General features: G+C 60.2%; 118 protein-coding genes, 1 other RNA gene and 4 pseudogenes (1 of these 123 running past the window's edge). 64 read left to right on the forward strand and 59 right to left on the reverse strand.

All coding sequences use genetic code 11. From position 1 onward, the window contains the following. Window positions 1-320, reverse strand: the 5' portion of a protein-coding gene (locus tag AFERRID_RS05785) for a TetR/AcrR family transcriptional regulator (RefSeq protein WP_113526318.1). Its footprint begins 325 nt before the window's first position; 320 of the gene's 645 nt are visible here — the first part of the coding sequence; its start codon is at window positions 318-320; the stop codon falls past the left edge of the window. Between the two features lie 191 nt (window positions 321-511). Between AFERRID_RS05785 and AFERRID_RS15500 the strand changes: the two genes are divergently transcribed. Genes AFERRID_RS15500 through AFERRID_RS05795 form a run of 3 tightly spaced genes read left to right on the forward strand, consistent with a single transcriptional unit; the run spans window position 512 to window position 1,753 of the window. After that, the gene (locus AFERRID_RS15500; RefSeq protein ID WP_232027798.1) at window positions 512-703 is read left to right on the forward strand and encodes a hypothetical protein; all 192 of its coding nucleotides are present in this window, start codon (window positions 512-514) and stop codon (window positions 701-703) included. Next, window positions 688-1,449, forward strand: a complete 762-nt coding sequence (locus AFERRID_RS05790; RefSeq protein ID WP_232027800.1) for a hypothetical protein — start codon at window positions 688-690, stop codon at window positions 1,447-1,449. The genes AFERRID_RS15500 and AFERRID_RS05790 overlap by 16 nt, the downstream gene beginning before the upstream one ends. Window positions 1,450-1,456: 7 nt before the next feature. Then, the gene (locus tag AFERRID_RS05795) at window positions 1,457-1,753 is read left to right on the forward strand and encodes a zinc ribbon domain-containing protein (protein WP_225981904.1); all 297 of its coding nucleotides are present in this window, start codon (window positions 1,457-1,459) and stop codon (window positions 1,751-1,753) included. Between the two features lie 84 nt (window positions 1,754-1,837). On the opposite strand, the gene AFERRID_RS05800 is transcribed toward AFERRID_RS05795, so the two are convergent. The 11 genes from AFERRID_RS05800 to bioF form a co-directional block, all read right to left on the reverse strand. Next, window positions 1,838-2,206 carry a hypothetical protein gene (locus AFERRID_RS05800; protein ID WP_113526315.1) on the reverse strand — a complete coding sequence of 123 codons (369 nt, stop codon included), beginning with the start codon at window positions 2,204-2,206 and terminating at the stop codon, window positions 1,838-1,840. A 62-nt stretch (window positions 2,207-2,268) separates the two neighbouring features. After that, window positions 2,269-3,285 carry a CDP-6-deoxy-delta-3,4-glucoseen reductase gene (locus tag AFERRID_RS05805; RefSeq protein WP_126604555.1) on the reverse strand — a complete coding sequence of 339 codons (1,017 nt, stop codon included), beginning with the start codon at window positions 3,283-3,285 and terminating at the stop codon, window positions 2,269-2,271. A 74-nt stretch (window positions 3,286-3,359) separates the two neighbouring features. After that, window positions 3,360-3,965, reverse strand: coding sequence for a ribonuclease T (gene rnt / locus AFERRID_RS05810; protein WP_012536046.1), 606 nt, complete (start codon window positions 3,963-3,965; stop codon window positions 3,360-3,362). Window positions 3,966-3,971: 6 nt separating this feature from the next. After that, entirely contained in the window at window positions 3,972-4,751 is a 780-nt protein-coding gene (locus AFERRID_RS05815; RefSeq protein ID WP_113526313.1) for an ABC transporter permease, read from the reverse strand. Further along, complete coding sequence (locus AFERRID_RS05820) at window positions 4,748-5,458, reverse strand: arginyltransferase (RefSeq protein ID WP_126604556.1); 711 nt, start codon at window positions 5,456-5,458, stop codon at window positions 4,748-4,750. The genes AFERRID_RS05815 and AFERRID_RS05820 overlap by 4 nt, the downstream gene beginning before the upstream one ends. A gap of 2 nt (window positions 5,459-5,460) precedes the next feature. Then, entirely contained in the window at window positions 5,461-6,186 is a 726-nt protein-coding gene (aat, locus tag AFERRID_RS05825; protein ID WP_225981903.1) for a leucyl/phenylalanyl-tRNA--protein transferase, read from the reverse strand. Between the two features lie 46 nt (window positions 6,187-6,232). Beyond that, window positions 6,233-7,129 carry a protease HtpX gene (gene htpX, locus AFERRID_RS05830; protein WP_113526311.1) on the reverse strand — a complete coding sequence of 299 codons (897 nt, stop codon included), beginning with the start codon at window positions 7,127-7,129 and terminating at the stop codon, window positions 6,233-6,235. Between the two features lie 113 nt (window positions 7,130-7,242). Continuing rightward, a complete protein-coding gene (gene bioD, locus AFERRID_RS05835; protein ID WP_126604557.1) occupies window positions 7,243-7,947 on the reverse strand; it encodes a dethiobiotin synthase in 705 nt (234 codons plus the stop codon). Further along, window positions 7,944-8,822 (reverse strand): malonyl-ACP O-methyltransferase BioC, encoded by an 879-nt coding sequence (gene bioC, locus AFERRID_RS05840; RefSeq protein ID WP_113526391.1) that lies wholly within the window; start codon window positions 8,820-8,822, stop codon window positions 7,944-7,946. The genes bioD and bioC overlap by 4 nt, the downstream gene beginning before the upstream one ends. Window positions 8,823-8,824: 2 nt before the next feature. Continuing rightward, window positions 8,825-9,580, reverse strand: a complete 756-nt coding sequence (locus AFERRID_RS05845) for an alpha/beta fold hydrolase (RefSeq protein ID WP_113526309.1) — start codon at window positions 9,578-9,580, stop codon at window positions 8,825-8,827. Beyond that, a complete protein-coding gene (gene bioF, locus AFERRID_RS05850) occupies window positions 9,577-10,746 on the reverse strand; it encodes an 8-amino-7-oxononanoate synthase (RefSeq protein ID WP_126604558.1) in 1,170 nt (389 codons plus the stop codon). Before bioF ends, AFERRID_RS05845 begins: the two co-directional genes overlap by 4 nt. 111 nt (window positions 10,747-10,857) lie before the next feature. Between bioF and AFERRID_RS05855 the strand changes: the two genes are divergently transcribed. The 5 genes from AFERRID_RS05855 (at window position 10,858) to AFERRID_RS05875 (ending at window position 16,412) form a co-directional block, all read left to right on the forward strand. Then, entirely contained in the window at window positions 10,858-11,571 is a 714-nt protein-coding gene (locus tag AFERRID_RS05855; protein WP_126604559.1) for a ComF family protein, read from the forward strand. 105 nt (window positions 11,572-11,676) lie between these two features. Then, window positions 11,677-12,096 carry a tRNA (cytidine(34)-2'-O)-methyltransferase gene (locus AFERRID_RS05860; RefSeq protein ID WP_331251188.1) on the forward strand — a complete coding sequence of 140 codons (420 nt, stop codon included), beginning with the start codon at window positions 11,677-11,679 and terminating at the stop codon, window positions 12,094-12,096. Window positions 12,097-12,140: 44 nt separating this feature from the next. Further along, entirely contained in the window at window positions 12,141-14,249 is a 2,109-nt protein-coding gene (gene ovoA / locus AFERRID_RS05865) for a 5-histidylcysteine sulfoxide synthase (RefSeq protein WP_126604560.1), read from the forward strand. Continuing rightward, window positions 14,246-15,403 carry a pyridoxal phosphate-dependent aminotransferase gene (locus AFERRID_RS05870; protein WP_113526304.1) on the forward strand — a complete coding sequence of 386 codons (1,158 nt, stop codon included), beginning with the start codon at window positions 14,246-14,248 and terminating at the stop codon, window positions 15,401-15,403. Before ovoA ends, AFERRID_RS05870 begins: the two co-directional genes overlap by 4 nt. A gap of 100 nt (window positions 15,404-15,503) precedes the next feature. Beyond that, on the forward strand, window positions 15,504-16,412 hold the full coding sequence (locus tag AFERRID_RS05875; protein ID WP_126604561.1) for a lysophospholipid acyltransferase family protein: 909 nt from the start codon (window positions 15,504-15,506) through the stop codon (window positions 16,410-16,412). A gap of 4 nt (window positions 16,413-16,416) precedes the next feature. Here the strand turns inward: AFERRID_RS05875 and waaA are convergent, their stop codons facing one another. From waaA to secA, 13 genes are all read right to left on the reverse strand, one after another. Beyond that, a complete protein-coding gene (gene waaA / locus AFERRID_RS05880) occupies window positions 16,417-17,670 on the reverse strand; it encodes a lipid IV(A) 3-deoxy-D-manno-octulosonic acid transferase (RefSeq protein ID WP_126604562.1) in 1,254 nt (417 codons plus the stop codon). Next, entirely contained in the window at window positions 17,667-18,347 is a 681-nt protein-coding gene (locus tag AFERRID_RS05885; protein WP_126604563.1) for a tyrosine-protein phosphatase, read from the reverse strand. Before AFERRID_RS05885 ends, waaA begins: the two co-directional genes overlap by 4 nt. Next, window positions 18,344-19,396, reverse strand: coding sequence for a lipopolysaccharide heptosyltransferase I (gene waaC, locus AFERRID_RS05890; protein WP_126604564.1), 1,053 nt, complete (start codon window positions 19,394-19,396; stop codon window positions 18,344-18,346). Before waaC ends, AFERRID_RS05885 begins: the two co-directional genes overlap by 4 nt. Further along, the gene (locus AFERRID_RS05895) at window positions 19,393-20,193 is read right to left on the reverse strand and encodes a glycosyltransferase family 2 protein (RefSeq protein WP_126604565.1); all 801 of its coding nucleotides are present in this window, start codon (window positions 20,191-20,193) and stop codon (window positions 19,393-19,395) included. The genes waaC and AFERRID_RS05895 overlap by 4 nt, the downstream gene beginning before the upstream one ends. After that, window positions 20,194-21,141, reverse strand: a complete 948-nt coding sequence (locus AFERRID_RS05900) for a glycosyltransferase family 2 protein (protein ID WP_126605677.1) — start codon at window positions 21,139-21,141, stop codon at window positions 20,194-20,196. A gap of 310 nt (window positions 21,142-21,451) precedes the next feature. Beyond that, window positions 21,452-22,354 carry an O-antigen ligase family protein gene (locus AFERRID_RS05905; RefSeq protein WP_225981902.1) on the reverse strand — a complete coding sequence of 301 codons (903 nt, stop codon included), beginning with the start codon at window positions 22,352-22,354 and terminating at the stop codon, window positions 21,452-21,454. 437 nt (window positions 22,355-22,791) lie between these two features. Beyond that, window positions 22,792-24,183 (reverse strand): ArnT family glycosyltransferase, encoded by a 1,392-nt coding sequence (locus AFERRID_RS05910; RefSeq protein ID WP_126604566.1) that lies wholly within the window; start codon window positions 24,181-24,183, stop codon window positions 22,792-22,794. Window positions 24,184-24,433: 250 nt separating this feature from the next. Further along, window positions 24,434-25,510 (reverse strand): glycosyltransferase family 4 protein, encoded by a 1,077-nt coding sequence (locus AFERRID_RS05915; protein WP_126604567.1) that lies wholly within the window; start codon window positions 25,508-25,510, stop codon window positions 24,434-24,436. Continuing rightward, complete coding sequence (locus AFERRID_RS05920; protein ID WP_225981901.1) at window positions 25,507-26,202, reverse strand: polysaccharide deacetylase family protein; 696 nt, start codon at window positions 26,200-26,202, stop codon at window positions 25,507-25,509. The genes AFERRID_RS05915 and AFERRID_RS05920 overlap by 4 nt, the downstream gene beginning before the upstream one ends. A gap of 17 nt (window positions 26,203-26,219) precedes the next feature. Further along, on the reverse strand, window positions 26,220-27,182 hold the full coding sequence (locus AFERRID_RS05925; protein WP_126604569.1) for a glycosyltransferase family 2 protein: 963 nt from the start codon (window positions 27,180-27,182) through the stop codon (window positions 26,220-26,222). Further along, window positions 27,183-28,172, reverse strand: a complete 990-nt coding sequence (locus tag AFERRID_RS05930; protein ID WP_126604570.1) for a Nudix family hydrolase — start codon at window positions 28,170-28,172, stop codon at window positions 27,183-27,185. Then, window positions 28,172-29,398 carry a bifunctional glutamate N-acetyltransferase/amino-acid acetyltransferase ArgJ gene (gene argJ, locus AFERRID_RS05935; RefSeq protein ID WP_126604571.1) on the reverse strand — a complete coding sequence of 409 codons (1,227 nt, stop codon included), beginning with the start codon at window positions 29,396-29,398 and terminating at the stop codon, window positions 28,172-28,174. Before argJ ends, AFERRID_RS05930 begins: the two co-directional genes overlap by 1 nt. Window positions 29,399-29,407: 9 nt before the next feature. Continuing rightward, window positions 29,408-32,149 carry a preprotein translocase subunit SecA gene (secA, locus tag AFERRID_RS05940; protein WP_126604572.1) on the reverse strand — a complete coding sequence of 914 codons (2,742 nt, stop codon included), beginning with the start codon at window positions 32,147-32,149 and terminating at the stop codon, window positions 29,408-29,410. Window positions 32,150-32,201: 52 nt separating this feature from the next. Here secA and AFERRID_RS05945 point away from each other — a divergent pair, with 52 nt between their 5' ends. After that, entirely contained in the window at window positions 32,202-32,714 is a 513-nt protein-coding gene (locus AFERRID_RS05945; RefSeq protein WP_126604573.1) for a DciA family protein, read from the forward strand. On the opposite strand, the gene lpxC is transcribed toward AFERRID_RS05945, so the two are convergent. Then, a complete protein-coding gene (gene lpxC / locus AFERRID_RS05950) occupies window positions 32,654-33,568 on the reverse strand; it encodes a UDP-3-O-acyl-N-acetylglucosamine deacetylase (RefSeq protein ID WP_113526288.1) in 915 nt (304 codons plus the stop codon). The two genes, AFERRID_RS05945 and lpxC, sit on opposite strands and share 61 nt — an antisense overlap. Before the next feature lie 289 nt (window positions 33,569-33,857). Here lpxC and AFERRID_RS05955 point away from each other — a divergent pair, with 289 nt between their 5' ends. Genes AFERRID_RS05955 through AFERRID_RS05965 form a run of 3 tightly spaced genes read left to right on the forward strand, consistent with a single transcriptional unit; the run spans window position 33,858 to window position 37,598 of the window. Next, a complete protein-coding gene (locus tag AFERRID_RS05955; protein WP_113526287.1) occupies window positions 33,858-34,478 on the forward strand; it encodes a glutathione S-transferase N-terminal domain-containing protein in 621 nt (206 codons plus the stop codon). Window position 34,479: 1 nt separating this feature from the next. Continuing rightward, window positions 34,480-36,222, forward strand: coding sequence for an AMP-dependent synthetase/ligase (locus AFERRID_RS05960; RefSeq protein ID WP_126604574.1), 1,743 nt, complete (start codon window positions 34,480-34,482; stop codon window positions 36,220-36,222). Between the two features lie 5 nt (window positions 36,223-36,227). Beyond that, on the forward strand, window positions 36,228-37,598 hold the full coding sequence (locus AFERRID_RS05965) for an HD domain-containing protein (RefSeq protein WP_126604575.1): 1,371 nt from the start codon (window positions 36,228-36,230) through the stop codon (window positions 37,596-37,598). Here AFERRID_RS05965 and AFERRID_RS05970 read toward each other — a convergent pair. Next, window positions 37,543-37,809: a hypothetical protein gene (locus tag AFERRID_RS05970; RefSeq protein ID WP_113526284.1), complete on the reverse strand. Its 267-nt coding sequence runs from the start codon at window positions 37,807-37,809 to the stop codon at window positions 37,543-37,545. The two genes, AFERRID_RS05965 and AFERRID_RS05970, sit on opposite strands and share 56 nt — an antisense overlap. A gap of 149 nt (window positions 37,810-37,958) precedes the next feature. Here AFERRID_RS05970 and rnpB point away from each other — a divergent pair. The 18 genes from rnpB (at window position 37,959) to ftsZ (ending at window position 56,075) form a co-directional block, all read left to right on the forward strand. After that, an RNA gene (rnpB, locus tag AFERRID_RS05975) (RNase P RNA component class A) lies at window positions 37,959-38,304 on the forward strand. Window positions 38,305-38,626: 322 nt separating this feature from the next. Further along, complete coding sequence (mraZ, locus tag AFERRID_RS05980; protein WP_113526283.1) at window positions 38,627-39,082, forward strand: division/cell wall cluster transcriptional repressor MraZ; 456 nt, start codon at window positions 38,627-38,629, stop codon at window positions 39,080-39,082. Continuing rightward, the gene (gene rsmH / locus AFERRID_RS05985) at window positions 39,079-40,044 is read left to right on the forward strand and encodes a 16S rRNA (cytosine(1402)-N(4))-methyltransferase RsmH (RefSeq protein ID WP_113526282.1); all 966 of its coding nucleotides are present in this window, start codon (window positions 39,079-39,081) and stop codon (window positions 40,042-40,044) included. Before mraZ ends, rsmH begins: the two co-directional genes overlap by 4 nt. After that, a complete protein-coding gene (gene ftsL / locus AFERRID_RS05990) occupies window positions 40,034-40,297 on the forward strand; it encodes a cell division protein FtsL (protein WP_113526281.1) in 264 nt (87 codons plus the stop codon). The genes rsmH and ftsL overlap by 11 nt, the downstream gene beginning before the upstream one ends. Next, a complete protein-coding gene (locus tag AFERRID_RS05995; RefSeq protein WP_126604576.1) occupies window positions 40,294-42,069 on the forward strand; it encodes a peptidoglycan D,D-transpeptidase FtsI family protein in 1,776 nt (591 codons plus the stop codon). The genes ftsL and AFERRID_RS05995 overlap by 4 nt, the downstream gene beginning before the upstream one ends. Further along, window positions 42,056-43,507, forward strand: a complete 1,452-nt coding sequence (locus AFERRID_RS06000) for a UDP-N-acetylmuramoyl-L-alanyl-D-glutamate--2,6-diaminopimelate ligase (RefSeq protein WP_126604577.1) — start codon at window positions 42,056-42,058, stop codon at window positions 43,505-43,507. Before AFERRID_RS05995 ends, AFERRID_RS06000 begins: the two co-directional genes overlap by 14 nt. Then, on the forward strand, window positions 43,504-44,856 hold the full coding sequence (locus AFERRID_RS06005) for a UDP-N-acetylmuramoyl-tripeptide--D-alanyl-D-alanine ligase (RefSeq protein WP_113526278.1): 1,353 nt from the start codon (window positions 43,504-43,506) through the stop codon (window positions 44,854-44,856). Before AFERRID_RS06000 ends, AFERRID_RS06005 begins: the two co-directional genes overlap by 4 nt. Then, the gene (mraY, locus tag AFERRID_RS06010; RefSeq protein WP_126604578.1) at window positions 44,856-45,938 is read left to right on the forward strand and encodes a phospho-N-acetylmuramoyl-pentapeptide-transferase; all 1,083 of its coding nucleotides are present in this window, start codon (window positions 44,856-44,858) and stop codon (window positions 45,936-45,938) included. The genes AFERRID_RS06005 and mraY overlap by 1 nt, the downstream gene beginning before the upstream one ends. Before the next feature lies 1 nt (window position 45,939). Next, on the forward strand, window positions 45,940-47,286 hold the full coding sequence (gene murD / locus AFERRID_RS06015; protein ID WP_113526276.1) for a UDP-N-acetylmuramoyl-L-alanine--D-glutamate ligase: 1,347 nt from the start codon (window positions 45,940-45,942) through the stop codon (window positions 47,284-47,286). Then, on the forward strand, window positions 47,283-48,455 hold the full coding sequence (gene ftsW / locus AFERRID_RS06020; protein ID WP_113526275.1) for a putative lipid II flippase FtsW: 1,173 nt from the start codon (window positions 47,283-47,285) through the stop codon (window positions 48,453-48,455). The genes murD and ftsW overlap by 4 nt, the downstream gene beginning before the upstream one ends. Then, complete coding sequence (murG, locus tag AFERRID_RS06025) at window positions 48,448-49,530, forward strand: undecaprenyldiphospho-muramoylpentapeptide beta-N-acetylglucosaminyltransferase (RefSeq protein ID WP_126604579.1); 1,083 nt, start codon at window positions 48,448-48,450, stop codon at window positions 49,528-49,530. Before ftsW ends, murG begins: the two co-directional genes overlap by 8 nt. Before the next feature lie 19 nt (window positions 49,531-49,549). Continuing rightward, entirely contained in the window at window positions 49,550-50,917 is a 1,368-nt protein-coding gene (gene murC, locus AFERRID_RS06030) for a UDP-N-acetylmuramate--L-alanine ligase (RefSeq protein ID WP_404813651.1), read from the forward strand. Then, window positions 50,914-51,801 (forward strand): UDP-N-acetylmuramate dehydrogenase, encoded by an 888-nt coding sequence (gene murB, locus AFERRID_RS06035; protein ID WP_113526272.1) that lies wholly within the window; start codon window positions 50,914-50,916, stop codon window positions 51,799-51,801. The genes murC and murB overlap by 4 nt, the downstream gene beginning before the upstream one ends. Continuing rightward, on the forward strand, window positions 51,794-52,720 hold the full coding sequence (locus AFERRID_RS06040) for a D-alanine--D-alanine ligase (RefSeq protein ID WP_113526271.1): 927 nt from the start codon (window positions 51,794-51,796) through the stop codon (window positions 52,718-52,720). The genes murB and AFERRID_RS06040 overlap by 8 nt, the downstream gene beginning before the upstream one ends. After that, complete coding sequence (locus tag AFERRID_RS06045; RefSeq protein WP_232027810.1) at window positions 52,713-53,279, forward strand: cell division protein FtsQ/DivIB; 567 nt, start codon at window positions 52,713-52,715, stop codon at window positions 53,277-53,279. Before AFERRID_RS06040 ends, AFERRID_RS06045 begins: the two co-directional genes overlap by 8 nt. Continuing rightward, window positions 53,165-53,554 (forward strand): cell division protein FtsQ/DivIB, encoded by a 390-nt coding sequence (locus tag AFERRID_RS15505; protein WP_232027812.1) that lies wholly within the window; start codon window positions 53,165-53,167, stop codon window positions 53,552-53,554. Before AFERRID_RS06045 ends, AFERRID_RS15505 begins: the two co-directional genes overlap by 115 nt. Window positions 53,555-53,584: 30 nt before the next feature. Then, the gene (gene ftsA / locus AFERRID_RS06050) at window positions 53,585-54,853 is read left to right on the forward strand and encodes a cell division protein FtsA (protein ID WP_113526269.1); all 1,269 of its coding nucleotides are present in this window, start codon (window positions 53,585-53,587) and stop codon (window positions 54,851-54,853) included. A 58-nt stretch (window positions 54,854-54,911) separates the two neighbouring features. Further along, the gene (gene ftsZ / locus AFERRID_RS06055) at window positions 54,912-56,075 is read left to right on the forward strand and encodes a cell division protein FtsZ (RefSeq protein WP_113526268.1); all 1,164 of its coding nucleotides are present in this window, start codon (window positions 54,912-54,914) and stop codon (window positions 56,073-56,075) included. A gap of 120 nt (window positions 56,076-56,195) precedes the next feature. Here the strand turns inward: ftsZ and AFERRID_RS06060 are convergent, their stop codons facing one another. Continuing rightward, entirely contained in the window at window positions 56,196-57,053 is an 858-nt protein-coding gene (locus AFERRID_RS06060) for a ferritin family protein (protein ID WP_113526267.1), read from the reverse strand. A 337-nt stretch (window positions 57,054-57,390) separates the two neighbouring features. Between AFERRID_RS06060 and AFERRID_RS06065 the strand changes: the two genes are divergently transcribed. The 7 genes from AFERRID_RS06065 to AFERRID_RS06095 all read left to right on the forward strand — a co-directional run bounded on the left by AFERRID_RS06065 (window position 57,391) and on the right by AFERRID_RS06095 (window position 61,998). Then, window positions 57,391-57,768 carry a winged helix-turn-helix transcriptional regulator gene (locus AFERRID_RS06065; RefSeq protein ID WP_113526266.1) on the forward strand — a complete coding sequence of 126 codons (378 nt, stop codon included), beginning with the start codon at window positions 57,391-57,393 and terminating at the stop codon, window positions 57,766-57,768. Window positions 57,769-57,935: 167 nt separating this feature from the next. Next, on the forward strand, window positions 57,936-58,397 hold the full coding sequence (gene aroQ, locus AFERRID_RS06070) for a type II 3-dehydroquinate dehydratase (RefSeq protein WP_113526265.1): 462 nt from the start codon (window positions 57,936-57,938) through the stop codon (window positions 58,395-58,397). A 19-nt stretch (window positions 58,398-58,416) separates the two neighbouring features. Then, window positions 58,417-58,887, forward strand: a complete 471-nt coding sequence (gene accB, locus AFERRID_RS06075; protein WP_113526264.1) for an acetyl-CoA carboxylase biotin carboxyl carrier protein — start codon at window positions 58,417-58,419, stop codon at window positions 58,885-58,887. Window position 58,888: 1 nt separating this feature from the next. Beyond that, window positions 58,889-60,235, forward strand: a complete 1,347-nt coding sequence (gene accC, locus AFERRID_RS06080) for an acetyl-CoA carboxylase biotin carboxylase subunit (RefSeq protein ID WP_113526263.1) — start codon at window positions 58,889-58,891, stop codon at window positions 60,233-60,235. Further along, window positions 60,232-61,110 (forward strand): 50S ribosomal protein L11 methyltransferase, encoded by an 879-nt coding sequence (gene prmA, locus AFERRID_RS06085; RefSeq protein ID WP_113526262.1) that lies wholly within the window; start codon window positions 60,232-60,234, stop codon window positions 61,108-61,110. The genes accC and prmA overlap by 4 nt, the downstream gene beginning before the upstream one ends. 2 nt (window positions 61,111-61,112) lie before the next feature. Then, the gene (locus AFERRID_RS06090; RefSeq protein ID WP_126604580.1) at window positions 61,113-61,745 is read left to right on the forward strand and encodes a zinc-ribbon and DUF3426 domain-containing protein; all 633 of its coding nucleotides are present in this window, start codon (window positions 61,113-61,115) and stop codon (window positions 61,743-61,745) included. A gap of 10 nt (window positions 61,746-61,755) precedes the next feature. After that, window positions 61,756-61,998 (forward strand): helix-turn-helix domain-containing protein, encoded by a 243-nt coding sequence (locus AFERRID_RS06095; protein WP_113526260.1) that lies wholly within the window; start codon window positions 61,756-61,758, stop codon window positions 61,996-61,998. Here the strand turns inward: AFERRID_RS06095 and AFERRID_RS06100 are convergent. The 16 genes and pseudogenes from AFERRID_RS06100 to AFERRID_RS06170 form a co-directional block, all read right to left on the reverse strand. Continuing rightward, window positions 61,980-62,630, reverse strand: a complete 651-nt coding sequence (locus tag AFERRID_RS06100; protein ID WP_113526259.1) for a lytic transglycosylase domain-containing protein — start codon at window positions 62,628-62,630, stop codon at window positions 61,980-61,982. The two genes, AFERRID_RS06095 and AFERRID_RS06100, sit on opposite strands and share 19 nt — an antisense overlap. A gap of 11 nt (window positions 62,631-62,641) precedes the next feature. Then, window positions 62,642-63,067, reverse strand: coding sequence for a ClpXP protease specificity-enhancing factor (locus AFERRID_RS06105; RefSeq protein ID WP_113526258.1), 426 nt, complete (start codon window positions 63,065-63,067; stop codon window positions 62,642-62,644). Window positions 63,068-63,376: 309 nt separating this feature from the next. Then, the gene (locus AFERRID_RS06110; protein WP_113526257.1) at window positions 63,377-64,387 is read right to left on the reverse strand and encodes a class 1 fructose-bisphosphatase; all 1,011 of its coding nucleotides are present in this window, start codon (window positions 64,385-64,387) and stop codon (window positions 63,377-63,379) included. 30 nt (window positions 64,388-64,417) lie between these two features. Further along, window positions 64,418-65,247: pseudogene (locus AFERRID_RS06115) on the reverse strand (cell division protein ZapD). A 40-nt stretch (window positions 65,248-65,287) separates the two neighbouring features. After that, the gene (coaE, locus tag AFERRID_RS06120) at window positions 65,288-65,902 is read right to left on the reverse strand and encodes a dephospho-CoA kinase (RefSeq protein ID WP_126604581.1); all 615 of its coding nucleotides are present in this window, start codon (window positions 65,900-65,902) and stop codon (window positions 65,288-65,290) included. After that, window positions 65,903-66,703, reverse strand: coding sequence for a prepilin peptidase (locus tag AFERRID_RS06125; protein WP_113526255.1), 801 nt, complete (start codon window positions 66,701-66,703; stop codon window positions 65,903-65,905). A gap of 37 nt (window positions 66,704-66,740) precedes the next feature. Then, window positions 66,741-68,054 (reverse strand): annotated as a pseudogene (locus AFERRID_RS15945) (sigma-54-dependent transcriptional regulator); the annotation flags it as partial. After that, entirely contained in the window at window positions 68,047-69,651 is a 1,605-nt protein-coding gene (locus tag AFERRID_RS06135) for a two-component system sensor histidine kinase NtrB (RefSeq protein WP_225981898.1), read from the reverse strand. The gene AFERRID_RS06135 and the pseudogene AFERRID_RS15945, both read right to left, overlap by 8 nt. A gap of 122 nt (window positions 69,652-69,773) precedes the next feature. Beyond that, window positions 69,774-71,483 (reverse strand): type IV-A pilus assembly ATPase PilB, encoded by a 1,710-nt coding sequence (gene pilB / locus AFERRID_RS06140; RefSeq protein ID WP_126604582.1) that lies wholly within the window; start codon window positions 71,481-71,483, stop codon window positions 69,774-69,776. Continuing rightward, on the reverse strand, window positions 71,453-72,349 hold the full coding sequence (gene aroE / locus AFERRID_RS06145; protein ID WP_113526252.1) for a shikimate dehydrogenase: 897 nt from the start codon (window positions 72,347-72,349) through the stop codon (window positions 71,453-71,455). Before aroE ends, pilB begins: the two co-directional genes overlap by 31 nt. Continuing rightward, a complete protein-coding gene (locus tag AFERRID_RS06150) occupies window positions 72,330-73,493 on the reverse strand; it encodes an anhydro-N-acetylmuramic acid kinase (RefSeq protein WP_232027826.1) in 1,164 nt (387 codons plus the stop codon). Before AFERRID_RS06150 ends, aroE begins: the two co-directional genes overlap by 20 nt. A 66-nt stretch (window positions 73,494-73,559) precedes the next feature. Beyond that, on the reverse strand, window positions 73,560-74,048 hold the full coding sequence (locus AFERRID_RS06155) for an FKBP-type peptidyl-prolyl cis-trans isomerase (protein WP_113526250.1): 489 nt from the start codon (window positions 74,046-74,048) through the stop codon (window positions 73,560-73,562). A gap of 68 nt (window positions 74,049-74,116) precedes the next feature. Next, window positions 74,117-75,130: a ferrochelatase gene (gene hemH, locus AFERRID_RS06160; RefSeq protein WP_113526249.1), complete on the reverse strand. Its 1,014-nt coding sequence runs from the start codon at window positions 75,128-75,130 to the stop codon at window positions 74,117-74,119. Beyond that, window positions 75,127-75,354: an endonuclease/exonuclease/phosphatase family protein gene (locus AFERRID_RS16090; protein ID WP_331251189.1), complete on the reverse strand. Its 228-nt coding sequence runs from the start codon at window positions 75,352-75,354 to the stop codon at window positions 75,127-75,129. The genes hemH and AFERRID_RS16090 overlap by 4 nt, the downstream gene beginning before the upstream one ends. After that, window positions 75,249-75,899, reverse strand: coding sequence for an exodeoxyribonuclease III (locus AFERRID_RS06165; protein ID WP_232027834.1), 651 nt, complete (start codon window positions 75,897-75,899; stop codon window positions 75,249-75,251). Before AFERRID_RS06165 ends, AFERRID_RS16090 begins: the two co-directional genes overlap by 106 nt. Before the next feature lie 5 nt (window positions 75,900-75,904). After that, window positions 75,905-76,507 (reverse strand): glutathione S-transferase N-terminal domain-containing protein, encoded by a 603-nt coding sequence (locus AFERRID_RS06170; protein ID WP_126605678.1) that lies wholly within the window; start codon window positions 76,505-76,507, stop codon window positions 75,905-75,907. 91 nt (window positions 76,508-76,598) lie between these two features. Here AFERRID_RS06170 and AFERRID_RS06175 point away from each other — a divergent pair, with 91 nt between their 5' ends. The 4 genes from AFERRID_RS06175 to prmB all read left to right on the forward strand — a co-directional run bounded on the left by AFERRID_RS06175 (window position 76,599) and on the right by prmB (window position 79,480). Continuing rightward, window positions 76,599-77,435, forward strand: coding sequence for a 23S rRNA (adenine(2030)-N(6))-methyltransferase RlmJ (locus tag AFERRID_RS06175; protein WP_113526246.1), 837 nt, complete (start codon window positions 76,599-76,601; stop codon window positions 77,433-77,435). A gap of 74 nt (window positions 77,436-77,509) precedes the next feature. After that, the gene (locus tag AFERRID_RS06180) at window positions 77,510-77,794 is read left to right on the forward strand and encodes a DUF2322 family protein (RefSeq protein WP_113526245.1); all 285 of its coding nucleotides are present in this window, start codon (window positions 77,510-77,512) and stop codon (window positions 77,792-77,794) included. 6 nt (window positions 77,795-77,800) lie between these two features. Continuing rightward, window positions 77,801-78,568: an exodeoxyribonuclease III gene (locus AFERRID_RS06185; protein WP_225981896.1), complete on the forward strand. Its 768-nt coding sequence runs from the start codon at window positions 77,801-77,803 to the stop codon at window positions 78,566-78,568. Continuing rightward, window positions 78,569-79,480 (forward strand): 50S ribosomal protein L3 N(5)-glutamine methyltransferase, encoded by a 912-nt coding sequence (prmB, locus tag AFERRID_RS06190; protein ID WP_113526244.1) that lies wholly within the window; start codon window positions 78,569-78,571, stop codon window positions 79,478-79,480. A gap of 15 nt (window positions 79,481-79,495) precedes the next feature. Here prmB and AFERRID_RS06195 read toward each other — a convergent pair whose 3' ends face one another. Continuing rightward, window positions 79,496-80,389, reverse strand: a complete 894-nt coding sequence (locus AFERRID_RS06195; protein WP_126604584.1) for a LysR substrate-binding domain-containing protein — start codon at window positions 80,387-80,389, stop codon at window positions 79,496-79,498. Between the two features lie 90 nt (window positions 80,390-80,479). On the opposite strand from AFERRID_RS06195, the gene AFERRID_RS06200 reads away from it, so the two are divergent. The 3 genes from AFERRID_RS06200 to AFERRID_RS06210 all read left to right on the forward strand — a co-directional run bounded on the left by AFERRID_RS06200 (window position 80,480) and on the right by AFERRID_RS06210 (window position 84,756). After that, complete coding sequence (locus tag AFERRID_RS06200; protein WP_126604585.1) at window positions 80,480-82,042, forward strand: MFS transporter; 1,563 nt, start codon at window positions 80,480-80,482, stop codon at window positions 82,040-82,042. 133 nt (window positions 82,043-82,175) lie between these two features. After that, the gene (argS, locus tag AFERRID_RS06205; RefSeq protein WP_126604586.1) at window positions 82,176-83,915 is read left to right on the forward strand and encodes an arginine--tRNA ligase; all 1,740 of its coding nucleotides are present in this window, start codon (window positions 82,176-82,178) and stop codon (window positions 83,913-83,915) included. Window positions 83,916-83,922: 7 nt separating this feature from the next. Then, a complete protein-coding gene (locus AFERRID_RS06210; protein ID WP_126604587.1) occupies window positions 83,923-84,756 on the forward strand; it encodes an SPOR domain-containing protein in 834 nt (277 codons plus the stop codon). Here AFERRID_RS06210 and AFERRID_RS06215 read toward each other — a convergent pair. Together AFERRID_RS06215 and rsmA are read right to left on the reverse strand one after the other, a co-directional pair. Further along, entirely contained in the window at window positions 84,722-85,189 is a 468-nt protein-coding gene (locus AFERRID_RS06215) for a YbjN domain-containing protein (protein ID WP_113526239.1), read from the reverse strand. The genes AFERRID_RS06210 and AFERRID_RS06215 overlap by 35 nt on opposite strands. Beyond that, a complete protein-coding gene (gene rsmA, locus AFERRID_RS06220; RefSeq protein ID WP_172959341.1) occupies window positions 85,186-85,992 on the reverse strand; it encodes a 16S rRNA (adenine(1518)-N(6)/adenine(1519)-N(6))-dimethyltransferase RsmA in 807 nt (268 codons plus the stop codon). Before rsmA ends, AFERRID_RS06215 begins: the two co-directional genes overlap by 4 nt. A 62-nt stretch (window positions 85,993-86,054) precedes the next feature. Here rsmA and AFERRID_RS06225 point away from each other — a divergent pair, with 62 nt between their 5' ends. Then, complete coding sequence (locus AFERRID_RS06225) at window positions 86,055-86,609, forward strand: HNH endonuclease (protein WP_113526238.1); 555 nt, start codon at window positions 86,055-86,057, stop codon at window positions 86,607-86,609. Between the two features lie 26 nt (window positions 86,610-86,635). On the opposite strand, the gene pdxA is transcribed toward AFERRID_RS06225, so the two are convergent. The 8 genes from pdxA to AFERRID_RS06265 are packed head-to-tail and all read right to left on the reverse strand — an operon-like array spanning window position 86,636 to window position 91,863. Further along, on the reverse strand, window positions 86,636-87,637 hold the full coding sequence (gene pdxA / locus AFERRID_RS06230; RefSeq protein WP_126604588.1) for a 4-hydroxythreonine-4-phosphate dehydrogenase PdxA: 1,002 nt from the start codon (window positions 87,635-87,637) through the stop codon (window positions 86,636-86,638). After that, a complete protein-coding gene (locus tag AFERRID_RS06235; protein WP_126604589.1) occupies window positions 87,634-87,897 on the reverse strand; it encodes a S4 domain-containing protein in 264 nt (87 codons plus the stop codon). Before AFERRID_RS06235 ends, pdxA begins: the two co-directional genes overlap by 4 nt. A 2-nt stretch (window positions 87,898-87,899) precedes the next feature. Then, a complete protein-coding gene (locus AFERRID_RS06240) occupies window positions 87,900-88,820 on the reverse strand; it encodes an ABC transporter ATP-binding protein (protein ID WP_113526235.1) in 921 nt (306 codons plus the stop codon). Continuing rightward, window positions 88,813-89,130: an STAS domain-containing protein gene (locus AFERRID_RS06245; RefSeq protein ID WP_126604590.1), complete on the reverse strand. Its 318-nt coding sequence runs from the start codon at window positions 89,128-89,130 to the stop codon at window positions 88,813-88,815. The genes AFERRID_RS06240 and AFERRID_RS06245 overlap by 8 nt, the downstream gene beginning before the upstream one ends. Beyond that, on the reverse strand, window positions 89,127-89,765 hold the full coding sequence (locus AFERRID_RS06250) for an MlaC/ttg2D family ABC transporter substrate-binding protein (protein WP_126604591.1): 639 nt from the start codon (window positions 89,763-89,765) through the stop codon (window positions 89,127-89,129). Before AFERRID_RS06250 ends, AFERRID_RS06245 begins: the two co-directional genes overlap by 4 nt. Window positions 89,766-89,781: 16 nt before the next feature. Continuing rightward, on the reverse strand, window positions 89,782-90,240 hold the full coding sequence (mlaD, locus tag AFERRID_RS06255) for an outer membrane lipid asymmetry maintenance protein MlaD (RefSeq protein WP_126604592.1): 459 nt from the start codon (window positions 90,238-90,240) through the stop codon (window positions 89,782-89,784). A gap of 14 nt (window positions 90,241-90,254) precedes the next feature. Further along, window positions 90,255-91,037, reverse strand: a complete 783-nt coding sequence (gene mlaE / locus AFERRID_RS06260; RefSeq protein WP_113526231.1) for a lipid asymmetry maintenance ABC transporter permease subunit MlaE — start codon at window positions 91,035-91,037, stop codon at window positions 90,255-90,257. A 34-nt stretch (window positions 91,038-91,071) separates the two neighbouring features. Further along, window positions 91,072-91,863, reverse strand: a complete 792-nt coding sequence (locus tag AFERRID_RS06265) for an ABC transporter ATP-binding protein (RefSeq protein ID WP_232027836.1) — start codon at window positions 91,861-91,863, stop codon at window positions 91,072-91,074. 320 nt (window positions 91,864-92,183) lie between these two features. Between AFERRID_RS06265 and speD the strand changes: the two genes are divergently transcribed. Both speD and speE read left to right on the forward strand, forming a co-directional pair. Beyond that, window positions 92,184-92,585, forward strand: coding sequence for an adenosylmethionine decarboxylase (gene speD, locus AFERRID_RS06270; protein WP_113526229.1), 402 nt, complete (start codon window positions 92,184-92,186; stop codon window positions 92,583-92,585). 115 nt (window positions 92,586-92,700) lie between these two features. Further along, window positions 92,701-93,537, forward strand: coding sequence for a polyamine aminopropyltransferase (gene speE, locus AFERRID_RS06275; RefSeq protein ID WP_126604593.1), 837 nt, complete (start codon window positions 92,701-92,703; stop codon window positions 93,535-93,537). Between the two features lie 30 nt (window positions 93,538-93,567). On the opposite strand, the gene AFERRID_RS06280 is transcribed toward speE, so the two are convergent. The 3 genes from AFERRID_RS06280 to AFERRID_RS06290 all read right to left on the reverse strand — a co-directional run bounded on the left by AFERRID_RS06280 (window position 93,568) and on the right by AFERRID_RS06290 (window position 95,990). After that, a complete protein-coding gene (locus AFERRID_RS06280) occupies window positions 93,568-94,173 on the reverse strand; it encodes a histidine phosphatase family protein (RefSeq protein ID WP_113526227.1) in 606 nt (201 codons plus the stop codon). Window positions 94,174-94,341: 168 nt separating this feature from the next. Continuing rightward, window positions 94,342-95,040, reverse strand: a complete 699-nt coding sequence (locus tag AFERRID_RS06285) for an MIP/aquaporin family protein (protein WP_319025272.1) — start codon at window positions 95,038-95,040, stop codon at window positions 94,342-94,344. A 257-nt stretch (window positions 95,041-95,297) separates the two neighbouring features. Further along, window positions 95,298-95,990 (reverse strand): VIT1/CCC1 transporter family protein, encoded by a 693-nt coding sequence (locus AFERRID_RS06290; protein ID WP_126604594.1) that lies wholly within the window; start codon window positions 95,988-95,990, stop codon window positions 95,298-95,300. A 188-nt stretch (window positions 95,991-96,178) separates the two neighbouring features. Between AFERRID_RS06290 and AFERRID_RS06295 the strand changes: the two genes are divergently transcribed. The 12 genes and pseudogenes from AFERRID_RS06295 to AFERRID_RS16190 form a co-directional block, all read left to right on the forward strand. Next, window positions 96,179-96,562, forward strand: a complete 384-nt coding sequence (locus AFERRID_RS06295) for a DUF423 domain-containing protein (protein WP_113526224.1) — start codon at window positions 96,179-96,181, stop codon at window positions 96,560-96,562. Window positions 96,563-96,592: 30 nt separating this feature from the next. Further along, window positions 96,593-96,991, forward strand: a complete 399-nt coding sequence (locus AFERRID_RS06300; protein ID WP_012535979.1) for a rhodanese-like domain-containing protein — start codon at window positions 96,593-96,595, stop codon at window positions 96,989-96,991. 113 nt (window positions 96,992-97,104) lie between these two features. Continuing rightward, window positions 97,105-97,899 (forward strand): spermine/spermidine synthase domain-containing protein, encoded by a 795-nt coding sequence (locus AFERRID_RS06305; protein ID WP_126604595.1) that lies wholly within the window; start codon window positions 97,105-97,107, stop codon window positions 97,897-97,899. Window positions 97,900-98,107: 208 nt separating this feature from the next. After that, a complete protein-coding gene (locus AFERRID_RS06310; protein ID WP_113526222.1) occupies window positions 98,108-98,353 on the forward strand; it encodes a DUF6868 family protein in 246 nt (81 codons plus the stop codon). Window positions 98,354-98,754: 401 nt separating this feature from the next. Continuing rightward, window positions 98,755-99,015, forward strand: a complete 261-nt coding sequence (locus tag AFERRID_RS15950) for a deoxyribodipyrimidine photo-lyase (protein WP_126604596.1) — start codon at window positions 98,755-98,757, stop codon at window positions 99,013-99,015. 270 nt (window positions 99,016-99,285) lie between these two features. Next, a complete protein-coding gene (locus tag AFERRID_RS06320; RefSeq protein ID WP_126604597.1) occupies window positions 99,286-100,359 on the forward strand; it encodes an alkene reductase in 1,074 nt (357 codons plus the stop codon). A gap of 220 nt (window positions 100,360-100,579) precedes the next feature. Next, window positions 100,580-100,849, forward strand: coding sequence for a type II toxin-antitoxin system RelB/DinJ family antitoxin (locus AFERRID_RS06325; RefSeq protein WP_126604598.1), 270 nt, complete (start codon window positions 100,580-100,582; stop codon window positions 100,847-100,849). Next, window positions 100,836-101,204 (forward strand): type II toxin-antitoxin system YafQ family toxin, encoded by a 369-nt coding sequence (locus AFERRID_RS16340; RefSeq protein WP_126604599.1) that lies wholly within the window; start codon window positions 100,836-100,838, stop codon window positions 101,202-101,204. The genes AFERRID_RS06325 and AFERRID_RS16340 overlap by 14 nt, the downstream gene beginning before the upstream one ends. Next, on the forward strand, window positions 101,141-101,338 hold the full coding sequence (locus AFERRID_RS06335; protein ID WP_012536620.1) for a type II toxin-antitoxin system VapB family antitoxin: 198 nt from the start codon (window positions 101,141-101,143) through the stop codon (window positions 101,336-101,338). Before AFERRID_RS16340 ends, AFERRID_RS06335 begins: the two co-directional genes overlap by 64 nt. Beyond that, on the forward strand, window positions 101,335-101,709 hold the full coding sequence (locus AFERRID_RS06340) for a type II toxin-antitoxin system VapC family toxin (RefSeq protein ID WP_126604600.1): 375 nt from the start codon (window positions 101,335-101,337) through the stop codon (window positions 101,707-101,709). The genes AFERRID_RS06335 and AFERRID_RS06340 overlap by 4 nt, the downstream gene beginning before the upstream one ends. Before the next feature lie 98 nt (window positions 101,710-101,807). Next, window positions 101,808-103,262, forward strand: coding sequence for a type I restriction-modification system subunit M (locus tag AFERRID_RS06345; RefSeq protein WP_126604601.1), 1,455 nt, complete (start codon window positions 101,808-101,810; stop codon window positions 103,260-103,262). Next, window positions 103,259-103,549 (forward strand): annotated as a pseudogene (locus tag AFERRID_RS16190) (restriction endonuclease subunit S); the annotation flags it as partial. The gene AFERRID_RS06345 and the pseudogene AFERRID_RS16190, both read left to right, overlap by 4 nt. 65 nt (window positions 103,550-103,614) lie before the next feature. Here the strand turns inward: AFERRID_RS16190 and AFERRID_RS15530 are convergent. After that, window positions 103,615-103,758 (reverse strand): hypothetical protein, encoded by a 144-nt coding sequence (locus tag AFERRID_RS15530; RefSeq protein WP_225982036.1) that lies wholly within the window; start codon window positions 103,756-103,758, stop codon window positions 103,615-103,617. 48 nt (window positions 103,759-103,806) lie between these two features. On the opposite strand from AFERRID_RS15530, the gene AFERRID_RS06355 reads away from it, so the two are divergent. The 5 genes and pseudogenes from AFERRID_RS06355 (at window position 103,807) to AFERRID_RS06380 (ending at window position 110,805) form a co-directional block, all read left to right on the forward strand. Further along, a complete protein-coding gene (locus AFERRID_RS06355; RefSeq protein ID WP_172959342.1) occupies window positions 103,807-104,400 on the forward strand; it encodes a restriction endonuclease subunit S in 594 nt (197 codons plus the stop codon). 10 nt (window positions 104,401-104,410) lie between these two features. After that, a pseudogene (gene hsdR, locus AFERRID_RS06360) lies at window positions 104,411-106,707 on the forward strand (EcoAI/FtnUII family type I restriction enzme subunit R). Between the two features lie 783 nt (window positions 106,708-107,490). Beyond that, window positions 107,491-107,757: a hypothetical protein gene (locus tag AFERRID_RS06370; RefSeq protein WP_151528011.1), complete on the forward strand. Its 267-nt coding sequence runs from the start codon at window positions 107,491-107,493 to the stop codon at window positions 107,755-107,757. Window positions 107,758-107,815: 58 nt separating this feature from the next. Beyond that, a complete protein-coding gene (locus AFERRID_RS06375; protein WP_126604605.1) occupies window positions 107,816-108,589 on the forward strand; it encodes a hypothetical protein in 774 nt (257 codons plus the stop codon). 539 nt (window positions 108,590-109,128) lie between these two features. After that, complete coding sequence (locus tag AFERRID_RS06380) at window positions 109,129-110,805, forward strand: formylglycine-generating enzyme family protein (protein ID WP_126604606.1); 1,677 nt, start codon at window positions 109,129-109,131, stop codon at window positions 110,803-110,805. Window positions 110,806-110,831: the final 26 nt, after the last annotated feature.

The following is a 110,831-nucleotide window of genomic DNA, read 5'->3' on the forward strand; positions in this document are numbered from 1 at the left end:
CGCACCAGTTCCGGCCGATCCAGCAGAGCCTGGAGGTGGCAGCGTGCAAAATGCCGGAGCACATCCACCACGGTTCCGTGGGCGTCGACCGCATCGTTGAGCAGTTTCCGCAAGTTGCGGCTGGCCGCGCGCAATACTGCCAGATAGAGGGCATCCTTATTGGGAAAATAATGATAGATATTGGCCTTGCTGATACCCGCCTGCAACGCGATGGCATTCATGGAGACCGCATCAAATGCCTTATCGGAAAAGAGCTTTTCGGCAGCGGCCAGAATCCGCTGCCGTCCTTCGCCTTCAAGTATCAGTGGCAACTCCCCCATGAAACCGTCTCCCGCCCCCAATCTGCATGTGATGGCCACACTTGCGCGGCACCCGACCAATCGGTCAATATTGAGGACAGTGTAGCATCACCCGTGGCAGTTGTCCCTCTGTGGGCACGGGTGGAAGCTGTCCACCATCCGCCTGCAATTTGCTATTCTAGGGGCTGGAAATTCTAGCAAGGGAACTACGCATGTTTACCCATACTCCCAGCCAGGGAGACCTGTCTTTTTCTTTGTTGTTGCGGGCGCTTCGCGGCATTACTTTATGGCAGCCCATTCTGGTATACGTGATCGCGGTTTTCCTGGGTATGGTTGGTCTGGAATTTTTCGCACAATGGCCGGGGGGTGGGCAGGTACCACCATCGGGATGGTCATTTTGCTGATCAGTTTTGGTGTCGGCTATCTGGGCTCCGGTGGCGTATTGCTGCACGAGGCGCGCGGCGACCCGCTGCCCGGAATAATCAAAAGCCTCCGCTTCGGCATACGGGCGCTGCCACGTCTGCTGGGATTACTGATTATCGAAAGTCTTCTGCTTCTCGGCATTTTTGTGGTGGAGGTATTGGCGTTTCTCGCCTGCAAGATACCCGGGGTGGGCGCGATACTGTTCGTCCCGATTTTCCCTGCCATCATGCTGCTAAACGCCGTTGTTTTTGTCCTCGCCATTATTGTCTTCAACCTTTCCGGACCGGCGTTGTGGCACGGCGAAGGCGTGGGCAAGTCACTTCGTCATACCATTGCCATCGCCCGTAATAAACCCGGTTCCATCCTGCTGATGATGTTGTTGCTCGCCGCCCTGGCGACCAGCATGGGAATTATCATTGCAATGATTCTCTATATTGGATATGGCATGACATTAACGGCGGCTACCCCGGTGCTGGCTGACGAAATCAGCCGCAGTGCGGACATGTTCTGGCAAATGCTGGGAGCATTGTCGGGAGACAGGGTTTTTGGCAGCGGAATGCCTGTACCGGCGATGGCGGCAAATACCTCCTTGTATAACGCTGGACTCAGCATGGGAATGGGCTTGGCCGGCGCACTGGTATTCATTCTCCCCAATGTGGTGTTTCTGCTGGGTATGGCACACATTTATGTTGAGGCTCTCGAACTGGTAGCACCGGAGGATGTCTAATTTCCCTATGAAAAAATGGATACGCCAACTGGAACTTGAAAGAAACCGCTGCCAGAGTTGTGGCATGCCGCTGCAGTTTGATCCCGAAGGTGGGGGAACGGAAGCCGATGGTAGCCACAGCAACTGTTACTGCAGCTATTGCTATGCCGGAGGTCAATTCCGGGAGCCGGAACTGGCGCTGGATGCCATGCAGCACCGTGTCCGGCAATTGATGCGCCAACGTAATGCGCCATGGTACGTCCGAGCTTACATGGCGCATCGCGTGCCGACACTGGCTCGCTGGCGGGGATGCAAAAAGCGTTAGAAAACGCCGCCGCGCCCTATATAAAGAAGCCCCCGCCGCTCAGCGCCGGGGGCTTCTGTAGGTGAAAAACCGATCGGACCAGAATTAAATCGCGGAACGGGGACGACGACCGCGACGGGGTTTCAGCTCCTGCATGAGCGCATCACCGCGGTGGTTCAGTTCACCCAGCAGATGGTCATTACTACCCACGCGGTCACGCACTTCGGCAACAGCCGCCAGAATCTGGGCGGGTTCCCAATCAGGTACCAGACGGGAAATACGGTCCATCAATGACCGCCGTTGTGCTTCCCGCTCACGACGGGCGCGCGGGTTTTCCTGCAGGCTCCGCTTCTGCTGTTCGATTTTTGCCAACTGTTCACGCAGTCGCATTTCCGTCTGGCGCTGCTTCTCCTCCAAATCCGCGAGACGCTCCTCCGAACTACGACGGTGACGCTTTTTTACTTGTGCTTCCATATGCTATCGCTCCTCTAAGTCAGGTTAACTTGGCAGAACCCCTCGCCAATTTAATAATTATGTCAGCTTGTTTTTGCTTTGGCAAATACAAACGCATCTGCATAAATGTGTTCCGGATTCAATCCGGCTCCCTGTAAAGCGGCGCTTAAGGAAAACACCATGTCCGGGTGCCCACAAATATAGGCGTCGAGCAGGCTCGCGTCCGGAAAGTCATGGATCACTTGTGCCGTAACATAGCCGGTTGCTCCGGACCAGGAAGCATCGGGACGGGATACTATCCTGGTTACCTGAAAATGGTCATGACGTGCCTGCCATTCCCTCAGCAAATCCTGATAATAAAAATCCTCCGGATGGCGCACACCCCAATAAAAATGGATCGGACGTATGCAGCCCTGCGCAAAGAGCGACTCGAGCATCGCCTTGATGGGTGCAAAACCGGTGCCGGTAGCGACCATCAGTAAAGGGCGGGTGGATTCCTGACGAATAAAAAAAGTGCCCAATGGTCCCTCGAAACGCAAGATGTCCTTTTCCTTCATCGCACTGAATACATGCCCGGTAAAGACACCGCCAGGCACTCTTTTGATGTGCAGCTCCAGGAGCGCATCTTCACCGGGTATGTTGGCGAGGGAAAAACCCCGTCTGCCACCGTCTTTCAGGAGAATGTCGATATACTGTCCAGGGAGAAACTGGAGACGCTCCGTAGTCGGAATTTTTAGAAAAACCGCGCGCACATCGGGTGCCAAATCGACGATTCTTGCTACCCGTGACGGCAGTGTTTTAATCTGGATATCCTTGGTGGCCCCGATCTCCCGGACTTCTATCGTCACGTCGGACAGGGGTATTGCCTGGCAGAAGAGCGCCAGGCCCGCATCCTTCTCGGCGGCCGACAAAATCTTTTCCTCCACCTTCCCGTAATCTACTTCTCCACTGAGAATACGTCCCTTGCAGGTCGCACAGGTACCATTGCGACAACCGTAGGGGATATGAAAACCATGCCGCAGAGCGGCCTCCAGGATGGTTTCATCTCTGTCGCAATCCATCTCGTGGCCGCTCGGTTCAATGCGCAGGCGGTAAGTCATGAGCACATCCTTTCGTAACGATTAAAAATGTTTCGGCGGGCATTCTAGCAGATGCGCGGCGTGATGGCCGCGCTTCACGGATACTCCCGGTTGAGATCGTAGCGATTCACGATCCGGCAGAACAATTCCGCCGTCTGGCGCGCATCATAGAGTGCCGAATGGGCTTGGGTATGATCCCAGTCCAGACCGGCTGCCAGGGCGGCCTTGGCCAGCACGGTCTCACCATAGGCCAATCCGGCCAGACTAACGGTGTCGAAGGTACTGAAAAGATGAAAGGGATTGTTTTTGACGCCGGTCCGTTTTTCTGCTGCCTTGATAAAGGACAGGTCAAAAGCGGCATTGTGCCCCACGAGAATGGCACGTCGGCATTGAGCCACCTTTACAGCAGTGCGCACCGGCCTGAAAATTCCGCGCAGGGCTTCCTCCTCGGAAACAGCGCCGCGCAGTGCCTGAAAGGGATCAATACCGGTAAACGCCAGTGCTGCCGGGTCAAGCACCGCGCCGGCAAAGGGCTGGACCTGAAAGTGGTGGGTGGCTACGGGCCGCAACTGCCCCACTTCGCCACCGATGATGATCGCAGCCACTTCCAGCAACGCATTACGTTCAGAGTCAAATCCTGCCGTTTCCACATCGACTACTACCGGCAAAAAGCCGCGAAACCGTCCGGCCAAAGCCGCCATCAGAAGTTACTCCTCCATCTGTTGTGAAAAAACCAGCGCACGCGGTGCAGCCAGCAAAACCGCGGTGGAAACACTCAAGGTAACAGCGGCTGTCAACATCACCATTACCACCAATTGCATGGATACTGCGGCAAGGGGCGCCATACCCGCGAGAATCATTCCTGCGGTAATTCCTGGAATATGGATCATACCGACGCTTTTCAGGCTGTCTATCGTCGGAATCAGGGAACTGCGCACCACCATACTATACAGGCTGCGCATCGATTGACGGTGCGTGGCACCAAGCGCCAGCATGGCCAGCAACAACGCCTCACGCTGGTCCACCTCGCTGCGCAAACGGTTGAGTGCCAGCGATACGGCGTTCATTGCATTGCCGATAATCATGCCGCCAATGGGGACCAATGATTCGCCGCGCCAGAAAACCAATCCGGAAAGGAGCATCCAAGCGAGGGTGACCGCAGTCGCCACCGTGATGCTGATCACCCCGATCCAATAGGCGTGCGGGATACCGGCACCGCGCTTACGATTGAAACGACCGGCCATCAGGATCATGGCTATCAGAAAGAGTACCAGAAAAAACGGCTGATGCTGGCGGAACAGCCAACCCAGCAAAAACCCCATGATCCCCAACTGAATCGTCGCCCGGGCCGCCGACCACAGAAGTTCTTTGCCCACCCCCAGCTTTTGCCAGGCCGACAAGGCCCAGGCACTGCCGAGGAGGCCGGTCACCCCCGCCATGGTCCACGGTGAAAAGGTGCTGAAAATGTCCGGTGCGGCACTGTTCATCCGCGTTTGAACGCCTCTGTCAGCAATCGCCAGTCGCCCGCCACAAAACCCTCCAGGGGGCGAAAGCGCTTTTTATAGTCCATTTTGGGGCTGTTGGCGACCCAATAGCCCAGATAAAGATAGGGAAGGCCCAACTTCCTGGTCCATTCAATCTGGCTGAGGATAGCAAAAATACCCAGGCCGCGTTGCGGCAGATCTGGGGTATAAAAGGTGTAAACCGCAGAGACGCCACCGCCGAGCACGTCCACCAGTGCCACCGCCAACGGGTGTCCTTCCTGCTCAAAGACCAGGAGGCGGGCATCCACGCCGCCGTTCTCGACGATCATTTCCCGGTACAGGCGATCCGCATGCTCGTCCATGCCACCCCCTGGGTGCCGCGAACACTGATACTCGGCGAAGAGACGTGCGTGGGCGGCTTCCCAGTGGGGGGGTTGTTCCCGTATCCGTATATCCTGATTGCATGCCCAGGTGCGCCGCTGGCCACGATCTGGCCGGAACTCCGCAACGGGGATGCGCACGGAAATGCAGGCATCGCACTGCGGGCACATCGGGCGGTAGGCCACCGGACCATTGCGCCGGAATCCTTTCTGCAGAAGTTGGTCATATTGGGCGCTGCCCACCATCTCCCGAGGATCGCTGAGCACCAGGAGTTCTTCCTGATCCGGCAGGTAAGGGCACTTCTGCAAGGCGGACAAATAAAAGGCCATGATTAAAACATCCCGGGCAGCGGTAACAAGATGTTCCAGTCTGCATGCGTATGCTGGGTGCGCAGATCAGCAACGGCGCGCAGGAAATCACGGCGGGGTATTTCCCGCGCGCCCATGCTCTGCAGGTGCGGGGTGATGAACTGGGTATCGATCAGGCCAAAGCCCCAGTGCTGAAGATGACGCGCCAGTAGAACAAGAGCCAGCCTGGAGGCGTCGGGCACCCGACTGAACATGGACTCCCCGAAAAAAAGTCCACCGAGGGCTACGCCGTAAAGCCCCCCGACCAGGCGGTCCTGCTGATAGACTTCCAGGGAATGTGCTGCTCCGGCCGCGAACAGATCCAGGTAGGCGGCCCGTACCGCCGGAGTAATCCAGGTATCTCCCTGCCCTGGGCGCGGCGCTGCGCAAGCGTCGATGACACCGGCAAAATCGCTGTCCATGCGATATTGCCAGTCACGGTTACGGGCGGATTTGCGCAGACTGCGACTGACGTGTATCGCCGGGGGCTCCAGAATACCGCGGGGATCAGGTGACCACCAGAGAATGGGGTCTTCTTCACCGAACCAGGGAAAGATGCCGTGGGCATAGGCCCGGAGCAAGCGCTCCCTGGACAAATCGCCACCGATGGCGACTAGGTTGCCGTCGGCCTGCTCCGGGTCGGGGAAGGGGGCTGACCGGTCATGGCGTTGCAGGAGGACCGGACGGACGCCCTCAGGGCGCAACTGCACTGCCTCCTGGTTGCATCAAAGACCAATTCCTCCATCGCGTTACCAACTACTGGTAACTATAACCGTTTTGCAATGCCCGCAGAGCTGCCACCCGCGCCTCCAGACTGGGATGGGTGGCAAACCAGCCGCGCCAGCTTCCGGAAATGTAGGCCGTCGCCATGGGATCACGCACCACATCATGCACCACATGCAGGGCTTCCGCGCCCCGCTGCAGTTTTTGCAGGGCCGAGATCATCGGGGCCACGCCCACCTGCTCGGCGGCAAAACGATCCGCAGCGAATTCCCGACGGCGCGAAAACCAAGTGATGGGAATCAGCGCCAGGAAAGACAGGCCGATCTGCAGCACTATGGATACCGCAAAAGCAACCATGGGCCGGTCATCAAACTGCCGCGCGGCAAGCATGGACAACCAGAATACAAACGTATTCATCAGCCCCTGCAGCAAGGTGGTACTCACCATGTCGCCATTGTATACGTGCCCCATCTCATGGGCCAGTACCGCCCGCACCTCATTGTCGCCGAGGAGATTGACCAGACCGCTGCTGACCGCCACCATGCTGTGGTTGCGCCCCGGTCCGGTGGCGAAGGCGTTGGGCTCATCATTCCAGTACACCCAGACTTCCGGCATGCGAATACCCAAACGATTGGCAAGCTGTGCCACTGAATCGTATACCAGTTGCTCCTTGGCCGATTGCGGCGCATCGATGCGTTGCATCTGCAGGCCCGCGCGCGCCAGATGTTTCGACATCAACAGCGAAACAAAGGCACCGCCGAAACCGATCAGCAGCGCCCAGAGCAGGTCCGCGCCACTCACCGATCCGCGGAGGTCGACACCGAAGATCGGCAAAATGAAGTTGACTAGAATAGTAAAACTGATCGACAGGCTGACGAATATCAGCAGATTCGTCACCACCAACAGCAGTATGCTCTTGAATGATTTCATGACACGCACGCTCCATCAGAATACACCGACCTTACCGCGACGACTGAATTTCCACCCTGACATCGCGGCCGCTTGCCTTTTGTTTTTTATGACAATGCAGAAGCAGTCTAACATCAAGACAGGACATCAGGAAGGGACAGGCAAGGGCTCAGGATGGCGGGAGACCAGTGTGGCATGTAAGGCAACGCCCCCAGACATGGCGCCGCCAGCCGCCCTTGCAAGGTCTCCAGTGTGCCCACCGCGACTGCGGGATTCAGGGTGTTTGCTACCCACCCGGCCAAGCGCAGTCCCCGTGCGCGGATGGCTTCGACACTCAGCAGCGTGTGGTTGATGGCACCGAGTCGCAAGCCCACCACCAACAGCACAGGAAATTGCAGATCCCCGGCCAGTTCGGCAACACCCCAGTCATCGCCCAATGGGGAAAGAAAACCACCGGCGCCCTCCACCAGCACACAATCCATCGCTGCGGATTGCATCCGGACGAAAGCCGCTACCCGCTCACGCTCGACGGTGACACCCGCCTGACGTGCCGCCCAGTGGGGCGCCACTGGCGGCTCGAAAGCGTAGAGACCCGTTTCGGCAACACTGCGCGGGGGCTGGCTGGCGGCGCGCAAGATTTCCACATCCTCCCAGGTACCGTCGGCCTCGACTCCCGAAACAATGGGTTTGAGGGCTGCCACCAGCATTCCGTGCTGTGCACATTTGTGGGCGAGGGCAGCGGTGACAGCGGTTTTGCCGACGCCCGTATCGGTACCGGTAACCAATAGTCCTCGCAGTGGACCCGCATGCCGACGCGGCGCAGGATGCTCCCCGGTCATGGACGGCGTCGCAGCCGCGTGAGAGGAAAAACGATACCGCCGTCTTCACGCGGGGATGCGTGGGGGCCCCCGCCCCAAGCATGTCCATAGACGACTTCATAGGTGGCAGGCAGGCGGCCGTCGGCGCGAAAACCCTCGTAGGCCTGCCGCAGTGCCTGCAGGCGACGGGGGGTGAGCAAACCGCGGGCGCGACCTGCGGCGGCATTGGTGGCACCGATATTCCGCAGATCCCGCAGGAGATCGTCTACCGCCGCATAGGTGAGCTGATAATGTTCCACATCCAGGACCGGCATTTCGTAGCCCTGACGCACCAAGGCATCGCCAATATCATGCATGTCGATGAAGTGACTGACATGGGACTGGTCGTCTACCGCCGCAAAGGCGTGACGCAGTTCTTTGAGGGTGTCCGGACCGAGGGTGCTGAACATGAGCAGGCCGCCGGGACGCAGCACCCGCGCAAACTCGCGTAACACCTGATCCAGATCATTGCACCACTGCATGGACATATTGGCGTAGAGCAGGTCGATGCTGGCCGTCGCCAGTGGCAAATCTTCCGCGTCGCCCTGGCAGAAATACTGGCGCTGACGCCAGCCTTTACGACGCCGGGCCTGCTGTAACATGTTCGACGCCAGATCCAGGGCGAGCAGTCGTGCACGGGGATAACGGCGATTGAGACGGCGGCTTTGCAAGCCGGTACCACTGCCCATATCGAGTATCCATTGGGGTTCCAGCTTGACGAGGTCCAGTCGCTCGATGAGCTGCGCGCCGACCTGATCCTGCAGGACGGCACTGGTCTCATACCCGGCCGCTGCCTGCTCGAAAGCCCGCCGCACGGCGCGTTTTTCCATGAAAAAGGACGGATTGCCGGAACTCACCACTAGGTCTCCAGCAGCGCGTTGGCGCAGGCTTCGGGCTGAGACAGAAAAGGGGCGTGACCAGCCTGTTCCAGGAGGGTAAACCGGCTGCCGGCCAGATGCTGGTGGAGATATTCACCGGCGCCGACGGGCACGATCCGATCCTGTCGCCCATGCACGATATGCACCGGTATGGGTATTCTCCTCAGCTGGCTGCGCAAATCCACCTCCCGCAGCAGGCCCAGCCCATCGGCAAGACAAACCTGATCCGGCATGGGCCAGGCGCCGAGGCCCTCCAGAGCGCGGCGTCCTTGTGGATCGTTCAACACTTGCAGGGCGAGGAAGCGCCGCCGGGTACCCTGGGGATCTTCGCGCAGGCGTTGCGCGAAATCCTCCAGAGTCGCGGCAGGGATGGCCGGAGACCAGTCGGGGCGCTGGCAAAAGGCGGGGGAACTGGAGATCAGCACCAGTCCCGCCAATAATTCAGGGTGCTGCAAGGCGATACCCAGGGCCAACAAGCCCCCGAGGGACCAGCCGAGCAACAGAGGCTTGGGGGCCTCCTGAGCAAGCATCTGGCGGAGACTCTCCAGACTGGCGGACCAAGCCAGACCGGAGGGCGCACAGGGCGTCTGCCCGTGACCGGGGAGATCGTAGCTGATGCAGGTGAAATGGACATCCAGAAGGGGCCGCCAGGAAGCGAAGACCCGGCTTTCCATCCCCCAGCCATGGAGCAGCACCAGCGGACGTCCCTGACCACTGACCTGACGCGCCCAGTTCATAGGACCTCCCGGAGCGCGGTAGCCAGAAGCTCGATATCATCCCGACTGTGCGCCGCACTGAGGGTGATGCGCAGCCTGGCACTACCGGCAGGCACCGTCGGTGGCCGTACTGGCGGACAGTAAAGGCCGGCACGGCGCAATTGGGCGCTGACCGTCAGCGCCCGTCGCGCATCGCCCAGCAGGAGACCCTGAATAGGTGTCTCGCTGGCCAACCAGGGGGCATCGGGCACTTGCGCACGCAGATGCTGCCGGTGCTGCGTCAGGCGCTCGCGCCGGGCATCCCCATTCCGCAAAAGGTCGAGCGCGGCGAGGGCGGCGGCCGCCAGGGCGGAGGGCAGGGCGGTATGGTAGATGAAGCTACGGGCGCGATTACGTAGGAGATCCACCAAGTCCTGACTCCCCGCCACGAAGGCGCCGTAAACACCGAAGGCCTTACCCAGCGTGCCCATGATGGCGTCTACCCCATGGACGTCCATGTTCCAGTGCGCCACGGTGCCTTGCCCCTCCGTCCCCAGCACTCCAAAGGCATGGGCCTCGTCGAGAATGATCCCTGCGCCATACCGTTGTGCCAGGGTGGCGAGTTCAGGAAGCGGGGCGATGTCACCATCCATGCTGAACACCCCGTCCGTAATGATCCAGGGCTGCCCCCGGCCGCCGCGTTCCAACCATTGCGCCAGATGGGTCATGTCGCCATGCCGGTAGCGATGCAGGCGCGCGCCGGAGAGACGCACCCCGTCCACCAGAGAGGCGTGGTTGAGGCGGTCGGCGTAGACACGATCACCGCGTCCGACCAGCGTGGAGATGACCCCCAGATTGGCCAGATAGCCGCTACCAAAGAGCAGCACCGCCTCCACTCCCAGCCAGCGGGCCAGGGCGTCCGCCAGCGCGGCATGGGCGGGCCGCTCGCCACCGAGCAAGGGCGCGGCACCAGCCCCTACCCCACTCTGCCGAATCTCGGCGATGGCGGCATCACGTAAGGCCGGCTCTGCGCTCAGGCCCAGATAATCATTACTGGCGAAGGACAGGAGCGGTTCGCCCTGCGCCCCCACAAAAGTGGGCGGCCCGCGCTCCGGCGCAGGGTGCAGGACCTGCACCTCCCGCCAGAGGTCGTGCGCACGCAAGGCAGACAATTCAGCGCGCCATGATTCTTCCCGTTTGCTATGCATAGCTTCTTATAGGGAGGGGCCTGTGCCTTGTCAATGGAGTGCTGGAGCGGGAGAATCGTAGCCGGTGATAACACTCGCCCTGCCAGATGGCTAAACAACCCAAGGAACTTCTTGCAACGGATTCTTCCACACCTGTCCCGGCTATATGACGCAGCGGGGCGTTTTAACCACTGGCTCTTCCCGGAACGCTGTCGTGCCTGCGGTGCGCCTGGCGCTCCGCTCTGCGCCGACTGCTTCGGCGACTGGCCGCGTCTGCCCGCCGAGCGTTGCAGCTATTGCGCGCTACCTTTGCTGGACAATGGGGACTGCCCGGTCTGCTCGGTGGAAGCCCCCGCCTATGACCATGTCTATACCCCGTTTATCTATGCCGAACCCCTGAACACCGCCATCATCGCGTGGAAGTTTCAGCAGCGTCTGGACTGGACCAGACCTCTGGCCGACGCCTGGGCCAGTGCCTGGGGCGAATATCCGCCGTCCCGCCCGGAAGCGCTGCTGCCCGTGCCCCTGCATCGCCGGCGCCTGCGCGAACGCGGTTACAACCAGTCCATGCTGCTCGCCCGCCACTGGGGCAAACGCTGGAGAATCCCGGTCATCCCTGGTGCGTTATGGCGGCGCCGCAGTACCGGCCATCAGCTTGGACTGAGCGCGGCCACCCGGCGGGAGAACCTGGATGCAGCCTTTGCCCTGCGTGCCAGCGTACCGGACCATGTCGCCATCGTCGACGATGTACTGACGACCGGCACCACCGCCGCCCGGATTGCCAGCACCCTGCGGGATGCCGGTGTACAGCGCATCGACGTCTGGGTGCTCGCCCGTGCCCTCTGAGAGTCCATGGATGCTTGAGTCATTTTTGCACGTCATCCTGTATGAGCCGGAGATACCCCCAATACCGGCAATATCATCCGCCTCTGCGCCAACACCGGAGCCACCCTGCATCTCGTCGAGCCCTTGGGTTTCGCCTGGGACGACCGCCGCCTGCGCCGCGCCGGGCTGGATTACCACGAGTTCGCGCAAGTGCATCGCCATGCGGACTGGGCGAGCTGCCGGGCATTTTTAGGCGATGCGCGCGTCTTTGCATTCAGCACCAAGGGAACGCAGTTCTATCACGACGTTGCGTACCAGCCCGGCGACGCGCTGCTTTTCGGCCCGGAGACCCGCGGCTTGCCTGCCGACCTCCTGAACAGTCTGCCCGCCACGCAGGTACTGCGCCTGCCCATGCGCCCCGGCCAGCGCAGCCTGAATCTGTCCAACGCCTGTGCTGTCGCGGTCTTCGAGGCCTGGCGGCAGATGGACTATTGCGGCGGTCTACGTTCACCCCGGGGCACGGGATCAGATGGTATCCTGTGGTAAACTGATCGGTCCGAGACACCAAAAGCTCATAACAGGGGGAATCCATGGCGCGTACACGTATCGCTGCGCTCCGTCTCGACGGCGAGCATGCAGAGCAAAAACGGGAAGAGATTCGCAGGACCTTTCACGAGACTTTTTCGCTGTATGAACAGCTTTTCGATCACCTGGCAGAACCGGCGGCGTGGTATGAGAAGGCCATTCCCCTGCGTCATCCCCTGATCTTCTATTTCGGCCATAGCGCCACCTTCTATGTAAACAAACTCCAGGTAGCCGGTCTGATCGGACGGCGTCTCGATTCGCGTTTAGAGTCCGTTTTTGCGGTCGGCGTCGATGAAATGTCCTGGGACGACCTGGACGAAACCCATTATGACTGGCCCTCCGTCGATGACGTCCGTCAGTACCGGCAGCGGGTGCGGGAACTGGTGGACGGTCTGATCGGCGAGATGCCCCTGTCCCTGCCCATCACCTGGGATTCGCCGTGGTGGGTGATCCTCATGGGAATGGAGCATGAAAACATCCATCTGGAGACCAGTTCGGTGCTCATACGGCAATTGCCCCTGTCCCGCGTCCGCCCCGTAGAAGCCTTCCGTCCCTGGACCCCCGCAGGGGCCGCGCCGGATAATATCCTGCAGGCCGTAGCGGGCGGCGCCGTCCGTCTGGGCAAAGAACGCGCCGATCCCCGTTATGGCTGGGATAATGAATATGGCCTTCATCAGGCGGCACTACAGCCCTTTCATGCCTCCCGCTTTTTGGTGAGCAATCAGGAGTTTCTGGCTTTCGTGGAGCAGGATGGCTACAGCGACAGCCGCTGGTGGACCGCGGAGGGCGATCGCTGGCGCCGCTTCAGCCAGGCCCGGCACCCGACTTTCTGGGTCCCGGATCAGGACAGCTGGCGGCTGCGCCTGATCGCGGAGGAGCGCCCCATGCCGTGGAACTGGCCGGTGGAGGTGAACGCACTGGAAGCCGACGCCTTCTGCCGCTGGAAATCGGCCGGGACCCGTCAGAGCCTGCGCCTGCCCAGCGAGGATGAGTGGCGGCGTCTGCGTGAGCTCAGTGGACTGGCGGACTGTGATGCCTGGGATGACGCGGTGCCTGGCAATATCGGGCTCGCCGCCGGCTGCTCGCCCTGCCCCGTAGATCAATTCAAACAGGGAGATTTCTACGATGTGGTCGGCAACGTCTGGCAATGGACCGCGACGCCCATCTATCCCTTTCCCGGTTTCGAGGTGCATCCGGTTTATGATGACTTCACGGTGCCCACCTTCGACCAGCAGCACAATCTTTTCAAGGGCGGCTCATTCATCAGCCTCGGCAACGAAATGCAGCGAGAGGCTCGCTACGCCTTCCGCCGCCATTTCTTCCAGCACGCGGGATTCCGTTATGTGGCCTCGCCCAATGCACTGCCTGAGGTACCGGTCTATGAGAGTGACGCCCTGGTCTCTCAATACGCGGAATTTCACTATGGGCGCGAGTACTATGGGGTGGCCAATTTTGCGGTAGAGGTCGTGGGAATCGCGGTGGAGGCTATGGCCGGCAAGCCGTTACGTCGCGCTTTGGACATCGGTTGTGCCGTAGGCCGCGGTAGTTTTGAACTGGCAAGGCACTGCCCCGAAGTCACCGGCCTCGACTTCTCCGCACGCTTCATCAGCGTCGGCGTGCAACTGCGCGAGCGCGGGCACTTCTCCTACACGCTGACTGAAGAGGGTGAACTGCAAAGCTATCAAACGGCGGATCTCGCCACCCTGGGGCTAACCGGGGCTGCAAACCGGGTCCACTTCTTTCAGGCCGACGCCTGCAATCTGAAGCCCCTGTACAAGGATTATGATCTGGTGGTGGCGGCCAACCTCATCGACCGCTTGCACCACCCCCGCAAATTTCTGGAGGACATCGCCGACCGCATCCTTCCCGGCGGTTTGCTGGTCATCACGTCGCCCTACACCTGGTTGGAAGAATACACCGCGCGGTCGGAGTGGCTCGGCGGTTTCAAACGAGATGGAGAGAATCTGAGCACCTTCGACGCCCTGCGGGAAATTTTGTCCGGGCCATTCCGTCTACGCGATGGCAGTCCGCAGGATCTGCCCTTCGTCATCCGCGAAACGGCGCGCAAATATCAGCACAGCATCGCGCAGGTGACCATCTGGGAGCGCTTATGAGCGCGGAACGGGGCGGCGTCGACTTCGACCGGGTCATTCCACGACGCGGAACTGGATGCCTCAAATGGGATGGTGCCGCAGAACGCTTTGGCGCTGAAGTGCTGCCCATGTGGGTGGCGGACATGGATTTCGCCGCACCGGACACGGTCATCACCGCTTTGCAGGAACGCCTGAATCACCCCATTTTCGGTTATCCGGGCAATGAAGGGACCATGTTGCAGGCCGCCGCCGACTGGCTGGCCAGACGCCATGACTGGCGGCCGGAAAGCGACGCGATCGCCTGCATCAGCGGTGTCGTTCCCGCCCTTTACGCAGCCGTACGGGCCTTCACCCAGCCGGGCGAAGCGATCATCGTCATGCCGCCCATTTATCCGCCGTTCATGACTGCAGTGGAGGACAACGGGCGGAAATTGCTGCTGGCCCCGCTGATCGCGGATGACACCGGCCATTACCGCATGAACTGGGATGCCCTGGAAATCGCCGTCCAGCGGGCGAAACTGTTGATCCTCTGCTCGCCCCACAACCCGGTGGGGCGGGTCTGGACACCGGAAGAACTGCAACGACTGGGCACACTGTGCGCCGATGCCGACTGCGTGGTGGTCAGCGATGAAATCCATGCCGACCTCAGTCAGCATCCGCACAGCCCTTTCCCCAGCCGCTTCCCGCGCTCGATCCTCCTGACCTCTGCCGGCAAAAGCTTCAATCTGGCGGGACTGGGCGGCGGGGTCAGCGTCATCCCCGACGCTGGGCTGCGTCGTACCTTTCTGACCGAGGTCCGGCGCAGTCAGATTCAGCACACCAACCTCTTCGCGCTGACCGCCATGACCGGCGTCTGGCGGCACGGCGCGGAATGGCAGTCCGCGTTGCGCGGTTATCTGGCGGACAACGCCCGTTTCATCAGCGAATACCTGATGCGGGAGCTACCCGAGGTCGGCTATCGGCAACCGGAGTTCGGGTACCTCGCCTGGCTGGACGTGCATCATTACGGCAACGACGAGACGCTGGCGCGGCGTCTGCTGCAAGCAGGTCTCGGCCTCAATCCCGGGCCCAGTTTCGGGCCGGGTGGTGAGGGTTTCTTGCGACTGAACTTCGCCACCCCCCGAAGCATCCTGGAAGAAGGGCTGGGGCACTTGCGACAGGCCTTGCACCGCTAGTCCCGGAGAACTTTCCACAGGAAACCGCCCCGACGACGGTATCGGAACGGCTTGCCCTACCCTACAATACGTTCCACCGAGCGGAGGAGACCAGAGAGAAGTGACAGAGGTGCAGGGTAACCTGAAGCAAAAAGCAGTGGCCACGCTGGCAGCGGGCATTCTGCGCGGGGCGGGGCACCTGCCGCGGCGTTGGCGGGCAGCTCTGGGCGCAATGCTCGGTGATGTGGTGCGGCTCAGTATGAGCCGGGTGCGCAAGGTGGTGGATGCCAACCTCGCCATTGCTTTCCCCATGATGAGTCTGGCCCAGCGGCTTACTCTGCGGCGCGCGCACTTCCGGGCACTGGGCCAGGCGGCCCTGGAGCTGGGACCATTGTGGTACTGGCCCTTGCCCCGCGCCCTCGGCCTGATCCGCGAAGTGCGTGGGGACGATCTGGTGGACGCCGCTTTAGCCAAAGGACATGGGGTGATTCTCTTCACCGCGCACCTCGGGGCCTGGGAAGCCGCGGTGCTCTACATCGGGCAACGCTGGCCGGTAACCGTACTCTACATGGAAACCCGCAATCCGGCCGTCAACGCCCGCATTGTGGCTGGGCGCGGGCGCAGTGGCGCGCAATTGGTCCCCAAGGAGGGAGGTATCCGCCCCCTGCTCCACGCACTGCATCAGGGAGAGGCCATCGGTATACTTCCGGATCAGAACGTCGATCCGCGCGAAGGGGATTACGTCCCGTTCTTCGGCCGTCCTGCCTGCACCACACCTTTGCTGGGCCGGCTGGCGGCGCGGCGCGGAAGCCCGGTGTTCGGACTCTTCGCCTATCGGTTACCGGGTGGTGAGGGTTTTCGTGTCGAGATTGTCCCCATGCCGGAATCCTTTCCGAGCGGGGATGCCACAGCCGATGCCACGGCGATGAATGCGGCACTGGAGACCGCCATCCGTAAAGCCCCTGAACAGTACTGGTGGGTTCACCGCCGTTTCAAGGATCAGCCGGAAGGCTGGGACCATCCCTATTAAAAAGTTACGGAACGAGATGATCCAGCAGGGCAAAAGTACGCCTTAGCGCGCCACGCTGCTGCTGCAGAAACGCCAGGGCACGGTCGCCCATCTCTGTCGCTGGCCCCTGGGTAGTCAACCACGCACCCAACTGCGCTACCAGTGCCGCGGCATCCGCCACCTGAACCGCCGCGTTGGCCGCCAGCAAATCCTGGGTGATGCCCTTAAAATTATCCATATGCGGGCCGAAGGTAACCGGGCGTGCCAGTGCTGCAGCTTCCAGGGGATTATGCCCCCCCGCCGGCACAAAACTGCCACCGATGGTCACCACATCTGCCGCCGCGTAGAAGTCCATCACCTCACCCAGTGTATCTATCAGAAAAACCGCGCGCGCCCCCACGTCCTCGGCACGCGAGCGCAAGGCAAAGGACACTCCCTTTGCCTGCATCCGCGCCATCACCTCCGGTCGCCGCGAGGGATGGCGGGGAATCAGCACCAGCAGCAGATTCGGCCATTGGCGCTGCAAGTCTTCCAGCGCCGCCAGCGCCATCTGCTCCTCACCGGCATGCGTGGAAGCGAATACCCAGACCGGTCGCCCAGCGAAGCGCTGTCGCCACTGACGCCCCCGCTCCCGCGCGGCGACAGGTTCGGGCAGGTCATATTTGATATTACCGGTCACCACCACATGCTCTGCCCCCAGGCGGCGGAAAGCCGCCGCATCCTCCGAACTCTGGGCCGCAACAGCGCTCATACTGGCCAGTGCGGGGGCAAAGAGCGTCCGGAAACGAGCGTAACCCCGAAGCGATCGCTGCGAGAGCCGGGCATTGGCCAGCATCAGGGGCACGCCCTCACGGCTGGCCGCATGACAGAGATTGGGCCAGATCTCCGTTTCCATGATAATCCCCAGGCGTGGTCGCTGGCGGCGCAAAAAGCGCGTGACCGCCGCTGACAGGTCATAAGGCAGATAATACCGCAGCACTTCCGTACCCAAACGCTGACTAACTACTGCAGCTCCCGTCGGCGTTGTGCTGGTCATCAGAATGGGCAGCTCCGGATAACGTGCCTGCAAAGCCCGCACCAGGGGAATCGCCGCAATAGTCTCCCCCACACTCACCGCATGAATCCAGATAGGCCGATCCGACCGGCGCGGCCCCCAGCCGAAACGCTCCCACCAGCGCTCCCGGTAGGCAGGCCGTCGCCAGGCCCGCCAAAGGGTATAACCCAGGACGACAGGGGTGAGCAACCAGAGCAGAAAGGCGTAGAGGCGGCGGCTCATCATTCACGGTGCAAAATACGGTCGGTCAGCCAGTCCAGACGATACCAGGGCCGGAAGTTTTTCAGGATGTGCTCACGATCATACCCGTCCTGGATCCAGGCACGCAGGGTCAAGCCGGGCCGGCGGGCGGCAGCATCGTGGTAACTGATGAAAAACCAGTCGAGAATGCCGGTATTGGCGTGCCGAATATGACCGAAGGGCCACAAACGCAGTTGCCGCTGCGCCACGCGGAGGGGTATCCCCAGCACCAGATGCAGATACAGCACGCTGATGAAACCGGCCCGATCCGCGCCGGATTTGCAATGCAGCAAAAAAGGTTGGGGTAATTGATCCAGCACCGCTATGCCCGCCAGCAACTTGTCGCGTTCCGGCAGATCCCGGGAGCCGAAGCCGTGCAGGGTCAGGTGCATCATGCCCAGGGCATCACAAGCCTCCTGCTCCAGACGGTAATGGGGCTCGTGGGGGGCCGGAGCACGCAGGTTCAATACCGCGCAGAGACCATGCTTTTGCTGCCAGTGCCGTAACTGGACCGGCGACGGCTGGGCCGAGCGAAACACCCCTGGCGCAATCTCGTGAAAGTTTGCATAAAACAGTTCGCGGAAAATGCCGTGATCCGTCCAGAACTGATGGCGCCGATAGCGGCGGCGCTCATCCGGCAGGAGCACCAGGGGGTGTTTCATGATCGGTGCTCCAGCAAAGGGGATAAGGCCGTCCAGACCCGCTCCGGGCGCATGGCCTGCTGGCAGAGTATCAGGCCTTTTTTCGCCTCCGGCAACGGGCATCGGGATTTACCGCACGGCGCGCAAGGCTCGGAACTTTGCAGGCTGGCCTGACGGCTCTCTGCCACAGAAAACCGATCCCTGGCCGTCGGTCCGTACAAAGTAACCCCCGCCAGCCCCAGGGCACCGGCCAGATAAGAAAGGCCTGTATCCATACCGACATAGGCATCAGCCCGCACGATCAAGGCGGCAAGCTCCGGCAACGTGGCGGGGGGTAGGGCGACCACATTATCCGCCTGTTCCGCGATGCGCCGGGCGCGCGCCGCCTCGCGCGCATTGCCTGCGGGCAGCAACAAACGCAACCCCACCTGTCGCAACAGGGCGGCCAATGCCCACCAGTGGTCTTCCTGCCATTCCTTGTTCTCCCGCGAGGTCCCGTGAAAACCCAGCACAAAGGGCTGCCGCGCCAGTTCGCTCCAAGGCTGCGCCAGCGTGTCTTTACGCAGGCGCGCGATGGCCACCTGCAAACCATAATCCGGCGGTGTTTCCGGTAAGGGGTAGTTCAAAGCCTGTGCGAACAGCTGGCGATTCCGACTGATGGCGGACTGCCCCCAGGCCACGCAAAACCGGCGATGATATAGCCGGGTGGCACCCGGTTCGCGGGCGCTGGCGGCATCCAGACCCCACAGGGGCGCACCGCCCAGACGGCCCAGCAAGGCGCTTTTGTAGAGGCCCTGGGCGTCGAGAATATGGTCGTAATGCTCGTCCCGTAGACCCTGGCGTAAATCTCGCAGCGCAGCCGCCAAGCCTCGCCACCGTTCTTTATGAACACGCAGAGAGAAGGGGATCACCCGCGTGACCCCGGGATGCAACTGGGCGAGGGGCGCGAATGCGGGCTCAACCAACCAGTGTAAGCATAGATCCGGGCGGGCCTGTCGCATATCCGTCACCGCCGGCAGGGTATGCAGCACGTCGCCCATGGAACTCAGGCGCAGCAGCAGAATCTTCATCGCTGACTATGGTCTCTGAGTTCCAGCGCCATGGCATATTTCATGAACGCGCCCAGCGCCGTGGTCCAGGCAATAGCGGCGCCCTCCACACCATCCAGAAATCCCAAGCGCCAGAAATAGCCGCGCCAAAAAGCCGCCAGCGCGTGGGTCATGGGCATGTAAGCATGGAGCACCTTGCCGCGCTGGTGGACCTGCTGCGCGTTGAGGGTAGCATAGAGGCGCAGTTTATCCAGCATATCCGCATAGCTCGGGAAAGAATGATGGTCCAGGATATATCCCTGCATACGCCGCGTCTCCCCCTGACCATACCAGCTTTCATGCACCATATCCTCGGGACGATAATGCCCATAGCGTCGGTTAAAAAGCCTCACCACATAATCCCGGCTCCAGTCTCCGTGGCGTATGGCCTTGCCGTGAAGGTAATTATAACGCCTTAGCGCATAAGCAACATGAGGGTCGCCACTCCGCACCACATCCACAATGGCAGAACGCGCCTGATCGCGCAAAATTTCATCCGCATCCAGCATCAGTATCCAGTCATTTTCCGCCGACTCCACGGCAAACTGCCGTTGCGCACCAAAGCCGGGCCAAGGCCTTTGAATGATCTTTACACCCATTTCCGTTGCGATGGCCAGCGTATCATCCGTAGAACCACTGTCTACCAGAACAATTTCCGCACCTAACGGCACTACGCTGCCCAGCGATGCCCGCAGCAAACGCCCGGCATCTCTGGTAATATAAATAACGGATAGAGCACTAGCAGCCACGGCCACCTGATCTCCATAAGAAGTACTCATTCATTTACTGCACTTCCCCGGCAAGCCCCAATGTGTTGGCCGGAACAGGAGATGCCACATCAGTATTCCTCCATAGGTCAAACAACGTTTCCGCTGACGAGGAAGAAGCCCGAGAGTAAGCACCATTGCTATTCCGTTGGCAAGAAAATTAATTGCTGCCTTTACTGGCATCCAAAAAGATAAAACTACCCAGGGAATGCGTCCCTCCACCTTACGTGCATAGAGCAACCGTGAGCGCTGAAATTCAATGCGCGACCCTACTTGAAATTTCCTAGCGGTGCCACCGAGCGCATGCTCCACCCTGGCATCTGGACAAAACACCACGTCAAATCCAAGGCGATGAGCACGTGCGCACCATTCCGTTTCTTCCAGATAAAAGAAGAAATCTTCGTCCAGCATGCCCAATTGAGGCAAGAAAGAACGGCGTACCGTCATTGCTGCACCGATCAGGCTGGGAACATTTACCGATTGACGCTCCCCTGATAGACGCCCACCGAAGTATTTTGGTGCCATTCTTTTGAGCAGCGCCCTTGGCAATATTTCGTGCCAGAATCGCGGCAATGCCGCCACTACATTTTGGGTACGACCAACCGGGTCAATCAGGCGGGCACCCACAAGGGCCGCTCGAGGCCAGGCCAGAAAACAGCATGTCACAGCCTCCAGCGTACCCGATAATAATTGCGCGTCATTATTCAGAACCATGACAAAATCACGATCAGCGACTGCCAACCCCTGGTTGACCGCACGGGCGAAGCCGGCATTACAACTGTTCGCCAATATTTTGGCGTCGGGAAACCGTTGCGAAATCACCTCCACCGACCCGTCATCGCTACCATTATCGATGACGATACAATGCTGCGCCAACACGCCCTCCGCAAGACAGGAAGACATTGCGTCAAGTGTTTTTGATACGCCATTGTAGTTAACAATAATAACGCAAAATTTCATAGTCACGATAATGCGACCCCCCTATATTGCATGGGTAGTCCTATACACGAAGCCAATCTCAATGCGTCTTCACAACCCCAATTTATAGCCTTATATAGCATCACCCGCCGGAACACTGCTGGAACCGGCAATACGCGCCATCCCAGTGGGAATCCGCGAAAAATCAATACAGTTAACGATATCATCATCGCGCCCGAAACCGACGCAAATGATTTATCAGGCAAAAAGCAGCCAGTCATGAAAATGCGACAGCCATGACTACAAATTTATGTCTCCGCTTGTTGTCACCACAGTTCACCCTTCGTACCCCCTACGCGAAGCGATTGTCAGTTGTAGTCGCGCCACGTAAGCCATCCTGGGCAAGGGGGATTGGTAAGGCAGCCAGTAGCGCCAGCGAGAATACATTAGCATACCCCCAAATCAATGTGTCAGAAAAACTACCAGCTATAAATACCGCCATATAAACTAAAACAAACCAGCCTTCGGGAACCGCCTTCAATCGCCATGCTGGTGCCGTTACGGCCCATAAGAACCACACCAGCAGCAATAGACCGGGAATGCCCAGCATGGCCAGTTCAAGGAGATAACTGTTTTGAGGCTGGCTCATGATCAACGGAGATGGCAGATCAGGTAGAATATGATTTTTCTGTAATTGTGCCATCTCGTTTGCGTAATTGCCTGTACCAACCCCTAGGATAGGATGCTGGAAGCCCATGTGCAGTGCACCCTGGGCCATCAAAACACGTAGTCCCCAACTGGTATCGTAATCACCCTTGCTGACGACTTGTAAATTTTGCAATCCTTCTTGCACTCGATGCTGAACAATGGGAGACATTCCCATCCCAATTATTGTCAGCGCAATACCCCCCAACGCCCAATAACGCCACCGCCCCCTGAATAATACCCATACCGCAAGCGGCATGAGGATAACGAAAAGCAGCTGACCAGTACGTCCGGCCCCCATGCCCAATTGCAGCAGAAAGGCTACCGCGAGCATTGCGTTTACCCATCTCGGCAACAAGACCCTATCCCGCATATCGTAGGCTATCCATAGCAATGCCATGGTCAGCGTCATGCTGAGAAAAATATGATTGGCATAACCGACAGGACCAAGCCTCGGAATCAACGGATTCCATTTCCATATTCCAAGCCACTGACATAAGCCGACTATCCAGTTCAATATCAATCCCGCCAGAAATAAACCCGGAATCATCCGGAACCTGCTTCTGTTCCAAGGCAGTGTTGTCCCGGCATACGCAAAAAAGAAATATCCGAGTCGACTTATGGCTATCCAGGTATCGTGAGGGCTCGCTCTGCTCCAAATAGTACCTAGCAACGTCCATAATATTAACAAGGTCAGTGGTACGAACCATGGGCGCGTCGGGATCTCCCGTGAGTCTTTCCAGTACCCGCTCATGATATATAATAGTATAAAGATACCGCCACTAATGCCCGCTGCCGCAGTACTTAACGGAAAGAAAAAAATCGGCAGACAAAAACACAGGAACATGGTCTTTTGTAAAAGTGCTTTCATAGGCGTAGCGTCAGCGCGGTTTATATTCAATCATAGGCCACACCATGCTACGTGGTCGCTCGCGAAGGGAAAAACATCGTCCCATTTTCTTATTCATATCTTTACGTTTTTGTGGTTCATTCATGGCTTTTGTCCTTCTGACCGCAAACCGTGCCGCGACATAGCAGCCACACGCCCTGATACCGTGACACAACGGTATAGCCGGGCGGCACCGCCCCAGGGTAGCTGATGACGAATCCGTTGGCCAAATTTGATGGCGGCGTTACCAGTGGAGGATGCGGCCTTATCGCCAGGTCTATGTCGGCTGTCACGCCGATACCTACCCATGCAGCGTTCGTAACATAGAGGGATGCCCCACGGGTTTGCATGAGCACGTCCCGCGCTATGGCGCTGATATGCGGGCGAAACCGATCGGTATACGCGGGAAAGGCCCATAGCGCGAAAAAATATTTGAGAAGGATGGCTGCCATCATCCACTTTACGGCCAAACGCCGTGTCTTTTCGGAATCAACGACCCACCCCGCCAATACCAGTGCCACTATTCCATAGAGCGGCATCAGGTAACGGATCCCACTTTGCGGCGATAGCCAATAGGGCAGGTAATTTACTCCCGCTATCCATAGAGCCGTCCGTACCTGCGGATCGTTCATACGGGAAATCGGATAACGGCGCAACATGGCATATAACACGACGCCTCCGACCGGAAGCAACTGCCCGAAAGTCTGCGCAGGAAAGACAAAAAACTGATGCAGGTAATCCAGCAATCCCTGCCCCTGCAATTTGCCGATGATGTCGTCGAACATTCCATGGGCCATGGTGCCACCGGCTGGGGCCATGGCATACCAGAGGACGGGGACCACCAACGCCAGAAGATGTATGGCCCAGGAAGGCCACGAAAACAAAAAACGCCAGCCGCGGGTTTGGTAGGTCACCACCAATACCGCCACACCGTAAAATACATAGACGGTCAGAGCCTTGGTAAGAAACGCACAAGACAACGCCAGCACGGCAATAGCGAAGAAGCCAACACGCCGCTCCATCACCGCAAGCCATCCAAAAAGCATGGCCGCCAAACAGAAAAAGGCGAACAGCGGGTCACTATACGCCAGCCAGCCATCGTAAAAGAGCACGTCCCCCAACGTGATATACACCAAGGCAGCGAAAGCAGCCAGCCTCCTCTCCTTCCAGATTCTTCCTGCGAACCATCCCACCAGCAGTCCGGAACCCACCGTCGCCAAAGCCGCGATCAATCGTGCTGCAACCAGCATGTGAGACCAGCCAATCCACATGGACACCATGGTGATGAGCCAATTATCCAAGGGCGGGCGCCAATAGTCCTGTCCGTACATGACCGGGGTGAGCAGATGGCCGTGATACCACATTTCATAGGACATGAGCGGATAAACCGCTTCTTCACCGGTATACTGGACGTTATGGAGGGTAAAGACGAAGCTAGCCGCGGCGAGTGCGAAAAGCAGCCAGTAGTTTCTGGTGTTCGTTGTGGTCATTCGATCCGGTACCCCAGGGTGGAAAGCATGTGCAACACCTGCTGAGTCGCTGGAGCCCCCTCTCGGCGGGACCTGGCATCAGCGCGGCATTCAATCGGTCGGAGCGGCCAAGGGCTGGTCTACGCCGGTATAGATCTGTCCAGCCAGATGCCCTTTGACAGACAACAGCAGCAATATCGTTACTTGCATGCACTTTCTTCCCGGCTCAGCGAACAGAATACGCCCATCATAAAGTGCGGACGCTTCGGTGTCATCGCGCCAGGGTGGCCAGAAAATTGCGGGCGATGATGCCGGCGTCAAAATGCCGGGCATATTCCGGCCCGGCGGCACCGAACTCCGCGCATAAATGCCGATCCGCCGCCAAGCGGAGGATAGCGTCCCGCCAACATGCCATGTTTCCGGCAGGCAATAACAAACCGCTCCGATCCGCCGCAAAGCTCTCGGGAATACCCCCCATGGCCGCACCCAGCACCGGTGTCGCGCAGGCCTGCGCCTCCAGACAGACGCGGCCAAAGGTATCCGGCTCGATGGAAGGCAAGGCAAGGACATCCATGACGCTGTACCAGGGCGTTGCCGGATCTTGCCAGCCCAGCAGATGATGCCAGGGCTTATCCTCCAGATACGCGCGCAACTCCGCTTCATGGGTGCCTCCCCCCAACCACAGCTCATGCACCCGTGCATCGGTGGCATGCGCGGCGTCAATGGCATCGGCAAGCATGAACACACCCTTGCCACGGTGCCAGGCGCCGACAAAGCCCACGAGAAAATCCTCATCCGTCAATCCCAAGGCGGCGCGCTGCCGCGTTCGCGCCGTGCAATCACGCTGGAAATCTGCCAGACGCAGGGGATTCGCCAATACTTCGACACGTTCTGCGGGCACGCCCTGCAGGATCAGCCGCTCTCGCAGATAGGCGGAGATCGCGAACAAGCGCAGAGGCCAACGCGAGAGCAGCCAGCGGGTACTGGGCTTGAGGCGTAGATCCATGTGCCGGAACAATGCCAGAGGCCGCCCCTCGCTGCGGCTGATCAGCGCCAGCGGCCAGTATTCCTTGCTGAAGCTGCCGATAACCCAGTCCGGCTGCACCATACGGATAGCCCGACGCAAGGCACGGATGCCGCCGGGATCGGCGCTATTGCGGAAGACTCCGAAATGCCTGGTCACCGGCGCGGTCTCCAGCGCCTGCGCGATCCGTCCTTGCGGATGCACCAGACAATGCACCTCCGCCCCCCGTTCGGCCAGGGCGCGACTCAGGGTGACCATATGCGTCTCCGTACCACCACCGCCGGGATTGGTGCCCACCCAGAGCAGACGCGGGGCGGCGGTCAATGGCGGTCCTCATGCCTGGTCAGCAATTGCAGGGGAAACACATGCGGCGCGTGGTGTCCGCCGACCATCACCCGCGGCAAGCCGAAGAGGTCTTCACCGGGCTGGGCGCGACCCCGCCGTACGGTCACCGCAGCGGCAAAGCCGGCGCGCCGGGCCGCCTCCCGCTCGCGCGGCCCCGCCGCACCGTAGGGATAACAGAACTGGGTCACCGGCACCGCCAAAAGCCCTTCCAACTCGCGCCTGGATCCTGCCACCTCGTCGTCCAACTCGGACTCACTCAATTCCGGCAAATGGGGATGATGGCGGCTGTGCGCCCCGACCTCCATCCCGGCATCCCGCCATCGGCATAATTCATTCATGTCCATCAATGGCTTATGTGTGCCGAGCTGCTGCGCATCCCAGTGATTGTCGGTACCGATGGCGGCACTCACCACGTAGCAGGTTGCCGTAAAACCATGGCGCTGCAACACCGGCATGGCATATTCGAGATTATCTCGATAGCCATCATCCAGAGTAATCACCGCCACCTTGCCCTCGCGCTCACCACGCAGATAGGGCAGCGCCGCAGACATGGACAAACCACGGTAACCCAACCAGTGCAGCAGCGCCATCTGCCGCGCGAAGCGCCGGGGCGAAACATAGAGGCCGCGCAACCTGACCCCTTGCGGGGCCACCGCTATGTTGTGGTACATCAGAATGGGAACCGGCTTCACGCGGGCGGATCGAGATGTACGGTATGGCGAACCACATAAGTCTTTTTATCCTGAGACTCATGATAGACGCGCACCAGCATCTCGCCGAGGATGCCGGTATTGAGGAATTGCAGCCCGGCGAGGAAAAACAGCACTCCCGCAATCAACATAGGGCGCCCGGAGATTTCCGCACCAAAACCGAATTTATCGATGAAAAGATACAGCAGCATGGCCGAACCGCTGCTCAGGAGGATCAATCCGATCACCCCGAAAAAATGCATGGGCCGCTGGCTGTAGCCCAGAAAAAATTTGACGAAGAGCAGATCCACCAGCACCCGGAAGGTACGGGTGATGCCATATTTGCTGTGCCCCGCCCGGCGCGGGTGGTGCCGTACCGGTACCTCGACGATGCGATCCGTATAAGTCAGGGTGGAAAGCCAGGCCGGGATAAAGCGATGCATTTCGCCATACAGGCGCACCCCCTTGATCACCGAGGCCCGATAGGCTTTGAGGGTACAGCCATAATCGTGCAGATAAACCCCCGTGAGGCGGCGGATCAGGTGATTGGCAATCCGCGACGGCATTCTGCGCAACAACAGGCCATCCTGCCGATTTTTCCGCCAGCCGGCCACCACGTCCAGATTCTCGTCCAGCAGACGCCGCGCCAGAGGCAGGATATCTTCGGGATCATTTTGCAGATCCCCATCCAGGGTCACGATCACCTCGCCCAGGGCGGCGTCGATCCCCGCCTGCATCGCCGCCGTCTGCCCAAAATTCCGCTGCAGGTGGATGACCTTGAAACGTGGGCCGCGCGCCTCCGCCTCCCGGTCCAGCGCGGCGGCACTCCCGTCCCGACTGCCATCATCGACGATGATCACTTCGGCGTCGGTGTCTCCCAGGGCGTTGCTGAGGGCCGTACAAAGCGGCGAGACATTGTCGATCTCGTTGTAGAGCGGGATCACGACGGAAACCAGGGCCATTTATCGGTCCCAGTGCCGGAGCAAAGCGCGGGTGGCGGCCGCAGGGTCCTGCGCTTCGAGAATGCCGGAGAGTACCGCCACACCCCGTGCACCTGCCGCCAGCGCCTCCGGCACCCGTGCTGCCGTCATTCCGCCGAGCGCAATGAGGGGTAGAGAGGACTCAGCAGCCATCGCCGCGAAAGCCCCGGGTCCCAACGCCTCCGTATCCGGATGGCTGGAAGTGGGGAAAATCGGCGAGAGAAAGGCATAACGCGCGCCCAGACGCGCCGCCCGTTGCAAGCCCGCAGCGTCATGACAGGACACCCCGAATGTCTCATCGGGTTTTACGCCCACGTCCGACTGCGCCTGGGTCAGGTGACGGCCGGTCCTTGGCCAGCCGGGCAGGGGGTCGGGATGATTGAGGTAGACCTGCACACCCCCCGCCAACGCCCCGACGCATAGTGCCGCCAGCACGTCAGCGCTGGGGCCATCAGGCACCGCTTTGCAGCGCAACACCAGCCAGCGCAATCCGGCATCAAGGGCCGCTTCCAGTGCGCGCCGGAAATCGGGCAGAGGCAACCTTCCCGGATCCGCAATCAGACAGAGGGGCGGCTGGGGCAGAGCCTCCGCCAACACGTCCGCAATCAGACGGAGGCTCGCGGGGAGGCACTCCAGCGCTGGGATCTCCCAGGGAAATAGCCAGCGTACTTCCTGTCCCTCGCGACCATGGGCCGTGCCCGTCCAGTGCCGCACCCGGTAGAAATGCACCCGCACCGTCCGTTCCGGATAGGTATATTCGAGCACCCGGAAGGGTTCCGGCGCGGTTACCGTAATCCCCAGTTCTTCCCAGAGCTCCCGGACCAGCGCCTGTTCCGGCGTTTCGCCCGGATCGACTTTACCGCCGGGAAACTCCCAGAAGCCCGGCCAGGGCTTGCCCTCCGGGCGCAGTGCAACCAGCAGGCGCCCGGAGGCGTCTTCAATGATTCCGGTTGCGACGGGAACGGTAGGCATCAGCTACGGTAATCGGCGTTGATACGTACATAGTCATAGGACAAGTCGCAGGTCCAGATTTGCGCTTCGGCGGCACCCCTGCCCAGATCCACCCGCACCGGGATCTCCTCCTGCACCATTACCGCCTGACCAGCCGCCTCGCTGTAACCGGGGTCGCGGGCACCATCCCGCACGATGCGCGTAGCGCCCAGCCAGACCTGCACACCCGCCACATCCAGGTCCTCGATGCCGGCTGAACCAATGGCCGCCAGCAAGCGCCCCCAGTTCGGGTCAGAAGCAAAGAACGCGGTCTTGATCAAGGGGCTATGGGCCATGCGGTAAGCCACCCGCAAGCACTCCGCCTCATCATATCCGCCCGAAATACGGATCGGAATGAACTTGGTCGCCCCCTCACCGTCGCGCACAACCGCCTGTGCCAGCCATTGTGCGACGAGGGTGATGGCGTCTCTCAGTTTCCCGTAGCGGGGGTCCGTCGCCTTCGTAACGGGCGGTAGCGCCGCCCGTCCCGTCGCCATCAGGACGCAGGCATCGTTGGTGGAGGTATCGCCGTCCACTGTGATGCGGTTGAAGGACTGCGCCATGGCCTCTTGCAGGCACTGCTGCAAGGCCGCCCCATGCAGCGGGGCATCGGTGGCGATGTAGGCCAGCATCGTCGCCATATCGGGGCGAATCATCCCCGACCCTTTGGCCATGCCGGTCACCGTGATCGTAACGCCGTCCATCTCGATCTGCCGGGAACAGCACTTGGCGACGGTGTCGGTGGTCATGATCGCCGCCGCAGCAGCCTCCCATTGGTCCTCGGCGAGTCCGACAACACAGGCCGGCAAGACTGCGGCGATTTTTTCCGCCAGCGCCACAGGCTCACCGATCACCCCGGTGGAGAAGGGCAGCACCGCTCCGGGCGCACAGCCCAACTGTTCGGCCACTTCCCGGCAACTCGCCTCCGCCGCCCGCAAACCAGCCACACCCGTACCGGCATTGGCATTGCCCGTATTGATCACCAGCGCCCGCACGCCGGGCCCTTCCGCCAGATGATGCCGTGCCACCAGTACGGGCGCGGCACAAAAGCGGTTGCGGGTAAAAACGGCCGCCACCTGGGACCCCTCGGCGAGATGAATCAGGGTCAGATCACGACGACCCACATAACGAATACCCGCCTCCGCCACGCTCAGGCGAACCCCGGCTACGGGCAGGATATTCCGGGGAGGATCAAGACCGACGGCCATACGCTATCCTTATTGCAGGCGCCCGTGACAATGCTTGTACTTTTTGCCGGAACCACAAGGGCATGGCTGATTCCGTCCCACCTTGTCGTCACTGATTGCGGGGCTGTGACCGGCCTCCTGTTCACCAATGACGCCCAACCCCGCCAGTGCGAGGCCGGCATCCTCGGCAAGCGGTGCCGCCGCCGCAAAATCCGGATGGGAAAACTGCAAATGCTGAGGCTGGGCAGCACGGGCTATGGCATCCCAATCCAGCGGCTCTGCCGGAGCCGGACTCACATGCAGGCGCGAGAGGGCGCTGACCACTTCTTCGCGCAACTGGTCCAGCATGGCGTTGAACATGATCAGAGACTCCCGCTTGTACTCCTGTTTGGGATTCTTCTGAGCATATCCACGCAGGTGAATGCCTTCACGGAGATGATCCATGCTCGCCAGATGGTCCTTCCACTGGCTGTCCAGGACCTGCAGCAGGATGGACTTTTCGAAGTGGCGGGTCATCTCGCTGCCCATGAGAGACTCTTTGGCCGCGTAAGCGGACAACGCCATCTCCATGATCCGCTCCCGTAGCACCGCGTGAGTGAGGCCTTTATCCTCCTCCAGCCATTGCCCGACCGGGACCTGCAGGCCAAAAATCCGCTCCAGTGCCGCTTCCAGGCCTGGCAGATCCCAGCGCTCCTCCATAACACCTTCCGGCGCCGTCGCGGCCAGCACCGCGTCCAGAACATCCTCGCGCAACGCCCTGATCTCCGCACCAACGTCATCGGCATCCATGAAGGAGTTGCGCTGCTGATAGATGATCCGGCGCTGTTCATTGGCCACGTCGTCGTATTCCAGCAATTGTTTGCGGATATCGAAGTTGCGGCTTTCCACCTTGCGCTGGGCATTCTCGATGGACTTGGTCACCCACGGATGCTCGATCGCCTCCCCCTCCTTCATGCCCAGCTTCTGCATCAGGCCACTCAGACGGTCGCTGCCGAAAATGCGCATCAGGGGGTCATCCAGGGAAAGGTAGAAACGGGTGGTGCCGGGGTCGCCCTGGCGGCCGGACCGCCCGCGCAACTGGTTGTCTATCCGCCGCGATTCATGACGTTCGGTACCGATGATATGCAATCCGCCCGCCGCTATCGCCGCGTCATGCAACCCCTGCCAACCGCTCTTGAGAGACTCGATCCGCCGGGTTCTTTCCTCCTCTTCCAGTTCCGGATTGGCCAGCACCATATCTACCTGATGGCCGACATTGCCGCCCAGCACGATGTCGGTACCCCGTCCCGCCATGTTGGTGGCGATGGTCACCGCCCCCGGTGTGCCCGCCTGGGCAATGATCTCCGCCTCGCGCTGATGTTGTTTGGCGTTCAGCACTTCATGGGAGATCCGCGCCTGCTTGAGCAGATGAGACAGAAACTCGTTGTGTTCGATAGAGGTGGTACCCACCAGCACCGGCTGCCCGCGCTGTTGACAGTCGCGGATATCTTCCACTATCGCTTTCCATTTCTCCTGACTGGTCCGGTAGATAAGATCGGCGAAATCCGTCCGACACACCGGCCTGTGAGTCGGTATGATCACCACTTCCAGGCCGTAAATCTGATTCAGTTCAAATGCTTCCGTGTCAGCGGTCCCGGTCATGCCCGACAGCTTTTCGTACATGCGGAAATAATTCTGAAAGGTGATGGAGGCCAGGGTCTGGTTCTCATTCTGGACCGCCACCCCTTCCTTGGCCTCCACCGCCTGATGCAGGCCGTCAGACCAGCGCCGCCCGGACATCATGCGTCCGGTGAATTCGTCGACGATACAGACCTCTCCGTCGCGAACGATATAATCCGTCTCCCGCCGGTAGATCACATGGGCCCGCAACGCCTGGTTGAGGTGATGGACCAGGGTGACGTTGGCCAGATCGTAGAGGTCGCCGTCCACCAGCAGACCGCTCTCCGCCATCAGGCGTTCCGCCTTTTCGATCCCCTCCTCCGTAAGCAGGACCTGCCGGGCCTTTTCATCGACCGTATAGTCCTCATCGACGACAAAACTCCCGACGAGTTTGTCCACCCGGTAGTACAGATCGGTATTTTCTTCCGTGGGGCCACTGATGATGAGCGGAGTGCGCGCCTCGTCGATCAGGATGGAATCCACTTCGTCGATGATGGCGTAGTGCAGGCCGCGCTGTACCCGATCGGCCGGAGAAAACGCCATGTTATCCCGCAGATAATCGAAACCGAACTCGTTATTGGTGCCGTAGGTGATGTCGGCCGCATAGGCGGCGCGGCGCTCCTCACTGGACATATCCGAGATGATGGTACCCACGCTCAGGCCCAGAAACTGGTGAATCTTGCCGACCCACTGAGCATCGCGGCTGGCCAGATAGTCATTGACGGTCACCACATGCACACCCTTACCCTGCAGGGCGTTGAGGTAGGCCGGCAAGGTCGCAACGAGGGTCTTGCCCTCACCAGTGCGCATCTCCGCGATTTTGCCCTCATGGAGCATGTAGCCACCGATGATCTGCACATCGTACTGGCGCATGCCCATTACCCGCCGGCTCACCTCACGCACCACGGCGAATGCCTCCGGCAACAGGGCATCGAGGGATTCACCACGGACCAACCGTTCCCGGAAAAACGCGGTCTGTGCAGCAAGGGTCGCATCATCCATGGCTTTGAGGCGGTCTTCCAGGGCGTTGACCTGCGCCACAATGGTACGGGCCTTCTTGATCAGTCGGTCATTGCGGCTGCCGACGACATGGCGGATGATAGTTCCAAACATGATGAGTATACGAACCTAGTAAAAAATATCGAGCAGGGTAGCATGAAAGCCTATGGGTGATAAACGGTGGCGCGCCTGGCGCACCATGACGCAAGATTCTTCAGGACCCATCGCGGAGGTCTGCCGCCACGGCACACTGTTGCGCGAGCGCCAGTTCGACTGGAACGGATTACTCGCGCTGGAAGCACAGGGCCAGACCTGGCTGGTGGACTGGTCCGGGGGGGTGCTGAGCGTACTTTGTCAGAGCCCGGTATGGATTTCCTGGCTGCGAAGAAATGAAAAAATCATACTGAAACGATGGAATAGCCGTTTCCCGGAAACGTCGGCGAGGCAGATCGTCGCCACAGTCCGGCCCTGGTCATACCGGCTGCCGCAGTCGGCAGGAGTTCAGCCGACGCCTCAGATTTCGGCAGAGGCACCCGCGGCACTGCGGGCCGTGGCCGGGCAGGTGCCCCAGGCCGTCGCCGCCGCACTGCAGCGCCTGGCCAACACCATGGACCGTCTTCAGGCGGAGGCCGTCACCAAGGTGTCGGCAAAGGAAAACGGCGCACGCCGCTCGGCGTAATCCACGAACTCCCAGGCGTCCTGACGGAGAAGCAGCGCCCGCAGCAGACTGTTGTTGAGGGCGTGTCCGGCCTTGTGTCCGGAAAAATGGCCGACCAGCGGGTGCCCGAGCAGGTATAGATCACCTATGGAATCCAGCACCTTATGGCGCACGAACTCATTGGTGTAGCGCAGCCCCTCTTCGTTGAGCACACGGTAGTCGTCGACCACGATAGCGTTGTCCAGATTGCCGCCGAGGGCCAGGCCCATCCGCCGCAACGCCTCGACTTCGCGCATGAAGCCGAAGGTTCGCGCACGGGCCACCTCCTTGAGGTAAGAAGTGCGAGCGAAGTCCACCGTCACCTCCTGACCGCCGTTTTTCATCACCGGATGGTCGAAATCGATGGCAAAACTCACCTTGAAGCCTTCGAATGGCTCCAGTTGTACCCAGCGGTCACCATCTTCCGCCTTGAGCGGTTTGGTGATGCGGATGAATCGCTTCGAGGCATTCTGCTCTTCAATCCCCGCACACTGGATGAGGAATACGAAGGGCGCAGCGCTACCGTCCATGATGGGCACTTCGGGTCCGTCGAGATCCACATAGGCATTGTCGATGCCAAGACCCGCCAAGGCCGACATCAGGTGTTCAACGGTACCAACCCGGATATGGCCATCGCCGATATTGGTGGAAAGGCGGGTATCCACCACATGGAGCGGATCCGCTTTGATCCAGGCGCCGCCCTCGATATCGCTGCGGTGGAATACGATCCCGGTATTTACAGGTGCCGGGCGCAGGCCGATGTAGACCTTCTTGCCGCTATGCAAACCGATCCCTGTGCCCCAGATCATGTTCTTAAGTGTACGCTGACGCATCATAGCCTTCTTCCGCGACCTGAGGGATCGCCCTCCCACTGAATAAGTATCTCTACTTTACAACTTTTGTTGTCTCTATACAACTAACCGACTGGTCAGGCAGTTTACAGGGGCTGGTCAGTCTTGACAATATTCCATTGACATTTGTTAACACATGCCATAGAAGCTTTTTCCCGCCGGCCGCCACGCTAATCACCCAAAGGCACGTCCGGTTATGTATAATTGCTGGATGCGCGATCGCTCAACGGCCGTCGCATAGTAACCAGGCTTCTCGGAAACAAGGACACAGATCATGGCCACCCCCAGCAGCAAAAAAACCCTCATGACGCTCTACTCCAGCAACGATTGTGTCTTCGCGCACCGTGTGCGTTTCGTGCTGGAAGAGAAAGCTATGGAATATCAAACCATCGACGTCGATCTCGGCAACCGGCCCGAAGACCTTGCGGAACTCAATCCCTACAACCAGGTGCCGACCTTGGTGGATCGCGATCTTGCCATTCACGAATCGGTCCTGATCATGGAGTACCTAGACGAGCGGTTCCCCCATCCGCCACTGATTCCGGTAGACCCCATATCCCGCGCCAAGGTGCGCCTGGGTCTCCTGCGCTTCGACCGTGACTGGTTTGCGCCGCTCTTTCAGCCCGGCTACGGTGCCGAGCAGGTCAAAACCGCCAAGGAGCAGATTCGCAGCACCCTCGCCGGGCTGAACAGCATCTTCAGCCAGCAGCGTTACCTCTTTGGTGATGACCTTTCGGTGCTTGACTGTGCTATCGCCCCCCTCCTGTGGCGCATGCCGGTACTGGACATCTCTCTGCCTGCCGCAGCCCGCGCCACTCAGAATTATATGGATCGCATCTTCAGCATGGAAAGCTTCAAACGCAGCCTGACGCCTGCCGAGAAGGCCATGCGCTGACATGAACATCGATCTCGGCCATTTCCAGAGTCTGCCCGAGGGACTCTTTGCACGCTGTGCCCGCGCTCCCGGCGGGACCATCGCCCTGCAACGACTGGGCGATGCTTTTCGGCCGATGACCGCAGCAGCCTTCGTCGGACATGTACGGGCACGGGCACGGGGACTTCTGCACCTGGGGGTGCGCCGGGGCGAGCGGGTCATTCTGATGGCCCCCAACTCCGTGGACTGGGCCATCATGGATTTTGCCATTCTCAGCGTTGGCGCCATTACCGTCCCTCTCTACCCGACATTCAGCCCGCGCGAGATTCACTTTGTGCTGGGTGACAGCGGCGCCGGGTTGATGCTGCTGGAAGGCGCCGGGGAGTGGCAACGACTGGGGGGCGAGGGGGGCTGGGGCGTGGCCGACGACCGTATCCTGCTGCGCGATACGACGGCCGCGCAGAACGCCGGCCTGCGCCATTGGGCATCGCTGGAGGACGAGGGAGCAACCGTACCGAATAGCGGGCTGGAAGAACGTCTGGCGGGCTTGCAGCGCCAGCAAACCGCCACCATCGTCTACACTTCCGGGACGACGGGTTGGCCCAAGGGCGTTATGCTCAGTCACGGCAACATCCTCAGTAACGTCGAAGGCTTTCTGCCGCTGGTACCGTTGCATGCTGGACAACGCCTGCTTTCCATACTGCCCCTGTCTCATGTCTTTGAACGCGGTACCGGGCATTTCGGCGCCTACCTGCTGGGCCTGGAAGTAGCCTACGCGGAGCGCCCGGACACCGTGCTCCGCGACATGGCCACGTCGCATCCGGATATAGTGGTCGCCGTGCCGCGCGTTTTTCAACTACTCTATGGCCGGGTACGACGAGGTATCGAAGACCGGCCGGGCCTGCTCGGACGTTTTCTGCGCCGGGGGGCGGGGCTCGATCCGCAGGGACGTCCGGCGAAGCGCTGGCAACGTTCCCTTACCCGCCGCCTGCTGATCCGCAGCCTCCGCAGAAAACTGGGCGGGCACCTGCGCTTCTTCGTCTCCGGCGGCGCGCCGCTGGACGCCGGGATCACCCGCTTCTTCATGGACCTGGGATTGCCCATTGTGGAAGGGTACGGCATGACCGAAGCGAGTCCGGTGATCGCCGCCAATCCACTGGAAGCCATTCATCCGGGAACCGTGGGGCGATTCCTGCCCAATCTCGAGGGGCGCATGGCCGCAGATGGCGAAATCCTGGTGCGCGGCCCGTCCGTCATGCTGGGCTACTGGAACAACGAGAGTGCGACGGGCGAGGCACTGGTAGACGGCTGGTTGCACACCGGCGACGTGGGCAGTCTGGACCCGGACGGTTACCTGCGAATCAGCGACCGCAAGAAAGACCTGATCGTCAACTCCGCCGGCGAGAATATCCCCCCGCAAAAAATCGAGATGCGGCTGATGGCACAAGCGCTGATCGAACAGGCCATCGTCTTCGGTGACCGAATGCCCTATCTTGTGGCGCTCATCTTTCCCAATCAGGAAGTCCTCAAGGCGCGTGTCGGTGACCACGCGGACGAAGCCGCCATCCGCAATGCCATCCATAAGGCCATCACGACCGCCCTCGCCGATCTGCCCTCCCATGAACAGGTGAAGCGTTTCGCCCTGCTGCCGGAAGCACTGAGTGAAAGCAATGGCGAACTGACGCCCACCCTCAAAGTGAAACGGCGCGTCGTCGCCGAGCGTTACGCCGCTCTGCTGACGCAAATGGACAGCGGCAAGGGCTGATCACCATGCGCCTCGAACCACCTGCCGCGCTGACACCCGTTCTCACGGCTCTGCAGCGGGCCGGGGCAGAAGTCCTGGTGGTGGGCGGCACGCCGCGGGATGCACTGCTGGGCATGGCCACCCACGACTGGGATCTGGAAATTTACGGGTTGAGCGAGGCACGCCTGAGCGAGTGTCTGCTGCCTTTTGGCGCTCATCGGGTAGGCGGCCGCTGCGCGGTGTGGGTGGTAGCGGGTGCGGAGATTGCCCTGCCCCAGGCCCAAGGCGGGCGTATCGACCCCCACCTGCCCTGGGAGATCGCCGCACAGCGGCGAGATTTTTCGGTCAACGCCCTGGTCTGGGACTGGCGGACGCAGCGTCTGCTGGACCACTTTGGCGGGGTGGACGACCTCCACGCCCGGCGGCTGCGCGCGGTGTCGGCGAATAGTTTCGGCGAGGATCCCCTGCGCGTTTTCCGCGCCGCCCGACTGGCGGGGCAGCTCGGATTTTCCATTGAAGCCCAGACTGCCGCCCTCTGCCGCCAACTGGCGCCCCGCCTCCAGCAGGTCCCCGGGGAACGTCTGCGCAAGGAGTGGGAGGCGCTGCTTCTGCGCGGCCAGCACTTGATCCGGGCATGGGATAGTCTTGCCCTTACCGGAGCGGTCACCCGATTCCCCGAACTTCAAGCCTTGCAGGCCGTACCTCAGCGTCCCGATGCCCATCCGGAAGGCGACGTATGGATACATACGGGGCGAGTACTGGCTGCTGCCGGCCAACTACGCAGGGGCGACCGGTCGCGCGATATCATCCTCATGCTCGGCGCCCTGCTGCACGATCTCGGCAAAGCCAGCACCACCCGGCGCGATCCTCAGGGTCGCTGGCGCGCCTTCGGGCATGAACGAGCACGCACCGCCGCCGAGTCTTTTCTCGGCCGCTATTTTCCGGGCACACACCTCAGCCACCAGATACTGCCGGTCATTCGCTGGCACGGCGCTCCCTACGCCCTGTACCGCGATGGCGCCGGGCGTGCCGCCTATGCCCACCTTGCGCTGCAGGTTCCTGACCTTTCCTTACTGCTCGATGTCGCCGCGGCGGATGCGCGCGGGGCAGGCAGGGAGCACCCACCGGCCATAGACACCGCCCGCAGGCTCTGGCAGGAGATGAATGCCTGGCCCCGTCTGCCGAAACCATTGCTGAAGGGGCCTGACCTGATGGCACTGGGACTCGCCCCCGGACCGCAGTTGGGCAAGGCGCTGGCCCTTGCCCACGAACTACAGATCGTGGGTGCTTGCCATGACCGCGAGCGCCTGATGGCGGAACTGCGCCGACGTCTGCCCGAGCTCAGTCTCCGAGGCGACCGTGTTTATGGACTGCGGTCGCGTTCCCCCAATGGCTGACGTCCGGCACCTGCACTCCCACCCACCAGTACGACGCAACACTGTCCTGCCCATGGCCACCGACGAGGCTTTGCCCTGGCGCCAGATAGACATGCTCCACCAGATTCCGGGCCTCCTCACGGCTCCGGAAAACGGACCACGCGACCACCCGTTCCATCGGTGCCGTTGATGGCACTTCCCTTGATTCGTCGAGAAAACTATCGTTGATCATGTCATTTCGCTCCTTTCCACAGACCCGCACTGAACGGCGTCCTGCCGCGACCTACACCGGCGCACCCCAGCGTAATGAAGTATAGTGCGGTAATCCGGCTCCACGTTTTTCTTCTGACAAGAGGGTTCAAAACGCGTATGATCCGCGACGGAGTGGGCCAGACGACCGCCGCGGAGCAATCCGGGGAGGAAAGTCCGGGCTCCACAGGGCAAGGCGCCGGCTAACGGCCGGGAGGCGTGAGCCTACGGAAAGTGCCACAGAAAATATACCGCCAAAGCGCGTAAGCGCCGGTAAGGGTGAAAAGGTGCGGTAAGAGCGCACCGCATTTCCGGCGACGGAAATGGCAGGGAAAACCCCGCCTGGAGCAAGACCAAATAGGCGTGCGATACCGTGGCCCGCGGTGCATGCGGGTAGGTTGCTGGAGCCTGCGCGTAAGTTCAGGCCTAGAGGAATGGTCGTCCACGACAGAACCCGGCTTATCGGCCCACTCCAATTTTTACCACATGCCGCGCGCCATCCCCACAGTGCCCGTGGCACCATTGAAAACGCCAATTAAAATAAGCCTGATAGAGTGTGTTCCGCAAATGGTGCCCACGCATTCCCTACCTTGGGGAGTCCTCCCTGCCCTATATTTTGCGCCATATAATCCGACAATTGCGGAAACCCCTTCAAGTGCTTTGTTTACTCTTTATAAACACGCTCTAACATGCCGTAATTATTCGCGTTTTTTCCTTGACAGCGGGCGGCCTTCCCTCTAATCTTCAAAGTGTGGGGCAAAGTGGGTTGAAGTGGAAGATTTTGGAGGAAGCATACAGACATGTTTAGGGGAACCCATCGGCACAGTCTGGACAGCAAAGGACGCATGAGTGTCCCGGCACGCTTCCGCGACTGGCTCAGCGCCCACTGCGATGGTCAACTGGTCGTCACCATTGACGCCCAGAGCCAGAAAGGAGAACGCTGCCTGGTGGCCTACCCCTTGCCCACCTGGGAAAAGGTGGAACGCCGTATCGCAGAACTCCCCAGCAACAACCCCGCAGCCCGGCAGTTCCAGCGTCTTTTTGTGGGACAATCCGAAGAACTTCGCCTGGACGCCCAGGCCCGTATCCTGCTCTCTCCCAACTTGCGCAAATTTGCGGAACTCGACAAGGAACTGGTACTGGTCGGTCAGATCGACAAGTTTGAAATCTGGGATGCCGCACGCTGGGATGCCTGCCAGGAAATCTGGCTGTCCGGTGCGGATGGTTTTGCCAGCTTGGGGGATCTGATCCTGTGAGGAGCGCAAATGATCCGGATGCAACCCATGTTGCCGTGCTTCTGGCAGAAACCATCGTCGCCCTGCGTCCCGCGCTCCATACTGGCGCCACCGTACGCTGCGTCGATGCCACCGGTGGTCGGGGCGGCCATAGCGCGGCGCTGCTGGCGGAACTCGGCGCGGCGGACACTCTACTCATCCTTGACCGCGACCCGAGCGCCATCGCCGCATTGCGCGCGCGCTTCGCGCAGGATTCCCGGGTATATATCCGCCAGGCGCGCTTCAGCCAGTTGGCCGAAGTGCTTGCTGCGCTGGAGTGGGAGCAAGTGGACGCCATCCTCGCTGATCTCGGCGTGTCCTCTCCGCAATTGGATGAGGCAGCGCGCGGCTTCAGTTTCCTGCGCGATGGCCCCCTCGATATGCGTATGGACCCGGGGGCAGACAGGAGTGCGGCAGAGTGGCTGGCGACTGCGACGGAAGCAGATATGACGCGGGTATTGCGCGAGTACGGCGAAGAACGTTTTGCTCGCCCCATCGCCCGCGCCATCCTGCGCGCCCGGGAACAGGCGCCCATTACCAGAACCCTGCAACTGGCGGAGCTGATCGCCCAGGTACTGCCCCGGCACGAAACCGGACAGCATCCGGCGACCCGCAGTTTTCAGGGCATCCGCATTTTCATCAACCGCGAACTGGAAGAACTGGAGGCCTTTCTTCCTCAGGCCATGAATGCGTTACGCGCCGGGGGCCGGCTGGCGGTCATCAGCTTTCACTCCCTGGAAGACCGTCTGGTGAAACGTTTTTTCCGCGCCGACGATTATCGTATCAGTGCTGATATCCCTCTGCGCGCCAGCGAACTTCCGCCCCTGCCATGGCATCCGGCAGGCAAGGCGCTGCGTGCCGGTCCCCAGGAAACTCACGACAACCCCCGCTCCCGCTCTGCTGTACTGCGGGTTGCCGAAAGGAGTGAACGTCATGCGGCGTAGCACCATCATTCTCGCCCTGCTGATTACCGCCTCGCTATTCGGCATCGTCGCGGCGCGGCAAAATACCCGTAGCCAGTTCATTGCGTTACAGGAGGCCCAGGCCAGACATTTTGCCCTGGACAACCGCTGGGGTCAGCTGGAGCTGGAGCAGGCGACGCTCGCCTCCAATGCCCGTGTAGGCGATATCGCCCGCCAGAAGCTTGGGCTTTCTGCCCCCAAAAGCAATCAGATCATCATGGTCAGAACACGATGACCCAGCCCGGCGCGCCACTCCTCCCGCTCCCAACCGTCATGCTCCCCGCATGGCGGGCTACGGCGTTGTGGGTGACCGTCGCGCTGGGTCTGGCAGCGGTGATGGCGGAAGCCTGGCAGGCACAGGTGGAGCGCGGCCCATTTCTGCGCAGCCAGGGTGCCCAGCGTTATCTGCGACACTTTGCCCTGCCGGCGCAGCGCGGTGCTGTTCTGGATCGTTCCGGCAAACCACTGGCGCTGTCCGTCCCGGTACAAACCCTCTGGGTAGATCCCCGGTTGTTTAACGCCCAGCGGGCGCAGTGGCCACAGATTGCATCCCTGCTGGGGGTCGGCGCAGCGACCCTCGCCACCCGAATCCATAGCGGCGGCAGCCGGTTCGCCTTCCTCGCCCGGCAGATCGCTCCGGAACGTGCCGCTGCCATTCTCGCCCTGCATGTACCTGGCTTATATAACTTCAACGAAAATCGGCGTTACTATCCGTCCGGCAGCATCGCCGCGCCGTTGCTCGGCTTCACCAATGTGGACGGGCGCGGCATCGAAGGGCTGGAACTGGCATACGATCAGTGGCTGCGGGGGAAGGCGGGGGAAGAAACCGGGCTGCGCGACAATCTGGGGCATCCCCTGGCGATCCTGGGCACAGCCCGGCCGGCACAGCCCGGTCAAACGCTGACCCTGAGTATCGACCGCAATATCCAGTATGTGGCTTACACGGCTCTCGCCTCGGCCGTTCAGCGTTTTCAGGCACGCTCTGGAGCGGCGGTGCTCATGAATGTACGCACGGGCGAAATCCTGGCCATGGCCAGCTATCCCTCGTTCAACCCCAATGATCGTGGGGACTTTCAGCCCAGCCTCTATAACAACCGGGCTGTCGCCGACACGTTGGAACCCGGCTCGGTGATGAAGCCCTTCACCATCGCTGCTGCGCTGGATGATGGCAGCATCCAGGCCGATTCCACGTTTGATGTGGACACCAACTGCTTCCGGGTGGCCCATTATTGTATTCAGGATGATGTCCGCCACGGCACTCTCGACCTCGCGCAGGTGCTCAAGTATTCCAGCAACATTGGGGCAGCGAAGATTTCCCTGCGCACGCCACCTGCCGATCTCTACCGGATGCTGCGCAATGCCGGTTTCGGACAGGTGAGCGGCTTGGGCCTGCCCGGGGAGGCGGGCGGTACCGTTCCCGCCTGGCAGGGTTGGGACGTTGCGCGACGCGCGGCCATGGCTTATGGTTACGGCCTCTCGGTCACGCCTTTGCAACTCGCGGCGGCGTACGGCGCCATCGCCAACAACGGGGTCTACGTCCAGCCCACCCTGCTGCGCAATACCCCCTCGCACAGTCAGCAAATCATGCCGGCCGCCACCGCAGCACGTCTGCGCGACTGGCTCACGGGGGTGACCGGCCGGGGCGGCACCGGCTTTCTCGCCGCGATTCCCGGCTATTCGGTGGCCGGGAAAACGGGTACCTCCATCATGGCGAATGGCAAGGGCGGCTTTCATAAGCATCAGGTGAATACCACCTTTGTCGGCTTCGCTCCCGCACGCAATCCGCAATTTGTCATGGCGGTAGTGGTGCGTGGACCAACTCGGGGATGGCGTTATGGTGGCGTGGTCGCCGCGCCGGTATTTCGGGTAACCATGGGCACCGCGCTGCACCAAATGGGCGTACAGCCCGATGTCGGGGCCGAGGGCTGGAACGCCGCCGCAGGGAAAGCCATGACGGCGGAACAGGAGCGGCGCTGGGCCGAGGGGGCTGGTGATGCCGCACACTGAGATGCTTGCCCGCCTGCTGCCAACCGCTCCTGCCGCCCTGGCGGGAATTGCCCTGCAGGGGATTGAAACCGATACTCGTCGCCTGCGACCCGGCATGCTCTATGTCGGGCTGAACACCCGTCATGGCGATGGGCAGCAATTTTTGCAACAGGCGTGGGCGGCGGGTGCGGCCGCTGCCCTGTTGGAGAGCAGTGACGAGCACGTGCATGGCGAACAGGGTCATCCCGTCTGGCAAAGTCCGCAGGCACGAGCCCTGCTCGGCATGGCTCTGCGCCGCTGGTACCGCTGGGACGAGGGTCAGGCGCCCGTCATCGTTGGCGTGACCGGCACCAACGGCAAGAGCAGCGTGACCCGCCTCATTGCCGAGCTCGCCCCGCAGCCGGCCATGATCATCGGCACCCTCGGCTATGGCCGCGTCGATGCGCTGATCTCCCACGCCAACACCACACCAGACCCGGTCCCTTTGTGGCAGACCATGGCCACCCTGCGCGATCAGGGCGCCAAGGTCATCGCCATGGAAGTCTCCTCCCATGCCCTCGCCCTGGAACGGGTGGCAGCAGTACCCTTTGCCGCCGCCGTATTCACCAATCTCAGTCGGGACCACCTCGATTTTCACGGGGATATGCTGCGCTACGGTGCCAGCAAAACCCGTCTCTTCCAGACCCCAGGCCTCCGCCTGGCCGTATTGAACGGTGATGATGCATTCACCGGGCAGATCGCTGCTGCCGTGGCGCCGGAAGTCCGGCAGCTACGCTTCGGGGTGGGGAGTGTAGACTACCAGGCGGTCGCGTTGCACCCTGGCGCCAGCGGTACCCTGCTCGACCTGCGGACCCCTGCAGGTTCGCGGCGCATACGCAGCCCCCTGATCGGTAACAGCAATGTTCAGAATCTGCTGGCCGCGCTGGCGACCGCCGAAGCTATGGGCTGGCCGGTCAGCGATGCAGCCATTGCTGGACTCGACCTGCCGGAAGGTCGTTATCAGCGTCTGGCTCCGGTCCCCGGCAAGGCGCAGGTGATGATCGACTATGCCCATACCCCCGACGCGCTGCAGCGAGTGCTGACCGACCTGCGCGAAGTCGCCAAAGGCGCCGTGACTGTGGTCTTTGGCTGCGGCGGTGACCGGGATCGTGGCAAACGACCGGAAATGGGACGGATAGCCGAACGCCTTGCCGACCACGTCATTCTCACCGACGACAACCCGCGCAGCGAAGCGCCCGAGGCTATCGCCAACGACATCCTGGGCGGTATGGAACAGCCCGGTCGGGCTATGGTGATTCATGACCGCGCGGCGGCCATCCGGGCCGCCATCACCGCATCGCAGGCGGGGGATTGGGTGCTCATCGCCGGTAAGGGACACGAGCGCACCCAGGAGATCATGGGACAGCGCCAACCCGTTCCGCGGGACCGCGACGTCGCCACGGAGGTACTGCGCGTATGATCCGCTATTCGCTGAAGGAAATAGCTGATATTACCGGCGGCGCGCTGTTGCCCGGCAGCGATGGCAGCCAGATGATTCAGGGTGTCACTACGGACAGCCGTGAGGTGCTGAGCGGACAACTTTTCGTGGCCTTGCGCGGCACGCGGTGCAATGGCGCGGACTTCGTACCCGGTGCCATCGCACAGGGTGCCGGAGGCGCGCTGGTGGATATCCCGGTGGCGGCACCGGGTGTCCTGGTGAGGGATACCCTGGTCGCGTTGCAGACACTGGCCGCCCACTGGCGGCGGCGTTTCAGCTTGCCGCTGCTGGCAGTGACCGGCTCCTGCGGCAAAACTACGGTCAAAGAGGTACTCACCGCCATCCTTAACCAGTCCGGCCCGGTACTCGCCACTCGCGGCAATCAGAACAATCATGTCGGCGTGCCTCTGACGCTGGCCAGGCTCGGTCCCGAGCATCGCTACGCGGTGCTGGAAATGGGCATGAATCATCCCGGCGAACTCGCCCTCCTCAGCGGGCTGGCGCGGCCTACCCTGGCCCTGATCAACAATGCAGCCCCCGCGCATCTGGAAGGCCTCGGCAGCGTTGCCGCCATTGCCGCGGCCAAAGGCGAAATTCTCTCCGGTCTCGATAACCGCGGTCTCACCATCCTCAATGGCGACGATTCCTTCGCGGATTTCTGGGCGGAACGGGCGCCGGGCGAAGTCTGGCGCTTCAGTTTGGAACATCGCCCGACGCGGGTGCGCGGACACTGGCGCGCCCACGAACAGGGTGGCGGACATCTGGAGGTGCGCGCTCCGCAAGGGCAATTCACCCTGGAGATTCCCTTGCCCGGTCAACACAACGGCCGCAATGTCCTGGCGGCCACGACCGCGGCACTGGCGCTCGACATTCCCATTCCGCAGATTCAACGGGCGGTGGCCGGACTGCAAACCATTCCCGGACGTCTGCAGTGGCACTCCGGTCCGCACGGTAGCCGGATGCTGGATGACACCTACAACGCCAACCCCGCATCCCTGGAGGCTGCCCTGCGTGTGCTCGCCGCACAGCCGGGTCAACGCATTCTGGTTTTAGGCGACATGGGTGAACTGGGTCCCGAGGCCGCACTCTACCATCACCAGGCGGGGTTGCTGGCCCGCCAGCTCGGCGTTGAACGGCTTTACGCCTTGGGGCCTTTGGCGCAGGAAGCAGCCAATGCCTTCGGGACCAACGCCGAGGCATTCTCCGAATTACCTCCTCTGCTGGCCGCGATACGCCGTCGCCTGGATGAAGAAACGGTGGTGCTGATCAAAGGCTCCCGCGCCGCCCGAATGGAGCGTGTCGTGCAAGCCCTCGGCGGGGGGGATGCCTGATGCTTTACGCCCTCTTCATGCAGCTCGGCAGCCTCTATCACGGCTTTTACGTTTTTCAGTATCTGGCCCTGCGCGGCGTGCTCGCCACCCTCACCGCGCTGGTCCTTTCGCTGTTCATCGGCCCCTTCTTCATCGCCCGCCTGTGCCGCTACAAAATCGGTCAGATGGTTCGCAATGACGGTCCCGAAACCCATTTGATCAAGCAGGGTACGCCGACCATGGGCGGCGCGCTGATCCTGCTGGTGGTCATTTTGACAACTCTGCTCTGGTCGGATCTGGGCAACCCGCTGGTCTGGGTGGCGGTGCTCACCACCCTGGCCTTTGGGGCCATCGGTTTCGTCGACGACTGGCGCAAGCTGCGGCGCCAGAACAGCAAGGGGCTCTCGGCGCGGGCCAAATACGGCTTACAGTCGCTGGTGGCCTTTGCCGCGGGGGGGGTGCTCTATGCCCTGGCCAGCAATCCCGTGGAGACCAGCCTCATTCTGCCTTTTATACCGCATGTGTTGATCCCGATGGGTGCCGGCTTCATCGTCTTCAGTTATTTCGTGATTGTCGGCACCTCCAATGCGGTGAACCTGACCGACGGTCTGGACGGCCTGGCCATCGTCCCGACGGTCATGGTCGCCGGCGCACTGGGCGTATTTGCCTACGTTTCGGGCAACGCCGTCTTTGCCCGCTACCTAGACGTACCCTGGGTGCCGGGTTCCGGCCAGATGCTGATATTCTGCGGGGCACTGGTGGGTGCGGGGCTGGGTTTTCTATGGTTCAACACCTATCCGGCTGATGTTTTCATGGGCGATACCGGCGCTCTCGCGCTGGGTGCGGCACTGGCCATCGTCGCCATCGTCGCCCGTCAGGAACTGGTGCTATTCATCATGGGCGGCGTGTTCGTGGTAGAAACCTTGTCCGTCATCATTCAGGTAGCCTCCTTCCGGCTCACCGGCAAACGGGTCTTTCGCATGGCGCCCCTGCATCATCATTTTGAAAAAAAAGGCTGGCCCGAACCCCGGGTGGCGGTCCGTTTCTGGATCATCACCGTGATTCTGGTCCTCGTTGGCCTTTCCAGTCTGAAGATCCGCTGACATGGACATGAACGGGAAAAAGGCATACATCGTCGGCATGGGCAAGACGGGACACTCCCTCTTGCGTACGGCCCTGCGCCTGGGCGCTCATTGCCGAGTGGCCGACACGCGTCTGCTGCCAGACGCCGCCGACTTGCGGCGCCGTTATCCAGCAGTCGATTTTCATTTTGGTGACATGCCCGGGGACCTGTTTCTGGAGGCGGATATTGTTCTGCTCAGCCCAGGGCTGGCACCGTCGCTGCCCGCCCTTGTCAGCGCCAGACGGGCCGGCATTGAGATTATGGGCGATATCGAACTTTTTGGCCGAATCGCCCGGGCCCCCATCGTCGCGATCACCGGCAGCAATGGCAAAAGCACCGTCACCACCCTGGTGGGCGAAATGGCACGGGCCGCGGGGCTGCGCGCCGCCGTCGGCGGCAACCTCGGCACCCCCGCCCTCGACCTTCTGCCGGAAACAAGGCCCGAGCCCGATCTCTATGTCCTCGAACTTTCCAGCTTCCAGCTTGCGGCCTGCCAGGATTTCCACCCCCGCGCCGCCGCCATCCTCAACCTGAGCCCAGATCATCTGGACTGGCATGGTGACTATGCGGCCTATGGTGCCGCGAAAACCCGCATTTTCCGGGCGATGGGCGCAGGGGACACGCTGGTACTGAACGCCGGCGACACCTTTACGACCGCCCTGCCGTCCCAGGTCCCTGCGGGCGTACAGGTGCAGTTCTTTGGCGGCGTTGACGAACACGACGCCAGCATCGCCGGTGACCGGCTCTGCCTGCGTCGCGACGGTCCCCTGCTGGATTTCGATCAACTCCCGCTGCGCGGCGCGCATAACGCCGAAAATGCGCTGGCCGCCGCCTTGCTGGCCCGCGCGATGGCCATCCCTGTGACGGCCATCCGCCAGGCGTTGCGCACTTTTCCGGGCCTACCCCACCGCCTTGCCCGGATCGCCGAGGTCAACGGTGTGAGTTACTACGACGATTCCAAGGGCACCAACCTGGGCGCGACCCTCAAAGCCATGTCCGGCTTGCCGGGACCCCTGGTGATGATACTCGGCGGCGATGCCAAGGGGGCCGACCTGAGCCCCCTGCGGGAGGCCTGTCGCGGGCAGCGTGGCGCTGTCGTCCTCGGTAAGGACGGGGCACAGATCTCCGCCCTGCTCGCCGGAATACTGCCCGTCGAGAGTGCCCGGAACATGGCACAGGCTGTCGAGAAGGCGGCGGTGCTGGCGCAGCGCGGCGACCAGGTGCTGCTCTCGCCCGCCTGCGCCAGTACCGACATGTTTACCGATTATCAGGATCGCGGCCGTCAATTCGCCGTGGCGGTACGGGCCCTGACGGAGGATCTGGCATGACCAGGCCGAGCTGGTGGTTGGCGGAAGACGGGCCCGCAGACACGGTCCTGTGGTGGATCATCCTGATTTTGCTCGGCTTCGGCCTCATCATGGTGTACTCGGCCAGCGCCCCCATTGCCCAGCACGAAACCGGCAACCCTTTCTTTTTTGCGGAGCGGCAGGGCATCTACGCCAGCCTCGCCGCCGCCGTGCTTTATTATACCAGCCGCGTCGATCTGGACTTCTGGGAGCGCATCACGTTCCCACTGATGGGCATTTCTCTCATTGCCCTGGTCATGGTTTTTGTGCCATTCGTCGGGGTATCGGTAAATGGCTCCCACCGCTGGATCAATTTCCTGATCGTCCGCCTGCAACCTTCCGAGTTGCTGAAATTCGCCCTGCTGCTTTTCCTCGCCCGCTACGTGGTACGCAAGGGGGAGTTGCTGGGACGCATCAAGGAAGGTCTCTGGCCGATTTTCGTAGTGCTGGGTCTGCTGGGTCTGCTTTTACTCCTGCAACCGGATTTCGGCTCCTACGCGATGGTGGTGCTCCTTACCGGAGTGATGCTTTTCCTGGGTGGACTGCCCTTGGGTTACGTCCTCCTGGCCGGCATCGTGTCGGGTAGCGCCCTGGGGATTTTGGCCGTATCCGCGCCTTATCGCCTGGCCCGCATCACCACATTCCAGAACCCCTGGGCAGATCCCTACGGCGCCGGATTCCAGTTGGTGCAATCTCTCATTGCCTTTGGGCGTGGTGGCGTCTTCGGAGTCGGTCTGGGCGACGGAATCATGAAATATTTCTACCTGCCCGAGTCCTATACAGACTTCATTCTGGCGGTGATCGGCGAAGAGCTGGGTATGATCGGGGTGTGGTCCCTGGCGATTCTCTATGGCATCGCCAGCTGGAGGATCTACCGCGTCGGCCGGCGCGCGGCGGCGGCCGGGGATGCGTTCTTCGCTCTTTTCTGCTACGGCACACTGACCTGGTTTGGGGGCGAGGCGGTGATGTCCATGGGCGTGAATCTGGGCGCTTTACCGACCAAGGGTTTTGCCCTGCCCCTGATCAGTTACGGCGGCAGCGCCCTGGTCTTTCTCTGCGCCGCGCTGGGCGTCGTCCTCGGCGTCAGCCGCCGCTATCCGGCCGTACACAAGGGCTCGGTCGTGATCCGGGAGGAACTCCAGAATGGCTGACAGCGTCCTGATCGCAGCGGGTGGCACCGGAGGCCACGTCTTCCCGGCACTGGCGGTCGCCGATGCGCTGCGCGCCCAGGGGGCGGAGGTCGCTTTTGCAGGAACGGCCGCCGGGATGGAAGCACGCCTCGTGCCCGAGCGCGGCTACCCGTTACATACGCTGGATATGCAGGGCCTGCGCGGCAATGGCATCAGACGCTGGTTGCGCGCGCCTTGGCGAGTGGGCAGGGCCGTTCTGCAGGCACGCCGGATTTTGCGGCAGACCGGGAGCCAAGTGGTCCTGGGTATGGGGGGTTATGTCGCCGCGCCCGTCGGCATCGCCGCCTGGACCTTGGGTCGCCCGCTCTGTCTGCACGAGCAGAATGCCGTCGCCGGGCTCAGCAACCGTTTGCTGGCCCCACTGGCCAGGCGTATTTTTCTCGGCTTCCCCAGCGCCCGCCTGGCCCGGGGTGAGTGGGTGGGGAATCCGGTGCGCGAGGCTATTCGCGCCTTGCCGCTGCCACGGGAACGCTTCCACGACCGCAAAGGGCCGGTACGCCTGCTCATCATGGGCGGCAGCCAGGGTGCCAAGGGACTGAACGCAGTCAGTGCCGCCGCGCTGAGCGGTATGACCGCCGCCGAGCGTCCTGCCATCTGGCATCAGGCGGGCAGGGATCACGTGGAAAGCACGCAGGCGGCTTACGCGCGGGCCGGCATTGACGCTCGGGTAGAACCCTTTATAGAGGATATGGCGGCGGCGATGGGATGGGCCGATCTTGCCCTCTGCCGCGCCGGCGCCGCCACCATCGCCGAACTCGCCGCCGCTGGTCTCGGCGCCATCCTGATCCCCTTCCCCTTCGCCGTGGACGATCATCAGGCCGCCAACGCCCGTTTTCTGGAGGAGGCCGGTGCCGCCAGGATGCTGCGTCAGGAGGGACTGGACGCCCCGCAACTGCGCGATGTGCTGCGTCCCTTGCTGGCCGACCCGGAACTCCGCCTGCGCTGGGCAGAGGCGGCACGCCGGCAGGCCAAGGGCGACGCCGCCGCCACCGTTGCGGCAGCATGTATGGAATGCGTGGGAGGCACCGATGCGTAACTGGGTACGACAAATCCATATGGTCGGAATCGGCGGCAGCGGCATGCGCGGCATAGCCGAGGTACTGCTGAATCTCGGCTATGCCGTCTCCGGTTCTGATCTGCGGCCCGGCAATTCCACTTTGCGCCTGACGGATTTGGGGGCGCGGATTTTCAGCGGCCACGAAGCAGCCAATGTGCGCGGCGCCGATGTGGTCGTGATTTCTTCGGCCATTCCCGAAAGCAATCCCGAGGTGCAGGCCGCCCGCACGCTGCGCATCCCCGTCGTCCGCCGCGCCGAGATGCTGGCGGAGCTCATGCGCTTCAAGCAGGGCATCGCCATCGCCGGCACCCACGGCAAAACCACCACCACCAGCCTGGTGGCAAGCATTCTCGGCGCTGGCGGACTGGATCCCACCTTCGTCATCGGTGGCCGCCTGAAGAGTGCCGGCACCCATGCCGCCCTCGGCAGCGGTGAATATCTGGTGGCGGAAGCGGACGAATCCGATGCATCCTTCCTCTATCTCTCACCCGTCATGGCCGTCGTCACCAATATTGACGCCGATCACATGGAAACCTACGGCGGCAGCCTCGACAATCTGCGTGGCGCCTTCCTGCAATTTCTCCAGCGCCTGCCCTTCTACGGCCTCGCCGTCCTCTGCACCGATGAAGCCTTGGTCGCCGGCCTCATCCCCGAATTGCGCACCCCCGTGCTGCGCTACGGTTTCGGTGACGATGCGGATTTACAAGCGCGTGATGTCACCGTGCAGGGCATCGGCAGCCGCTTCGCCGTGTGGCGGCGGGTGGACAGCGACTATGTCCATTGGCTGGACGTAGAACTGGGCATCCCCGGCCGCCATAACGTCCTCAATGCCCTCGCCGCCATCGGTATCGCCAGCAAGGTGGGCATACCGGAATCCACCATTGCCGCTGCTCTGGCCGACTTTCGTGGGGTCGGCCGCCGCTTTGAGCTGGTCGGTACCTTCGCCGGCGTTACCGTGGTGGACGATTACGGCCACCACCCCCGGGAAATCGCCGCCACCATCGCCGCAGCCCGTTCCGTATGGCCGGAGCGGCCGCTGGTGGTAGCCTTTCAGCCCCACCGCTATAGCCGCACGCAAGCGCTCTTCGCTGATTTTGTCAGCAGTCTGGCGGCGGCGGACCGGGTGATTCTGACGGATATATATAGCGCCGGCGAAAAACCCCTGGCCGGCGTCACCGGCAGCGCCCTCGCCGAGGCCATGGCCGCCCAGGGCATAAGCGTCCGTTTTCTGCCCGACTTGCTGACCGCGCCGCAACAGCTCCGTGCCGAGCTTCCTGCCAATGCGGTGCTGCTGACCCTCGGGGCCGGCAGCATTGCCAGTCTGGCGGCACAATGGCCCCAGGTTTTTGGGGAGGACCCCTCATGATGCATGCCATTGGTGGCCGTCTGCGCCTGGGGGAACCCATGCATCGCCACACCAGTTGGCGGGTCGGCGGGCCGGCTGACCGCTTCTATCTGCCCGGCACACTGGAAGATTTGCAGGCTTTCCTGCAGCATTTCGCCACCGCCCCCATCACCTGGCTCGGGCTGGGTAGCAATGTGCTGGTGCGGGATGGCGGCCTGCGCGGTACCGTCATTTGCCTGGCCAACACCCTGGATGCCATCACCCTCGATGCGTCCGGCCTGATCCATGCTGGCGCCGGCGCCGGCGCCGTCAAGATTGCTCATTTCGCGGCCAAAGCCGGGCTTGCGGGCGCCGAATTCCTGGCCGGCATACCCGGCACCCTGGGCGGCTGCCTGACGATGAATGCGGGGGCCAACGACGGCGACACCTGGAGCCTGGTGGAATGGGCCGAGGTCCTGCACCCCGATGGCCGAGTGCAACGCCTGTCCCGCTCCGAGTTCCAGGTGGGTTATCGCGAGGTGCAGGGTCAGGGTGCTGCCTGCTTCATCGCCGCGGGATTGCGCCTGTCGCCCGCAGACAGCGACATCGTCCTGCAGCGCCTGCGCGCCTGGCAGGAACGCCGCGCCGCCACTCAGCCCCTGGAATGGCCGAGCTGCGGTTCCGTCTTCCGCAATCCGCCCGGCGATCATGCCGCCCGGCTCATCGAGGCGGCAGAGCTCAAGGGCCTGCGTTATGGGGACGCCGAAGTCAGCACCCAGCACGCCAATTTCATCATCAACCGCGGTGCCGCCCGCGCCGAAGAGATCGAGGCACTGGTGGCCAACGTACAACGAGAGGTCCGCAACCGCTTCGGCGTCGAACTTCAGCCAGAGATGCGGGTCATCGGGGAGGTGGCCGATGTCTGATTTGGCCCGCATAGCCGTACTTTATGGAGGTCCCTCCGGAGAGCGCGAAGTCTCTCTCGACAGCGGCCGCGCCGTGTTGCAAGCCTTGCAGGGGCTGGGTATGGATGCCGTCGGCGTCGACATCCAGCCGGCCATCCTCCAGCAGCAAATGGCCGAAAGCGGGGCGCAGATCGCCTTCAACGTCTGCCATGGCGCGGTAGGCGAAGACGGTCTGTTGCAGGCCTGCCTGGAAACTCTGGATATGCCCTACACCGGCAGCGGGGTCCTCGCCTCCGCGCTCGCCATGGATAAATGGCGCTGCAAGCAGCTCTGGCGAGCTGCCGGGTTACCGGTGACCGACGGCATCCTGCTGCATCGCGGCGGCCATACGCCCGATCTCGGCGCCCGCTTCGGCTGGCCCCTGTACATCAAGCCGAACCACGGTGGCTCCAGCCTCGGGGTCAGCAAAGTCTGCGGCCCGGCGGAATTGGATGCAGCCTTACAGTGCGCCTTCGCCATCGAGGAGGAAGTCCTCTGCGAGGGTGCCGTCATCGGTCACGAAGCCACCGTCGGCGTCCTCGATGGCCAAGCGCTGCCGCCGATCGTCATCGAAACGCCCCGGGCCTTCTATGACTACACCGCCAAGTATCTTGCCGACAATACCCGTTACCTCCTGCCCTCCGGCCTCGGCGCGCCACTGGACCAGCAGTTGCAGGCGCTTGCGCTCAGTGCCTTTGCCGAGCTCGGCTGCCGCGACTGGGGGCGGGTCGACTTCATGGTCGACGGCGATGGCCGACCCCATCTGCTGGAAGTCAACAGTGTACCCGGCATGACCAGCCACAGCCTGATTCCCATGGCCGCCAAAGCCACCGGCATAGGTTTCCCGGAATTATGCGCCGCCATACTGCGCACCGCGCAGAGGAGAGTGAAATATGGTTAGCGTCATGCGCGATTACCGTCATGGGCAGCAAGCGCAACATCCTGCCGCCACCCTCAGAAAACCGCCCAGACCCACAGCCGAGGCGGCCCCGCCCAAAGTACGCCGGGCCATTCCGTGGCGGCTTTATGGCCGCACGCTCTTTGGCGGAATCGGTATCAGCGCCCTCGCGTGGGGGGGCTGGATGGGCTGGAACTGGGTGCGTGAACCACAAGTCATGCCCATCAGCACCTTGACCATTTCCGGCATATCGGCGCGGATCCCGCTGCCCGAGGTGAACGCCGCCCTCAGACCCTACGTGGGTCAGGGTTTTCTCTGGATCCATCCGGATCAGGTGCGACGGGCAATCGACGCCCTCCCGTGGGTAGCGGATGCGGAAGTCCGCCGGGTCTGGCCCGACCGACTGCAGATCCAGATCAAATCCTACACACCCGTAGCCCGCTGGCTGTGCGGCGCGGGACAGATGGTGGATGGCCAGGGTCAGGTGTTCAGCGTCCCCCCCAGCAGATACCGGCAGGACTTCCGAACCTCGAAGGCCCGGCCGGCAGCGGTAGTGAACTGATCGCACAACTCGCCACTTTCAACGATATCGTCGCCCCGCTTGGCGTCAAGGTGACGTCCCTTCAGGAAGACCGACGCGGCGGCTGGCGCTGCATTCTCAGTAATCAGGTGCGCTTGCTGCTGGGCAGCGAAAACATCCTTCCCGCCTTAAAACGCTGGGTGGCCATCGCCCCCCAGGTCAAGGAATACCTCGTGCCGGGGGCCACCATGGACCTGCGCTACACCAACGGCTTTGCGGTCGCCATGCCCGCGGCGGCCACCGTCAGCAGTCAGTAACGGATCACCGATCCGAAGGAGCGAAACGAAATGAAACGCAGCAATCCGGAACTCATCGTCGGTTTGGACATCGGCACCTCCAAGGTCGCCTGCATCGTCGCCCAGTCCAGGGGCGGCCGTGAGGCAGAGATCATCGGCGTCGGTCAGCATCCCTCCCGGGGCCTCAAAAAGGGTGTGGTCGTCGACATCGAATCCACCGTTCAAGCCATCACCCGCGCTGTACAGGAAGCGGAACTGATGGCCGGCGTGCAGATTCACGGCGCCATCGTCGGTATTGCCGGCGGCCACATCCGCGGCTACAACAGCCACGGCATCGTCGCCATCAAGAACAAGGAAGTCAGCAATGAGGATGTCGGTCGGGTCATGGACGCCGCCCGTGCCATCGTCATTCCCCAGGACCAGAACGTCATCCATATCCTCCCCCAGGAATTCATGATCGACAGTCAGGAGGGGGTCCGTGAGCCCTTCGGCATGTCCGGCGTGCGCCTGGAGGCACGGGTGCACATCGTCACCGGTGCCGTCAGCGCCGCGCAAAACATCACCAAGTGCGTCGAACGCTGCGGCTTGCAGGTACAGGATCTGGTCCTCGAACAGCTCGCCTCCGCCGATGCCGTCCTCACCGCTGATGAGAAAGAACTCGGTGTCTGTCTGGTGGACATCGGCGGTGGCACCACGGACATCGCCATCTTTCGCGATGGCGCCGTTCGCCACACCGCTGTCATCCCCATTGCCGGCGATCAGGTGACCAACGACATCGCCCTCGGCCTGCGCACCCCGCCCGTCGAAGCCGAACAGATCAAAAAGCTCTACGGCTGCGCCCTCGGTGATCTGATCGAGCAGGATGACGAAATCCCCGTCCCCAGCGTTGGCACCCGCCCGCCCCGAACGATTTCGCGGCGCATCCTCGGCGACATCATCGAGCCTCGCATCAAGGAGCTTTTCGAGCTGATCCAGGCGGAACTGCGCCGCACCGGCTACGAAGACATGGTCGCTGCCGGAGTGGTCATTACCGGCGGCTCCAGCAAGCTGGAAGGCATGGCCGAGCTGGCCGAAGAAATCCTCCATCTGCCGGTGCGCGTCGGCGAGCCCATGCATTTACCGGGCATGGAAACCGTCGTCCGGACTCCGGGCCATGCCACGGGTGTCGGTCTGGTCATGTACGGGCTGCACAATCAAGTGGCGAGTCAGGCCGAGCCACTTCAGAACCCGGCCATCGCGGCCCGGGAAAACCATATGGATACCAGCTTCGGCGGCGTTTTTCGCAAGATGCGCTCCTGGGTACAGACGAGCTTTGGCTGATTTCTGCTCGCAGGGCTGAGGTACACAATTTTGCAGGACTTCAAGAAGGAGAAAGACGATGTTTGAACTCAATGAATGTGAACAGGACGGCGCGGTCATCAAAGTCATCGGCGTCGGCGGCGGCGGCGGCAACGCCATCAACAACATGTGCGCGGCAGGATTGGAAGGCGTGGAGTTCATCAGCGCCAATACCGATGCCCAGGCGTTGCGCCACTCCCACGCCGGCCATACGATCCAGCTCGGCGCTCAGATCACCCGCGGCCTCGGTGCGGGCGCGGATCCCGAAGTCGGGCGCAAGGCCGCCGAGGAAGGCCGTGACGAAATCCGCGCGGCCCTGGAAAAGGCCGACATGGTCTTCATCACCACGGGCATGGGCGGCGGCACCGGCACCGGCGCCGCCCCCGTGGTGGCAGCCATTGCTCGCGACATGGGCATCCTCACCGTCGGTGTGGTCACCAGGCCCTTCAACTTTGAAGGCAAGAAGCGCCAGCAGCACGCCCTCTCCGGCATCGACGAACTCTCCCAGTATGTGGACTCGCTGGTCATCATCCCCAACGAGAAACTGTTGTCCGTCCTCGGCAAGAACATCAGCCTCAAGGACGCCTATCAGGCCGCCGACAACATCCTCCTCGGCGCCGTGCAGGGCATCTCCGAGCTGGTCACCCGCCCCGGCCTGATGAACCTGGATTTCGCCGATGTCCGTACCGTCATGTCCGGCATGGGCCTGGCCATGATGGGTGCCGCCAGCGGCCGCGGCGAAAACCGCGCCAAGGATGCCGCCACCCGTGCCGCCTCCAGCCCGCTGCTGGACGACATCAATCTCGCGGGTGCCCGCGGCATTCTGGTCAACATCACCGCCGGCATGGACCTGACTTTGGGCGAGTTCGAAGAAGTTGGCGAACTGATCCGTGGTTATGCGGCAGATGACGCCAACGTCAAGGTCGGTACGGTGCTGGATCCGGAACTGGAAGGGGAACTACGGGTTACGGTGGTCGCCACCGGTTTGCAACGGGAACCCGTGCGGCTGGCGGTCGAGAACATCCGGCCACGGTCGGCAGCCATCCCTGCCACGGCGGCAGACTGGCGCAACCTCGACAAGCCCACCGGCATGCGCCAGCTCGAACGTCCGACGGGTTCGAGCGTGCCCGCCCATGGCGGCAACCATACGCCGAACTACGCGGACCTGGACATCCCCGCCTTCCTGCGCCGTCAGGCGGACTAAGGGCGTAGGGCCGGGTCAGCGCAGGCGCTGACCCCGGGCGGCTACGTTTCCCGCCCGGTGGGGAACCGTCTGCCCGCCATCATGCCGCTACCGTGCCCATGGCGAACCGTTACAGCGCGATCAGCCCGTCACCAAGTGCCCGGAAGCATCATGGTCGGCGGCGCTCATCAACTTGCGGTAACGGCTGAGATCCTTGATGCTTTGAATGGGCGTTTCGAGCAAAGCAGAAAGATTGCGCAAAATGCCGTTGACCACCTTGCCCTCCCAGATCGCGTCGAAATGAATCTGGGTATCCAGCCATTGCTCCAGCCAACCCGGATCCGGCAGATGACTCTGCACGCTGTCCTCGGGATACATCGCCTTGTTCACATGGAGATTGGTAGGATGCAATGCCTTCGCCGTCTTGGTATTGGCCATGAGTACACCGATCTTCGCAAAAGCCAGACGCGCGCTGTCCCCGAGGCGATCAATAGCGCGCCGCATATATTTCAGATAAACACCGGCGTGCCGCGCCTCGTCCTTGGATAGCACCTCGTAAATCGAACGGATCACCGGCTCGCTATGCCACTGCGCCGCGCATTTGTACCAGTGTGTCAGGCGGATTTCGCCGCAAAAATGCAGCATAAGGGTTTCCATCGCCGGCGCCGGATCAAATTCAAAGCGCACATTGTGCAATTCCTCTTCCGTCGGCAGATATTCCGGTGCGAAGCGGCGCAGGTATTCCATAAGCACCAGGGCGTGCTTCTGCTCTTCGTAGAACCAGATGGACATGAAGGCCGAGAAATCGGAGTCGCTCCGGTTGTCGCGGAGAAACATCTCCGTCGCCGGGAGTGCCGACCACTCGGTGACCGCATTCATCTTGATCGTGCGCAACTGCTCATCGCTGACCAGGCTACGGTCAAACTGCTCCCAAGGGATATCCGTGGCCATGTTCCAGCGCGCGGCCTCCAGCGATTTGAACAACTCAGGGTATAACATGGCGAACCAACCTCTCTCATGGCGTTCTCGATAACGGGCGCCGGGGCACCTCGGCCCCCTTCCGCACAGCAGACGAAAGTCGCGCGCCGGCCCCCCACAAAGCCTTGTGACAACACCGTGAGGCTTCGTAAAATATATGCTTGGCATTTTACGACAAATCCCGGCATCGGGCGAATGATGGACCATGTATGCCCGGGTACGCGCCAACGGTCCTGAAGTCCGGCCCGGATGAGCACCAGATTCCTGCTCGGCAAGCACGCCTTGCGACGCCTTGCATTGGTTGTTCATAACGGGATAATGTTAGTATATTTTGTAGATCCGGTACGATTGAGTAACCATGAACAGCCAAACCAAACAGGAAACGACTTGCCCCATGGATGCATTGCTCCGCTTGCTGATGGGGCCGTGGACCACATACATCCTCTGGACGCTGAGACAACGCGGTCCCACCCGTTTCGGGATGCTCAAGCGGGAAGTGCACGGCATTTCGTCACGGATGCTGACGGAGCGTTTGCGCACCCTGGAGGAGGCCGGAGTGGTATTCAGGGTGTATCGTCCCAGCATTCCTCCAGAAGTGACTTATGGCCTGACGCCGCGCGGACTGGAACTGCGGGAAGTGCTGGATGCACTGGATACCCTGGCCCGGCGCTGGAATAGCGAAGACGCTGGCAGGAAAAGCATCCACCGGGAATCGGCCCTGCCTGTTACCAATTAGCGGTTACCCGCACCCGCCCCGATCATTCGCCGGGATTTCCATGCTCAATCCGTAGGCGAACCTGGGTCCATGACGTGTCGCGGCACCTGCCTGCGCTGCGGATGACCTAGATTTATCCGGCCATTTGGGGCAGACTTCGCGGATATACTTCGTGTTACGCGGGATCTATGGCTGCATCCTCTCCTCATGTCCTTGTACTGCATGGCCCGAATCTGAATCTGCTGGGCAGTCGTGAGCCCGGCCATTACGGGCGGACCACCCTCTCCGAGATCGATGCCGGGATGCAGACACTCGCCCAGGGCTGGGGCTGGCGACTGCGCAGTCTGCAGAGTAACGCTGAGCATGTATTGATCGATGCGGTCCAGGAGGCCCTCCCCCTGGGCGTCACCGACATCATCATCAACCCCGCGGCATTCACCCACACCAGCGTTGCCCTGCGTGATGCCCTGGCTGCCGTCCAGATTCCGTTTATCGAAGTACACTTATCCAATATTCATGGTCGGGAACCCTTCCGCCGTCACTCCTACTTCTCCGATCTCGCCCAGGGCGTCATCGCGGGACTGGGCGCGGATGGATACTTCCTGGCGCTGGATGCCATTCATCGGCGCATGAAACGCCATAACCCATAACTGACACCAAGGAAAGAGCATGGATATCCAATTCATCCGTCGCCTGGCCGAACTGCTGGAAAAGAGCGCCATCGATGAAATCGAAGTGGTGGAGGGCGACAGCAAAGTCCGGATCACGCGGCACACCGCTCCCGCCCATCCGGCACCGGCCATCGCTTACGCCCAGCCCGCGCCAGCGATGCCGACTACGCCCACCATCGTGGGAACGGCGCCCTCCCCCGCGGCAGCGGTCGAAGTGCCGCCTCAGGGCTATATGATCAAATCCCCCATGGTCGGGACCTTTTATCGCGCATCCTCTCCGGAATCTGCACCCTTCGTGGAAGAAGGCAGCATGGTGAAGGCCGGCCAGACCCTGTGCATCATCGAAGCCATGAAGCTGCTGAACGAAATTGAAGCCGACGTCTCCGGAAAAGTGATCAAGGTTCTCGCTGGCAATGGCCAGCCCGTCGAATACGGTGAACCCCTGTTCATCATCGCCCCCGGGGATTGAAATGTTCGAGAAAATCCTCATCGCCAACCGCGGCGAGATCGCCCTTCGGATTCAGCGCGCCTGCCGCGAACTGGGCATTCGTACCGTAGCCGTCCACTCTGAACCAGATCGCGATCTTCTCCACGTCAAGCTGGCCGACGAATCGGTGTGCATCGGCCCAGCGCCGAGCGATAAAAGTTATCTCAATATCCCCGCCGTGATTGCCGCCGCCGAGGTGACCGACGCCGAAGCGATTCATCCCGGCTACGGATTTCTTTCCGAAAATGCCGACTTCGCCGAACGGGTCGAAAACAGCGGGTTTACCTTCATCGGGCCGCGCGCGGAAACCATCCGCCAGATGGGTGACAAAATCGCCGCCAAGGCCGCGATGAAGAAGGCTGGCGTACCCTGTGTGCCTGGCTCCGATGGACCGCTACCCGACGATAACGAGGCCCTCAAAGCCCTCGCCCGGGAGATCGGTTATCCCGTCATTCTCAAGGCGGCCGGCGGCGGCGGCGGGCGCGGCATGCGGGTCGTACACACCGAAGCACACCTCGTCAACGCCGCGAGCCTGACCCGCGCGGAGGCCGACAAGGCTTTCGGCAACCCGACCCTCTATATGGAAAAATTTCTCGAAACGCCGCGCCACATCGAATTTCAGATACTGTGTGACACCCAAGGTCATTGCATTCACCTTGGTGAACGAGACTGCTCGGTGCAGCGCCGTCATCAGAAAGTGATAGAAGAAGCGCCGGCTCCCGGTATCAGCGCCGCCCAGCGAGCTGAAATCGGTGCATCGGTAGTCAAAGCCTGCCAGGATATGGGCTATCGGGGCGCCGGCACGATCGAATTTCTCTACGATCCCGGCAGCCAAACCTTCTATTTCATTGAAATGAATACACGGGTGCAGGTCGAGCACCCGGTCACGGAGATGATTACCGGCATCGACATCGTCAAAGCGCAAATTCGCATTGCGGCGGGACTGCCTCTCGGGATTCGGCAGGAGGACGTGGTACTCAGCGGTCACGCCATCGAATGCCGCATCAATGCCGAAGACCCGGAGCGCTTCGTACCCTCACCGGGACAGATTACCGCTTGGCACCCCCCTGGCGGGCCGGGCATCCGCGTCGACAGTCATATTTATGCGGGTTATCGGGTACCGCCCTTCTATGATTCCATGATCGGTAAAATCATCGCCTTCGGGGGTGACCGCGAGGAAGCCAACATGCGCATGCGCAGCGCCCTGCGCGAGACCACCATTGAGGGCATTCAAACCAACATTCCCCTGCATCGGCGGGTACTGGAAGAGGCGCAATACGCCACGGGCGGTGTGCATATCCACTATCTGGAGGCCTTGCTCGCCCTATGAAAATCGCCTGGTGGCAGCTCGACATGCGCGTCCCCGCAGCAGCCGCAGCAGCCGTCGAGGCGCAATTGCTGGACGCTGGCGCAGAGGCAGTCACTTTTCTGGAAGGCGATGACAGTGAAGCGGTGTTCGATGAGGGCGATATCTGGCAAAACAGCCGGTGCGAAGCCCTGTTTGCTGCGGACAGCCACAGCGAAACAACCCTGCAAAACCTGATCAGAGACAACGACTGGCGGCCCTACGCGGCACGCTACACCGCGCTGGAGGCACAGGACTGGGTAGCGACAACCCAGGCAGCCTTCCCCGCACGCTGCTTCGGCCGCCTCTGGGTAACCCCCAGTTGGGATGCGGCGCCCGCCAACGCCCCCCGTGTGCTGCATCTCGACCCCGGCCAGGCCTTCGGCACCGGCGCCCACGCCACCACGGCGCTCTGCCTGCGCTTCCTGGATACGCAGATCCGCGGAGGCGAAAGCCTCATCGATTACGGCTGCGGCTCCGGCATTCTGGCCATCGCCGGGCTGCTGCTGGGCGCCGGCCAGGCATTCGGGGTGGATACCGATCCCGTTGCACTGCAGGTAGCGGCCGCCAATGCAGAACGTAACGGCGTCAGCGCCGGTCTGCAGCTCGCGCTGCCGGAAAACGCCAGGCTGCCCCTGGCCGACATCCTGGTCGCCAACATTCTGGCGACCCCCCTTCTGACCCTTGCGCCGGCCCTGGCCCATTCCGTCCGTCCTGGAGGCTGGATCGCACTATCCGGCATCCTGCACCATCAGGAAGCGGAGATTCACGCCGCCTACGAGCCTTATTTTGATCTCGCAGTCGCGCAACACGAAGAAGACTGGTCACTCCTCTATGGCCAGCGCAACACTGGAGTCTGATTATGGAAATTACCTGCCCCCGCTGTGAATCGACCTTCCTCTCGGACGACAAGGCCCTGCGCGAGCACCATTATCGGGTGAAATGCAGCGTCTGCCACCATATTTTTCACGTGGATGTCGCCGCAGAAACTGCTCGTGCGGGCAGCAGCCTGGGGCGCCGTCTGGGTCGGTTTCTACTCATCCTGGCCATCATCCTGCTGGTTATTGCGTTGATCGGACAGATACTCTGGTGGACGCGCAGTTACAGTTACGCCGCGACCAGCGCGCCCATCCGCCGCTTCTTGCTGAGTAGCGCGGAGCAACTGGATATCACCATTCCCTGGCCAGGTCCCAACAAAGACATCCGTATTCTCAACAGCCAGGTCACCCCCGTGGCGGACCACCTGGCGCGGATCACCGGCAATATGGAAAATGTAGCCAACCAGGTTCAGGCCTACCCGGTGATTGAAGTCACCCTCAGCAACGTCTATGGCGCACCCATTGCCCACCTGCATTTTACCGCGACGCAATATCTGAGCGCAGCGTTCCCCGCCCGTGCGGGATTTGTTCCGGGTACGCCAGTACCCTTTGTACTCAGCAGCCCGGCCCTGACAAAGGCGGCGGGTTATCAAATCACCCTCCTCAGCCGTCCCTGAAGGGGTAACCATGGATAGCACGAATATGTCCTTGGGCGATTGCGTAATCCACGTCATGGACCGCTATCTGGCGGATTTGGGAGGCGAAGTCCCCGGCAACCTGCATGCGCTGATCGTCGAAGAAGTGGAGCGTGCGCTGCTCGCGCACACGCTGCAACATTGTGGTGGACAACGCGGCAGGGCCGCCCAGTGGCTGGGCATCAATCGCAATACTCTGCGGAAGAAGTTGCAAACCTACGGATTGGATACCTGAATCAACTGCGGGGCGGCATTTGCCACGGGTTGCTGGTTCACGCCCGGTACCGTGCCGCCGCCATTCAGATAGTGCTGATAATAGGCGAGCACCCGCGGTACGTAGGCCTGAGTTTCTGCGAAGGGCGGGATATGATAGCCCGCCTGGATCACTGCGTTTGATCCCGCATTGTAAGCGGCTATGGCCAGTTTCAGGTCGCCACTGAAGACCCGCAACAAATGGGCGAGATACGCTGTGCCGCCGTTGATGTTATCCGTCGGACTGAAAGCATTCGCCACCCCGAAGCGAAGCGCCGTGGCGGGGATGAGCTGCATCAGGCCGACGGCGCCCTTGGGCGATACCGCACCCGCATTATAACCGGACTCGGCGCTGATTACGGCGTTGATCAGTGCCGAGCTGACCTGGTAACGACTGGCGGCCGCATGAATCAGGCCCTGATAACGCCTCCGGGCGGCGCGGTTGAAATCGGCGCGCGCCACGGCTACCGCCATTTTTGGGGTGCGCATGACCATCCGGTACCGGTCATTCCCGGCAGGCACATTGGTAAGATGCACCACCCCGCTGCTATCGGTATAGGCATAAATATCGGCTTCCGCCGTACCTCCGCAAAGCAGCAACAGCGCTGCCGCCATCAAAGCGGGCTTCACTTCACCACTCGCAGTGCGGGACGCTCACGCTTCCCGGAAATCTCCGCATTCTCTGCACCGCCGCCCGCCGAAGAAGGCGGGGGCGCGGCCGGGATTTCCGGATCGGCAAAGCCCATTCCTTCCTGCGTTTCTGCGGCGTATATCGCCGCTACTGCCGCCATGGGTACGTCCACTGTCCGCGCAACCCCGCCGAAGCGGGCATTGAAGGAAATCCAGTCGTCCGCCATGCGCAGACCGTGGCAGGCACGTGGAGAGACATCGAGAATCATCCGCCCATCCTTTTCATAGCCGCTCGGGACAGACACTCCGGGATAGGCCACCACTACCAGGATATAGGGTGTATGCCCCTGGTCCACGCACCACTGATAGACGGCATTGAGCAGATAAGACTTGGCGCTTTCAGGTAACAATTTTTCCCCCATGTCTGTTCCAGACTCCTAAAACCGTATATAGACGATTTTCGAAAATTCTCAAGAGCAATCAACGCCAGGCCCACGTCTCTGAAGTTTCGAAGCGATCCCAGTAGAATCTGCTCGCGCCTCCTGCGGAGGGCGCCAGCATCACCACCAGCCAGCAGCACAGGTCACTGGCTGTAAATTGCCGGACCCGTATCGTCTCCACCGCCTACCACCCCTGCAGTTTCAACTGGTCCACATCCATTCCGACATCCTGTAGATTTTACGGGATAACAGCGTGCATAGGCTGCCCCGGATGGGGCGGCCTATGCACTTTCAGAATGACTCCTGGTGGTAAGCCACCACCCGCTCCACCTCATTTTTGGCGCCGAGGATGACGGGAATGCGCTGGTGCAGGCCCTGGGGGACGATATCCAGGATGCGGGTCGTGCCCGTGCTGGCCGCGCCACCCGCCTGTTCCACCAGATAGGACATAGGATTGGCCTCATAGAGCAGGCGCAGCTTGCCCGGCTTCTTCGGGTCGCGCTGATCGAACGGGTACAGGAAAATACCGCCCCGACAGAGGATGCGATGCACATCCGCTACCATGGAACCCACCCAGCGCATATTGAAATTGCGTTGGCGAGGCCCATCCGTACCCTGATTGAGTTCGTCGATGTAACGCTGTACCGGTTTCTGCCAGTGCCGGTGATTGCTCATATTGATGGCATATTCACTGGTATCCTCCGGAATACGCATCTGGTTGTGGGTCAGGATGTATTCACCGATGGAAGGATCGAGGGTGAAGCCATTGACCCCGTAGCCGGTGCTGTATACCAGCATGTTGCTGGAGCCGTACAGGGCATAGCCCGCACAGACCTGTTCGACGCCGGGCTGCAGGAAATCGGCGAGTTCCGCATCCCGCCCCACCACCGGCGCCTTGAGGATGCTGAAAATGGTCCCCACGCTGATGCCGACATCGGTATTGCTGGAACCGTCCAACGGATCAAAAAGCAGCAGATACTTGCCGCGCGGGATGTTGCGGGGGATGGGATAGGGGTCATCCATCTCCTCGGAGGCCATACCGGCCAGATGCCCCGTCCAGTCCATGGATTTGAGAATGGCTTCATTGGAGATGATGTCCAGCTTTTTCTGCACCTCCCCCTGGACGTTGTCGGTGCCGGCGCTGCCCAGCGCTCCCACCAACGCGCCACGGTAGACCTGGGCACCGATAAACTTGCAGGAAATGGTGAGATCGTTGAGTAACCCGGCGAAGTCGCCGGAGGCACCAGGATAAAGACGGGTTTCTTCAATGATGAACTGGCTGAGGGTGGTGCCGATGTGCATGCCGGAATCCTTTACAAAAGAGTGAAGAGGTCAGAGGGCACTGAGTCCCAGGCGAAATTTTATGGTGGATTCTATCGCGCGCGCCGTTCCCTGGTCCAACCATGGCAGCCACTGGATATGAAAACGATGGATACCCCCACTGATTTTGGGATAGTAATCCGCACGATCCGACAACTCCAAGCAGATCAGGGAAGGCGGATGGCGTGCATCCAGAAGCGCGCCATAACGCCCTTCCGGGGCTTCCACCCCGGACCACGAGCAGGAGTCCCGCAACAAGGCGAGAATCAGATCGGTGCTATCCTGCAAGATCGACAGACTCTCCCGCCAGCCCTGCAGGAGTCCCGCGATACGCTCGGGGGCTGATATTTCCAGAAGGCCAGAATCGGCAGATCACAGTCGGCGAGGCCTCCGGCCACCCCCATCCTGCCCCGTGCGAGCTGGATGATATCCTGGTGGCGCAACAGTTGCCCGAAGGGTTCGCGATACTCGCGCAGCGCTTTGAGTTGCTGGTCTATGCGGAACTGCCAGGCGCGCAAAGGGCCTTCGTCCGCCTCGGGACTCTGCGACCAGACGGCAAGGCTCTGGGCCAGACGCTCCAGCTCCAGAATGAGATCCAGGCGCAGCTCCGGGCGGCTGCAAAAATCCAGCAGTTCATTATAGGCGCGCAGGGCGTTACGCAGGCAGCCAGCATCGGCCCGCCCCTGCTGTAGTTGTGCAAAAACACTTTCCAGACGCAGCAGCAGGCGCGCGCGTTCATGGAGCGGGTGTTCGTAAACGGCCATGCCGTAACCTCGTTCAGCAGCCGCTGCCGCCGCACGCGACCGCAGACCCCAACGCCAGGCAACGGCCGCGTGCACCATTTTCGGGCAACGTTCCCTCAGGGTGCCACAGGCGCTTTCCCTAAGCAAATCGTCCGGTTCCACGCAAATGACGAAGATAGAGACCCACCTGGGTTTGCAACTCGGTCAGGGTGCCCTCATTGGTGATGATCCAGTCGGCAGCCGCATTACGCGCGGCACGATCACATTGCGCCGCCAGCACTGCGGTGACTTGTTCCTTTGTCCAGCCAGGACGGGCACGCAGACGCTCTACTTGTACGGAGCGGGGACAATCGACCACCAGCACCTGATCCAGCAATGGGCGATAGTCGTTTTCAACCAGCAGCGGCACCACCCAGACCAGCGGCGTTTGCGGATGCTGTTCGGCCAACGCGGCGCTGGCCGTTATGAAGGTGGCCCGAATAAGGGGATGGAGAAGGGCTTCCAGCCAGGTTTTTGCCGCCGTGTCGGCAAAAATGCGGGCGCGCAACGCTGCACGGTCCAGCCCACCTCCCGGGGCGACAAAGGCCGGGCCAAAATGGGCGATGATGGCCTGCAGGGCAGGGCTGCCCGGAGCCACCAGTTCGCGGGCAATGACATCGGCATCCAGCACATGGGCGCCAGCCGCTTTGAGCATTTCGGCGACCGTGCTTTTGCCGCAGGCCACCCCCCCCGTCAGACCGATCCGCAGCGCCATTCAGGAACCCAGCAGGTGCAGGTAACCGGAAAGGATGGCTTGTGGCCACAGCAGCATGAGCCAGCCCCCCAGCGCCAGATAAGGACCGAAGGGCATGGCATAGTCCCGTCCCTTGCCCCGCAGCAGAAAGCCCAGCGCAACCAGTCCACCGCCCAGGGCGGCGATAAACAGGGTCAGGAATACGGCCTGCCAGCCCAGCCACGCACCGATCATGCCGAGCAATTTGAGATCCCCTCCCCCCATGCCGTGCCGTCCTGCGATCTTATAGTACACGGTAGCCAGCAACCACAGGCTACCGTAGCCGATGATTACACCGAGCAAGGCGTCCAGGGGCGTTACCAGCGCCAGCCCGGGCCAGAAAAGTGCCGACCCGTTGAGCAGCAGCCCGGCCAACATGCCCGGCTTGGTAAGACGATCGGGCAGAAGCTGTGTCTCCAGATCGATCATGGTCAGCGCCAGCAGTGCCCAGGTGAAGACCAGGGCGGGAAGCAGATGCCAGGTCAGGCCCAATTGCCAGACCACCACCAGACTGAGCAGTCCGCTCAGCAGTTCCAGCGCCGGATAACGCCAGGCAATGGACTTGCCGCAAGCATGGCAGCGGCCACGCAGCGCCAGCCAGCTCAGGACCGGGATATTTTCCCAAGGGCGCAACACATGGCCACAGTGTGGGCAGTGGGACGCAGGATAAATGATGGATTCGCGGCGGGGTACCCGGTGTACCACCACGTTCAAAAAACTGCCCACGAGCAGGCCGAGCAGCGTGGTCAGGATATAGGTCGCCCCCAGGAGGGTCTGCGTCATACGCCACCCCCGGGAATGACCGGTGCAGCCGCAGATCCAGCGACTGCAGACTGATCCCCAGCAGAATGGCGGCACGGCGCCGATCCCCTTCGGCCTGATCGAGCACCTGCCGCAGCAATGCGGCCTCCGCCGCGTCGAAAGGGGCCGGTACGGCGATTACCGGCGCCAACGCCAGCCCGTTGCTTTTCGCCACTGGGCCGCCGGAGGAGGACATCCCATCGTCGAACAGCATCCCTTCCTGCTTGAGGGCAAGGCTCCGCTCCAGAACATTTTCCAACTCGCGAACGTTGCCGGGGAAGGCGTAACCACCCAGCCGCTCCAAAGTGCCTGGGGATAGCAGTGCCGGAATATCCTCCGGTGCCACGCCGATACGTTGCAGAATCACCTCCGCCAGTTGCGGGATGTCTTCCGGATGTTCCCGCAAGGCCGGCATATGGAGTCTCACGACATCCAGACGATATCGGAGATCCTGACGAAACTTTCCGGCCGCAACCATTTCCTGCAGGTCACGGTGGGTGGCGGAAATGAAGCGCAGGTCCAGGGAGATTTCCCGCGCCGCACCCAAGGGGCGAATGGCCCGCTCCTGAATGGCCCGCAGCAGCTTGACCTGCATCATCATCGGCAGATCACCGATCTCATCCAGAAAAACAGTGCCCCCATTGGCCGCCGCAAAGAGTCCTTCGCGACGCTGTACGGCACCGGAATAAGCCCCCTTTTCGGCACCGAAGAGCTCACTCTCCACCAGCCCCTCGGGAATGGCGCCGCAGTTGACGGCCACGAAGGGCTTGTCGTGACGGGGTCCCGAGGCATGAATGGCGCGTGCGGCCAGTTCCTTGCCCGTACCGGACTCACCGGTGATGTGTACCGGCGCATTACTCCGCGCTACGCGGCGGATATCGTCGCGCAAGCGCTGCATGACCGGCGCATCGCCGACCAGTCGTTGGGTGCCGCCCAGACCCGCTGGGGACAGGCGGCTGAGATCAACGGCCTGGGATATCAATCGCCGCAGACGCGCCAGCTCGATGGGCTTGGCCATGTAATCGAAGGCCCCCGCCTGCATCGCTTCGACGGCACCTTCGGCGGAAGAATAGGCCGTAATCACGGCGACCGGCACTTGTGGATATGACTCGCGCAAACGGCGGATCAGATCAAGACCGGAACCGTCGGGCAAACGCAGATCGCTCAAGCATAAAGAAGGGGCACCTTCGGCGAGGCGGGCGAGGGCTTCCGCAAGGGAATATGCGCCAGTGACAGTGATCCCCATACCCTGCAGCGTAATGCGCAGCAGTTCGACGATGCCCGGCTCGTCATCGACGATCAGGGCGGGCGGCAAACCGGAATAGTCAGCCATCACGCCTCTCCGTCCACCCCCTGCGGGGGAGAAAAATCCGGAACAATACGCCGCCCTGGGGGTGATTTTCACAGGCTATGCGCCCGTCGTTGATGCGCAGCAGTTCCCGCACCATGGATAAACCCAGCCCGGTACCTCGGGGGTTGGTGGTAAAAAACGGCTCAAAAATGCGCTCCATCACTTCCGCCTTTACGCCCGGTCCAAAATCCCGCAGCGTCACCATGATGTTCCCTTCGTCCTCGGGGACGGCATCGATTTCGACACGCATCGTAGCATCTTCCGCCACGCCGTACTGCGCGCTGTTATGCAACAGATTCCAGAATACCCGCCGCAACTGCGCGGGATCGGCATAAACCGTAAGCTGCGGCGCGATTTCGCCGATGGCGATGCTCATGGGTGCCAACAGTGGATCCGCCTGCAACTGGGCGGTGAGCATCGGCAACCAGCTCCGCAAGAAAATGGGTTCGGAATGCGCCGGACTCGGACGCGCCATCTCCAGCACCGATTCGACAATGGCATTGATGCGTACCGTCTCCCGTTCCAGAATGTCAAAAAGATGCTGCGAAGCGGGGTCGTCCATGCGCTCGGCGAGAAGGCTGCCGGCGTGGCGAATCACGCTGAGAGGATTACGGATCTCATGGGCGATATTGGCCGCCAGACGACCGAGCGCCGCCAGTTGCGCCTCTCGTTCCCGGGCACGCAGTGCGGATGCATCACGGAGGAGAAGCAGTCGGTAAGAGCTATCGGGCAGGTCGATCCTGCGCACCAGCAGAGTCAGGGTGCTGTCCTGCAGAGTTGGGTCACGCCCGTTTGCCGTGATCACCATCTCGCTGTCGTTGGCCGTGGCCTGTCGCAGCATCATGGCCAGACGCGGCTGCACTACGCCGATGGCGATAGGCATGGAGGTCCATTTCCGGTAACCCGAAAGCGTCCGTGCCGCGGGGTTGCTGAGCACCACGCGACTTTGCCGGTCCAGCACAAAAATGCCCACATCCATATGCTGCACAATTTCCTGGCTCAACGCATTCAGATTGACGACCTCTGCATCCCTTTGCAGCGCTAGACGGTTGCCACGTTCCAGACTCGCCACCAGACTGTCGGCCAGTACCGCCACCGCCACCAATGCGAGGAGATAAATGAAAAGCTGACCGAGGGGCGGATGCACGGCGGTCATCCCGCCGAATAGCGACTCGCCGACCAGCAGCGCCAGCAATATCCACACGAAAACAAAAGCGCTTTTGCCGCGCAACAGGCTTGCCGTGGACACCAGCAGCAGAAAGGGCAGGATACTGAAGGGGCCACTGACACCGCCACCGAAATGCAGCAGCAGCAACACCAGCAGAGTGTCCGTCGAGACCTGAATCCAGGCGTGGCGGCGCGGTTGCGTCGGCCATCGCAACAGCAGTCCCAGCAGGTAGACGAGGCTGACCAAGGCGGCCACCAAGGTCAGGATGTGCAGCAGTTCGGCATGCCCTCCCAGATCGATGATGGTTTCATTGACCGGTAAGCGCACCAGGATGGCGATGGCTGCCGCGATCAGCAACCGATAGGCGGAGATGCCCCAAAGTCGCCGCCAGTCACCCATCATCTCCGCCATATCAGGTACCAGCCCGCCGCGCCGTCCTGCAGGACCTTACCCGTGCCAGCGCGCATCCTCCGCTCACCCCTGCCGTCCCGTGGCTTCTGGCATCACATATCTGCAGACACCGGGCGACAGCATCAAAGATTGGTCACCCGCAGCACCTCCTCCAGACTGGTCACGCCCTCCCGGATCCGCCTCAGCCCATTCTGCCGCATGGTCAGCACCCCCTCCTGTGCCGCGGCGCGCGCCAAGTCGATGGACGTGCCGCCACGCATGATGATTTCGCGCATGGTGTCGCTCACCGGCATCACCTGATAAAGCCCCATCCGGCCCTTATATCCGGTTTTATTGCACTGTTCGCAGCCCACAGCGCCCAGAGGGCGCCAGCCCTGCAGATCCTCGGGCGCAAGTCCCGCCTCGATCAGGGCCTGTTCGGGAATGCGCAGGGGTTTTTTACAGTGCGGGCAAAGCCTGCGGACGAGTCGCTGCGCCATCACCAGATGTACGCTGCCGGCGATGTTATAGGTGGGAATACCCATGTTCTCGAGGCGAGTGAGACTCTGTGGAGCATCATTGGTGTGCAGGGTGGCCAATACCAGATGGCCCGTCTGGGCTGCCTTGATGGCGGTTTCGGCGGTTTCCAGATCGCGCACCTCGCCGACCATGATGATATCCGGGTCCTGGCGCAGGAAGGAGCGCAGGGCTGCGGCAAAGGTGAGACCGATGCGCTCGTTGATGTTCACCTGATTGATCCCGTACACCGGGATTTCCACGGGGTCCTCTGCGGTACTGATGTTGCAGTCACCGGTGTTGAGGATGTTCAGGGCGGTATAGAGGGTCGTGGTCTTGCCGGAACCCGTGGGCCCGGTGACCAGAATCATGCCGTAGGGCCGATGGATGGCGTCCTCAAAGGCTTTGCGCTGCTCTGGTAAAAAGCCCAGTTGCTCGATGGGCACCCTGGAACTGGCGGGATCCAGCAGGCGCAGCACGATCGTTTCGCCAAAACTGGTGGGCAGAAAGGAGACGCGAAAATCGATGACCCGGGCCGGGGGCACGCGGACCCGCAGTCGGCCGTCCTGCGGCAGACGTCGCTCGGAAATGTCCAGACGGCAAAGAATCTTCAGGCGCGAGGTGACCCCGTCCCGCAACGCCACGGGCGGATGCAGCGCATCCTGCAATACGCCATCGAGGCGGTAACGTACCCGAAAATCCTTTTCATAGGGTTCCAGGTGAATATCGGACACCTCGCGCTGAATGGCATCCAGCAGCAGTTGCCGGACAAAGCGCACCACCGGCGCATCCTCGACACTACCGTCGTTCTCCTGGGCGAGGTCGAATTCTTCCGGATCTTCCTCACCGTGCGGCTTATCCACGAATACGTCGTCAATCCCGCCCTGCAAGCTGTTGACCGCAGCATGTACCGCCTTGACCAGTTTGTCGGCCTCAACCAGCACCGGCATCACCTGCAAACCGGAATTGAATTTCACATCCTCCACCGCCTTGAAGTCCGTGGGATCGGCCATGGCGAGGTAGAGGGTGTCCCCATGCTTCGATAAGGGCAGCACCAGATAGCGGGTCATCAGCCCTTTGTCGAGCTTGCGGATGAGCAACGCATCGATCGCCGCTGCGTCGAGATCGAGCATGGGCATGTTGTAGCGCGCGGAAAGGTGCGCCATGAGCACCGCGGCCGGGACGGCGCCCTTCTCCACCACATAAAACAGCAGCGGCGTCTTACCGCGGGCAGGATCGGCGGCCAGGCTTTGCAAGCGCGTCTCGTCGCTTAAACCGTTACTGACGAGCGCCCGCAATACTGGCGTTAACGAGATGTGTTCCGGGTTTGTAGCCATCGACGCAATATCTCCTCCACGGCGGCGGTCTGCGGCAATGTTCCGGTCCATATCCGAAAACTCTCCGCGCCCTGCTCTACCAGCATACCCAGCCCATCCACCGCACCCAGCCCGGCTTGCCGGGCGGCTTGCAGCAGGGGCGTTTCCAATGGGTTATAGACGATATCGTACACACTGCCATTTTCGGGCATGCGGGCCAGATCCAGTTCCGGGTGGTCCTCGCCGTGCAGGCCCCGCGTGCTGGTGTTGACGAGCAACGAACTGCAGGGCAACACGGCAGACAATGCCGCCCGGTCCAGCGGGATGGGATGCACCGGGAGGCCGGGAAACTGCGCCGCCAGCACTTCGGCACGCGGCAGGTGGCGATTCGCCAGATAAATCGCCGGACATCCGGCATGGCCGAGGGCGTAGACGATGGCCCGGGCAGCCCCGCCGGCGCCGATTACCGTCGCCGGATACTGCCGCCAGCCGTCCCCCGTCGCACGTTCCAGCGCCCGCAAAAATCCCGGTGCATCGGTGTTGTGCCCTTGCATGCCCGAGGGCGTGAAACAGATGGTGTTCACTGCACCGATAGCCCGCGCCTCCGCGCTGAGCCACTGCATCAGCGGCAATACGGCCTCCTTGTGTGGGACCGTGACATTCACGCCCCGGATCCCGAGCGCCGGCAACCCGGCCAGCGCCGCGGCGATATCCTCTTCGCGCACCGGAAAAGGTACATACACCAGATCCAGTTCCTGCTGCGCCGCGAAGAGACGATGCAGCCACGGCGAGAGACTGTGGTTGACGGGAAACCCCAGGATGCCATAGACGGAAGTGCCGCCGTCGGGGTGCCAGCAATGCCGGAGGTCAGACGGAGCGGAGGGCATGATAGGGGCCTTCCCTGGCGGTGATTTCCGGCCGTTGCGAGAGTTGGACGAGCAGATCCGGCCAGTTATCTCCGGGCAGAATATTACCCAGGATCATGGGGTGCCGCGCCCCCGTAAACCGCTCCAGGTCCAGGCGTTTCCCCAGCAGGCACTGGCTGCCCAGCCAGGCGAAGGCCAGCGCCTCCAGGGCCTGACCGGGGATACCGCTGTGCCGCCCGCCGTGCAGCACCCGGGTCTCCGTCATGGCGTCCTGCAGGGCCTGCATCAGGGCCTGGTTTTCAGCCCCACCGCCGAATACCAGCATCTCCGCGGCACCCGGTGTCCAGGCTCGCACCGCCTGTGCCACGGACTCGGCGGTCAATGCCGTCAGTGTCGCCAGAAAATCCGCCGCGGAACCCCGCCAGGAAGACCACCAACGCGTCACCAGCGGCATGCCGAAAGTCTCCCGACCCGTACTTTTGGGCGGTGCTTGCCGGAAGAACACGTGGTCCAGCCATTCCTCCAGGCGTGCCACATCGCGCTGTCCGGCAGCCGCCAACCGGCCATCCACGTCGCAGGTAGCCTGTCCGGCGCTACACAACTCCACGGCGGCGTCCATGAGTACGTTACCCGGACCGCAGTCGAACGCCAGCAGCGGGCGCGGATCGCCGGCACCCGGCAACCAGGTCACATTGGCCATGCCACCGAGATTGAGTATCAGACGCGGATGTTCATCCTGAAAGCAGTATTGATGGAAAGGCGGCACCAGCGGTGCGCCCTCGCCCCCCGCTGCCACATCCGTACGCCGGAAATCGTGGACCACCGTCAGACCTGTTGCCACCGCGATATCTGCCGCCGCACCAATTTGCAGCGTGAAACCGGGATCACCCCGCGGCTGATGACGAATGGTCTGCCCATGCAGGGCGATGAAGTCCACCGGACCCAAGCGGTCCATGGCCTCCCGGGCCACCCGTGCATAACAGGCACCCAGACGTCGGTCGAGTTGCGCCATCGCTTCGACACCCAATGGCCCGTTGGCGGCCAGCACTTCCGTGCGCAGTGCGGGCGCAAAGGCGCGCGTGAAAACGCCCCGATACCCCCCACAGCCGGCGACGGCCAAATCCAGCACCGCGGCATCCACACCATCAGCACTGGTGCCCGACATCAACCCCAGGCCACGCAAGGCGGTTATCGGGTCGGAACGCGCTGCAGCCGGAGCGGCAACGGCACCTCAGTGACCCTCGTCGTGCTCGCCGTGACCATGGACATGGCCGTGGGCCAGCTCTTCGGCGGTGGCATCCCGTACTTCCAGCACCGTCACATCGAAGTTCAGGGTCATTCCGGCCAGGGGATGATTGAGATCGACGGTAATCTCGTCACCTTCGATGTCGATGATCGTGGCCAGACGTGTACCATCCTCGGTCATGGTCTCAAACTGGGTACCGACCTCCAGCTCTTCGGCGTCGTCAAAATCTTCGACACCCACCACTTCCACCAGATCTTCGTCCCAGTCACCATAGCCCTCCTCGGGAGGGATGGAGACCTCCAGCCTGTCGCCGACACGACGCCCCGCCAGGGCCTGCTCCAGACCGGGGATGACGCCATGGTGGCCATGCAGATAGACGAGGGGTTCTTCCCCCACAGAGCTGTCGATCAGCTCTCCTTCTTCATCGGTCAGGGAATAGTCGATAGTGACGACTTTGTCTTTGCTGATTATCATGGCGCGAGTCCTGTTAGGTTGGAGGGCCGAGGGAAAATGCTGTCCTACATTGGCGGTGCGGCTCGATTTTAGCCTGACTCTGGGGAAACGGCAAAGTTTTCCGGGGCATCCCAATCACGCCAATGAGGCTCCAGAATCCGGCTGAATGCTTCTATCCAGAGAGGATTGTCGTTGAGGGCCGGGATATAACGCAATTCCTGTCCACCTGCATGGAGGAAAGTTTCTTTGCCTTCGATAGCTATTTCCTGCAGTGTTTCCACGCAATCCGCAGCAAAACCTGGACACACGGCATCTACGCGGGACACGCCGGCGCTCGCCAGCCCGACCAGGGTTCTGTCCGTATAGGGCCCCAGCCATCTGGCGGCGCCGAAGCGGCTTTGGAAGCTCTGCACCCACTGATCATCGGACAGGCCGAGCGCCTGTACCAGCAACGCGGTGGTCTTTTCGCACTGGGCACGATAGGGGTCGCCCTTCAGGACGGAGCTTTCCGGTAAGCCGTGGAAGGTGATGAGCAGACGCTCCGCCTGTCCGTGCGCCTGCCACCAGGCGCGGATGCTGTCCGCCAGGGCGCCGATATAGGCGGGATGCGCATGCCAGTCGCGAATCATGCGCATCTCCGGGATTTCGCGCCATTTCCGCAACTCTTTGGCAACCGCATCAAAAGTGGAGGCCGTGGTGGCCGCCGCATATTGCGGATACAGCGGAACCACCAGAATCCTGCCACATCCAGCGTCGCGCAAGGCCGCCATGCCCTTTGCGACGGAGGGATTGCCATAACGCATGGCTAGTTCCACCCGGACCTGACCGGGAAACTGACGATCCCAGCGGGCCTGAAGTGCATCGCACTGGCGCTGGCTATAAACCATCAGGGGGGATCCATCGGGAAGCCAGATGCTGGCATAATTGCGCGCCGAGCGGGCGGGACGAAATCGCAGAATGGGACCGTTCAGGATGGGCCACCAAAGCACCCTGGGAAGCTCCACCACCCGGGTATCGCTGAGAAACTCGCGCAGGTAGCGGCGCACCGCCGGGGCGGTAGGCGCATCGGGGGTGCCGAGATTGACGACCAGAATACCGATCACGCGCCGCTCTCCAGTGTGATGCAGACGGGTGCGTGATCCGAGGGACGCTCCGCCGCCCGGGCGGCACGGTCGATGACCACCTCCCGCGTGCGCGAGAGAACGGGAGAGGAAGCCAGAATCAGATCGATGCGCAGGCCCTGATTACGCCGAAACGCCGCAGCGCGGTAATCCCACCAGCTCCACGCCCGCGCATCGGGATGCAGCTTGCGGTAGCTGTCATGCAGCCCGAGTTCCAACAGGGCGCCCAACGCCGCCCGCTCCGGCGCCGAGCAGAGGATGCCCTCCCCCCAGTCTGCAGCGTCGTAAACATCGCGAGCATCGGGGCAATATTGAAGTCCCCCACCAACAGCAGTTGCGGCCAACCCTGCAATTCTCCGGCGATCAACCCACGCAGGCGCTCCAGCCATTGTAACTTGTAGGGATACTTGTCGCTGTCCAGGGCCTGGCCGTTGGGTACATAGACGTTGACGACGCGCAGGTCGCCGAAGCTGGCGGCGCACAGCCGCGCCTGCCCGTCGCCGCCATCCGGCCAGTCGCAGCGGACGTCACTGGGTGGGTTGCGGCTCAGTATGGCAACCCCATTATACGTCGGTTGACCGTGATAGAGCGCCCGATAACCGGCATCCGCCAACTCGGCCACCGGGAAACGCGCATCGGCCAACTTGGTCTCTTGCAGACAAAGGACATCCGGCTGCTCGCTACCCAGCCATGCCAACACCTGGGGGAGGCGTACCTTGAGGGAGTTGACGTTCCAGGTCGCAATTTTCACGAAGATTACCGGGGGGCCGTGGCGCTGACGCTGGGGCGCAGGCGCATGGTATGCATCCAGGCCGTCAAATCCGGGAATTGCAGCAGAAAATCCGGCGCGCGCAGATCAACGTAACCCACGGCCGCGACCGTCGCAATCTGCGCCAGGGTCAGCACCGGCGCGGTGCCGGCATCCTGCCACGCGTCCGTCTCTTCCTGGAGTATCGCCAGGGCGGCCAGGATCTTGCCACGGGCGCGCTGCAGCATGGCGGCATCCTGGCAATCGCTGGCATGGCGCTGCTCCAGCACCCAGGCAATGGTCGTATCCATGATGCCGCTCGCCAGCGCCTCGATCCGCAATGCCTCGATGCGGGCTTCCGGGTCGTGGGGGATGATGGCGGGTTCCGGGCACAGGATTTCCAAGTACTGGATGATCACTGCCGAATCATATACCGACGAACCGTCATCCCGCACCAGCACGGGGATCTTGCCCAGGGGGTTGTGCTCCAGGGCCGCGTGGCCGGGAGCGCGGAGATCCACCCACTCCATATCACAGGGGATGTTTTTTTCCAGCAGCGCGATATGCACTTTCCGGGCATAGGGACTGGTCTGCGTCGCATAAAGTCGCATCGTCATCTCTCCTTTTCTGCTGAGTCCGACCGCTATCTGTTATCATGACGAAAGCATCGCCCCAAGCCAACCCCGGAAAGACCAGCGCGCCATGAATTACGACCATCATTACCACGCGGGCAACGCCGCCGACTGCGTCAAGCATCTGGCCCTGAGCCTCACCTTGCAAACCCTGATCCGCAAGGACAGCCCCCTTGCCTATATCGAGACCCACGCAGGAGCAGGGCGATATGCCCTGGGCGTACAGGGGGAACACCTGCAAGGTGTTTCGCGCCTGTGGGCGGACCGGCGCAGCCTGCCATATGCGGGCGCATGGTTGAAAATCGTCAGCAATGAGAATGCTGACGGCGCGTTGCACCACTATCCCGGCTCGCCAGCCCTCGCTGCCGCACTGCTCCGGCCGACCGACCGGATGGTACTCTGCGAGGAACAGCCGGAAGTCGCGGCACGCCTGCGCAAGGCGATAGGGAAACGGGCCCATACCAGCGTCGTCGGTGAAGACGGCTATCGCGCCCTCTTCGGGCAGATCCCCCCGCCGGAAAAACGCGGACTGGTCCTCATCGATCCGCCTTTCGAACGCAGGGATGAATGGGAGCGCCTTGCCGATATCCTGATCCGTGCCTATCAACGCTGGCCGCAGGGGGTGTATCTCGTCTGGTACCCGGTGAAAATCCGCGGTACGATCACCCGCCTGTGGCAGGCGTTGCGCGGGCGTCTGCCCGCCTTTGCCTGCGAACTGCTGCAGATGCCGGAAGAGGGTCGGGAACAGCTTTTCGGCAGCGGACTGATCGTGGTGAACCCACCCTGGGGTTTGCGCGAGGCACTGGCCGCGGCACTGACGGAATTGGGTCCACTGCTCAGTGCGCCGCAAGGCGGTGGGTTGTGGTCCCTGCGTTGCCAGGGCTGGCCGGGTCCCGAGAAGAGTTAGCCGGCGTATGCCAGGGGTCACCACCCGAACCCGCCAGTGCGCTCTAACGCATGATTTATCAACAAGGAACCACCATGAGTACCACGACGCTGCCCAATATCGACCATGTGCGCAAGCTGCTTCTGTATGGCGGCCCCCTCGCGCAACTCCAGGGAGAACTGGTCAAACAACCCGACCAGGAAATCAGTATTGCCGTACTGTATCAACTGGCACTGCGCCATGGCGTCATCAGTCCGACGGCAGCGCGGGAAGGGCTCGCCCTGCTCGCCGCGGTGGGTCCCGCCGGTGCTGCGGGGCGGGCCATCCTGGAACGGGTGCTGACGGAAGGGGATTTTCTGGCAGTGCGGGTGATGCGTTGAGTGGTCATGACCATGCGCCTGTATAGCTGGAACGTGAACGGCTGGCGCGCCGCCTGCCGCAAGGGTTTGCGCGAATGGGTCGCGATGGCGCGGGCGGATGTGCTCTGCTTTCAGGAAATCAAGGCCGACCCGGACCGCCTGCCGGCGGCGGAAACCGCACTGGATAGTTACGATGCCCGCTGGGCAGTCGCTGAACGCCCGGGTTACAGCGGCGTCGCCACCTTCAGCAGAGCGCCCTGCCGGCCGCTGACAACGGGCCTGGGCATCCCGCGCTTCGACCGGGAGGGGCGCGTGGTTATCACTGACTGCGGTGATTTCGACCTGTATAACGTCTACTTCCCCAACGGCAAGAAGGATACGGAACGCCTCGCCTTCAAGCTGGATTTCTATGCCGCCTTCCTGGAACTGATCAACGCACGGGTCGCCGCCGGTCGGGCGGTGGTATTCTGTGGCGACGTCAACACCGCCCATCAGGCCATCGACCTTGCACGCCCCAAAGAAAACGCGAGAATATCCGGTTTTCTCCCCGAGGAAAGGGCCTGTCTGGACCAATGGGCAGCGGCGGGCTGGGTGGACAGCTTCCGCCACCTTCACCCGGATGCCGTGGAATATTCCTGGTGGAGTCAGCGCACCAACGCCCGCGCCCGCAATATTGGCTGGCGTCTCGATTATTTCTGGATACATGAGAACCTGTTGCCGCGCCTGCGCGGGGCGGGAATCGCCACCGATGTGACCGGCTCCGATCATTGCCCGGTCTGGCTGGAGTTGGATTGAATGAACCTGGAACAATACACCGCCCTCGCCGGCGACGCGCTGCAGACGATCACCGATTTCCGGCGCTGGGGCGCCAGCCGTTTTGCCGCCGCAGGGCTCGATTTCAGTCAGGGCCAGCAGCAACCCCGCGGCGAAGCCGACGCGCTCCTGGCCGCGGCACTGCACCTCGAGCCGGAAGATCTTGCGGAATTCGGCGCGGCACGCCTGCTGGACCGCGAAAAAACCACGATCTTCAAGCACTTTTATCAACGGGAAATACTCCGTCGGCCCGCCGCCTATATTACCGGCGAAGCCTGGTTCGCCGGACTGCGTTTCAGCGTCGATGAACGTGTCCTCATTCCCCGCAGCCTGCTCGAACCCTTCATCGAGGAGGGCTTTGCGCCCTGGGTAGAGGCGTCGCAGCTGCGCCGCATTCTGGAGATCGGCACGGGCTCCGGCTGCATGGCCATTACCCTGGCGCTGCGCTTTCCGGAGGCGGAAGTGGATGCGGTGGACATCTCTGCAGATGCCCTCTCCGTGGCACACGCCAATATCCGGCGTTACGGTCTGGAAGACCGGGTGCACCTGCATCAATCCGACCTCTTTGCCGCCCTGGAGGGACGACGCTATGACCTGATTCTCAGCAACCCGCCCTATGTGGACGCGGCAACCATGGCGGAATTGACCCCGGAATACCGGCACGAGCCTCGTCTCGCCCTGGCCGCCGGTGAGGATGGTCTGGACTGCCTGCTTCCCCTTCTGGAGCAGGCACCGCATCACCTGGAGGGGGGCGGCGTCCTGGTGGTGGAAACCGGCGATGCCGAAGAAGCCCTCATCCGTCGCCGTCCCGACCTGCCCTTGATCTGGCTGGAGCATCCGGCCGGAGGTTCCGGCGCCTTTCTAGTGGTAGCCGCGGCCGACGGCGGATTTTAGGCCTCCTGCGCCGCCTCAGTCCGGCGTCGCCAGCAGGTCCAGGAAAGCGCGCACCGCCCGCGACTGGAAATCGGCCTGAGGGCGCATGAGGTACAAGGTCCAGAACAGGCCATGGGGCGGATCGAGGCGCAGGGAAGCCAGCGGCCAGCGTACCTTATCCAAGGCCTCTACCGACGCGAAACCTATGCCCAGCCCGGCGGCGACGGCGTCTCGCAGCGCCTCCACCCCGGTCACCTCAACGCTGTAGCGCGCCCGCAATCCGGCACGGACAATGGCCGCCTCCACCCGCCGGCGGATCCCCGAATGCGGCTCGCGCCAGACGATAGGTTCCGCCAATACCTCCTCCCAGCGTACCCACCCCCGGCCCGCCCGCACCCAAGGATGATCCTGGGGAAGGATCGCCACCAGTTCATCCTCCCGCCAGGCCTTCAACTCCATATGCGGCGGTAAGCCACTGCGCTCTATCTGTTCTTCGGTGAACAGTAGATCCCAGGCACTCAACGGCAGGTTGTCGGTCAGCGGTCCGGTCCTGAGTTGCAGTTGAACGCCGGGATAGCGTCCGCGAAAACGCGCCAGATGCTCCATGAGAAAGTAATTCGCCACGGTATTGCTGGCCGCGATGCGCAGGCTTCCTTCCTGCAGTGCATGCCGCCGCGCCGACCAGTTTTCCACTTCGCCGAGACCTTCCCGCAGGCGACGGGCATAGGGCAGCAGGGACTCTCCCGCGGCGGTCAGACGGATACCCCTCCCGGCGCGCTGGTACAGGGGCTCGCCGACCGCGGCCTGCAGTGCGCGCAACCGCTCGGAAACCGCCGGCTGGCTGCGCCGCAGGATCTGCGCTCCGGCACCTACTCCCCCAGCCTCCGCCACCGCCAGAAAGGTCAGCAATTCCTCTGCATGTATTCTCATAGGTATTTCCGATGATTCAACGTAAATCAATCTATTAGTTGAATATTAGTGTTGGCGTTAAATTATGGCAACTTTCGAGGATCCAACGGCGTGGAAACATTACCATCCCTCTCCCAAACCTGGCCCCTCTTCGCGGGGGTCGGCCTTGCCCTTGGCATGGGCTCTTTCGATGGCGCCGCGCTACAGGGCATTTTTCCCTACGTCGCGGGCGGCCTCTCCACCAGCAGCGATCACGCCCTCTGGACGCTCACCTATTTCATCGTCCATTGGTCACTGGGGATCTCCCTGATGCCGTGGACAACCGCCCGCTTCGGCATGCGCCGCGTCTTTCAGGTGGCGGTTATCGTGGCCATGGCAGGCACCCTCATCAGTGCGGTGACCGACAATCTCTGGATCATGCTGCTGTCCCGCGCCCTGCAGGGTATCGCCGCCGGAATTCTTGTCCCCCTCAGCCAGAGCCTCTTTTTACGCCACAGCCCGAAAGCACGCCACGGCATGGTCACCATCTTCTGGAGCAACGCCATGCTGGTGCCATTTTTCTTCGGACCGGCCATTGGCGGCCTGTTGGCGACAGAACTCGGCTATCGCAGCATTTTTCTGCTGTCCTTGCCGATCTGGGGCGTCGCCCTGTTTCTGGGCAGCACGGGCATTCCCAAAGATCGCGGTGATCCCCGGACGCCGCCCTTCGACGGCTGGGGTTTCGGCCTGCTCTACGGCGGACTGATGAGCATGCAGGTGGTGCTGGATCAGGGCGAGCAGTACGGCTGGTGGCATTCGGCCTTCATCCTGAAAATGACCCTGTTCGCCTTCGTCTTCCTGCTGCTCTTTGCCTGGCGCGAAAGCGAGACCCGCCATCCCCTGCTGCAACTGCGCTTCTTGCGTCGGCGCAATTACTGGCTGGGGCTGCTGCTGCTGTGCCTGGGCTGGGCCATGTTCATGGGCTGGGCCTCCCTGCTGCCCCTCTGGGCGGAGGAAACACTCGGTTTCAATGGTTTCTGGGGGAGTGCGGTGCTCGTTCCCCTCGCCCTCGGCGCCATCCCTTTATCGACCCTGATGGACCGTCTGCAGGGATTATTGGGTCTGCGCCGCCTGACGACCCTCTGCTTTGCCATTTTTGCCTTCGCCTACGGCAGCGCCTATCTCAGTCCCATCAGCAGCCTGGGCGACCTGTTCTGGCCGATACTATTCATCGGCACGGGCGTGGGCATGCTCTTCGTACCGCTCACCATGGTGATTCTCTCCGGCCTCGGCGCCCAGGAAATTCCGTCAGCCGCCACCACCAGCAATTTCATTCGCGTCTTCAGCGCCAACATCGGGGTGAGTCTGCTGAGTGTCTACTGGACCCGTTACAGCGCCCTCGCCGGCGACCACCTGCGGAGCCACGTCAGTCGCTTTGGCCGGCACACCACACTCTCACCTCAGCACCTGCACGCCCTGATCAGCGCGCAGGCGGACACCCTGAGCATCGACAACCTGCTGCGCCTGTCTATGTGGGCCTGCCTGGCAGCAGCGGTTGCCGCCTACGTCTTTATCATCCCGCCGCGCGTTTTGAGAGGCGCCGATAGCCCGCGCAATTATGTGGAGGAGGAAGAGGACGAGTTTTCCTTATCCGCCCGTGCGCCCGTCGGGGAGGGCGCAGGCATCTCTTCTTGAGGCGGCCACCACATTCCGGGCAAGGGACCAGATCTGCGGTTATGCCGACAGAGTATCCAGAACACGCCACCTCTGCCGTAAAATGTTTGCTTCGGTTACACTAAGGCAAAAATTTCGTGCATAAGGTAGCCCTGTGAAAGCATTTGTCAGCCAGGCCCTGCAAGGGGCGCTTCAACAACTCCACGCCCAGGGCCGCATTCCAGGGATTCCCGCCACCCTGGAGCTGGATCGCCCCAAGCAGGTGGAACACGGCCATCTCGCCAGCAACGTCGCCCTGCTCCTCGCCAAAGCAGTCGGGCGCAAGCCCCGCGACATCGCCAACGACATCGTCGCAGCGCTGCCTGCCTCGGACTGGATTGCCCGCACCGAGATTGCCGGTCCCGGCTTCATCAATTTCTTTTTGCAGCCTGCCGCCTTTCACGCCGTCATTCAACGGGTACATACCGAAAAAGAGCGCTTCGGCGCCAACCGGAACGGCGTCGGCCAGCGCCTGCAACTGGAGTTCGTCTCCGCCAACCCCACCGGCCCCCTGCACGTCGGGCATGGGCGCGGCGCCGCCTATGGCGCCAGCCTCGCCAACATCCTCCGCTTTAACGGCTTCGACATCTTTTGTGAATACTATGTCAACGACGCCGGGCGGCAAATGGACATTCTCGCGGGCAGCGTCTACCTGCGCTACCTCGAAGCCGACAAGGCGCTGCCCTGGCCCTTCCCGGAGAACGGTTATCGCGGCGACTATGTGCGTGAAATAGCGGCCCATCTCCGGGAGCAGGTCGGCGACCGCTTACGGCACGCGGCGGCCGGATTACCAAACCTGCCCCAGATGAGCGACGGCGATATCGCCATCGACACCCTCATCGCCCACCTGAAGCAGTCGCTCGGCGAAGACTATCGCACCCTGCACCGCGCTGGACTGAACGAGATTCTCGCCGACATCCGTGACGATCTGGAGGGCTTTGGCGTGCATTACGAGCGCTGGTATTCCGAGGGCAGTCTGATGGATACGGGGGCGGTCGATACCGCCGTCGCCGCCCTCGAAAAAGCCGGACACTGTTACACCCGGGAAGGCGCCCTCTGGTTCCGCGCCACCGCCTTTGATGACGACAAGGACCGGGTTCTGCGTCGCGACAATGGCGCCTATACCTACTTTGCCTCCGATGTGGCCTACCATGCCGAAAAATTTGCCCGCGGCTTCACCCACGTCATCGACATGTGGGGTGCGGACCATCACGGCTATGTGCCCAGGGTCAAGGCCGCCCTGCGCGCCCTCGGCCTCGACGACCAGCAACTGGAAGTCGTCCTCGTCCAGTTCGCCATCCTCTATCGCGGTACGGAAAAGATCTCCATGTCTACCCGCGCCGGCGAGTTCGTCACCCTCCGTGAACTGCGCGAGGAAGTGGGCAATGATGCCGCGCGCTTCTTCTATGTGCTGCGCCGCGCCGACCAGCATCTGGACTTCGATCTGGAACTGGCCAAAAAGCACTCCGAGGAAAACCCGGTATTTTATGTCCAGTATGCCCACGCCCGGGTCTATTCCCTGCTGCGCCAGTCGGTAGAAAAGGGACTCAGCCTGCCGCCAGCAGACGGCGTCGGCCTGGAAATTCTGCAGGAGTCCCGCGAAATCGCGCTTGCCGACACCCTCTGGCGCTTCCCGGAAGTAGTGGCCACGGCGGCCCGGGATCGCGAACCGCACCAGATCGCCTTCTACCTCAGGGAGTTGGCGGCAGCATTTCACACCTACTACAATTCGACCCGAATTCTGGTGGAGGAAACACCGCTACGCCACGCCCGCCTGACGCTCTGTCTGGCCGTCGCACAGACTATTGCCAATGGGTTACGGCTGCTTGGCGTCAGCGCGCCGGAACAGATGTAAAAGGATCATGCGCGACTACAAAAATCAGACCAGCCGCCCGCAAGCGCAGGAGCCGCGCCCACCCGTCCCGCCCCGACAACGGGTAACTCCGGAAGATGATGCCGAGGCAACACCGTCCCCTCGGGCACGGCACTGGCCCTGGGTGTTGCTGCTTCTGGTGATCGCACTGAGTGCGGGGGTCTGGTGGTGGATTGCGCAACTCCCCATCGCCACCGGCAGGCCAGGCCTCACCCGTAGCGGGACGGAACCAACGACGGTGGCGACCTCCAGCAACAACGCGGCGGCAACCGGGCAGAAACCGCCTGGCAGCCCGGCAGCCACCCGACCGTCAGCGGCCGCACCGATTAGCGCGGTCGCACTCTCCTCGCGGGGCGGCCCACTCACCGTCGCCACCTCCGCTGCGGCTTCCACGACCTCCACAGCCGCCACCCGCAGCGGCGTCGATTTCAATTTTTATCAGATATTGCCCGCCATGCATGTGGATATTCCAGCCGACATCCTCGGCAGCGGTCCCGGTATCCCCAGTGCAGCGACCGCCAGCAGTACCAGTGCCGTTCACCAGCCGGTGACCATTCAGGTAGGCGCCTTCACCAACCGCGCCGCCGCCGTCGTGCTGCGCGATCGCCTCGCCCTGCTGGGGGTCAGCACCCAGATGGAAAAGGCGGAAGCGGGCGATAACAGCACCCTCTACCGGCTCCGCACCAACACCTTCGATTCTCTGGCAGCGGCCCAGCCCACCCTTGCCAAAATCCGCGGCATGGGCATCACCCCGCTGCTGCTGGGCAGCGGAATCATCGGCTCCGGGGTCAATGTACCGCTGTCGCAATCTCCAGCGCCTTAATCGCGGCAGCCGGGGTTTCCTGGCCACTCAGCACCCGTTCCAGCCCTGGCAGATAGTGGTTGATGGTCTCTACGCCAACCAGCAGATAAGGACGCAGCAGGGTAGTGCTCAACACCGTGACAGGCGCCTGGAGAATCGTCTTGAAGTTGATTTCTCCATCCTCCATATCGAGCTCAAAGTTACCCAGAGCCAGTCCATAGTTGGCACGAGTCAGAAACTCCGCCACCGCCATGCGTTTTTCCATCGTTATCTCCAGATTCTGGGGACGCAGGTAAAACAGGATACGCTCCCGTTCGCCGTGCACGTGGCAAAAAATATCCAGAACGCCATTGGGGACCTGCACCGCGCAAGTCAGAACCGGATAATCAGGCAGTGTTTTCGCTTCCCATTCCAGTTCGGCAAACAGCCTCTCGGCAACTTCCAAATGATTCACGATCGGTCTCCCTGTTCAACAGTGGCCTCGGCGAGGCGAAAAAAGGCGGTCTGATCCAGCGTCTCGGCGCGGCAGCCGGGATCGATCTGCAAACCCCGCAAGTCGTCCGCACTCAAAATGCCGCGCAGATTATTGGCGAGGGTCTTGCGGCGCTGGGCAAAACTGGTGGCCACAATCCGTGCGAAGGGCGCCTGCAGGTGCGGGGGCAGCAACCCCGGACGATGCGGTATCAGACGCATGAAGGCCGAATCCACCTTGGGCACCGGAAAGAAGTTTCCCGGGGCCACCGTGAATAGGGATTCCACCGCGCAGTGCGCCTGTATCATCACCGAAAGTCGTCCGTAGGCCTTGCTTCCCGGCACCGCCACCACCCGGTCCACCACCTCTTTTTGCAGCATGAAGTGCATATCCCGCACCTGTTCTGCGTGTTCCAGAATATGGAAAATCAGCGGTGTCGCTACGTTGTAGGGGAGGTTACCGACTATCCGCAGGGCATTCCCGGCGCCGGCCAGCGCCGCGAAGTCGACCTCCAGTGCATCGGCCTGCAAGACCCGCAACTGCTCCGGCGGCGCGAGCGCGCGCAAACCGGCAATCATATCCCGATCCAGTTCCACCACCGTGAGCTGCGGCAAGAGGCGCAGCAGGGATCTGGTCAGTGCCCCCGGCCCCGGTCCAATCTCCACCAGATGATCGCCGGACGCCGGGCGGATAGCCGCCACAATGCGCTCGACAATCTGCGGCTGAACCAAAAAATTCTGCCCGAAACGTTTTTTGGCGCGCGGCAGCCTCCCCTCTTGCATCATCAGCGCATCTTCGTGCTATATTCGGTCGACGCCTCCAGCAGGCGATACGAAACGGAAAGTCTATGCACCTCGTGCTGCGCCTTGACGTCGGTGGTCGTCCCATGGCCTGGGAAACCTGGGAAGAAGCCGCGGCCCATTATGTCCGGGGTAACGTTGCCTGGACACTGGGGAATCCTTTCTTTACCGCCCACGGCGGCATCTGCCGCCGCAGTGGTGTCCTCTCGCAACTCGACATTCATCCGGTCATCGCCGTCCGCGGTCGCCATCAGGGCAAGATTCGGCCCCCGGCCCTGTCCAATCAGACCTTGTTCCATCGCGATCATCATCTCTGCATGTACTGTGGCAAACATTTCCCTCTCCGCGAACTCACCCGTGACCACATCATTCCCATCTCCCGCAAGGGCAGGGATATCTGGACCAACGTGGTGACTGCCTGCCGCAGTTGCAACAGCCGCAAGGACAATCGCACCCCCGAAGAGGCCCATATGCCGCTGCTCGCGGTGCCTTTTACTCCGACCTGGGCCGAATATCTGCTGCTCAGTAACCGGCGCATTCTCGCCGATCAGATGGAGTTCCTGATCGCCCAGGTGCCGGAAGGACGCTATCGCGTTTTTTGAGACTGCAGATCGGCGCGCCGTCGGCATCAGCAACTGGCGGCGCGCCGGTTGCGAACGATTTCCGCCGCGCTGTCCAGGGCCCGGAGCAGGCTGCCGCCTTCTGCCCGGCCTGTGCCCGCGATGTCCAGCGCCGTGCCGTGGTCCACACTGGTGCGCACGATGGGCAAGCCCAGAGTAATATTCACCGCCTCACCGAAGGCATGGTACTTCAGCACCGGCAGACCCTGATCATGATACATGGCCAGTACCGCATCGGCGCCTTCGAGCAGGCGCGGGGTAAACAGAGTATCGGCCGGCCACGGACCGCTGATCCGCAGACTTTCTCCCTGTAGGGCCGCTATGACCGGCGCAATGACATCCTGCTCCTCGTGCCCCAGATGCCCGCCCTCCCCGGCATGGGGATTCAGGCCGGCGACCAGAATACGGGGTTCCGAGAGAGCGAAATCTTCGCGCAACGCCCGGTGCAGAATGCGCAGCGTGCCCTCCAGCCCCTCCTGGGTAACGGCCGCCGCCACCTGCGCCAAGGGCAAATGCGTCGTTGCCAGCGCCACCCGCAAGCCGCGACCGGCAAGCAGCATGACCACCTTCGGGCTGCCACACGCTGCCGCGAGATATTCCGTATGTCCGGTAAAGGGAATCCCCGCGTCGTTGATGATGCCCTTGTGTACCGGGGCCGTTACCAGCGCATCCGCGGCACCTACCCGTAGCAGGTGCATCGCCTTATCCAGAGTAGCCAGTACCGCCGGCGCATTGGCCATATCCAGACGACCGGGCCGACAGGGCTGAGCCAGGGGCACATCCAGCACATGCAACACGCCCCTTTCCAGCGCCGGCCAGGGATTGCCTTCCAGCCAGGGCTCCAGTCGCAGCGACAAGCCCAAAGTCAGGGCGCGGCTGCGCAGACAGTGCAGATCCCCGATGAGCAGCACCCCCGAGGGCAGCGCATGGAAGGCCAGTTGCAAACAGATATCCGGACCAATACCCGCGGGTTCCCCCACGGTCAGCAGCAGGCGTGGCTCCGTGATCATTCCTCAACCTCCCCAGGCAGCACTTCCACCACCCCTTCCGGCCCTTCGATCCGCTGCGGAATACGCAAGACCCGCACCCGCAGGAGACGGTCACGAATATCCATGGTCAGTACATCATCCACCTGCACCAGCGTCCCCGCTTTGGCAACCCGCCCGTTGATCTGCACACAACCGGCATCGCAGATTTCCTTGGCCAGACTGCGCCGCTTGATCAGACGTGACATCTTGAGGAAAAGATCGACGCGCAAATCGCCTGCCAAGCTTAACGCCCTTGTCCGAGAATATCCGTAAATGCATCTTCCAGGCGCGGTTCCTGCAGGTGCAGATCCACGATCTGGGCGGGCAGCGCCTGCAACCGTATCAGGACGTCCCCCAACGGGTTGCTCTGGGCGTCGATTCTGAGTACCCGGGTATTTTCCGCGGCCCCGGTCAGCAGGTCTGCCAACTCGGGAGGAAGTGTGCCCGGATCGTGATCGAAAGTCACCGTCAGTACCCGCCAGCCGGTGCTACGCAGCAATTCATCCTTGTTATCCAGGGCAACGAGTCGCCCCTGCTGGAGAATGGCGATTCGCTGACAAAGCTCTTCGGCTTCTTCCAGATAATGGGTGGTGAGGATGACCGTGTGACCCTCCTCATTATACCGCCGCATGAAACGCCAGAGACCCTGCCGGAGTTCCACATCCACCCCGGCGGTCGGCTCATCCAGCACCACCACCGGGGGCTTGTGTACCAAAGCCTGGGCGATGAGCACCCGCCGCTTCATACCGCCGGACAAGGCGCGCAAATTGGTATCGGCCTTGTCCGTCAGATCCAGCTCCGCCATCAGTTCATCCAACCAGTCGTCATTATGACGCAGCCCGAAATAACCCGATTGCATACGCAGGAATTCCCGCACGGTAAAAAACGGGTCATAGGCCAGTTCCTGTGGTACGACGCCCAACAACCGACGACTTCGGCGAAAATCCTGCTCCACGTCAAAGCCGAATATCTCCGCCACGCCGCTGGAACGGCGCACAGTCCCGGCCAGGATGTTGATCAGCGAAGATTTGCCCGCGCCATTGGGACCCAGCAGCCCAAAAAATTCTCCGGCATGCACATCTAGGTCCACACCCGCCAGGGCCAGATGCCCGCTCCCGTAGAGCTTGCGCAACCCGGCGATGTGAATGGCCAGGGAATCAATCATGGCAAAGGGGCAGAATATCCTGCAGACTGTACAAGCTTGCCAGTTCCCGCAGCTTGGGAGACGCCCCATGAATACGCAGCGGAACGCCCCGTCCGGTGGCCTGCTGCGTCCACTCCAACAGCACGGCAAGGGTAGCGCTGTCTGCCGCATCCAGCTCTGCGACGGAAATCTCCGTACACTCCCGACCGTCCTTCGCCCATGAAAAGAACTGAAGGGCCTTATCCAACTGTGCCACCCGCCAGTCCCCCCGGAGGAACAGCCAACCAGCGCCGTCGACCGTCCGCAGCTCCCAGGCGTTCGCTGCGCTCAAGCGGCTGCCGCCTTTTTGTTTGGCGCGGCGCCTGCGTCATCCTTGGCTTTCATGTCCTGCAACAAGGCGGGGATCCCGCGGCTCGCAGCGATCTGGCCAAAGCTCTGCCGGTAGTTCAGCACCATGCTGACCCCGTCGATGTAGGTGTTGTAGATCCGCCAGGTGTTGTTGGTATAGAGCAGGGCGTAGATCACCGGAACATCCGGTCCACCGCCGTTCTGACGGATCACCATATTCACTTGCGCCACCGGCGGATTCTGGGAAATCTGCTGGCTGCCGGTGATTCTTACGGTCTGTCCATGATAATGGTTGAGCGAATTGCTGTAGGTGCGCACCAGGAGATCCTTGAACAGCACCACAAACTCCTGCTGCTGCGCCGGGCTCATCTGCCGCCAGTATTGCGCCATCACATATTGCGACATGGTGGTAAAATCCATGTGCGGCAGGACGATATCGGCCACTTCCTTCTTCACGGACGGCGTGATGGGCTTGCCTTCGTTCGCGCGTAACACCTTCAGGACACTGTTGGTAAGCTGCTGAACGACCGTTACCGCCCCCTGGGTGTCTTCGGCAGCAGCGGGAAGAGTCCAGCTCAACAGCACAACAAGCAGAGCAACAAACGAAATTTGACGCATACAGAATCCTCCCTATTTACTTGCCCGAGGCCTTACTGAAGACCATCTGGCCGATAAGCTGATCGATATTGACAGCGCTTTGCGTCATGGTAATGGTACCACCCGGCGGTAGGTCCTGAGGCATGCCGCCCGGCTGAATGGAGACATACTGTTCGCCCAGAAGCCCCTCGGTGTAGATGGACGCCCCCGTATCCGTCGGCAACTTCACCTTCGGTTCGATCCGCATCGTCACCTGCGCCATGAAGGTCTTGGGGTTCATGCCGATGTGGGTCACCTCGCCAATGGTCACGCCGCCCAGTTTCACCGGGCTGCGCGGTTTCAGGCTGCCGACATTGGAGAAATCCGCATGCAGGACATAACCGTCGTTGTAGGCGAAGCCAGAGAGGTTGCCCACGCGCAGTGCCAATACGACCAGAGCAGCGATACCGAGGAGCACGAAGATGCCCACCCACCAGTCTATCGCCCGTTTTTCCATGCGTCCTCTACTCCTCAGGTGAATAAAAAAGCCGTGAGAATGAAATCCAGCCCCAGCACCGCCAGTGACGCCGTCACCACGCTGATGGTTGTGGCATTACCCACGCCCTCCGCGGTGGGCTGCGCGGCGTAACCCTGCCAGGCGGCAATCCAGGTCACCACCAACCCGAAGCAGAGGGCCTTGAACAGTCCGGTCAGGATATCTCCGGAAAATGCTACGTTGGACTGCATCTGCGCCCAGAAAGTGCCACCGTCCACACCCAGCACCGGCACCGAAATGAGGTATCCGCCAAAAATGCCGACCAGGTCAAAGATAACGCAGAGGATCGGCACGACGATGATTCCGGCCCAAAGCCGGGGTGCCACGACCCAGGCGAGCGGATTGACCGCCATCATTTCCATGGCACTCAATTGCTCGGTCGCCTTCATGGAACTGATTTCGGCGGTCAGCGCCGAGCCCGCGCGTCCGGCAAAGAGCAACGCCGTGAGTACCGGCCCCAGTTCGCGCAAGAGCGACAGGGCGACCAGGGTGCCCAGCGCCGAGGTCGCGCCGAAACGCACCAGCGCATAATACCCCTGAAAACCCAGTACCATACCCGTGAAAAATGCGGCGACCATCATCAGCAGCAGCGACCGCACCCCAAAGCCGTATACCTGTTTGAGCAGTTGCTGAAGGCTAAAATGACGGTTCGCTACCGCAAACAGGCTCAGCAGCAAAAAGCGCGACGCGGTGCCCAGGTTGGGCACCGTGCGCAGGGTCCGCCGCCCCAGATTCGGTATGAATTCCATAAAAGCCATGTTTAACTCGCCTCGCCCGCTGCCCATACCCCGGTCAGGGCGGTAGCATAGTCATCTTTCGCCGGGTAGTGGAAGGGCACCGGCCCATCGGGCTTACCCCGAGAAACTGCCGTGCCAGTTCCGAATCACTGGCACGCAGGGTATCTGGCGTACCTTCGGCAATGATCTTGCCGCCCGCGAGGATGTAACCGTAATCGGTGATGGAAAAAGTCTCCTGCACGTCGTGGCTGACGAGGATGCTCGTCGCGCCAAGGGCGTCATTGAGGCGGCGGATCAGGGTCGCAATAATCCCTACACTGATGGGGTCCAGGCCGGTAAACGGCTCATCGTAAAATATCAGCATCGGGTCCATCACCATGGCACGGGCCAGCGCCACCCGCCGACCCATACCACCGGAGAGTTCGGCGGGCATCAATCCGGCCGCTCCGCGCAACCCCACCGCCTCCAGCTTCATCAGCACCAGCTTGCGCAGAATGCTCTCGTCCAGCCGGAAGTGGCGGCGCAGAGGAAAGGCGACATTCTCAAAGGCGCTGAAATCCGTAAACAGGGCGCTGTGCTGAAAAAGCATGCCCATACGCCGACGCAGGCGGTACAGGTCCTCAAAGTTCAGCGCCTGCAGATCCTGACCCGCCACCCGTATCCGCCCGGCCTGGGGCGCGAGGGTTCCGGCCATCAGGTTGAGCAGGGTCGTCTTGCCGCCGCCGCTCGCCCCCATGATGGATACGATGGCCCCCTGGGTGATGCGCAGATCCACGCCGTCCAGGACCGTGTGCGGGCCACGGGCAAATTGCACGTTTTCCAGTTCCACAAGCGCCTTAGCGGCCATGGGCACTCTCTGTTTTTGCAGTCATGGGGCGCAGTATAAACCGAACGGTCAGGGTGGGGCCAGATTGCCACTGAAATGGCCGAAAACCCCTAGAAAATCCGCACGTCGCCGCACTCAGAAAACCCTTGCATCCCCTGCATATAAGCGTATAGTTCGCGTTCTGTTTCCACGGCACCGAAAGCAGTTACTAAGGGGGTCAGTCCTTAAGAGATTTGGAGCAATGCATCGTTCCAGCAAGGTAGGGCATAAAACCAAGTACTGTCTGGGGGTGCACGGGAGCTACTTCTTAACCTTTTTTAACTTTGGTAAGGGGGGCACCTATGCGCTCATTGGGACATCAAATCGTTGCAGATTTTTATCACTGTGACGGCAGTACCTTGTCTGATGTTGATTTTGTTACGGATGCCATGCTCGAGGCCGCTCGGCGTGCCAACTGCACCATCGTGACGCAAACTTTTCACCACTTTTCACCCTACGGGGTGAGCGGCGCCGTTATCGTCGCCGAGTCGCATCTGGCCATTCATACCTGGCCGGAATATGGTTACGCAGCGGTGGATATTTTCACCTGCGGCGATATCATCCAGCCCGAGGATGCCTTGAATTATCTCAAGGAAGCCTTTGGCGCCGGGCAAGTCTCCACCATGGAGATGAAGCGCGGGCAAGTGGACATGATGGGTGTTCCCGCCCATGAGTTGCGCGTCAAGCCGGTTCTTTGCGCTTGAGATGACTCACAGTGGTAACGGGTGGACCGGAATCGTCGGTCCACCCTTTTCTTTTGCCCGCAACTTCCGCAAAATCCCTGCGGGCACTCCACCATCCCCGTTGAGAGAGGCGGTTATGAGCACAGAACTGTGGTATACCGAGCGCTATGAAGAGCACGGCGCGGCACTGAGCCTGAAAATCCGCGAAGTGCTGCATCGTGAGCAAAGTCCTTATCAAAATATAGAAATCTTCGAGACCGAACAGTTTGGCACCCTCATGACCCTGGACGGTCTGGTCATGGTCACTGACCGCGACAACTTCCTCTATCACGAAATGATGAGCCATCCGGCCCTCTTTACTCATCCGGCACCGAAACGGGTGCTGATCATCGGCGGCGGTGACTGCGGCACCCTGCGCGAGGTGCTGCGCCATCAGGAGGTGGAAGAAGTCGTGCAAGTGGAACTGGATGAGCGGGTTACCCGCGTCGCCGAGCGTTTTTTCCCGGAACTCTGCGAGAACAACCAGGATCCCCGAGCCCGTTTCCATTTTGCCGATGGAATTACCTGGACCAAAGAGGCGGAAGCGGGACGCTATGATGTGATCATCATTGACTCCACCGACCCGGTCGGACCGGCGGCTGGACTGTTCGCCACGGACTTTTACGCAGCCTGTCATCATGCACTGGCCGATCAGGGCGTGCTGGTCGCCCAGTCCGAGTCGCCGCTCCTGCACGCCGATCTCATCCGCCAATGCCAAGGCCGCATGACGGAAGCGGGCTTCGGCGCAGTGAGCAGCCTGTATTTCCCGCAGTTCTGTTATCCTTCCGGCTGGTGGAGCGCAACCTTGGGACGCAAGGGCCTTGCCATGGATGCCTTCCGTATCGATGCCGCCAGGGCCTTTACCGGCACCCGCTACTACCACGCGGCCATGCAGCAGGCCGCCCAGGTCGCGCCGGCCTTTCTGCTGCCTTGAACGGCCGCCAGCACCGGAAACAACGCCGAATCAGCCAGGGCGAGGCCCGAAGACCGGGCGCTGAGGGCAGTAATTCCATAAATGCAGGGCGGGAACTTCGTGCTCCCAACCCAGACGGGAAATACTGCCCGGGTCCAGGTGCAGGTGGTCAGCGAAACGGAGATCCAGTCCCAGCCAATGGGCGGCCAGTGCCCGCAGAATGTGGCCATGGGCAAAGCACAGCACGTGCCGGTGGCCCTTTTCATTCCATTCCTTCAGCAGCTCCTCACAACGGCTACTGACGGCTTCCGGGCTTTCGCCACCCGGTCCGCCACAACGGAAAACGCTCCATTTCGGATTTTCTTGGCGAATTTCCGCCGTCGTCATTCCCTCATAGCGACCGTAGCGCCACTCGCAGAGCCCGCGGTGCAGTTCAGGAACAGCAAAACCCGCGAGAATGGCCGTGTGATGGGCACGCAGCATAGGGCTGGAGTAAACCCCGTCAAAATGCCCCTGTTCCACAAAGTGGTTCCAGAGCGCCTGCGCGTCTTTTCGGCCCTCCGCTGTCAATGCCACGTCGGTCACCGAAGTGTGTTTGCCGCTATCCGCCCACTCGGTCGCGCCATGCCGCACCAATGTGATGGATTCTATACTCATGAGGGGACTCCAGAAGGTGGCCTGTAACACCTAAACTATAGAACCAGAACCTGCGGATCGTGGCGGGATAGGGGCGATGAAGAGGCCTGGCCTTGGAGAAAATGACGGCGGCGCCACAAAATCGTGGCGCCGCCGCTACTAAAGTGCTACCCGGCAAAAACCGACGAGTCAGGAAACAGCCTTGTGCTCCTGCATGAAATTGTAGAGCAATCCGGCAATCAGTCCGCCCACCGGCGTCGCAACGAGATACACCCAGATGTGCGGGAAGTAGACACCAGCGACGGCCGGCCCCAATGTCCGCGCGGGATTCAGGCTTGCTCCGGTCAGCGGGCCCATAAACGTCACCGCCATGACCAGGGTAAAACCGATAGCGAGAGGAGCAGCGTTACCGGCACGACCGCTCATGGCCGTATACAACGCGGTAGTGGTCAGGAAAAATGTTCCCAAAGCCTCCAGTATAAAACCGCCGGAGACCGATACCAGGCCGGTATTGATGGTGGTGGCCCCAAGATGTCCTGTCGATCCGCCAAGAACCACCAGAAGCACATAACCGGCCGCGATGCCACCACCAACCTGAGCGACCATATATAGGCCGGCATCCTTCCAGCCTATCTTTCCTGCAATGGCCCCGCCAAGAGTGACCGCAGGGTTGACCACGCCACCGCTGATGTCACCAAACACATACGCGGCGATCATGATGGCCAGTCCGTTGGCCAGGGCCACATCGATCAGGGGATAACCCATTGCCGCGGCACCGCCACCAAAAAATATGAGCCCGAAGGTACCGATGAACTCTGCCGCCATTTTCCGACTTATTGAGCACATTAAGGATTCTCCATTAAAAACATGCGAAAGGTGACGCGGCATCCCGCTTTGACGCCGTGCCGCACGAAGATCCATAAGCACATAATGACAAACTTACAGATCTGGGGCGATGATACCTATAAACCGGCTACAAGGATATAACCTGTCCGTAGATGGATGAAGTCCATGACGGTGCATGACTGAGAACCGCCTTTTGGCGCAGATGAGGGCTATCCTTCCGTGGCGAAAGTCGTAATCCTCTGATTCGGCGGGGCGCACCTGGTTCTCGACGCGACCGATTCAGATTGGCGCGTTACCGGTCAGATGCCCGTCTGACCGAGCAGATGGCCGATCAGCGTGGTGGCAAGCATCGAGAGAACACCCCAGAAGACCACGCGGACGGCGCCCTTCACCATGGGGGCGCCACCCGCCCGGGCAGCGACCGCACCGAGGAACACCAGCAGGAGGATGCTGGTCGTATACAGGGCCGGTAATACCCCGCCGTGGGGGACGAAGGCGGCGATCAGCACCGGGAACAGGGCACCAAATGCAAAGGCAGTAGCGGAAGCCAGTGCCGCTTCGGCGGGCCGCGCCGCCGCCATTTTCGTCATGCCCAGTTCGTCATGGGCATGTGCAGCAAGGGCATCATGCTCCATAAGCTGGGCGGCGACCTGCTGGGCCAGCGCCTCGCTAAGGCCACGCGCCACATAGATGCCCCTGAGTTCAAGCAGTTCTTTTTCAGGGTTTTTTTCCAGTTCGCGCTTTTCCGTTTCGAGATCTGCGGCCTGGGTATCGGCCTGTGAGCTCACGGATACATACTCACCGGCCGCCATGGCAAAGGCGCCAGCGACCATCGCCGCAACGCCAGCGAGCAGAATCTGTTCGTGGCTTGCCTGTCCGGCAGCGATACCGGCAAGGAGGCTTGCTGTCGAGAGCAGGCCATCGTTGGCGCCCAGCACGCCGGCCCGGAGCCAGCCGATCTTCTCATGGTGATGGTGTTCGTCATGATACATGCAATGTCTACTCCCGGCCGAGAATGGGTGGCCAGAGTGTAACCACGGTGCAAAGCACTGGTCCAGCCATTCCTGCCTCACCCGGTGTTCCACCCAGAGGAGCGAATTTCTGCTATCCTGCCCGACAGCCGCCTGTCTGCGAAGCAGGAACTCGCGGTCCGAATACCATGATGCAGCGGAGAACAGTTATGATGTCGCAGACGGACAAGTGGTTCCTTGCCCTTGGCGCCGCCAACGCAGGGGCGGCAGTAGCGCTGGGGGCCTTCGGCGCCCACGCCCTGAAAGACCGCTTGTCACCCAAAATGATGAGCATCTACCATACCGGTAACCAGTATCACCTCTACCACGCCCTGGGACTGATGCTGGTGGGAGTAGTGGCGCTGCAGGTGCCAGAATCCGGCCTTACGCAGTGGTCGGGCTGGCTTATGCTGACCGGGACGGCGTTATTTTCGGGCAGTCTTTACCTTCTGGCGATGACTGGCAAGGGTTGGCTTGGCGCCGTTACGCCCGTCGGTGGTCTGTCGCTCATTTCTGCATGGATATTGTTGGCTGCAGGCGTGTTACAGGTATAATTTCCGGTCAGCTTTGGCCAGGAGAGCAGCATGACAAAGTCGGTAATAAACCTCGCCCCGCAGGACGCCTTCCACTTCCTGCAGAAAAATCCGCAGGCGGTGCTTATTGACGTCAGAAGTGAAATGGAGTTTCTGTTTGTCGGGCACCCGAAAGAAGCGTTAACCATCCCTTGGCGAGACGATCCTGACTGGGAAATCAACCCGGACTTTCTGTGTCGGGTACGACGGGCCACATCTCTCAACCGACCCGTCTTACTGATCTGCCGTAGTGGCCATCGCTCGCTGGAGGCTGGACAGTACTTACAGGCCAATGGTTTCAGCGCCGTTTACAATGTGGCGCATGGCTTTGAAGGGGATCTGAATGATCAGCATCGCCGAAGCAGCCTGAATGGGTGGCGCTTTGATGGACTACCCTGGGAGCAAATATAACACCGCGACAAGAAACTTTTGTTGATTCCCGCCGCACGGCGCATGGGTAATGAGACCCATAAAAAACCAAATCGTGAAAAAATGACAGCGCAATAAAAGGATGCACCAGAAATATGAACGAATCTGCGGGTTCTTTGACCAACTCTCCCGATCTACCCAGTCAACCTGTGCTGGCGCAACCATTCGCGCAAGAAGATTTTCGGTCCATAACATTACGCTTCGATCTTTCGGCGACTCAAAGTACCATGCACAAATCTGCGCCAGACAAGCTGGTTCTGGGTTATACCCGCACCATGATGGGCTTTCTGATTCTACAGCCAAAACCCAAACGGATTGCCATGATCGGTCTGGGTGGAGGTTCCCTGGCAAAATATTGTCTGCGCCACATCCCGGATGCCCACTTCACCGCCGTGGAGATCAACCCCAAGGTCATTGAGTTGCGTGACCGCTTCGGCATCCCACCAGATGGCCCCAATTTCCGGGTGCTGAGTGGAGATGGCGCAGTATATGTCAGCAACCACGCCAAACCGGTCGATGTGCTACTGGTCGATGGCTTCAATCATGATGGCCAACCCAGGCAACTATGCAGCACAGGGTTCTACAACGACTGTTATGCCAAGCTGCGAAAGAATGGGGTACTGGTGGTCAACATGCTGAGTAGTGACTGGCAATGCGATGCCTATGTCGCCCGCATCCAGACAAGTTTCGATGATCAGGTCGTCGTTATAGATGCAGAAGAGTCTGGCAACAAAATCGTATTTGCATACAAAGGTGCGGACTTCCCTCAGTTGGCGAGCAAAATACGCGATCGCGTCCGTGCGCTGGGCCCTTCACACAGTATCTCTCTACACGCCACCGCGCAAAAATTGTCCAGGCAACTCCAGCAGCTTTATTCATGCCGCGCGTAACCGTCCAGGCGGATTGTACCTATGATTCCATGGATGCCTCCTCAGCAATCAAGCCTAGTGGATGCACCATTGCCGATATTCCTGATCCGGGTCTGCCCGCGTCATTTCTTTGTACGCCATTGCATGGAACACATTATTCAACGCGCACAGGTGGTCAGTTTTAAATGCGCGCCAGCAGCTGCCCATATGGGCAGCACCGGAGGCAATCATGACGATTCTGGAACAGGTTCAAGAGGTGCTGGTTTGGTGTACGGTTATCAACTATGTCGTGCTGATTGTCTGGTTCGCAGTATTTATCGGCGCACATGATTGGCTGTACCAGCTGCACCATCGTTGGTTTCATCTCTCCACGGAGCACTTCGATGCCGTACATTACGCCGGGATGGCTGTCTACAAGATTGGAATTCTGATATTCAATCTGGTGCCAATGGTGGCCTGCTTTCTGATTTCCTGATCCAGGAATGCTCGCAATGACAAGGGCTCTGGCTTTCCCGTCTGCATCTGGGCCTGGGTGTGTAGCCGGAAGGACCAGACACGGCCCTCCCGATAAGACTTAGCCATGGAGATCACCCGCTGCCCTGTTAAACAGCGTGTAAATTTACCACCTGATACCCTGCCGGGTTTAGCCCGGAGGAACCTGGAGTGATTTGCATGGAAACGACTACCAAAGCTCAACGGCGGCAGGGCAGCAGTTGCAGTCGTCCCGCGGACTGATCATCATGTTCTCGAAACTCGTCACCATGGCTGTAAACCGTAGCAGTCTTTTGAGAATGGTTTTCGAGAATTGCAACCCTTTGATTTACTGTGCAGCAATCACCGCCATCTGAGGGACGGCAGCCATTCCCCAGGAATGATATGACAGCCACTATTGTCTGGTTTCGCCGTGATCTCCGTCTCGGAGATCACCCGGCCCTGCGGCAGGCAGCCCAGGATGGTAAAGTAATCCCTCTGTATATTCTGGATCCGAACGAGACATCGGGTGCTGCCGAACGCTGGTGGCGACACCATAGTCTGCAGCATCTGATAGGATCCGTTTTTTCTGGCAAAACATTTCTCTCATTGCTCTCTCATTGCTCTCTCATTAGCCTCAATACTGTCGGCTGTTTAGTTAGTTAGATTTCTGGACGGGGTCCCCGCTGCAGAACCCCGCTAATGACCAAAGCGGCGGCCCAAACCGGGCAGGCCGCTGAAAATTTGTCTTTCACGCCCGGTGATTCCATTCCGATCATCTTATCTGGCTAAACAGTATTGTGCCTATGCGTGTCTCGGCCAAGGGAATGGAGTCTGGTGTGCTTGGCGTAGAATTTTTGTTTTGGCTTGAAAACAGACCGACTGGTCGGTATACTTAATAAACGAGACCAGGAAAACCATTTTTTCGGAGGCCCCATGACTGATTTGTTCTCTCCTCTCCAGCTTGGCAGCCTGGAGCTGGACAACCGTATTCTGATGGCGCCGCTCACACGCTGTCGGGCTGAAGAAGAACATGTTCCAACACCGCTGATGGCGGAATACTATGCCCAGAGAGCCAGTGCAGGTTTGATAATCGCCGAAGCAACCATGATTATGCCCGGTAATTCGGCTTTCTGGCATGAGCCAGGAATTTATTCTTCCGCCCAAATCGCAGGGTGGAGCGAGGTAACCAAGGCCGTGCATCAGGCGGGCGGAAAAATTGCCTTGCAAATCTGGCATGGGGGTAGGGCGTGTCATCCTGATCTCAATAATGGGGCAGTGCCTGTGGCGCCCAGTGCCATTGCCATTGCCGGTGAAGAAGTACACACCCCCAAAGGCAAGCAGACATACACCACACCGCGCGCCCTGGCTGACGACGAAATCCCTGGGATTGTCGAAGGCTTTGCCCAGGCTGCCCGCAATGCCCGTCTAGCCGGTTTTGACATGGTGGAAGTGCATGCTGCCAATGGTTATTTGCTGGACGAATTTTTGCGGGATGGTGCCAATCATCGCCAGGGGCCCTATGGTGGAGATCGGGAAAATCGCGCCCGTTTTCTTTTTGAGGTTCTGGCGGCAGTCAGTCAGGCAATCGGTGCAGATCGCGTCGGAGTGCGCCTTTCGCCACTGAACAGTTTTAATGATATGCGGGATAGTGATCCCGTTGGTTTGCTATCCTGGCTTGCTGGTCGACTGAATGATTTCGGATTGGCCTATTTGCATGTGATGCGCGCCGATTTTTATGGACGTCAGACCGGAGATGTCCTGGCACCAGCCCGGAAACATTTCCAAGGCCCCTTGATCGTCAACATGGGTTACTCAGCAGAAGAAGCCCAGGCAGCAGTCTTTTCTGGTCAAGCAGATGCTGTTGCTTTTGGTACCGCTTTTCTGGCAAATCCAGATCTACCCGCAAGAATACGTAAAGGTGCTGCCCTGAACAGCCCCGACGCTAGTACATTTTATACATCTGGCGCGCAGGGATATACAGATTATCCGCTACTCGAAGATCAATAAGCTTGTTATTAATACGGCCCTTAAATACCCGACCATAGTGGGATATCATACAGGGCATGGATTGACCGGAGCGGGTGGCGCGTCGGGATGGGGTTCGCCCCCTGCGAAGGGTTCGCTTGCGCTCATTTCCTGTTCGTTCCGCTTATCCTGGCCCGCTTCCTTGTTGCGTAGTCGCATTGTGACTACAATATGGGTGTCTGAACCTTCCTGGAGAACTACCATGAGCACTACCACCGACACCTACGTCCGCGCCCGCATTGACACCAACACCAAGGAGCGGGCCGCCAGCGCACTTGAAGCAATGGGGCTGTCGGTTTCCGACGCCATTCGCCTGCTGATGCTGCGCATCGCCGACGAACAACGCCTGCCTTTCGACGTGAAGGTGCCCAATGCCACCACCAAGAAGGCCATTGCCGAGCTGGAAGCGGGCAAAGGCAAGAAGTTCACTAGCGTGGACGATCTGATGGCGGATTTGCATGCGGACGATTGACCGTTCCTCCGCGTTTCAACGCGACTACAAGCGCGAGGCCAAGGGCCAACACCGGGTCACGCTCGATGACACGCTCAGGCCGGTATTGGTGGCACTGGCGACAGATCAGCCCCTCGATGCGCGCTACCGCGATCACGACCTCTCCGGCGATTGGGCAGGCTACCGTGAATGCCACGTCAAGCCCGACCTGCTGCATAGAAATCATCGTCCGAATATGCGCACCGAGCCCATGACAAACCAACACCAAACATCTAAAATAACATCATATGATGCCATGGTGAGGTCCATCTTATGCGAACGACAATCAACCTGGATGATGAGCTCCTGGCCCAAGCCAAAACGCTCTGTGGCGTAGAAGACCGTGGTGCCCTCTTAAAAGAGGCCCTGCGTGCTTTGATTGAACGGGAAAGTGCCCGTCGCCTCGCTCGCTTGGGTGGAACAGAACCGCAATTACAGAACATTCCTCGCAGACGAGAGCCTGCCGCTTGATTCTGGTCGATACCTCCGTCTGGATCGACCATTTCCGCTCTGGAGATGCACACCTCTCTACTCTGCTTGATCATGCCATGGTGCAAACGCACGATTTCATCATCGGAGAAATCGCTTGCGGGAATCTCAAAAATCGGCAACAGACCTTATATCTGCTCTCCTGTTTACCCCGATGCACCGCCACCTCTCCAGAAGAAACCCTGTTTTTCATTGGGCGTCATAGCCTGATGGGACGCGGTATAGGCTATATTGACGCGAGTATCCTAGCCTCCGCCATGCTCGTGCAGGCCAATTTATGGTCCCGCGACAAACGTCTCATGGCTCTGGCTACCGAACTTGGCTGCGCGTACTCGCCGACGTCATCCGAATAGAAGGCAGTTCAGTCCCACGCCGCGCTCCTTCCCGCCGTGCCTCCAATGCCTTATATTCAAGCCAGATATATAACAACTACCGACCGCAAGAGAGACGCATGTTCGAGCAGGCCTTCAAGAATATCGATGACATCCTCCACAAAGATGCAGGCTCCTCCAGCGAACTCGATTACACCGAACAGACCTCCTGGCTGCTGTTTTTAAAATACCTGGACGCCCTGGAGCAGGACCGGGCCATGGAGGCGGAGTTGGAAGGCCGTCCCTACACCTTCATCCTGGACGACGCCTTCCGCTGGGAGCATTGGGCGGCGCCCAAAACGGCAGATGGCAGGATGGACCACCACAAGGCCATGTCCGGGGACGACCTCCGGGACTTTGTGAATATCCGGCTGTTTCCGTATCTGTCAGGCTTCAAGCGCCGTGCTACTGGTTCCAACACCATCGAGTACAAGATCGGTGAGATCTTCAGCGAGATCAAAAATAAGATTCAAAGTGGCTACAACCTGCGGGAGATCGTGGAGATCATTGATGGTCTGCGCTTCCGGTCCCAGACGGAGAAGCATGAGCTCTCCCACCTGTATGAAGCCAAGATCAAGAACATGGGGAATGCCGGGCGAAATGGCGGCGAATACTACACGCCCCGCCCCCTGATTCGGGCGATTGTGCAGGTGGTGGCGCCCAAGGTCGGCGAGAAGATTTACGACGGCGCCGTGGGCTCTGCGGGTTTTCTCTGTGAAGCCTTCGACTATCTCAAGGCCCAGCCGGGACTGACCACCGGCGATATGCAGACGCTGCAGGAGCGTACCTTTTACGGCAAAGAAAAAAAGAGCCTGGCCTATATCATCGCCATCATGAACATGATCCTGCATGGCATCGATGCGCCGAATATCGTCCATACCAACACCCTGGCCGAGAATCTCATGGATATCCAGCCGAAAGACCGGGTGGATGTGGTGCTGGCGAATCCGCCCTTCGGCGGTAAAGAGCGCAAAGAGGTTCAGCAGAACTTCCCCATCAAGACCGGCGAGACGGCCTTTTTATTCCTGCAGCACTTTATCCGTATGCTGAAAGCTGGTGGACGGGCCGGTGTGATCATTAAAAACACCTTCCTGAGCAATACGGACAATGCCTCGGTCAGTTTGCGCAAACTGCTACTGGAAGACTGTAACCTGCATACCGTACTGGATCTGCCGGGCGGGACCTTTCAGGGGGCGGGAGTAAAAACCGTGGTGCTGTTCTTTGACAAGGGCGCGCCGACCCGAAAGGTCTGGTACTACCAACTCAACCCCGGACGGAACATGGGGAAGACGAATCCCCTCAATGACAACGATCTGGCGGAGTTTGTCGCACTGCAGAAGACCAAGGCCGACTCGCCGCAGTCATGGACTGTGGATGTGTCTGGAATCGACACCCGTACCTATGACCTGTCGGCCAAGAATCCCAATGGCGGTGATGAGAAGGTGCTGCGTAGCCCGGAAGAAATTCTGGATGAGATTGCCGCACTGGATGCCGAGAGTGCTGAGGTGCTGGCGGCTATTCGGGGACTGCTGTGAGGGGGAGGTGGGAGGTTAAACAGCTTGGGGAAGTTCTGCGTCTTGAGTATGGTAAACCGCTGGACAAATCTGATAGAAATCCGAACGGTAAATATCCTGCTTATGGTGCAAATGGCGAGAAAGATCGCACTGATAAAAGTCTGTGCGATACACCAAGCATAGTAGTTGGCAGGAAGGGTTCAGCGGGAGAGATCACGCTTACAGAAGATAGGTTTTGGCCTCTAGATGTTACATATTATGCAGAATTCAATCGTCAAAAATATGATCTCCGCTTTATTTACTATCTACTTATAACACTAAATCTTCCTGACCTTGCTAAGGGAGTAAAGCCTGGAATAAATCGAAATGAAGTTTATGCGTTGTCCACCTCAGTTCCCCCCTCCCCGAACAACGCCGCATCGTCGCCATCCTCGACGAAGCCTTTGAAGGCATAGCAACCGCAAAGGCGAACGCGGAGAAGAATCTCCAGAATGCCCGTGAGGTCTTTGAGAGCCATCTGAATGCGGTGTTTTCGCAGCGGGGTGAGGGATGGATGGAGAAGGGGTTGGATGAAGTCTGTTTAAAAATTCAGGATGGTGCCCATGAATCCCCTCAAGTTCTTTTCGATACCCCTGGAAATGGAAGATTTCTATATATAACCTCAAAAAATATAAAGGATGGTTACTTGGATCTCAATAAAGTTGCTTATGTTAACAGCGATTTTCATAATCGTATTTATTCCCGATGCCAGCCAGATGTTGGCGACATCCTTTTGACGAAGGATGGCTCGAATACAGGCAACGTCTCCATAAATAGCATAGCAGAACCATTTAGCTTGCTTTCCAGTGTATGCCTCATCAAATCCAACACAAACTTTTTGCTTCAAAAATTCTTATACTTTTATTTACGCAGCCCAATAGGTATTAATAAAATAACTGGGAGCATGACGGGAACTGCCATAAAACGAATAATTCTCAAAACAATTAAAAAGTCGACTATTACAATTCCATCTTTGCAGGCGCAAATGGCCATAGTTTCTGAAATAGATAAGTTAAATAACTATACCCAACACCTCGAATCCCTTTACAAGCAAAAAATCACAGCTCTCGATGAGCTGAAGCAATCCCTATTACACCAAGCCTTTAACGGCGACTTATAGGGACTCCGCCATGAATGAAGCCGACACCCGCGCCCAACTGGTAGATCCTGCCCTCAAGGCCGCTGGCTGGGGTGTGGTGGAAGGCAGCCGGGTACTGCGGGAGTACCGGATCACTCAGGGGCGGCTGCAGGGCGCCGGACAACGCGGCAAGCCCGAGATTGCCGACTACGTGCTGGAGTACCGCAACGAGAAGCTCGCCATCGTCGAAGCCAAGCGCCACGATCTGCCCCATACTGAAGGAGTCATGCAGGCCAAGCAATACGCCCTGAAGATGGCCATACGCTTCACCTATGCCACCAATGGTCAATCCCTCTATGGGATGGATATGGAAACGGGTAGCGAGGGCGACATCACCCGCTATCCCACTCCCGAGGAACTCTGGAATCAAACCCATGCCGTAGAAAATGCCTGGCGGGATCGTTTTGCCGCCATTCCATTTGAAAGTGTCGGGGGGTCATTTCAGCCCCGCTACTATCAGGAGACCGCCGTACAGCGCGTCCTGGAAGTCATTGCACAGGGGCGGGAGCGCATCCTCCTGACGCTGGCCACCGGCACGGGCAAAACCTTCATCGCCTTCCAGATCGCCTGGAAACTCTTTCAGGCCCGCTGGAACCTTTCTCGTGAACCCAGCCGCAGGCCGCGTATTCTGTTTCTGGCCGACCGAAACATCCTCGCCAATCAGGCATTCAATGCCTTCAACGCGTTTCCCGAAGATGCCCTGGTGCGGATTGCTCCTGAGGATATCCGCAAGAAAGGCCGCGTCCCTACCAACGGCAGTATCTTTTTCAGCATTTTCCAGACGTTCATGAGCGGTGCCGGTGACACGCCGTACTTCGGGGACTATCCGCCGGACTTCTTCGACTTCATCGTGGTGGATGAATGTCACCGGGGCGGCGCCAAGGACGAAAGCAGCTGGCGCGGCATCCTCGAATACTTTGCGCCTGCGGTACAGTTGGGCCTCACCGCTACACCCAAGCGCCGGGACAACGTGGACACCTATGCGTACTTTGGAGCGCCGGTCTATATTTACAGCCTCAAGGACGGTATCAACGACGGCTTCCTGACCCCTTTCAAGGTCAAGCAATTCGCCACCACCATCGACGAATACATATACACCCCCGATGATGATCTCCTCGAAGGGGAAATTCAGCCTGGAAAAACCTATCTGGAAAAAGACTTCAATCGCAAAATCGTCATCCCCGAGCGGGAACGCTATCGGGTAAAACTCTTCATGAGCCAGATCGACCAGCGCGAGAAGACCTTGGTGTTCTGCGCCAATCAGGAACATGCCGCCATGGTGCGGGACATCATCAATCAGGAGAAGACCAGCACCGATCCCCTCTACTGTGTCCGCGTGACGGCCAATGACGGCAGCATGGGCGATCAGTATCTGAAAGACTTCCAGGACAACGAAAAAAATATCCCCACCATCCTGACCACCAGCCAAAAGCTGAGCACCGGCGTCGATGCCCGGAACATTCGCAATATCGTTCTGCTTCGCCAAATCAACAGCATGATCGAATTCAAGCAAATCATCGGTCGGGGCACCCGGCTGTATGATGGGAAGGACTTTTTCACCGTCTATGACTTCGTGAAGGCGCATCATCATTTTGGTGATCCGGAATGGGATGGCGAGCCGCTGGAAGCGGAATCCACAGGGGAAGCAGCGAAGTGCGGGAACCCCGTCTACCTCTACCGCCGACCGAGCGGCCCGTCAAAATCCGGGTGAAGCTGCGGGATGGGAAGGAGCGCAGCATCCAGAGCATATCTTCCACCATCTATTTCGGACCAGATGGAAATCCCGTTACGGCAGCGCAGTTTCTGGAAGGGCTCTTTGGCACACTGCCGGAGTTCTTCAAGGATGAGGACGCGCTTCGCCAGATATGGAGCGATCCTGAGACGCGGAAGAGCTTTCTGCAGGGACTGGCCGAGAAGGGCTATAACCGGGAACTGCTCATGGAGATGCAGCAAATCATCGACGCGCAGAATAGTGATCTCTATGACGTGCTGGCCTATGTGGCCTTTGCCTTGCAACCGGTTTCCAGATCAGAGCGGGCTGAACACGCCAAGCAGAGTATGGACCAACAGTTCACCGACAAGCAGCGGGCCTTTCTGGACTTTGTGCTGGCGCAATACATCAAGGTCGGGGATGCGGAACTGGACACCGAAAAGCTATCGCCATTACTCCGACTGAAGTACAACAACGCCATATCCGATGCCTTTGCGGAGCTGGGTAGCCCGGCAGAGGTGAGGAAGGTATTCAGTGGGTTTCAGCGGTATTTGTATGATGCACGGCAAAGGGACTAACGATGATCGTAACGGACAAGAAATGGCGTGCTGTCATAGATGAGGTATTGGCAGAATCATCTACGCCACTACACTATACTATACTAACATCGCGGAGCGTATTGTAGAATGGAACGCAATGCCTAAACTTTACGGGGTCCAACAGATAGGCGCCGACTCAGTAGACTTCTGCAGACAAATTGGCATCTATCTACTGTATGACGGCAGAGAAGTTATTTACGTTGGACGTAGCACCGACCGTCCCCTAGGGCGACGACTTTACGAACATACTGCGGATCGTATGGCTACAAGATGGGATCGGTTTTCGTGGTTCGGTCTGCTTCCTGTATCCGAGACCGGCAGCATCGGGGTTATGCCAGCGTCATATCCAGCAGAAAAGCTGGTTCCAGCATTGGAAGCAATACTTATTGAGGCCCTGGAACCACGACAAAATCGAAAGCGCGGGGATGATCTTGCGGCAGTGGAGTATAGCCAGAAGACTGACCCAGATATTGATAAGAGAAAGGCTAAAGCCCTTATCGATAGGATTTAGTTGTGAGTGGGGACAGAAGAGCAACAGCCAAAATTGTTGATGGACAATATAGCATTATTCCAGATCCTGATCACCAGACTACTGGAATAGTATCATGCGGAGTGAACGGCGGGTTTAGACTGATAGCGGACATTGAGGCGCTCACATAGGCTTGCTCAACAGGCATTCTGTTACTAATTACGTAATGGGTGGACATCTGACTGAAAAAACACTATGATTTTCATCACGGTATGACACTAGGAGGTATGACCATGGTTGCTGCACGACAGTTTGATCAACCGGCAAATGTCAAGTCTAGCAGTATCAACTTTTTGTCTCATGATGGCATCCAAAGGCTAAGTGATGAATCCTGTAAAAACCAGGTATTACGCGCAGCCGAGATTGGCAATCATGCGACAGAAGGACACAAATGTTCAATGGCACAGATGTTGCGATTAAGGCCAACCGCTTATTTATTAGAAACAGAACTCCCGCATCAATCTTATCAGCACTTTCCTGACATTTTTCCTTCTCTGTAATCTTTTAAAAATATTAAAAATTATTATTTATTTTTATTAAGTGAAAAAAGGATAAATCATGGATTCTAATCAATTAGCCGGTATGGCTAATGAATTAATGTCTGGGAAAACAATTTTTTCTACATTTTTCAAATCTATAGCAAAGCCAAAAAACATCGGCGATGAGATAGAGAACATATATAAGTGCAGCAGCTTTTCTTGTTTCACAAGAAGATCAGGATACTCCATAAAAATAATTAGCGATCAAGTAAAAATTGATAAAAATAATGCGTTTTTCGCGTATAAAAACTTCCAAACAGGATCTGAATTCCTTATAGCTGGCGATACTGTAACGATAAACAAGACAGCAATGGATGAAATTAAAGATGAATATTCCTTGTTTAAAAACAGGCATAAGATACCGACATATAAAAAGATATTTCTTTTTGCCTCTGATGTATCCAGTTGGGCATCACACATATCTCTCTCTATAGTGATGGGGATAATTGCTGCGATAATCATTTTTCATTTTCCGGAAGTTAAGAAGATAATAATCCCAAACAGCGGGGAGCTTGAAACCTTTTCATTGATATATATATTTGGTTTATTTATATCCTTCCTTAACCAAATGAGGATAAAAGTGTCGATAGTTATAAATGAGAAAGTGATAGGTATAACAGAAAAAAAGACAGTAGGTATTTTTTATTTCCTATCAAAAAAATTTTGTTACACGTTGTATTACTCTGCTGGGATTCTATTTTACGCATTCGGCCCATCAAATGTTATAGCAATATTATCCGTAATAGCTGGTTTTATTTTAGAGGTTGCTATTTACGCTCACTATGAGATGTAGAACTATCAATAATGTTTCTGTATGGGCTCTATTTTGTGGTTATTGGTTTTTAAGGAATCTTTTTCGGACGCCGAGTAACTGAAAACACCCGGGACGTTTTGGTTTCGGTATTCCCGTCCGATTTTCTATGATCATGAAAACACACATTGTGGACTATTTGTGAACGGCGGCTTCCGCTGCCCTGCCGCCGTTGAGCCCTGATGGTCGGCAGCAGACTGATTGCGGTCGTTCAGCAGCGGTAAGCAAATGACCCAAAGCGGCCATTCAAGGTGGGAATAGTCAGCGCCCGGAGTTCGGCCAAACCGGACAAAGAGGCGTCTTTGAAATATGGCTGGTTATGGGTGGCAAGCGGACCCTATTGTTATCTGACGTTTAAAGCGGTAATCTCTACCACGCGTGTGAGCACTCGCGGGTGAAAAGCAGCCTCTTCAGCCGAAATTGCCCAAGGGTACTCCCTCTGTAACCTCCAAATCTAGCTGGCATTTTCAATGCGGCCTGAGGCAGCACGACTTCGTCGTGGCTTTTGATTGGAGATTCACATGAATACCGAAAACCTGCTGCGCGCAGTCCGCCCTGTCAACCTTCTGATTCCCCGTCCCGGCCAACCCGAATCTGCAGAACCGAAGTTCTGGGCAATGCAGCTAGCGGGCTTACACTGCAATCACGTCAAAAAGTCGGCCAAAGTCCTTCGGGATGCTCGCAAGCGCTCCGATCAGCCCATTTCCGAAGATGTTTCCCTGAAAGTCAGCAGCCTCCACCATGGACTTGCACAAGCGCTAGGCAGCAAATCCTTCGATGCTTGGCGGAATATCGAACTGGAACTTATCGACTTCCTCCAGACCCGCGGCATGACCCGCCCCGCCGACTTGATCAGTTGGCCCCGCATGTTTTGCTATAGCCTGAAAGCCCGTCAAGTATCGGATCGTCTCTTCAATTCTGGCCTGCCGATGCCGGAAAGAATTTTCACCGGCGTCGGCTCCAAGTTTTTCGCCGCAAGCGGCCGCGGCCGTTTCGATATACATCAACTGGCCGATGGTTCCCTCTATAGTGACGAAGCCAGATTCAAATGGTGTGAAGATCGGGCCAACCAAGTAGTTCTCTCCTTGGAGCGTGAATTCGATTGTGATGCCGATGCACCGGACTTTCTTGAATTGACCGGCCGTGACCTGTTGCTTCATTCATACCGGTTTGATCACATCGCCGGCGCCTTCAACCTCCTAGGCGACAATCTGGTGGCACCAATGCAACGGCCGCCCGAATTCCGTTTGTACAACGCCAGCGAGGACGAGCTTATTTTTGACCGCAGGGTCTTCGATATCTTTCGCCAAGAGATCGACCGTTCTGAATCAGGCTGGGTTGATATCATTCCGTTGCCCGGCAACGACAACATCATTTTCCTGAAAGGGGCAAACGGTGCGTTTGACTGGGTCATCCGTGATCAGCGGGACGAAGTCTTTACGGGGAATCCATACCATCCGTTCTTCAAAAGTCACGAACTGCCAACCGCGATGGAGGACTCCCGGTTCAAGGCACATCTCTATTTCAAAACCGGTGAATGGTATGAGCGACTGGAGCACAGTGCAGAAACCCGCCATTATGCAGAAGGTGGGACGGTTGCTACCTGGCCGGGTTACCTCAAGCTGCTCATGCGCGAACTAGTGGCAACACGCGGTAACTATGCGCAGCCGACTCAGCCGAAGGGGTGGGGGGCTCAGAACTTTGTCCCCCATCGGCTCAGCGATTACTGCTTGATGGTTTCGCCGCCGGTGACGATCCAGGAATTCTGGCGTTTCTTCGAGAGTTCGGATTGGCGGAATGATCGCGTAATCCGCTCACATAACAAGGTCCAGCTTAAAGAGGATCTCGCCGCAGTCAATCTGCATGATGACGACCATCTTCCGGCGAGCGTAACGTGGTTTGATGCCTTGGCATATTGCCGCTACTACGAGCAGAAAACCGGCCTCTACGTTCGCCTGCTGAAGGTAGAAGAGTGGAAGCAAATTAGTCCGCCCCCTCTCCAAGATATCGAACAAGACGGCTGGGCTGACTTAACTTGGGTCGTTACTGGCGAAGATGGGAAAACCGAGGACGAAACCTGTCATCGTTATCCAGAGTCCTGCGACGGTGGTGGATTCCTGCGTTTTGGCAAAGAATTAACCTGGACGCAGAATCAACAGGGGCTTCCCTTCGTATCCGTTCCAGATTTCGGTGAATAGTTAGCCGACTATGCTGATGGTTTTGC

The organism is Acidithiobacillus ferridurans (genome assembly GCF_003966655.1).
In the GTDB taxonomy this organism is placed as follows: domain Bacteria; phylum Pseudomonadota; class Gammaproteobacteria; order Acidithiobacillales; family Acidithiobacillaceae; genus Acidithiobacillus; species Acidithiobacillus ferridurans.

What these genes read in the sequence shown, in the direction of transcription:
- AFERRID_RS15500 (WP_232027798.1), top strand. Translation starts at nt 512, where the DNA reads ATGTTTACCCATACTCCCAGCCAGGGAGACCTGTCTTTTTCTTTGTTG.
- AFERRID_RS05790 (WP_232027800.1), top strand. Translation starts at nt 688, where the DNA reads ATGGTCATTTTGCTGATCAGTTTTGGTGTCGGCTATCTGGGCTCCGGT.
- AFERRID_RS05795 (WP_225981904.1), top strand. Translation starts at nt 1,457, where the DNA reads ATGAAAAAATGGATACGCCAACTGGAACTTGAAAGAAACCGCTGCCAG.
- AFERRID_RS05800 (WP_113526315.1), bottom strand. Translation starts at nt 2,206, where the DNA reads ATGGAAGCACAAGTAAAAAAGCGTCACCGTCGTAGTTCGGAGGAGCGT.
- AFERRID_RS05805 (WP_126604555.1), bottom strand. Translation starts at nt 3,285, where the DNA reads ATGACTTACCGCCTGCGCATTGAACCGAGCGGCCACGAGATGGATTGC.
- rnt (WP_012536046.1), bottom strand. Translation starts at nt 3,965, where the DNA reads ATGGCGGCTTTGGCCGGACGGTTTCGCGGCTTTTTGCCGGTAGTAGTC.
- AFERRID_RS05815 (WP_113526313.1), bottom strand. Translation starts at nt 4,751, where the DNA reads ATGAACAGTGCCGCACCGGACATTTTCAGCACCTTTTCACCGTGGACC.
- AFERRID_RS05820 (WP_126604556.1), bottom strand. Translation starts at nt 5,458, where the DNA reads ATGGCCTTTTATTTGTCCGCCTTGCAGAAGTGCCCTTACCTGCCGGAT.
- htpX (WP_113526311.1), bottom strand. Translation starts at nt 7,129, where the DNA reads ATGAAATCATTCAAGAGCATACTGCTGTTGGTGGTGACGAATCTGCTG.
- bioD (WP_126604557.1), bottom strand. Translation starts at nt 7,947, where the DNA reads ATGACCGGGGAGCATCCTGCGCCGCGTCGGCATGCGGGTCCACTGCGA.
- AFERRID_RS05845 (WP_113526309.1), bottom strand. Translation starts at nt 9,580, where the DNA reads ATGAACTGGGCGCGTCAGGTCAGTGGTCAGGGACGTCCGCTGGTGCTG.
- bioF (WP_126604558.1), bottom strand. Translation starts at nt 10,746, where the DNA reads ATGCATAGCAAACGGGAAGAATCATGGCGCGCTGAATTGTCTGCCTTG.
- ovoA (WP_126604560.1), top strand. Translation starts at nt 12,141, where the DNA reads ATGGCGCGTACACGTATCGCTGCGCTCCGTCTCGACGGCGAGCATGCA.
- AFERRID_RS05870 (WP_113526304.1), top strand. Translation starts at nt 14,246, where the DNA reads ATGAGCGCGGAACGGGGCGGCGTCGACTTCGACCGGGTCATTCCACGA.
- waaA (WP_126604562.1), bottom strand. Translation starts at nt 17,670, where the DNA reads ATGATGAGCCGCCGCCTCTACGCCTTTCTGCTCTGGTTGCTCACCCCT.
- AFERRID_RS05885 (WP_126604563.1), bottom strand. Translation starts at nt 18,347, where the DNA reads ATGAAACACCCCCTGGTGCTCCTGCCGGATGAGCGCCGCCGCTATCGG.
- waaC (WP_126604564.1), bottom strand. Translation starts at nt 19,396, where the DNA reads ATGAAGATTCTGCTGCTGCGCCTGAGTTCCATGGGCGACGTGCTGCAT.
- AFERRID_RS05895 (WP_126604565.1), bottom strand. Translation starts at nt 20,193, where the DNA reads ATGAGTACTTCTTATGGAGATCAGGTGGCCGTGGCTGCTAGTGCTCTA.
- AFERRID_RS05900 (WP_126605677.1), bottom strand. Translation starts at nt 21,141, where the DNA reads ATGAAATTTTGCGTTATTATTGTTAACTACAATGGCGTATCAAAAACA.
- AFERRID_RS05905 (WP_225981902.1), bottom strand. Translation starts at nt 22,354, where the DNA reads ATGATTCCGGGTTTATTTCTGGCGGGATTGATATTGAACTGGATAGTC.
- AFERRID_RS05910 (WP_126604566.1), bottom strand. Translation starts at nt 24,183, where the DNA reads ATGACCACAACGAACACCAGAAACTACTGGCTGCTTTTCGCACTCGCC.
- AFERRID_RS05920 (WP_225981901.1), bottom strand. Translation starts at nt 26,202, where the DNA reads ATGTACCACAACATAGCGGTGGCCCCGCAAGGGGTCAGGTTGCGCGGC.
- AFERRID_RS05925 (WP_126604569.1), bottom strand. Translation starts at nt 27,182, where the DNA reads ATGGCCCTGGTTTCCGTCGTGATCCCGCTCTACAACGAGATCGACAAT.
- AFERRID_RS05930 (WP_126604570.1), bottom strand. Translation starts at nt 28,172, where the DNA reads ATGCCTACCGTTCCCGTCGCAACCGGAATCATTGAAGACGCCTCCGGG.
- argJ (WP_126604571.1), bottom strand. Translation starts at nt 29,398, where the DNA reads ATGGCCGTCGGTCTTGATCCTCCCCGGAATATCCTGCCCGTAGCCGGG.
- secA (WP_126604572.1), bottom strand. Translation starts at nt 32,149, where the DNA reads ATGTTTGGAACTATCATCCGCCATGTCGTCGGCAGCCGCAATGACCGA.
- AFERRID_RS05945 (WP_126604573.1), top strand. Translation starts at nt 32,202, where the DNA reads ATGGGTGATAAACGGTGGCGCGCCTGGCGCACCATGACGCAAGATTCT.
- lpxC (WP_113526288.1), bottom strand. Translation starts at nt 33,568, where the DNA reads ATGATGCGTCAGCGTACACTTAAGAACATGATCTGGGGCACAGGGATC.
- AFERRID_RS05955 (WP_113526287.1), top strand. Translation starts at nt 33,858, where the DNA reads ATGGCCACCCCCAGCAGCAAAAAAACCCTCATGACGCTCTACTCCAGC.
- AFERRID_RS05960 (WP_126604574.1), top strand. Translation starts at nt 34,480, where the DNA reads ATGAACATCGATCTCGGCCATTTCCAGAGTCTGCCCGAGGGACTCTTT.
- AFERRID_RS05965 (WP_126604575.1), top strand. Translation starts at nt 36,228, where the DNA reads ATGCGCCTCGAACCACCTGCCGCGCTGACACCCGTTCTCACGGCTCTG.
- AFERRID_RS05970 (WP_113526284.1), bottom strand. Translation starts at nt 37,809, where the DNA reads ATGATCAACGATAGTTTTCTCGACGAATCAAGGGAAGTGCCATCAACG.
- mraZ (WP_113526283.1), top strand. Translation starts at nt 38,627, where the DNA reads ATGTTTAGGGGAACCCATCGGCACAGTCTGGACAGCAAAGGACGCATG.
- ftsL (WP_113526281.1), top strand. Translation starts at nt 40,034, where the DNA reads ATGCGGCGTAGCACCATCATTCTCGCCCTGCTGATTACCGCCTCGCTA.
- AFERRID_RS05995 (WP_126604576.1), top strand. Translation starts at nt 40,294, where the DNA reads ATGACCCAGCCCGGCGCGCCACTCCTCCCGCTCCCAACCGTCATGCTC.
- AFERRID_RS06000 (WP_126604577.1), top strand. Translation starts at nt 42,056, where the DNA reads ATGCCGCACACTGAGATGCTTGCCCGCCTGCTGCCAACCGCTCCTGCC.
- AFERRID_RS06005 (WP_113526278.1), top strand. Translation starts at nt 43,504, where the DNA reads ATGATCCGCTATTCGCTGAAGGAAATAGCTGATATTACCGGCGGCGCG.
- mraY (WP_126604578.1), top strand. Translation starts at nt 44,856, where the DNA reads ATGCTTTACGCCCTCTTCATGCAGCTCGGCAGCCTCTATCACGGCTTT.
- murD (WP_113526276.1), top strand. Translation starts at nt 45,940, where the DNA reads ATGGACATGAACGGGAAAAAGGCATACATCGTCGGCATGGGCAAGACG.
- ftsW (WP_113526275.1), top strand. Translation starts at nt 47,283, where the DNA reads ATGACCAGGCCGAGCTGGTGGTTGGCGGAAGACGGGCCCGCAGACACG.
- murG (WP_126604579.1), top strand. Translation starts at nt 48,448, where the DNA reads ATGGCTGACAGCGTCCTGATCGCAGCGGGTGGCACCGGAGGCCACGTC.
- murC (WP_404813651.1), top strand. Translation starts at nt 49,550, where the DNA reads ATGGTCGGAATCGGCGGCAGCGGCATGCGCGGCATAGCCGAGGTACTG.
- murB (WP_113526272.1), top strand. Translation starts at nt 50,914, where the DNA reads ATGATGCATGCCATTGGTGGCCGTCTGCGCCTGGGGGAACCCATGCAT.
- AFERRID_RS06040 (WP_113526271.1), top strand. Translation starts at nt 51,794, where the DNA reads ATGTCTGATTTGGCCCGCATAGCCGTACTTTATGGAGGTCCCTCCGGA.
- AFERRID_RS06045 (WP_232027810.1), top strand. Translation starts at nt 52,713, where the DNA reads ATGGTTAGCGTCATGCGCGATTACCGTCATGGGCAGCAAGCGCAACAT.
- ftsA (WP_113526269.1), top strand. Translation starts at nt 53,585, where the DNA reads ATGAAACGCAGCAATCCGGAACTCATCGTCGGTTTGGACATCGGCACC.
- ftsZ (WP_113526268.1), top strand. Translation starts at nt 54,912, where the DNA reads ATGTTTGAACTCAATGAATGTGAACAGGACGGCGCGGTCATCAAAGTC.
- AFERRID_RS06060 (WP_113526267.1), bottom strand. Translation starts at nt 57,053, where the DNA reads ATGTTATACCCTGAGTTGTTCAAATCGCTGGAGGCCGCGCGCTGGAAC.
- AFERRID_RS06065 (WP_113526266.1), top strand. Translation starts at nt 57,391, where the DNA reads ATGAACAGCCAAACCAAACAGGAAACGACTTGCCCCATGGATGCATTG.
- aroQ (WP_113526265.1), top strand. Translation starts at nt 57,936, where the DNA reads ATGGCTGCATCCTCTCCTCATGTCCTTGTACTGCATGGCCCGAATCTG.
- accB (WP_113526264.1), top strand. Translation starts at nt 58,417, where the DNA reads ATGGATATCCAATTCATCCGTCGCCTGGCCGAACTGCTGGAAAAGAGC.
- accC (WP_113526263.1), top strand. Translation starts at nt 58,889, where the DNA reads ATGTTCGAGAAAATCCTCATCGCCAACCGCGGCGAGATCGCCCTTCGG.
- prmA (WP_113526262.1), top strand. Translation starts at nt 60,232, where the DNA reads ATGAAAATCGCCTGGTGGCAGCTCGACATGCGCGTCCCCGCAGCAGCC.
- AFERRID_RS06090 (WP_126604580.1), top strand. Translation starts at nt 61,113, where the DNA reads ATGGAAATTACCTGCCCCCGCTGTGAATCGACCTTCCTCTCGGACGAC.
- AFERRID_RS06095 (WP_113526260.1), top strand. Translation starts at nt 61,756, where the DNA reads ATGGATAGCACGAATATGTCCTTGGGCGATTGCGTAATCCACGTCATG.
- AFERRID_RS06100 (WP_113526259.1), bottom strand. Translation starts at nt 62,630, where the DNA reads ATGGCGGCAGCGCTGTTGCTGCTTTGCGGAGGTACGGCGGAAGCCGAT.
- AFERRID_RS06105 (WP_113526258.1), bottom strand. Translation starts at nt 63,067, where the DNA reads ATGGGGGAAAAATTGTTACCTGAAAGCGCCAAGTCTTATCTGCTCAAT.
- AFERRID_RS06110 (WP_113526257.1), bottom strand. Translation starts at nt 64,387, where the DNA reads ATGCACATCGGCACCACCCTCAGCCAGTTCATCATTGAAGAAACCCGT.
- coaE (WP_126604581.1), bottom strand. Translation starts at nt 65,902, where the DNA reads ATGGCGCTGCGGATCGGTCTGACGGGGGGGGTGGCCTGCGGCAAAAGC.
- AFERRID_RS06125 (WP_113526255.1), bottom strand. Translation starts at nt 66,703, where the DNA reads ATGACGCAGACCCTCCTGGGGGCGACCTATATCCTGACCACGCTGCTC.
- AFERRID_RS06135 (WP_225981898.1), bottom strand. Translation starts at nt 69,651, where the DNA reads ATGGCGGAGATGATGGGTGACTGGCGGCGACTTTGGGGCATCTCCGCC.
- pilB (WP_126604582.1), bottom strand. Translation starts at nt 71,483, where the DNA reads ATGGCTACAAACCCGGAACACATCTCGTTAACGCCAGTATTGCGGGCG.
- aroE (WP_113526252.1), bottom strand. Translation starts at nt 72,349, where the DNA reads ATGCCCTCCGCTCCGTCTGACCTCCGGCATTGCTGGCACCCCGACGGC.
- AFERRID_RS06150 (WP_232027826.1), bottom strand. Translation starts at nt 73,493, where the DNA reads ATGTCGGGCACCAGTGCTGATGGTGTGGATGCCGCGGTGCTGGATTTG.
- AFERRID_RS06155 (WP_113526250.1), bottom strand. Translation starts at nt 74,048, where the DNA reads ATGATAATCAGCAAAGACAAAGTCGTCACTATCGACTATTCCCTGACC.
- AFERRID_RS06170 (WP_126605678.1), bottom strand. Translation starts at nt 76,507, where the DNA reads ATGCGACTTTATGCGACGCAGACCAGTCCCTATGCCCGGAAAGTGCAT.
- AFERRID_RS06175 (WP_113526246.1), top strand. Translation starts at nt 76,599, where the DNA reads ATGAATTACGACCATCATTACCACGCGGGCAACGCCGCCGACTGCGTC.
- AFERRID_RS06180 (WP_113526245.1), top strand. Translation starts at nt 77,510, where the DNA reads ATGAGTACCACGACGCTGCCCAATATCGACCATGTGCGCAAGCTGCTT.
- AFERRID_RS06185 (WP_225981896.1), top strand. Translation starts at nt 77,801, where the DNA reads ATGACCATGCGCCTGTATAGCTGGAACGTGAACGGCTGGCGCGCCGCC.
- prmB (WP_113526244.1), top strand. Translation starts at nt 78,569, where the DNA reads ATGAACCTGGAACAATACACCGCCCTCGCCGGCGACGCGCTGCAGACG.
- AFERRID_RS06195 (WP_126604584.1), bottom strand. Translation starts at nt 80,389, where the DNA reads ATGAGAATACATGCAGAGGAATTGCTGACCTTTCTGGCGGTGGCGGAG.
- AFERRID_RS06210 (WP_126604587.1), top strand. Translation starts at nt 83,923, where the DNA reads ATGCGCGACTACAAAAATCAGACCAGCCGCCCGCAAGCGCAGGAGCCG.
- rsmA (WP_172959341.1), bottom strand. Translation starts at nt 85,992, where the DNA reads ATGATGCAAGAGGGGAGGCTGCCGCGCGCCAAAAAACGTTTCGGGCAG.
- AFERRID_RS06225 (WP_113526238.1), top strand. Translation starts at nt 86,055, where the DNA reads ATGCACCTCGTGCTGCGCCTTGACGTCGGTGGTCGTCCCATGGCCTGG.
- pdxA (WP_126604588.1), bottom strand. Translation starts at nt 87,637, where the DNA reads ATGATCACGGAGCCACGCCTGCTGCTGACCGTGGGGGAACCCGCGGGT.
- AFERRID_RS06240 (WP_113526235.1), bottom strand. Translation starts at nt 88,820, where the DNA reads ATGATTGATTCCCTGGCCATTCACATCGCCGGGTTGCGCAAGCTCTAC.
- AFERRID_RS06250 (WP_126604591.1), bottom strand. Translation starts at nt 89,765, where the DNA reads ATGCGTCAAATTTCGTTTGTTGCTCTGCTTGTTGTGCTGTTGAGCTGG.
- mlaD (WP_126604592.1), bottom strand. Translation starts at nt 90,240, where the DNA reads ATGGAAAAACGGGCGATAGACTGGTGGGTGGGCATCTTCGTGCTCCTC.
- mlaE (WP_113526231.1), bottom strand. Translation starts at nt 91,037, where the DNA reads ATGGCTTTTATGGAATTCATACCGAATCTGGGGCGGCGGACCCTGCGC.
- AFERRID_RS06265 (WP_232027836.1), bottom strand. Translation starts at nt 91,863, where the DNA reads ATGGCCGCTAAGGCGCTTGTGGAACTGGAAAACGTGCAATTTGCCCGT.
- speD (WP_113526229.1), top strand. Translation starts at nt 92,184, where the DNA reads ATGCGCTCATTGGGACATCAAATCGTTGCAGATTTTTATCACTGTGAC.
- speE (WP_126604593.1), top strand. Translation starts at nt 92,701, where the DNA reads ATGAGCACAGAACTGTGGTATACCGAGCGCTATGAAGAGCACGGCGCG.
- AFERRID_RS06280 (WP_113526227.1), bottom strand. Translation starts at nt 94,173, where the DNA reads ATGAGTATAGAATCCATCACATTGGTGCGGCATGGCGCGACCGAGTGG.
- AFERRID_RS06285 (WP_319025272.1), bottom strand. Translation starts at nt 95,040, where the DNA reads ATGCCGCGTCACCTTTCGCATGTTTTTAATGGAGAATCCTTAATGTGC.
- AFERRID_RS06290 (WP_126604594.1), bottom strand. Translation starts at nt 95,990, where the DNA reads ATGTATCATGACGAACACCATCACCATGAGAAGATCGGCTGGCTCCGG.
- AFERRID_RS06295 (WP_113526224.1), top strand. Translation starts at nt 96,179, where the DNA reads ATGATGTCGCAGACGGACAAGTGGTTCCTTGCCCTTGGCGCCGCCAAC.
- AFERRID_RS06300 (WP_012535979.1), top strand. Translation starts at nt 96,593, where the DNA reads ATGACAAAGTCGGTAATAAACCTCGCCCCGCAGGACGCCTTCCACTTC.
- AFERRID_RS06305 (WP_126604595.1), top strand. Translation starts at nt 97,105, where the DNA reads ATGAACGAATCTGCGGGTTCTTTGACCAACTCTCCCGATCTACCCAGT.
- AFERRID_RS06310 (WP_113526222.1), top strand. Translation starts at nt 98,108, where the DNA reads ATGACGATTCTGGAACAGGTTCAAGAGGTGCTGGTTTGGTGTACGGTT.
- AFERRID_RS15950 (WP_126604596.1), top strand. Translation starts at nt 98,755, where the DNA reads ATGACAGCCACTATTGTCTGGTTTCGCCGTGATCTCCGTCTCGGAGAT.
- AFERRID_RS06320 (WP_126604597.1), top strand. Translation starts at nt 99,286, where the DNA reads ATGACTGATTTGTTCTCTCCTCTCCAGCTTGGCAGCCTGGAGCTGGAC.
- AFERRID_RS06325 (WP_126604598.1), top strand. Translation starts at nt 100,580, where the DNA reads ATGAGCACTACCACCGACACCTACGTCCGCGCCCGCATTGACACCAAC.
- AFERRID_RS16340 (WP_126604599.1), top strand. Translation starts at nt 100,836, where the DNA reads ATGCGGACGATTGACCGTTCCTCCGCGTTTCAACGCGACTACAAGCGC.
- AFERRID_RS06335 (WP_012536620.1), top strand. Translation starts at nt 101,141, where the DNA reads ATGCGAACGACAATCAACCTGGATGATGAGCTCCTGGCCCAAGCCAAA.
- AFERRID_RS06345 (WP_126604601.1), top strand. Translation starts at nt 101,808, where the DNA reads ATGTTCGAGCAGGCCTTCAAGAATATCGATGACATCCTCCACAAAGAT.
- AFERRID_RS15530 (WP_225982036.1), bottom strand. Translation starts at nt 103,758, where the DNA reads ATGGCTCTCAAAGACCTCACGGGCATTCTGGAGATTCTTCTCCGCGTT.
- AFERRID_RS06370 (WP_151528011.1), top strand. Translation starts at nt 107,491, where the DNA reads ATGGTTGCTGCACGACAGTTTGATCAACCGGCAAATGTCAAGTCTAGC.
- AFERRID_RS06375 (WP_126604605.1), top strand. Translation starts at nt 107,816, where the DNA reads ATGGATTCTAATCAATTAGCCGGTATGGCTAATGAATTAATGTCTGGG.
- AFERRID_RS06380 (WP_126604606.1), top strand. Translation starts at nt 109,129, where the DNA reads ATGAATACCGAAAACCTGCTGCGCGCAGTCCGCCCTGTCAACCTTCTG.